Annotated in this window: 102 protein-coding genes, 1 tRNA gene, 1 other RNA gene, 2 pseudogenes and 2 riboswitches (1 of these 108 running past the window's edge); of the genes and pseudogenes, 83 read left to right on the top strand and 23 right to left on the bottom strand. The window is 28.0% G+C overall.

From position 1 onward, the window contains the following. The 10 genes from yqfD to ppdK form a co-directional block, all read left to right on the top strand. On the top strand, positions 1-627 hold the 3' portion of the coding sequence (gene yqfD, locus ARA19_RS12315; protein WP_055071264.1) for a sporulation protein YqfD. Its footprint begins 501 nt before the window's first position; only the last 627 of its 1,128 coding nucleotides appear in the window; its start codon lies beyond the left edge, outside the window; the stop codon is at positions 625-627. Between the two features lie 47 nt (positions 628-674). Then, the gene (locus ARA19_RS12310) at positions 675-2,732 is read left to right on the top strand and encodes an HD family phosphohydrolase (protein ID WP_055071263.1); all 2,058 of its coding nucleotides are present in this window, start codon (positions 675-677) and stop codon (positions 2,730-2,732) included. Then, the gene (gene ybeY / locus ARA19_RS12305) at positions 2,733-3,239 is read left to right on the top strand and encodes an rRNA maturation RNase YbeY (protein ID WP_055071262.1); all 507 of its coding nucleotides are present in this window, start codon (positions 2,733-2,735) and stop codon (positions 3,237-3,239) included. It abuts the gene before it with no gap. 14 nt (positions 3,240-3,253) lie between these two features. Further along, entirely contained in the window at positions 3,254-3,949 is a 696-nt protein-coding gene (locus ARA19_RS12300; RefSeq protein WP_055071261.1) for a diacylglycerol kinase, read from the top strand. Between the two features lie 127 nt (positions 3,950-4,076). Continuing rightward, positions 4,077-4,484 carry a cytidine deaminase gene (locus ARA19_RS12295; RefSeq protein WP_055071260.1) on the top strand — a complete coding sequence of 136 codons (408 nt, stop codon included), beginning with the start codon at positions 4,077-4,079 and terminating at the stop codon, positions 4,482-4,484. A 1-nt stretch (position 4,485) separates the two neighbouring features. Next, positions 4,486-5,370 carry a GTPase Era gene (era, locus tag ARA19_RS12290; RefSeq protein ID WP_055071259.1) on the top strand — a complete coding sequence of 295 codons (885 nt, stop codon included), beginning with the start codon at positions 4,486-4,488 and terminating at the stop codon, positions 5,368-5,370. 66 nt (positions 5,371-5,436) lie between these two features. After that, positions 5,437-6,168 carry a DNA repair protein RecO gene (gene recO / locus ARA19_RS12285; RefSeq protein ID WP_055072117.1) on the top strand — a complete coding sequence of 244 codons (732 nt, stop codon included), beginning with the start codon at positions 5,437-5,439 and terminating at the stop codon, positions 6,166-6,168. Between the two features lie 7 nt (positions 6,169-6,175). After that, positions 6,176-6,823, top strand: a complete 648-nt coding sequence (locus tag ARA19_RS12280; RefSeq protein WP_055071258.1) for a DUF4342 domain-containing protein — start codon at positions 6,176-6,178, stop codon at positions 6,821-6,823. Positions 6,824-7,055: 232 nt separating this feature from the next. After that, positions 7,056-7,691, top strand: a complete 636-nt coding sequence (ccpN, locus tag ARA19_RS12275) for a transcriptional regulator CcpN (RefSeq protein WP_055071257.1) — start codon at positions 7,056-7,058, stop codon at positions 7,689-7,691. Between the two features lie 88 nt (positions 7,692-7,779). Further along, positions 7,780-10,407: a pyruvate, phosphate dikinase gene (gene ppdK / locus ARA19_RS12270; RefSeq protein WP_055071256.1), complete on the top strand. Its 2,628-nt coding sequence runs from the start codon at positions 7,780-7,782 to the stop codon at positions 10,405-10,407. Positions 10,408-10,845: 438 nt separating this feature from the next. On the opposite strand, the gene ARA19_RS12265 is transcribed toward ppdK, so the two are convergent. Then, entirely contained in the window at positions 10,846-11,904 is a 1,059-nt protein-coding gene (locus tag ARA19_RS12265) for a CotS family spore coat protein (protein ID WP_055071255.1), read from the bottom strand. Between the two features lie 394 nt (positions 11,905-12,298). On the opposite strand from ARA19_RS12265, the gene dnaG reads away from it, so the two are divergent. The 15 genes from dnaG (at position 12,299) to ARA19_RS12195 (ending at position 27,048) form a co-directional block, all read left to right on the top strand. Further along, positions 12,299-14,080, top strand: a complete 1,782-nt coding sequence (gene dnaG, locus ARA19_RS12260; protein WP_055071254.1) for a DNA primase — start codon at positions 12,299-12,301, stop codon at positions 14,078-14,080. A gap of 31 nt (positions 14,081-14,111) precedes the next feature. Continuing rightward, positions 14,112-15,218, top strand: a complete 1,107-nt coding sequence (gene rpoD, locus ARA19_RS12255; RefSeq protein WP_055071253.1) for an RNA polymerase sigma factor RpoD — start codon at positions 14,112-14,114, stop codon at positions 15,216-15,218. Between the two features lie 337 nt (positions 15,219-15,555). Next, positions 15,556-16,248, top strand: coding sequence for a tRNA (adenine(22)-N(1))-methyltransferase (locus ARA19_RS12250; RefSeq protein WP_055071252.1), 693 nt, complete (start codon positions 15,556-15,558; stop codon positions 16,246-16,248). Beyond that, a complete protein-coding gene (locus tag ARA19_RS12245; RefSeq protein WP_055071251.1) occupies positions 16,248-17,039 on the top strand; it encodes a Nif3-like dinuclear metal center hexameric protein in 792 nt (263 codons plus the stop codon). Before ARA19_RS12250 ends, ARA19_RS12245 begins: the two co-directional genes overlap by 1 nt. A 316-nt stretch (positions 17,040-17,355) precedes the next feature. Next, positions 17,356-17,925 (top strand): ECF transporter S component, encoded by a 570-nt coding sequence (locus ARA19_RS12240; RefSeq protein WP_055071250.1) that lies wholly within the window; start codon positions 17,356-17,358, stop codon positions 17,923-17,925. Further along, positions 17,925-18,614, top strand: coding sequence for a radical SAM protein (locus ARA19_RS12235; protein WP_055071249.1), 690 nt, complete (start codon positions 17,925-17,927; stop codon positions 18,612-18,614). Before ARA19_RS12240 ends, ARA19_RS12235 begins: the two co-directional genes overlap by 1 nt. 59 nt (positions 18,615-18,673) lie before the next feature. Next, positions 18,674-18,988 carry a hypothetical protein gene (locus ARA19_RS12230; RefSeq protein WP_055071248.1) on the top strand — a complete coding sequence of 105 codons (315 nt, stop codon included), beginning with the start codon at positions 18,674-18,676 and terminating at the stop codon, positions 18,986-18,988. A 72-nt stretch (positions 18,989-19,060) separates the two neighbouring features. Then, positions 19,061-19,401: RNase P RNA component class A (rnpB, locus tag ARA19_RS16940), an RNA gene on the top strand. Between the two features lie 213 nt (positions 19,402-19,614). After that, on the top strand, positions 19,615-20,214 hold the full coding sequence (locus tag ARA19_RS12225; RefSeq protein ID WP_055071247.1) for a hypothetical protein: 600 nt from the start codon (positions 19,615-19,617) through the stop codon (positions 20,212-20,214). A gap of 193 nt (positions 20,215-20,407) precedes the next feature. After that, positions 20,408-21,034, top strand: coding sequence for an IS607 family transposase (locus ARA19_RS12220; RefSeq protein ID WP_055071246.1), 627 nt, complete (start codon positions 20,408-20,410; stop codon positions 21,032-21,034). Continuing rightward, a complete protein-coding gene (locus tag ARA19_RS12215; protein ID WP_055071245.1) occupies positions 21,012-22,145 on the top strand; it encodes an RNA-guided endonuclease InsQ/TnpB family protein in 1,134 nt (377 codons plus the stop codon). The genes ARA19_RS12220 and ARA19_RS12215 overlap by 23 nt, the downstream gene beginning before the upstream one ends. A 178-nt stretch (positions 22,146-22,323) precedes the next feature. Continuing rightward, entirely contained in the window at positions 22,324-22,572 is a 249-nt protein-coding gene (locus tag ARA19_RS12210; RefSeq protein WP_055071244.1) for a DUF1653 domain-containing protein, read from the top strand. A 75-nt stretch (positions 22,573-22,647) separates the two neighbouring features. Further along, on the top strand, positions 22,648-23,604 hold the full coding sequence (locus tag ARA19_RS12205) for a D-2-hydroxyacid dehydrogenase (RefSeq protein WP_055071243.1): 957 nt from the start codon (positions 22,648-22,650) through the stop codon (positions 23,602-23,604). 66 nt (positions 23,605-23,670) lie between these two features. Next, positions 23,671-23,748, top strand: a riboswitch (glycine riboswitch). After that, positions 23,749-23,840, top strand: a riboswitch (glycine riboswitch). It abuts the riboswitch before it with no gap. A 72-nt stretch (positions 23,841-23,912) separates the two neighbouring features. Further along, a complete protein-coding gene (locus tag ARA19_RS12200) occupies positions 23,913-25,319 on the top strand; it encodes an alanine/glycine:cation symporter family protein (RefSeq protein WP_055071242.1) in 1,407 nt (468 codons plus the stop codon). A 79-nt stretch (positions 25,320-25,398) separates the two neighbouring features. Then, a complete protein-coding gene (locus tag ARA19_RS12195; RefSeq protein ID WP_055071241.1) occupies positions 25,399-27,048 on the top strand; it encodes a methyl-accepting chemotaxis protein in 1,650 nt (549 codons plus the stop codon). A gap of 103 nt (positions 27,049-27,151) precedes the next feature. Here the strand turns inward: ARA19_RS12195 and ARA19_RS12190 are convergent, their stop codons facing one another. Then, positions 27,152-27,388 (bottom strand): hypothetical protein, encoded by a 237-nt coding sequence (locus ARA19_RS12190; protein WP_055071240.1) that lies wholly within the window; start codon positions 27,386-27,388, stop codon positions 27,152-27,154. A gap of 179 nt (positions 27,389-27,567) precedes the next feature. Here ARA19_RS12190 and ARA19_RS12185 point away from each other — a divergent pair, with 179 nt between their 5' ends. Then, a complete protein-coding gene (locus ARA19_RS12185) occupies positions 27,568-28,806 on the top strand; it encodes a hypothetical protein (protein WP_055071239.1) in 1,239 nt (412 codons plus the stop codon). A gap of 226 nt (positions 28,807-29,032) precedes the next feature. Here ARA19_RS12185 and ARA19_RS12180 read toward each other — a convergent pair whose 3' ends face one another. Together ARA19_RS12180 and ARA19_RS12175 are read right to left on the bottom strand one after the other, a co-directional pair. Then, positions 29,033-30,259 (bottom strand): aminopeptidase, encoded by a 1,227-nt coding sequence (locus ARA19_RS12180; protein ID WP_423230609.1) that lies wholly within the window; start codon positions 30,257-30,259, stop codon positions 29,033-29,035. A gap of 196 nt (positions 30,260-30,455) precedes the next feature. Continuing rightward, positions 30,456-30,983, bottom strand: coding sequence for a hypothetical protein (locus ARA19_RS12175; protein WP_055071237.1), 528 nt, complete (start codon positions 30,981-30,983; stop codon positions 30,456-30,458). A gap of 201 nt (positions 30,984-31,184) precedes the next feature. Here ARA19_RS12175 and glsA point away from each other — a divergent pair, with 201 nt between their 5' ends. The 14 genes from glsA to ARA19_RS12105 all read left to right on the top strand — a co-directional run bounded on the left by glsA (position 31,185) and on the right by ARA19_RS12105 (position 56,099). Next, positions 31,185-32,099, top strand: coding sequence for a glutaminase A (glsA, locus tag ARA19_RS12170; RefSeq protein WP_055071236.1), 915 nt, complete (start codon positions 31,185-31,187; stop codon positions 32,097-32,099). A 64-nt stretch (positions 32,100-32,163) separates the two neighbouring features. Continuing rightward, the gene (polA, locus tag ARA19_RS12165) at positions 32,164-34,785 is read left to right on the top strand and encodes a DNA polymerase I (protein WP_055071235.1); all 2,622 of its coding nucleotides are present in this window, start codon (positions 32,164-32,166) and stop codon (positions 34,783-34,785) included. Between the two features lie 14 nt (positions 34,786-34,799). Beyond that, positions 34,800-35,402 carry a dephospho-CoA kinase gene (gene coaE / locus ARA19_RS12160; RefSeq protein WP_055071234.1) on the top strand — a complete coding sequence of 201 codons (603 nt, stop codon included), beginning with the start codon at positions 34,800-34,802 and terminating at the stop codon, positions 35,400-35,402. Between the two features lie 9 nt (positions 35,403-35,411). Continuing rightward, entirely contained in the window at positions 35,412-35,957 is a 546-nt protein-coding gene (locus ARA19_RS12155) for a lytic transglycosylase domain-containing protein (protein WP_055071233.1), read from the top strand. 437 nt (positions 35,958-36,394) lie between these two features. Beyond that, positions 36,395-36,480: transfer RNA gene (locus ARA19_RS12150), tRNA-Leu, on the top strand. 91 nt (positions 36,481-36,571) lie between these two features. Next, the gene (locus tag ARA19_RS12145) at positions 36,572-37,165 is read left to right on the top strand and encodes a hypothetical protein (RefSeq protein ID WP_055071232.1); all 594 of its coding nucleotides are present in this window, start codon (positions 36,572-36,574) and stop codon (positions 37,163-37,165) included. A 236-nt stretch (positions 37,166-37,401) separates the two neighbouring features. Continuing rightward, positions 37,402-38,322, top strand: a complete 921-nt coding sequence (locus ARA19_RS12140) for a tetratricopeptide repeat protein (protein WP_055071231.1) — start codon at positions 37,402-37,404, stop codon at positions 38,320-38,322. Between the two features lie 434 nt (positions 38,323-38,756). After that, positions 38,757-40,703, top strand: coding sequence for a sensor histidine kinase (locus ARA19_RS12135; RefSeq protein ID WP_055071230.1), 1,947 nt, complete (start codon positions 38,757-38,759; stop codon positions 40,701-40,703). A 124-nt stretch (positions 40,704-40,827) separates the two neighbouring features. Next, positions 40,828-42,753 (top strand): sensor histidine kinase, encoded by a 1,926-nt coding sequence (locus ARA19_RS12130; protein WP_207643342.1) that lies wholly within the window; start codon positions 40,828-40,830, stop codon positions 42,751-42,753. Between the two features lie 62 nt (positions 42,754-42,815). Beyond that, complete coding sequence (locus ARA19_RS12125; protein ID WP_055071228.1) at positions 42,816-43,313, top strand: TspO/MBR family protein; 498 nt, start codon at positions 42,816-42,818, stop codon at positions 43,311-43,313. A gap of 185 nt (positions 43,314-43,498) precedes the next feature. Beyond that, positions 43,499-45,706, top strand: coding sequence for a type IA DNA topoisomerase (locus tag ARA19_RS12120; RefSeq protein WP_055071227.1), 2,208 nt, complete (start codon positions 43,499-43,501; stop codon positions 45,704-45,706). Between the two features lie 274 nt (positions 45,707-45,980). After that, a complete protein-coding gene (locus ARA19_RS12115) occupies positions 45,981-47,915 on the top strand; it encodes an FUSC family protein (RefSeq protein WP_055071226.1) in 1,935 nt (644 codons plus the stop codon). 642 nt (positions 47,916-48,557) lie between these two features. Next, the gene (locus ARA19_RS12110) at positions 48,558-55,622 is read left to right on the top strand and encodes a hypothetical protein (RefSeq protein ID WP_055071225.1); all 7,065 of its coding nucleotides are present in this window, start codon (positions 48,558-48,560) and stop codon (positions 55,620-55,622) included. Positions 55,623-55,781: 159 nt separating this feature from the next. Beyond that, positions 55,782-56,099: a DUF1904 family protein gene (locus ARA19_RS12105; RefSeq protein WP_242862428.1), complete on the top strand. Its 318-nt coding sequence runs from the start codon at positions 55,782-55,784 to the stop codon at positions 56,097-56,099. Between the two features lie 156 nt (positions 56,100-56,255). Here the strand turns inward: ARA19_RS12105 and ARA19_RS12100 are convergent, their stop codons facing one another. The 5 genes from ARA19_RS12100 to ARA19_RS12080 form a co-directional block, all read right to left on the bottom strand. Further along, the gene (locus ARA19_RS12100; protein WP_055071223.1) at positions 56,256-56,714 is read right to left on the bottom strand and encodes a hypothetical protein; all 459 of its coding nucleotides are present in this window, start codon (positions 56,712-56,714) and stop codon (positions 56,256-56,258) included. Between the two features lie 154 nt (positions 56,715-56,868). Then, on the bottom strand, positions 56,869-57,588 hold the full coding sequence (locus tag ARA19_RS12095) for an LrgB family protein (RefSeq protein WP_055071222.1): 720 nt from the start codon (positions 57,586-57,588) through the stop codon (positions 56,869-56,871). Next, entirely contained in the window at positions 57,581-57,967 is a 387-nt protein-coding gene (locus ARA19_RS12090) for a CidA/LrgA family protein (RefSeq protein WP_055071221.1), read from the bottom strand. Before ARA19_RS12090 ends, ARA19_RS12095 begins: the two co-directional genes overlap by 8 nt. Before the next feature lie 402 nt (positions 57,968-58,369). Continuing rightward, positions 58,370-59,383 carry an aspartate--ammonia ligase gene (asnA, locus tag ARA19_RS12085; protein WP_055071220.1) on the bottom strand — a complete coding sequence of 338 codons (1,014 nt, stop codon included), beginning with the start codon at positions 59,381-59,383 and terminating at the stop codon, positions 58,370-58,372. A 21-nt stretch (positions 59,384-59,404) separates the two neighbouring features. Further along, positions 59,405-60,730 carry a D-alanyl-D-alanine carboxypeptidase family protein gene (locus tag ARA19_RS12080; protein ID WP_055071219.1) on the bottom strand — a complete coding sequence of 442 codons (1,326 nt, stop codon included), beginning with the start codon at positions 60,728-60,730 and terminating at the stop codon, positions 59,405-59,407. A gap of 203 nt (positions 60,731-60,933) precedes the next feature. Here ARA19_RS12080 and ARA19_RS12075 point away from each other — a divergent pair, with 203 nt between their 5' ends. The 5 genes and pseudogenes from ARA19_RS12075 (at position 60,934) to ARA19_RS12065 (ending at position 64,567) form a co-directional block, all read left to right on the top strand. After that, positions 60,934-61,278 carry a hypothetical protein gene (locus tag ARA19_RS12075; RefSeq protein ID WP_055071218.1) on the top strand — a complete coding sequence of 115 codons (345 nt, stop codon included), beginning with the start codon at positions 60,934-60,936 and terminating at the stop codon, positions 61,276-61,278. Between the two features lie 290 nt (positions 61,279-61,568). After that, positions 61,569-61,721, top strand: coding sequence for a hypothetical protein (locus ARA19_RS17645; protein WP_157452254.1), 153 nt, complete (start codon positions 61,569-61,571; stop codon positions 61,719-61,721). Positions 61,722-61,789: 68 nt separating this feature from the next. Next, positions 61,790-62,377 carry a hypothetical protein gene (locus tag ARA19_RS12070; protein WP_207643341.1) on the top strand — a complete coding sequence of 196 codons (588 nt, stop codon included), beginning with the start codon at positions 61,790-61,792 and terminating at the stop codon, positions 62,375-62,377. Positions 62,378-62,395: 18 nt separating this feature from the next. Beyond that, positions 62,396-62,650 (top strand): annotated as a pseudogene (locus tag ARA19_RS17205) (nucleoside-diphosphate kinase). Positions 62,651-62,839: 189 nt separating this feature from the next. Then, positions 62,840-64,567 (top strand): 5'-nucleotidase C-terminal domain-containing protein, encoded by a 1,728-nt coding sequence (locus tag ARA19_RS12065; RefSeq protein ID WP_055071216.1) that lies wholly within the window; start codon positions 62,840-62,842, stop codon positions 64,565-64,567. Between the two features lie 55 nt (positions 64,568-64,622). Here the strand turns inward: ARA19_RS12065 and ARA19_RS12060 are convergent, their stop codons facing one another. From ARA19_RS12060 to ARA19_RS12030, 7 genes are all read right to left on the bottom strand, one after another. Further along, on the bottom strand, positions 64,623-65,708 hold the full coding sequence (locus ARA19_RS12060; RefSeq protein ID WP_055071215.1) for an ABC transporter substrate-binding protein: 1,086 nt from the start codon (positions 65,706-65,708) through the stop codon (positions 64,623-64,625). Positions 65,709-65,714: 6 nt separating this feature from the next. Beyond that, positions 65,715-66,512, bottom strand: a complete 798-nt coding sequence (locus tag ARA19_RS12055; RefSeq protein ID WP_055071214.1) for an ABC transporter permease — start codon at positions 66,510-66,512, stop codon at positions 65,715-65,717. A gap of 10 nt (positions 66,513-66,522) precedes the next feature. Further along, positions 66,523-67,353 carry an ABC transporter permease gene (locus ARA19_RS12050; protein WP_055071213.1) on the bottom strand — a complete coding sequence of 277 codons (831 nt, stop codon included), beginning with the start codon at positions 67,351-67,353 and terminating at the stop codon, positions 66,523-66,525. Then, positions 67,346-68,401 carry a spermidine/putrescine ABC transporter ATP-binding protein gene (gene potA, locus ARA19_RS12045; RefSeq protein WP_055071212.1) on the bottom strand — a complete coding sequence of 352 codons (1,056 nt, stop codon included), beginning with the start codon at positions 68,399-68,401 and terminating at the stop codon, positions 67,346-67,348. The genes ARA19_RS12050 and potA overlap by 8 nt, the downstream gene beginning before the upstream one ends. A 25-nt stretch (positions 68,402-68,426) precedes the next feature. Then, a complete protein-coding gene (locus tag ARA19_RS12040) occupies positions 68,427-68,966 on the bottom strand; it encodes a helix-turn-helix domain-containing protein (RefSeq protein ID WP_055071211.1) in 540 nt (179 codons plus the stop codon). Positions 68,967-69,434: 468 nt separating this feature from the next. Continuing rightward, complete coding sequence (locus tag ARA19_RS12035; protein WP_055071210.1) at positions 69,435-69,764, bottom strand: hypothetical protein; 330 nt, start codon at positions 69,762-69,764, stop codon at positions 69,435-69,437. A gap of 43 nt (positions 69,765-69,807) precedes the next feature. Then, the gene (locus tag ARA19_RS12030; RefSeq protein WP_055071209.1) at positions 69,808-70,287 is read right to left on the bottom strand and encodes a YtxH domain-containing protein; all 480 of its coding nucleotides are present in this window, start codon (positions 70,285-70,287) and stop codon (positions 69,808-69,810) included. 449 nt (positions 70,288-70,736) lie between these two features. Here ARA19_RS12030 and ARA19_RS12025 point away from each other — a divergent pair, with 449 nt between their 5' ends. Next, positions 70,737-71,138 carry a hypothetical protein gene (locus tag ARA19_RS12025; protein WP_055071208.1) on the top strand — a complete coding sequence of 134 codons (402 nt, stop codon included), beginning with the start codon at positions 70,737-70,739 and terminating at the stop codon, positions 71,136-71,138. Between the two features lie 282 nt (positions 71,139-71,420). Here the strand turns inward: ARA19_RS12025 and ARA19_RS12020 are convergent, their stop codons facing one another. Together ARA19_RS12020 and ARA19_RS12015 are read right to left on the bottom strand one after the other, a co-directional pair. Further along, the gene (locus ARA19_RS12020) at positions 71,421-72,866 is read right to left on the bottom strand and encodes an alanine/glycine:cation symporter family protein (protein WP_055071207.1); all 1,446 of its coding nucleotides are present in this window, start codon (positions 72,864-72,866) and stop codon (positions 71,421-71,423) included. Between the two features lie 296 nt (positions 72,867-73,162). After that, on the bottom strand, positions 73,163-75,727 hold the full coding sequence (locus tag ARA19_RS12015) for a transglycosylase domain-containing protein (RefSeq protein ID WP_055071206.1): 2,565 nt from the start codon (positions 75,725-75,727) through the stop codon (positions 73,163-73,165). A 199-nt stretch (positions 75,728-75,926) separates the two neighbouring features. Between ARA19_RS12015 and yunB the strand changes: the two genes are divergently transcribed. After that, positions 75,927-76,619 (top strand): sporulation protein YunB, encoded by a 693-nt coding sequence (gene yunB, locus ARA19_RS12010; RefSeq protein WP_242862427.1) that lies wholly within the window; start codon positions 75,927-75,929, stop codon positions 76,617-76,619. Positions 76,620-76,972: 353 nt separating this feature from the next. Here yunB and hpt read toward each other — a convergent pair whose 3' ends face one another. Further along, positions 76,973-77,497, bottom strand: a complete 525-nt coding sequence (gene hpt / locus ARA19_RS12005; RefSeq protein WP_055071205.1) for a hypoxanthine phosphoribosyltransferase — start codon at positions 77,495-77,497, stop codon at positions 76,973-76,975. Between the two features lie 252 nt (positions 77,498-77,749). Here hpt and hflX point away from each other — a divergent pair, with 252 nt between their 5' ends. From hflX to ARA19_RS11960, 10 genes are all read left to right on the top strand, one after another. Then, positions 77,750-79,537 (top strand): GTPase HflX, encoded by a 1,788-nt coding sequence (hflX, locus tag ARA19_RS12000; RefSeq protein WP_055071204.1) that lies wholly within the window; start codon positions 77,750-77,752, stop codon positions 79,535-79,537. A gap of 130 nt (positions 79,538-79,667) precedes the next feature. Next, positions 79,668-80,573 (top strand): nucleotidyltransferase domain-containing protein, encoded by a 906-nt coding sequence (locus ARA19_RS11995; protein WP_055071203.1) that lies wholly within the window; start codon positions 79,668-79,670, stop codon positions 80,571-80,573. Next, positions 80,554-81,981, top strand: coding sequence for a MocR-like pyridoxine biosynthesis transcription factor PdxR (gene pdxR / locus ARA19_RS11990; RefSeq protein WP_055071202.1), 1,428 nt, complete (start codon positions 80,554-80,556; stop codon positions 81,979-81,981). The genes ARA19_RS11995 and pdxR overlap by 20 nt, the downstream gene beginning before the upstream one ends. Positions 81,982-81,985: 4 nt before the next feature. Continuing rightward, complete coding sequence (locus ARA19_RS11985) at positions 81,986-82,639, top strand: YigZ family protein (protein ID WP_055071201.1); 654 nt, start codon at positions 81,986-81,988, stop codon at positions 82,637-82,639. A gap of 332 nt (positions 82,640-82,971) precedes the next feature. After that, complete coding sequence (locus ARA19_RS11980; RefSeq protein ID WP_055071200.1) at positions 82,972-83,709, top strand: YebC/PmpR family DNA-binding transcriptional regulator; 738 nt, start codon at positions 82,972-82,974, stop codon at positions 83,707-83,709. 86 nt (positions 83,710-83,795) lie between these two features. After that, positions 83,796-83,981, top strand: a complete 186-nt coding sequence (locus ARA19_RS11975) for a hypothetical protein (RefSeq protein ID WP_055071199.1) — start codon at positions 83,796-83,798, stop codon at positions 83,979-83,981. 87 nt (positions 83,982-84,068) lie between these two features. Further along, positions 84,069-84,206 (top strand): site-specific integrase, encoded by a 138-nt coding sequence (locus ARA19_RS17890; protein WP_157452253.1) that lies wholly within the window; start codon positions 84,069-84,071, stop codon positions 84,204-84,206. Beyond that, positions 84,206-84,403, top strand: a complete 198-nt coding sequence (locus ARA19_RS11970; protein WP_055071198.1) for a hypothetical protein — start codon at positions 84,206-84,208, stop codon at positions 84,401-84,403. The genes ARA19_RS17890 and ARA19_RS11970 overlap by 1 nt, the downstream gene beginning before the upstream one ends. A 715-nt stretch (positions 84,404-85,118) precedes the next feature. Continuing rightward, the gene (locus ARA19_RS11965) at positions 85,119-86,264 is read left to right on the top strand and encodes a DUF262 domain-containing protein (RefSeq protein ID WP_055071197.1); all 1,146 of its coding nucleotides are present in this window, start codon (positions 85,119-85,121) and stop codon (positions 86,262-86,264) included. A 505-nt stretch (positions 86,265-86,769) separates the two neighbouring features. Next, a complete protein-coding gene (locus tag ARA19_RS11960; RefSeq protein WP_055071196.1) occupies positions 86,770-87,123 on the top strand; it encodes a hypothetical protein in 354 nt (117 codons plus the stop codon). A 185-nt stretch (positions 87,124-87,308) separates the two neighbouring features. Here the strand turns inward: ARA19_RS11960 and ARA19_RS11955 are convergent. Continuing rightward, positions 87,309-87,602 (bottom strand): annotated as a pseudogene (locus ARA19_RS11955) (N-acetyltransferase family protein); the annotation flags it as partial. Positions 87,603-87,905: 303 nt separating this feature from the next. On the opposite strand from ARA19_RS11955, the gene ARA19_RS11950 reads away from it, so the two are divergent. From ARA19_RS11950 to ARA19_RS11855, 20 genes are all read left to right on the top strand, one after another. After that, complete coding sequence (locus tag ARA19_RS11950; RefSeq protein WP_084764487.1) at positions 87,906-88,103, top strand: (2Fe-2S)-binding protein; 198 nt, start codon at positions 87,906-87,908, stop codon at positions 88,101-88,103. Between the two features lie 79 nt (positions 88,104-88,182). Continuing rightward, entirely contained in the window at positions 88,183-88,788 is a 606-nt protein-coding gene (locus tag ARA19_RS11945; protein ID WP_055071195.1) for a hypothetical protein, read from the top strand. 146 nt (positions 88,789-88,934) lie between these two features. Beyond that, a complete protein-coding gene (gene ruvA, locus ARA19_RS11940; protein ID WP_055071194.1) occupies positions 88,935-89,543 on the top strand; it encodes a Holliday junction branch migration protein RuvA in 609 nt (202 codons plus the stop codon). Between the two features lie 11 nt (positions 89,544-89,554). After that, positions 89,555-90,598, top strand: a complete 1,044-nt coding sequence (ruvB, locus tag ARA19_RS11935) for a Holliday junction branch migration DNA helicase RuvB (protein WP_055071193.1) — start codon at positions 89,555-89,557, stop codon at positions 90,596-90,598. A 21-nt stretch (positions 90,599-90,619) separates the two neighbouring features. Next, a complete protein-coding gene (gene queA, locus ARA19_RS11930) occupies positions 90,620-91,645 on the top strand; it encodes a tRNA preQ1(34) S-adenosylmethionine ribosyltransferase-isomerase QueA (protein ID WP_055071192.1) in 1,026 nt (341 codons plus the stop codon). A gap of 48 nt (positions 91,646-91,693) precedes the next feature. Continuing rightward, positions 91,694-92,833 carry a tRNA guanosine(34) transglycosylase Tgt gene (gene tgt, locus ARA19_RS11925; protein ID WP_055071191.1) on the top strand — a complete coding sequence of 380 codons (1,140 nt, stop codon included), beginning with the start codon at positions 91,694-91,696 and terminating at the stop codon, positions 92,831-92,833. A gap of 41 nt (positions 92,834-92,874) precedes the next feature. Next, positions 92,875-93,168 (top strand): preprotein translocase subunit YajC, encoded by a 294-nt coding sequence (yajC, locus tag ARA19_RS11920; protein ID WP_055071190.1) that lies wholly within the window; start codon positions 92,875-92,877, stop codon positions 93,166-93,168. 238 nt (positions 93,169-93,406) lie between these two features. Further along, positions 93,407-93,556, top strand: a complete 150-nt coding sequence (gene scfA / locus ARA19_RS11915) for a six-cysteine ranthipeptide SCIFF (RefSeq protein ID WP_055071189.1) — start codon at positions 93,407-93,409, stop codon at positions 93,554-93,556. 118 nt (positions 93,557-93,674) lie between these two features. Next, complete coding sequence (scfB, locus tag ARA19_RS11910) at positions 93,675-95,060, top strand: thioether cross-link-forming SCIFF peptide maturase (protein WP_055071188.1); 1,386 nt, start codon at positions 93,675-93,677, stop codon at positions 95,058-95,060. 99 nt (positions 95,061-95,159) lie between these two features. Continuing rightward, positions 95,160-97,301 carry a protein translocase subunit SecDF gene (locus tag ARA19_RS11905; protein ID WP_055071187.1) on the top strand — a complete coding sequence of 714 codons (2,142 nt, stop codon included), beginning with the start codon at positions 95,160-95,162 and terminating at the stop codon, positions 97,299-97,301. A gap of 140 nt (positions 97,302-97,441) precedes the next feature. Next, positions 97,442-98,296 (top strand): DHH family phosphoesterase, encoded by an 855-nt coding sequence (locus ARA19_RS11900; RefSeq protein ID WP_055071186.1) that lies wholly within the window; start codon positions 97,442-97,444, stop codon positions 98,294-98,296. 38 nt (positions 98,297-98,334) lie between these two features. Further along, a complete protein-coding gene (locus ARA19_RS11895) occupies positions 98,335-98,853 on the top strand; it encodes an adenine phosphoribosyltransferase (RefSeq protein WP_055071185.1) in 519 nt (172 codons plus the stop codon). A 109-nt stretch (positions 98,854-98,962) separates the two neighbouring features. After that, positions 98,963-101,152, top strand: a complete 2,190-nt coding sequence (locus ARA19_RS11890; RefSeq protein ID WP_055071184.1) for a RelA/SpoT family protein — start codon at positions 98,963-98,965, stop codon at positions 101,150-101,152. Positions 101,153-101,188: 36 nt separating this feature from the next. Continuing rightward, complete coding sequence (dtd, locus tag ARA19_RS11885; RefSeq protein ID WP_055071183.1) at positions 101,189-101,638, top strand: D-aminoacyl-tRNA deacylase; 450 nt, start codon at positions 101,189-101,191, stop codon at positions 101,636-101,638. A 13-nt stretch (positions 101,639-101,651) separates the two neighbouring features. Beyond that, a complete protein-coding gene (locus ARA19_RS11880) occupies positions 101,652-102,269 on the top strand; it encodes an MBL fold metallo-hydrolase (protein ID WP_055071182.1) in 618 nt (205 codons plus the stop codon). Continuing rightward, positions 102,259-103,701 (top strand): coproporphyrinogen III oxidase, encoded by a 1,443-nt coding sequence (locus ARA19_RS11875; protein WP_055071181.1) that lies wholly within the window; start codon positions 102,259-102,261, stop codon positions 103,699-103,701. The genes ARA19_RS11880 and ARA19_RS11875 overlap by 11 nt, the downstream gene beginning before the upstream one ends. Positions 103,702-103,752: 51 nt before the next feature. After that, the gene (hisS, locus tag ARA19_RS11870) at positions 103,753-105,006 is read left to right on the top strand and encodes a histidine--tRNA ligase (RefSeq protein ID WP_055071180.1); all 1,254 of its coding nucleotides are present in this window, start codon (positions 103,753-103,755) and stop codon (positions 105,004-105,006) included. Positions 105,007-105,019: 13 nt separating this feature from the next. Beyond that, positions 105,020-106,816 (top strand): aspartate--tRNA ligase, encoded by a 1,797-nt coding sequence (gene aspS / locus ARA19_RS11865; protein WP_055071179.1) that lies wholly within the window; start codon positions 105,020-105,022, stop codon positions 106,814-106,816. Between the two features lie 138 nt (positions 106,817-106,954). Further along, positions 106,955-107,200, top strand: a complete 246-nt coding sequence (locus tag ARA19_RS11860) for a hypothetical protein (RefSeq protein ID WP_055071178.1) — start codon at positions 106,955-106,957, stop codon at positions 107,198-107,200. A gap of 17 nt (positions 107,201-107,217) precedes the next feature. Beyond that, complete coding sequence (locus tag ARA19_RS11855) at positions 107,218-107,520, top strand: metal-sensitive transcriptional regulator (RefSeq protein ID WP_055071177.1); 303 nt, start codon at positions 107,218-107,220, stop codon at positions 107,518-107,520. Positions 107,521-107,569: 49 nt separating this feature from the next. Here the strand turns inward: ARA19_RS11855 and ARA19_RS11850 are convergent, their stop codons facing one another. Together ARA19_RS11850 and ARA19_RS11845 are read right to left on the bottom strand one after the other, a co-directional pair. After that, positions 107,570-108,103, bottom strand: a complete 534-nt coding sequence (locus ARA19_RS11850; protein WP_084764485.1) for a threonine/serine exporter family protein — start codon at positions 108,101-108,103, stop codon at positions 107,570-107,572. Positions 108,104-108,106: 3 nt separating this feature from the next. After that, positions 108,107-108,868 carry a threonine/serine exporter family protein gene (locus tag ARA19_RS11845; protein WP_055071176.1) on the bottom strand — a complete coding sequence of 254 codons (762 nt, stop codon included), beginning with the start codon at positions 108,866-108,868 and terminating at the stop codon, positions 108,107-108,109. A gap of 243 nt (positions 108,869-109,111) precedes the next feature. Between ARA19_RS11845 and glyA the strand changes: the two genes are divergently transcribed. The 6 genes from glyA to ARA19_RS11815 all read left to right on the top strand — a co-directional run bounded on the left by glyA (position 109,112) and on the right by ARA19_RS11815 (position 114,361). Next, the gene (gene glyA, locus ARA19_RS11840; protein WP_055071175.1) at positions 109,112-110,344 is read left to right on the top strand and encodes a serine hydroxymethyltransferase; all 1,233 of its coding nucleotides are present in this window, start codon (positions 109,112-109,114) and stop codon (positions 110,342-110,344) included. A gap of 206 nt (positions 110,345-110,550) precedes the next feature. Then, a complete protein-coding gene (ybaK, locus tag ARA19_RS11835) occupies positions 110,551-111,024 on the top strand; it encodes a Cys-tRNA(Pro) deacylase (RefSeq protein ID WP_055071174.1) in 474 nt (157 codons plus the stop codon). A gap of 103 nt (positions 111,025-111,127) precedes the next feature. Continuing rightward, the gene (gene rbsK / locus ARA19_RS11830) at positions 111,128-112,057 is read left to right on the top strand and encodes a ribokinase (protein ID WP_055071173.1); all 930 of its coding nucleotides are present in this window, start codon (positions 111,128-111,130) and stop codon (positions 112,055-112,057) included. A 110-nt stretch (positions 112,058-112,167) separates the two neighbouring features. After that, entirely contained in the window at positions 112,168-113,121 is a 954-nt protein-coding gene (locus ARA19_RS11825) for a dipeptidase (RefSeq protein ID WP_055071172.1), read from the top strand. Between the two features lie 40 nt (positions 113,122-113,161). Continuing rightward, positions 113,162-113,902 carry an elongation factor P 5-aminopentanone reductase gene (gene ymfI / locus ARA19_RS11820; RefSeq protein WP_055071171.1) on the top strand — a complete coding sequence of 247 codons (741 nt, stop codon included), beginning with the start codon at positions 113,162-113,164 and terminating at the stop codon, positions 113,900-113,902. Between the two features lie 99 nt (positions 113,903-114,001). Beyond that, a complete protein-coding gene (locus ARA19_RS11815) occupies positions 114,002-114,361 on the top strand; it encodes a hypothetical protein (RefSeq protein WP_055071170.1) in 360 nt (119 codons plus the stop codon). Between the two features lie 64 nt (positions 114,362-114,425). Here ARA19_RS11815 and ARA19_RS11810 read toward each other — a convergent pair whose 3' ends face one another. Beyond that, on the bottom strand, positions 114,426-115,298 hold the full coding sequence (locus ARA19_RS11810) for a S66 family peptidase (protein ID WP_055071169.1): 873 nt from the start codon (positions 115,296-115,298) through the stop codon (positions 114,426-114,428). Positions 115,299-115,343 lie beyond the last annotated feature (45 nt).

The raw sequence follows: 115,343 nt of genomic DNA, 5'->3' as shown, positions 1-115,343 counted from the left end.
ATAAAATATGAGGAAAAAATATTAACATCAGTAAAATCTAAAAATGAGGAATTAATAGGAACAGAAAAAGTAGCTATAATGGATGGAAAAATAAAGAGAGTATATGCAACTTCTGGAGTGGCTAAAGTTAAAGAAGGTGACATAGTAAAAAAAGGTGATATATTAATAGTAGGAGAGCAAGGAGAAGATGAAACTGTAAAGGAAAAAGTAGTTCCAGAAGGGGTTGTTTTAGCGGATACTTTTTATGAAAAAAATATAGAACTTAAAGTTTCAGGAGAGGAAGAGGTTTATACAAAAAATAAAGATGAGGAAATATATATAAGTGTCTATGGAAAGAAAATTTATCTAAAAAAGCCTACTAAAGAATTTGAAAATTATGATAAAATAGAAGAGAAAGGAAAGATTCTAAACAAAAATATATACTATGAAAAGAAGAGGGAAAAAATAATTGAAAGTAAGGACAGTATTATAAAAGAGGCTATTAGTAAGTTGGAACACTCAGTTACTAAAGAAATAAGTAGAGATTCTATAATTATAGATAAGATAATAACAGAAGAGGAAATAGAAGATGGAAAAATAAATTTAAAAGTTTTGTTTGTAGTTGAGCAAAATATTGTATCTTCTTAAAAGGAACGTGTAACAAATACACAAAAAGAGTAGAAGGTGGAGTAAAATTGAATAAAAGTTTTAAAAAGGAAAGGTTATTAGGACGAGATTTTAAAAGGCCTATACTATTTGTGGTTGTATTTTTCATAATTTACTTAATATTAGCGACTGCATTAATAACAAAAAAATATGATTTAAAAGTAGGAGATATACCTAAATCCGATATAAAGGCTAATAAAGAAATTATAGACCAAAGTGCCACTAATGCTAGAAAGAAAATGGAGGCAGAAAAGGTTGATAAAAAATATAGTCTAATATCAGAAATTAAGCAAAATAGTGAAAATCAAATAAAAGATTTTTTTATAGCTTTTAATAAAGAAGCGCAGAGTAATAGTCCTGTAGAAGAAAAGATTAAAAATCTAGCTAATTTTAAGAATCTTTCTTTAACAAATGATGATTATAATGCATTATTTACCCTAAACAAGGAACAGATTAATAAATTACAAGGTGTACTTACTGAAAGTTTAGATGTAGCTTATGAATCTCCTATAACAGAAGGGAATAATCAACAATTAACAGATGCAAAGGATAATGCCTTAACTGTAATTATTGAAAGTTCATTACCTCAACAGATAAAAAATATTGCTAGTTCTATGGTTGAAAATTTAATTAAGCCTAACTTTGTTTTTGACCAACAAGCAACAGAGGAAGCTGTTAATGAAGCTATGAAAGATGTAGCTCCTGTAGTAATAAAGAAAAATCAAATTATTGTAAAAGAGGGAGAGCCAGTAACAGAGCAACAAATTGAAGAATTAAGAGAACTTGGTTTATTAAATGATTCTAATATAAAGCTATATGTTTATTTATCATTAGCATTATTAATAGTTCTTGTCCTTTATGTTCAATATAGATATACTTACAAATATTATAGAAAAATATATGACAATTTTTCAAAGTTATTACTAATTTCTATAATAAACATATTAGCTATTTTAATAGCTAGAGTGACTACTATGTATTCAGCGTTCTTAATACCATTTGCTTGTGCCCCTATATTACTAACATTGTTAATCGATTATAAACTATCTTTGGTTATTAGTGTTTTAAATGTAATATTAATAGGAGCAGCAACTAATTTTAATGGTATTCTTATAATAGTAGCTATTTTAGGAACAGTACTAGGATCTACTATATTAAGAAGGATGCAACAAAGAAATGATATACTTTATGCAGCTTTATTAATAGCTTTAATAAGTTCTGGTGTAACTTTAGCATTAGGAGGATTAACAACTAATAATATGTATGAAATATTCTTAAATACATTATTAGTAGCTATAGGGGCTATTTTATCAGGAGTTTTGGCAGTTGGTATTTTACCATTTTTTGAATCAACTTTTGATATAGTTACAACTGTTAAGTTGTTGGAACTTTCCAATCCAAATAGTCCTTTACTCAAAAAGCTTCTTATGGAAGCACCAGGAACATATCATCATAGTATATTGGTTTCTAATTTAGCCGAAGTTGCAGCAGAAGAAATTGGTGCTAATTCATTATTAGCAAGAATCGGTGCTTTTTATCATGATATAGGTAAAACAAAAAGACCTTATTATTTTAGAGAAAATCAAATAGGAATAGATAATCCTCATGATAAAATTTCTTCAAGATTAAGTGCAAAAATAATAACTTCTCATGTTACTGAAGGGGAAGAACTTGCGAAGCAACATAATTTACCTAGAGAAATAGAAAGATTTATAGTAACTCATCATGGAGATACCTTAGTAAAGTATTTTTATTTAACTGAAAAGAAAAATTCAGATGATCCAGATTCAGTTAAAGAAGAAGATTTTAAATATGCGGGACCAACTCCAAGTACAAAAGAAGAGGGAATAGTTATGCTATCAGACTCTGTAGAGGCTGCTGTAAGATCTATAAAAGATCCTAATATGGATAAAATAGAAACTATGGTAAACAATATAGTGAAGGATAAATTAGAATCTGGTCAGTTAAATAATTGTGATTTAACATTAAAGGATATAGAAAAAATAAAAAAATGTTTCTTAAAAGCATTAAATGGAATATATCATCAAAGAATAGAGTATCCAAAGGAAGAAAAGGAGAAAAAATAATTGATTTACGTAGATAATAGACAGGAAAAATTCGAAGTAACAAAGGATTTTGAAAATTTCCTTTGTAATGTTATAGAATTTGCCTTAAAGGAAGAGGAAGTAGAGAAACCTTGTGAAATATCATTAGTTTTTGTAGATAATGATGAAATAAGGGTTATAAATAATGATACTAGAGAAATTGATAGAGCAACAGATGTTTTATCATTCCCTATGTTAGACTATCCAGAAAAAAAGGTATTTAAAGAAGTTTATAAAGATTATAAATTTAATGAGATATTTTTTGATGGAGAAGAATTAGTTTTAGGTGATATAGTATTATCCTTAGAAAGAGCCGAAGAACAAAGAATAGAATATAATCATTCTTTTGAGAGAGAGGCAGCTTATCTAGTTGTGCATTCAGTATTGCATTTATTAGGTTATGATCACATGGAAGAAGAAGATAAAGTAAAAATGAGACAAAGAGAAGAAGAAATATTAAATGCATTAAAGATAACTAGAAATAATTAAAATGTGGTGGGAGAATGAAAATTAGAAAGCTTTTAGATAGTTTTAATTATGCTATAGACGGTATAATTTATGCCTTTAGAACCCAAAGAAATATGAGAATACATTTTATTGTGGCAATACTTGTATTAATAGCTTCTTTTGTATTTGACATAAGTAAAATAGAGTTTATAGCTTTATGTCTATCCATAACTATGGTAATGGCAGCAGAGCTTGTGAACACAGCTATAGAAAGTGTTATAGACTTAACGACCAATCATTATCATCCACTTGCTAAAATAGCTAAAAATACAGCGGCAGCAGCAGTTTTATTAACAGCTATAAATGCAGTTATAGTAGGGTATGTGATTTTTTGGGATGAGCTTAGCAATTTCAGTTATAGGGTTATAAATGTAATAAGAACTACAAATTTCTACGTTATATTCATAGTTTTAGTAATAGTTTGTTTAATAACTTTAATAGCTAAAGCTATGCTAGGTGAAGGAACTCCTTTAAAGGGTGGAATGCCGTCAGGACATAGTGCCTTAGCATTTTCTATTGCTACATGTATAACACTTATTTCAGGAGAACCTATAATATTTATGCTTAGTTACTTTGCTGCCTTTATAACAGCACAGAGTAGAGTTGATTCTAAAGTTCATAGTATATGGGAAGTAATAATAGGAGCTCTAATAGGTACTTTAGTTACAATTCTTATATTTAAAATTTTTTAGTTAAATAAAATTATAAATAGTGATATAATTAATATACTCTATTATAAGATTTATTACATTTTTTGTAATGTATAAGTCTTGAATAGAGTATATTTTAATATTTTTACAGAACTTAGGGGGTATTAACATGAAAGATCAATTAATTAATTTAGCAATAAAGGCAAAAGAGAAGGCATATTCACCATATTCAAATTTTAAAGTTGGAGCGGCTGTGTTATTTGAAAATGGAAAGATATATACTGGATGTAATATAGAAAATGCTTCTTATGGTGCAACTAACTGTGCAGAAAGAACTGCTATTTTTAATGCAGTTTCTGATGGAGGAAGAGTACTAAAAGCTATTGCTTTAATTGGAGGCCCAAATAATTATACCTATCCTTGCGGGATTTGCAGACAGGTTATATCAGAGTTTGCAGAGAATGGGGATGTAAAAATTTATATAGTGAAAAATTCTACAGATTATATAGAAACTACTTTAGAAGAAATTTTACCAGGGAGTTTCACTAAGAAAGATTTAGATAACAAAGGAGAGTAATATGTTTAAGTCAGGTTATGTAACCATAGTTGGTAGACCGAATGTTGGGAAATCAACTTTATTAAATCTATTGATGGGAGAAAAACTTTCAATAGTGTCTAATAAACCTCAAACAACAAGAAATAATATACAAACAATTTTAACTGGAGAAGATCATCAAATAATATTTGTTGATACACCAGGAATACACAAACCTAAGCATAAATTAGGGGAGTATATGGTTAATAGTGCAAAGGAATCTATAAAAGAAGTAGATTTAGTTCTATTTTTAACTACTCCAGAAGGAGAACTTGGAAGAGGAGATAAGTTTATAATAGAACAACTTAAAAATCAAAAAGCTCCTGTAATATTTGTCCTTAATAAGATAGATGAGGGAACTCAAGATAAAATAGCAGAAACTTTAGTACAATATTCAAAAGAATATGATTTTGCTGAAATGATACCTATTTCAGCTATGAAGGGAAAAAATACGGATAAGTTATTAGAGCTTATGATTAAGTATCTTCCAGAAGGACCAAAATATTATCCAGAAGATATGATAACAGATGTTCAAGAAAGATTTGTAGTTTCAGAAATTGTTAGAGAAAAGGCATTAAGAAACTTAAGTGAAGAAGTTCCACATGGAATAGCTATTGATATAATTCAAATGAAACAAGATAAAAACGGAAAATGGAATATTGAAGTTGACCTTATTTGTGAAAAGGAATCACATAAAGGAATAATCATAGGTAAGGGAGGCCAAAAACTTAAGAAAATAGGTGAGGCTTCAAGATATGAAATAGAAAATTTCCTAAGAGCAAAGGTTAATATAAAAATATGGGTTAAAGTTAGAAAAGAGTGGAGAGACAACAATATGTTGCTTAAAGAACTTGGATACAGAAGATAGCTTTAAGGTAAAAGAAAAACTTGCTTAGAACAATGACAATGAGTGGAGGGAGAAGTTTTGTCACTTATAGAGACTAAAGGAATTGTAATAAAAGCTCAAGACTATAAGGAAAATGATAAACTTCTTTGGATATATACAGAAAAGTTAGGAAAAGTAACAGCTATAGCAAAGGGAGCAAAGAAAAGCAAAAATAAAAGCTTCTCTATTACATTACCTCTTTGTTATAGTGATTACTTACTTTTTAAAGGAAAAAGCCTTTATAGACTATCAGAGGGGAAAATAATAAATTCTTTCCAAGGACTTTTAAATAATTTGGAAAAGTTAACTTATTCAAGTTATCTCTGTGAATTAATAGATATATCAACTGAGGATGGGGAGAAAAATCCTTATTTATTCAAAGAATTTCTAACGGCCTTATATCTTTTAGATACAGATGCTATTGATTATGAACTTTTAATTAGAGCCTTTGAACTTAAAGTTTTAAAAGCAACTGGCTATGAAATAGATTTTAATAATTGTGTTTTTTGTAAAAAGAAAATAAATAGTTCAAATTATATAAGTTTAAGTTATTATGGCGGAGTTTGTGAAGAGTGTCCAAAGGAACATGGGGTTTATTTAAGTAGAGCTTCTTTTAATGCATTAAGGTTTTTAAATAGTGCTACTTTAGATAAAGTCTATAGGGTGAATCTTAATGAGGAAATGAAAGAGGAACTCTTTAAAATAAATTCTTTTATTATCTCTTCAAACTATGTTAGAAAGCCAAAAAGCTTAGAGATGTTAAAATTTATAAAGGAGTGATATTAAAATGGAGAATATTACATTAGAAAAGGTTGATCAAGTTATAGAAAGAACATCAGTTACTTATGGAGTAGCAAAGGAAGCTTTAGAGAAAACAGATGGGAATGTTTTAGATGCAATTATACTAATTGAAGAAATGCAAAGTAGTCAAATAGAAGAAGTTAAAGAAGATGACTCAAATAACTATGAAACTATGGATGAATTAAAAAAATGGTTGATAGATACAGTGAAAAAGGGTAATGTATCAAGAATAAGAATAAAAAAAGATGATAAAGTATTAGCAGATATTCCAGTAAACGCAGGTATAGCAGCAGGAGCTATAGCCATAATGTTACCTCCTGTATTAGCAGTTGTAGTGGTAGCTACTGTTGCAACTAATTTAGTTATAGAAATAACTAGACCAGATGGAAGAGTTGAAGTTGTAAATAAGGTAGTAAAAAGTGCTGCAAGTAATTTAAAGGAAAAAACATTTAATGTAGCTTCAGGAATATCAAATAAAGTTAAAGATAGAAGCGAAAGTAAAACTGGGGTTATAATAAAAGAAGGTATATTTAAAAATATAAAAAAACCAACTATAAAAAAAGACCATAAAGTAAATGATGAGAAGGAAATAACTAATTTCACATATACAGTAAATTTTGAAGAAATAGAATAAAGTAGAATAGAGAATAGAGAAAAATAAAAGTAGGTGAAGAATAATTTACAAAATTGCCTAAATTTTTAAAAAAATTATTGTACTAAAAATAAATTATCGTGTTATAATATATTTGTAATTAATTTACAAGGTATAATTTGTAAATGTCTCACCTCACTTTATTTTTATAACAGTTTTATTTATATATAAACAGCAAATAAAGAAGAAATTAAAGGAAAGAGGGGAAGAGATAGTGAAATTAACACCAAGACAAGAGGAGATAGTTAGGCTTGTAAAAGAAGGTCAACCAGTTACATCAGAAGCATTAGCATCAAAATTAGGGGTAACAAGAGCTGCCTTGAGGCCAGATTTAGCTATATTAACAATGATTGGTATGTTAGATGCAAGACCAAAGGTTGGTTATGTTTACTCTAATAAGCCCTCAAATAGCTTGCTATATGAACATATAAGCAAGATAAAGGTAAAAGATATAATGTCAAAGCCTAGCACCGTTTCGGAAGACACCATGGTTCATGAAGCAATAGTGTACTTATTTTTAAAGGATGTTGGTACATTATTTGTTGAAAACGAAGGCCAATTAACTGGAGCAATTTCAAGAAAAGATTTTTTAAAAGTTGCTATAGGAGGAACAGATATATATAAAGTTCCTGTAGGAGTAATAATGACTAGAATGCCAAACATAGTTTGCGTTAAAGAAGATGATGCTGCTTATGAAGTAGCAGAGAAAATTATAAGTCATGAAATTGATTCAATTCCGGTTGTAAAAGAAGAGTTGGATAAAGATGGTGAAAGTTACTTAAGAATTATTGGTAAGGTATCTAAGACTAATATAACAAAACTTTTTGTTAAATTAGGAAAGATAAATTAATTTTATTAAATGGGTAGCTACCAAAATCATTGGATTTTGTTAGTATAAATTAAGCGATTAATTCTAAGTTGAACGGGGGAGTATTGAGATGAGAAAAGATCAATATGTATACCTTTTTAGTGAAGGTAATGCAAGCATGAGAAACTTATTAGGAGGAAAAGGAGCTAACTTAGCAGAAATGACTAACTTAGGTATTCCAGTACCTCAAGGCTTTACTGTAACAACAGAAGCTTGTAATAAGTATTATGAAGATGGTAAAAAAATTGATGATTCAATTATTGAAGAAATTTATACTAAATTAGGGAAGTTAGAAGAAATATCAGGGAAAAAATTTGGAAGCTTAGAAAATCCTTTATTAGTATCAGTAAGATCTGGTGCTAGAGCTTCAATGCCAGGAATGATGGATACAATTCTTAATTTAGGTTTAAATGATGATTCAGTTGAGGCAATGGCTAACTTAACAAATAATCCAAGATTTGCATATGATTCATATAGAAGATTCATTCAAATGTTTGCTGATGTAGTTATGGGGGTAGAAAAAAGATTATTTGAAAACCTTCTTGATGAAATGAAAGAAGAAAAAGGCTATAAATTTGATACAGATTTAACTGCTGAGGATTTAAAAGTCTTAGTAGGTGAATTCAAAGATTTATATAAAAAAGAAAAAGGTGAAGAATTCCCAAATAATCCAAAGGATCAATTAATAGAAGCTGTAAAGGCTGTATTTAGATCATGGAATAATCCAAGAGCTATAGTTTACAGAAGACTTAATGATATACCAGGAGAATGGGGAACAGCTGTTAACATTCAAGAAATGGTATTTGGAAACAAAGGGGAAACTTCAGGTACTGGAGTTGCTTTCTCAAGAAATCCAGCTACAGGAGAAACAGGAATTTATGGTGAATACTTAATGAATGCACAAGGTGAAGACGTTGTTGCAGGTATAAGAACACCAATGCCAATTTCTCAATTAGAAGAGCAAAATAAAGAAATCTATGATCAATTTATGGATATAGTTAATAGATTAGAAAAACACTATAGAGATATGCAAGATATGGAGTTCACTATAGAAGATGGTAAGTTATACTTCCTTCAAACTAGAAATGGTAAGAGAACAGCTCAAGCAGCTTTAAAAATTGCTGTTGATTTAGTTGAAGAAGGTATGCTTAGTAAAGAAGAAGCTATATTAAAGGTTGAAGCAAAACAATTAGATACATTGTTACATCCAAACTTTGATACAGCTTCAGTTAAAGAAGCAACACCAATAGCTACAGGTCTTCCAGCATCACCAGGAGCAGCTTGTGGAAAAATAGTATTTACTGCTGAAGATGCTAAAGTAAGACATGAAAATGGAGAAAAGGTTGTTTTAGTAAGACTTGAAACTTCACCAGAAGATATAGAAGGGATGATAGCTTCTGAAGGTATATTAACAGTTAGAGGAGGAATGACTTCTCACGCTGCTGTTGTTGCTAGAGGAATGGGAACTTGCTGTGTAGCTGGTTGTGGAGAATTAAAAGTTGATGAAGAAGGTAAAACAGTTACTGTAAATGGCAGAGTTTTAACAGAAAATGATTATATTTCAATAGATGGTTCAACAGGAAAAGTATATGGAGAAGCATTAAAAACAGTTACTCCAGAAATAAGTGGACATTTTGCTACTTTCATGGGTTGGGCTGATGAAATAAGAACATTAAAGGTAAGAGCAAATACTGATACTCCAAGAGATGCTAAACAAGCAGTTGACTTTGGAGCAGAAGGAATAGGCTTATGTAGAACAGAGCATATGTTCTTTGCAGAAGATAGAATAGCTGCAGTTAGAGAAATGATATTAGCTAAGGATGTTGAACAAAGAAAGAAAGCATTAGCTAAAATACTTCCAATGCAAAGAGAAGACTTTGTTGGAATATACGAAGCTTTAGAAGGAAGAGCAGCTACTATAAGATTTTTAGATCCACCACTACATGAATTCTTACCTACAGATCCTAAGGACATAGAAGCTTTAGCTAAGGAAATGAATTTAGAAGTGGAAGAAGTTAATAATACAATAGCAAACTTACACGAATTTAATCCAATGATGGGGCATAGAGGATGTAGATTATCAGTTTCTTATCCAGAAATAGCAGAAATGCAAACAAGAGCTGTAATTGAAGCTGCTATAGAAGTTAAGCAAAATAAAGGCTTTGATGTAGTTCCAGAAATTATGATTCCTTTAGTTGGAGAAATAAAAGAATTAAAATATGTTAAAGATATAGTATGTAATACAGCAAAAGAAGTTATGGAAGAAAAAGGTGTAGAACTTGAATTTAAAGTTGGTACAATGATAGAAATACCAAGAGCTGCTTTAACTGCTGATTTAATAGCAAAAGAAGCTGAATTCTTCTCATTTGGAACAAATGATTTAACTCAAATGACATTTGGTTTCTCAAGAGATGATGCAGGAAAATTCTTAAATGACTATTATGAAAAGGCTATTTATGAGCAAGATCCATTTGCAAAACTAGATCAAACTGGAGTAGGTTCATTAATGGAAATAGCAGTACAAAGAGGTAGAAAGACTAGAGAAGATATTAAGTTAGGTATCTGTGGAGAACATGGTGGAGACCCAAGTTCTATAGAATTCTGTCATAAATTAGGTTTAAATTATGTAAGCTGTTCACCATTTAGAGTTCCAGTTGCAAGACTTGCAGCAGCTCAAGCAAAGGTAAACAACAAGTAATTTCTATATTATATGAAAAACTCTCGGTAGTGAATTTATAATAGAAATAAAAAAATAAAAGGTGCTGTATGAAATCAGCACCTTTTTTATATTATTTTTACAAATGTATTTCTTCATCTGCCGAGATAGCTATATAGGTACAAAATGCTGTGACCATTGAACTAGTACTAGAAGCTTTTTATTTTTGAACAATAGTTTCGTGAAAAAATTTCTACTGTTTGAACAAAGTGAGTTTGGAAATTTTAGAAACTGTTGTAGAAAAAATATTAGAGCTTCTTTACGTAGGTGAGTGGCCACAAATGATGAACTTATATAGCTAGATAAAAGGCAGAGAAGCAGAAAGGATGTATCTGTAATTTGATACATCCTCTTTTTACTTTAAATTCATAATAGAGAGTCTAAAAGGGTAGTTCTTCATAAGTTTTTTATAGTCAATGATTAAATATCAAAGGTTTCTACGCAGAATTCATAAAAGTCAGAGACAAATTTTTTCTGTAAACATACTGTTTTACTATTATTGCTTAGCATATCTAGAAAGGCATGTTTATTACATTTTTTTACATTATTAAAGTAATCTTTTGAAATTCTCCAATATTTTTGAGGGAATGATATATAGGCTAATAAGTATTTTATATCATCCTTAGTACATTTAGAATACTTGTTATAAGCCAATAAAGCTTTTTTTGCTGTTTCAAGATCCCAAGTGCTTCCCCTACGTTTTAGTAATCGTCTAAAAAAATAAGATAAATCAAATATAGAGTAGTTTATGGAACACTTGTCAAAATCTATTATACATATATCATTATCTTTACATATTAAATTTTTATTTACATAATCGCCATGACAAAGAGATCTACTTAAATTTTTAAAGTTTATAGTAGAAGATATCTCTAAGGAGAATTTTGCAAGTTCAATGTTATCATCAAAATTTTTTAAAAATAATTTTGAAAATTTATCTTTTCTTTTTTGAGCTTCATTAAAGCATTCTAATAATTTAATGAAATGTTTATTGGTGGATATGTAGAGATTATCAAAATTCTCTCTTATATAGCTACCTTCAATTGGCTTAAAGTTTCTTGTATTTTCATGAAATATAGCCAAGGTTTTTAATGTATTTTCAAGACAGTGTTGAGCATCAAAGTTACATTTTGTTCCTTCTAACCAAGGAGTTAATATAAATAAGAGATTATCAACTGATACAAAGGGTTCTCCATTTATATTAAATATAAAGTTTGGAACTTTAAAACCTTTTTTGAATAACCATTGAACAGCAGAGTATACAAATAGTAAGTTTTCCTCTGAGTAATAAACCTTTTTTAAGCAATAAATTTTATCCTGTAAGGAAATTTTATATACTGCTCTGTGTTTTTCTGTATGCTTTATTTTAATTTGTTCTATTTTAGCATTTTCTAAATTATACAAAGGTAATATTGAAGTTTCTACTAATTTTAAAAGATATTCATCTTTGTGATTAGATTTTTTTCTATCTTTACACATAAAATCCTCCTAATATATAAAATTACCTAATATATACATATTAATAATGGAAATATATTATACTAAAATATAGATGATAATTTATAATAGTTTAATTTTAATTTGTTAATATTAATTAATAGGTATAAATTAAAGGATTTTTAGAAAAAGTATAGAATAAATAATATTAAGAGATATTAAGTAATAAAATTAAACTATAAGAATGAATTTAAGGAATTGACAATAGGAATAAATGTATATTTATAGATTTAAAATAAATTTTTAACCTATTATAAGGTAAATAAAATAATAATATAAATAAAGTTAAATTTTTTTGAAAAAAAAGAGGAATTTTAAATTATATGTCGAATTAATAAGAGTTGCGATAAAATCTTTAAATAAAGGTGGGAGTTTCTTGAAAATTCCAGAGCAAGTTATAGAAAAAATAAAAGAAGAAAATGATATTGTAGATGTAATATCAGAAAATGTAAGATTAAAAAGAACTGGGAGAAATTTCTCAGGACTATGCCCATTTCATCAAGAAAAATCACCATCATTTAGTGTATCACAGGATAAGCAAATTTATAAATGTTTTGGATGTGGAGAAGCAGGAAATGTTATTAGTTTTGTAATGAAATATAAAAACCTTTCTTTTGTAGAGGCAGTAAAAGTTTTGGCTGATAGAGTTAATATAAGCATTGATTTCGAAAATGGTAAGGCTGATCCAAGACGAAAGAAAAGAGAATTACTATACAAAATTAATAAGGAAGTAGGAAAATATTATTTTTCTAATTTGCAAAAAGAACCTGAAATAAAAGAATATTTTTATAGAAGAGGTTTAACAGAAAAAACTATAAGAAGCTTTGGCTTAGGATTTGCAAAGGATGGATGGAGAGAAACCTTAGGATTCTTAAAATCATTAAGATTAAATGATGATGTAATAAGAGAAACAGGTTTGGTTGTTTTTAACGAGGAGAAAAAAGTTTCCTATGATAGATTTAGGAATAGAGTTATTTTTCCTGTATTTGATGTTAGTGGCAACGTTATTGGATTTGGAGGAAGAGTCTTAGATGATTCTAAGCCCAAATATTTAAATTCTCCAGAAACAGCAGTATTTGATAAAGGTACAAATCTTTATGGATTGAATTTTGCTGTAAAAAATAAAATAGAAGATAGAACTATAATAATGGTAGAAGGATATATGGATTGTATATCACTTCATCAGCATGGAATAACGAATGCAGTTGCTTCTTTAGGAACAGCACTTACTCCAGGGCAAGGAAAGTTACTTAGAAGATATGCTGACACTATTATAATATCTTATGATGCTGATTTAGCAGGGCAAAAAGCTACTTTAAGAGGATTAGAAATCCTTATAGAAATTGGATTAGAGGTAAGAATTCTTACAATACCTAAAGGCAAAGATCCAGATGAATTTATAAGGGTTAATGGCAAAGATGCTTTTAAAAAGCTTATGGATGAAGCAAAACAGTTAATAGATTATAGAATAGACATGGCTAAAGTTGGAATTGATTTTTCAAAGGAAAAAGATTTAGCTTTATACAGCAACAGAATTACAGAAGTATTGGCTAATTTAAATCCTGTTGAAAAAGATATTTATATAAAAAAGATTTCAGAAGAAACAAAAATAAAAGAACAGGCGCTATATGACTTATTAAGCAACAAAATGACAACTGCTAACAATAATAGTAATTTTGTGAATAATAATGCAGAACTTGGAACAAAATTATATATAGAGCCTGCATATGTGAAGTCAACTAGAAATATATTAAAGCTTTTAATGAATAAATCTTCTTATGAGAAGGTTAATAGCTTATTTAATGAATCTAAGTGTATTGATGAAGTTCATTTAAAGCTATACAACCTAATAATGGAGACTATAAATGAAAAGGGCTTTGATGATCTTGAAAAGAATTTAGAAATAAAATGTCAAGATGTGGAATTGTTAAAAGAGTTTCTAAAAATAAAGGATATAAGCATAATTACTAGCAATGATTTAGAAACTATAATAAAAGATTATATCTATAATATAGAAATATATAGACTAAATAAAGAAAAGGAAATAGTTTCACAAAAGCTTAAGGAAAGTGAAAAAGCAGGTAACTTAGAGTTATCCTTTGAATACTTGAAAAAATCTAAAGAAATTCAAGAGAAACTAATGATATTAAAGAAGTAGATAGTTCTTAGATGCGGAAGGAGGCAAACCCATGAGTGATAAAGTAACTAATGTTAAGGGGAAAAATGCGAAAACTGAAATAAAAGATAAAAATGCCAGAATGGCAATTGTAAAGAGATTAATAGATAAAGGTAAAAAGAGTGGATCATTAACATATAAAGAAATAATGGATGAACTTGATGAAATAGACTTAACACCAGAACAAATAGAGCAAATCTATGAAGTTCTAGAATCAATGGGTGTAGAAGTTATAAGCGAAATAAATGATGAGGATGAAAAAGACATAGAAATATCAGTTCCAGAAGGAATTGCTATAGATGATCCAGTTAGAATGTATTTAAAAGAAATAGGTAAAGTTCCACTATTATCATCAGAGGAAGAAATAGAACTTGCACAAAAAATAGAAGAAGGAAGTATGTATGCTAAAAAGAAATTAGCAGAAGCTAACCTTAGACTTGTTGTAAGTATAGCAAAAAGATATGTTGGAAGAGGAATGCTTTTCCTAGATCTTATTCAAGAAGGTAACTTAGGTCTTATAAAGGCTGTTGAAAAGTTTGATTATAGAAAAGGATATAAATTCTCAACATATGCTACATGGTGGATAAGACAGGCGATTACAAGAGCTATTGCTGACCAAGCAAGAACTATAAGAATCCCAGTTCATATGGTAGAAACAATTAACAAATTAATAAGAGTTCAAAGACAATTATTACAAGAGCTTGGAAGAGATCCATCTCCAGAAGAGCTATCAAAGCATATGGATATGCCTGTAGATAAAGTAAGAGAAATTCTTAAAATAGCTCAAGAACCAGTATCTTTAGAAACACCAATAGGTGAAGAAGAAGATTCACATTTAGGAGACTTTATTCCAGATGATGATGCACCAGCTCCAGCTGAAGCAGCTGCATTTACATTATTAAAAGAACAATTAATCAACGTTTTAGATACACTTACTCCAAGAGAAGAAAAGGTATTAAGACTAAGATTTGGTTTAGACGATGGAAGAGCTAGAACTCTAGAAGAAGTAGGAAAAGAATTTAACGTAACTAGAGAAAGAATAAGACAAATAGAAGCTAAAGCACTTAGAAAATTAAGACATCCAAGCAGAAGTAAGAAACTTAAGGATTACTTAGATTAATTTAAAGAAAGGGGCTATATTATTAATTAGCCCCTTCTTAAATTGTAGAAAGTTTTAATATTATTTACTTGCCAAAGTTGGATATATAGAAAAGAAGTGATGTAAAAATTCACATCAGTAATTTAGAAGCTCTTCATTTCTGAGCAAGAGTTATATGAAAATTTCTATTACTTAAGAAAGTAAATCTAGGAATTTTAAAAACTCTTATAGAGGAAATGATAGAGTTTCTTTGCGTATGAAACTGAGTGAAAAGATTAAAACTATATAGTCAATGTAATGCTAGAGTGATTATTTTATAATTTTACTAGAGCTATATTTCTAGGTTAGGAGGATTTTTATGGAATTAAGTAAAAGATTAGAGGTTATTGCTAGTCATGTTGATAAATGTGAGAGCATTGCTGATATAGGAACAGATCATGGGTATATACCTATAGATTTAGTTAAAAGAGGAATTTGTGAAAGAGCTGTTGCTTCTGATATAAATAAAGGACCTATGGAGAAAGCAAGAATAAATGTTGGCTTTGAAGGACTAAGTGATAAAATTAAGGTTTATTTAGGAGCAGGTCTTAAACCTTTAAAGGTTTCTGAGGTTGATGGAATAATTATAGCTGGTATGGGAGGAAATCTTACTAGAGATATTATATTAGCTGATTTACCTAAGGTTAAAAAATATAATTTTATGGTTTTACAACCAGCACAAAATCCTGAAATTCTTAGAGAATTTTTATATAATAATAGTTATGAAATTATTGATGAAGACCTTATTAAAGAGGATGGAAAGTTTTATGAATTATTTAAAGTTAAATATAGTAGAGGTACTAAGTTTAATAATGGAAGCTTAAGAGAAATTGATTATGAAGTAAGTCCAATACTATTAAGTAAAAAACATCCTTTGATAAATGAATACATAAGTAGTAAAATAGGTAAGTATGAAAAAATAGAAGGTTTTATAAAAGAAGATACAGAGCTTGCAAAAAAAAGAAAAGAAGATTTAAAAGCTAAGATATCTATTCTTAAGGAGATGATTTAATGCTATTAAATGATTTTATAAAGATAATGGAAGAAATAGCACCACCTTCTCTTAAAGAAGACTTCGATAATGTAGGTCTTATGGTTGGAGATAGGAAGAAAGAAGTTTCTAAAGTATTAGTTGCCTTAGATTGTACTAAAGAAGTGATAAAAGAAGCTGAGGAGTTAAATGTTGATTTAATCTTAACTCATCATCCTTTAATATTTAAAAAACCTAGTTCCATAACTACAGACACTTTATTAGGGTCTAAAATTATTGAACTAATTAAAAATGATATAAACCTATATTCAGCTCATACTAATTGGGATTCTGTTAAAAATGGAATTAATGATACCATTGTAGAAGTTTTAGGAATGAAATCTAAAAAGATCATTGATAAAGTTTCAGATGATGCTGGTATAGGAAGAATAGTTGATTTAGGTGGAAAATCAACATTAAAAGATATTATAAATAAAACTAAAACTGCATTAAAGGCAAAAAATTTGAGATATGTTGGAGATTTAGATTCAGAAATATCTAAAGTGGCAGTAATAAATGGAAGTGGGCAAAGTTATCTAGAAGCTGCTAGAAGGTTAGGAGCTGATTTAGTTATAACTGGTGATACTACTTATCATTTTGCCTCTGATTATAAAGAAATGGGAATGTCTATAATTGATATTGGACACTTTAATTCAGAATGGCCGATTCTTATTGAAGTTAGTAAGACGGTTGAAAAAAGAGTTAAAGAAAAATATGAAGATGTAGAGTTCATAATATCTAGTAAATCAGAAGATCCATACAATTTCAATTAAATAAATCTAAGGGTTTTAATCCTTAGGAGAGGTTCACTTGTTAGCCATCCCTCTATAAAAAACTAGGGACTGTAGCTACCATAAGGTTTCTATTGTTCTTATGGTAGCTTTTTTTGCTTGGTTTTTCAAATTATCTTCTTTAAAATTAAGCAAAACCAGCTCCCTTCGTGGTTTAACTAAATAAGACTTTAAATTAGAAAATTTTTAGTCTCAACTTAGCTAATAGTGTACAAAGGATATATTTAATTAAGTAAAATTATTGATTAATACATTCTCTAGCTATTAGAAAAAATTATCGAAGGAGATTTAAGAAAAAATGAAAAAAAACAACAACTTTAAACTAGCTCTTATGGCCATAGGAATAGCCATAAATGTTATAGGACCCTTTTTAGCTATGACATTTAGAATACCTATATATTTAGATGCTATTGGAACAAATTTAATAGCTATGCTATTTGGACCTGTAGAAGGAGTTATTGTAGGAGTAGTAGGCTCATTATTATGTGGGGTTACATTTGATGTTTCTTCTATTTGGTATGCACCAGTACAGATATTTAATGGAATTGTAATAGCTTATTTATACAGAGCTGGTTGGATAACAATGAAAAAAATGTTTTGGTCTATGTTAATAGCAATATTATTTATAAGTACTAGTAGTGCACTTATTACTGTTTATGTATATGGTGGAATAACACCATCAGCATCAACTTATATTTACTTATTATTAAAATATATAGGTTTTTCCTCTGTAGTAGCTGCATTTATAATGCAAATGATGACAGACTATGTAAATCAAATAGTTTCTTGCTGGATAAGCTTAGTAGTTATAAAGAGATTGCCAAAGAATATGAGAGGAAGATTTAATAACATTAAGGAGAGTAATTAATGGATAGATATAATATTATTAATGGAAAAAACAAAAGAGAAATAGTTCTTCTTAAAAGTTTTCCTTGTGCTTGGGGAAAATGTAGTTTTTGTGATTATATAGAAGATAATTCAAAAAATAAAGAAGAAATATTAAAAATAAATGATGAAGTGTTAAGCAAAATAACAGGGGTACATGGTGTACTAGAAGTAATAAATTCTGGAAGTGTTTTTGAAATTCCTAAGGAATCTTTAGAACAAATAAGGGAAATAGTTAAAAGTAAAAATATAAAAAGACTTTACTTTGAAGCACATTGGTGTTATAGAAAGAGACTTCAAGAAATAAAAGACTTCTTTGGAGTTGAAGTTATATTTAAAACCGGAATGGAGACCTTTGATGAGGACTTTAGAAATAATGTTTTAAATAAAAACATAAAGTATAAGGATATTGAAGAGGTTAAATCTTATTATGATTCTATTTGTTTAATGGTTGGAATTGAAGGTCAAACTAAAGAAATGATTGAAAGAGATATGGATATTGTTATTAATGAATTTCCTAAGGCTACAATAAATATTTGGACAGAGAATTCAACAAGATTTAAAAGAGATGAAGAAATAATAAAATGGTTCCAAGAGAAGTATAGATTTTTAGAGAATAACGAAAATATAGAAGTTCTATTTGAAAATACCGACTTTGGTGTTGGAGATTAAAGCAAAGAGAGAGTTACAACATAGTATATTATTATAAGTAATATAAGAGAAGGGTAATAATGGGACATAGAGCTTATAAAAAATATAATATGAAAAATAAAATATTTCATAAGACTAATTGTTATAGGTGTGATACCAATGAATTTTTTAAAAATATAGAAAGTGTTAAACTTAACTTAGGAAAAAAATTTAAGGAATATGAAAAAAACTTAAATATAAATCTTAATGTACCAAAACCAGGTAGTAAATCAGGAAAATTATTAAAACAATGTGTAGTTGGAGTGTTTGTACTGATTATAGCTGGACTTACTATAGGATTTCCAGTAACTATATGTATATGTTTATTAGCTTTATTTCTATTAATATACAAATAATACATTAAGTTAATAAGTATATAAAATTAAAAAAGGTTGTAACTTATAAGATTATGTGATAATATAAATAAGCGAGTAAGCCAGACAATCGCTGCTTAGAAATAAGGAGAGGAAAGTCCGAGCTTCATAGGGCAGGGTGCTGGTTAACGGCCAGTGGAGGTGACTCTAAGGATAGTGCAACAGAAAGATACCGCCTAGTTTACTAGGTAAGGGTGGAAAGGTGCGGTAAGAGCGTACCAGCGTATTGGTGACAATACGGCTATGTAAACCCCACTTGAAGCAAGACCAAATAGGAGGACAATTAAGGGGTGGCCCGTCCCGTCCTCGGGTGTGTCGCTTGAGCCTATAGGCAACTGTAGGCCTAGATAGATGATTGTCTAATACAGAACTCGGCTTATAGACTTGCTCGTTCCAATAAGTTCTAAACTACTTGATTAGTCAAGGGTTTAGGGCTTTTTTTTATAAAAGAATTGATATGTAGATTAATTTATATTTAGTGGAAATAAGTGAATTTACATAACAAATATGATAATATATTACTATAGAAGATATTTTATATTTTTTTACACTTGTTTGAAAACGATTACTAAGTTTGTAGTTAAAATTATTAAAAGGAAGGGATTAAGATGTTAGGTAAATTGACAGAACAAATTAATGAAGACTTTTATGTGAAAAATGGGAAAACTGTAATTGGAGAAATGCTCAATGAATTTAAGTTTGAAGATATTTATTTAATAGTAAAAAAACGTTTAGAGCTTAGTAGTTACAAAAATGTAAAGTGTTATGAAGATATAATTCTTAAAATTATTAGTGAATCAGATTTATTATTTGATAGTAAAGAAAAATTTTATAAGTATATAGAAAGAGTTGATGAGGAAACACTAAAAAAAGAAGGGTGGAGAATTTATACTGGAATAGCTATACTTATAGATTTAAGAGCTTTAAGTAAGACAAAGAATAAAGTAAGAAAGGATTTAATATATAGAGAACTGAACTATTTAAATGATAAATGTATTATAAATAAATGTAACAGGAAAATTTATTTAGATGGCTTATGTAAATTTCATTATTTTGAAAAAAGAAGGAGAGTAAATAATAAAAGGATGAAAAATATATCAAGATGTAATGTCTGTATTAATAGCAATTGTGAAGAAAAAATATTCTCAGGAGGATTATGTAAAAAACATTATGAAGAGTTTTTAATGGATTTAGGGAGAGGAGAATAATTTTTATTTAAATATTATAGAGAAATTATAGCATTTAGTTTAAAATAAAGAGAGGTTTAAGTTAAAGAAGGTTTTTAGTAAAGAAATTTTATACAGAAGGGTGATAACAGTTAAAATAAATCTATAAATATCTATAAAAATATATTATTATCTTATAAATATAGTTGGATAATATTATTGAGGTGATAAATACATGAAATATTACTCAATAGGAGAATTTGCAACTAAAATAGGCAAAACTGTTCAAACCCTTAGAAATTGGGATAAAAATGGAACTTTAAAACCATCACATATAACAAATGGTGGTACAAGATATTATTCACAAGAGCAACTTAATCATTTCTTAGGTTTAAAATCAAAAGTGCAACTAAATAAAAAGACTATAGGATATTGTAGAGTTAGTTCCCATAAACAAAAAGATGACCTTGAAAGACAAATAGAAAATGTTAAAATCTATATGTATGCTAAGGGATATCAATTTGAAATTGTCACGGATATAGGAAGTGGGATTAATTATAATAAAAAGGGATTAAATCAACTAATAGATATGATTACCAATTCAGAGGTTGACAAAATAGTAGTTCTTTATAAAGATAGGTTAATTAGATTTGGATATGAATTAATAGAAAATCTATGCAATAAGTATGGGACTATTATTGAAATTATTGATAATACTGAAAAATCGGAAGAACAAGAATTAGTTGAGGATTTAATTCAAATAGTTACAGTATTTAGTTGTAGACTTCAAGGAAAAAGAGCAAATAAAGCTAAGAAGATGATTAAGGAGCTGTTAGAAGATGATACTTGCGAAAAAAGTTAGATTATACCCAACAGAAGTTCAAGAACAAAAGCTATGGCAATCCGTTGGTACTGCAAGATTTATTTATAACTGGACACTTGTAAGACAAGAAGAAAATTATAAAAATGGTGGTAAGTTTATTTCAGATAATGACTTAAGAAAAGAAATAACTCAAATAAAGAAAACAGAATTAACATGGTTGAACGAAGTATCTAACAATGTAGCAAAACAGGCAGTTAAAGACGCTTGTAATAGTTATAAAAGGTTCTTTAAAGGGTTGTCCGATAAACCAAGATTCAAGAGTAGAAAAAAGAGTAAGCCATCATTTTATAATGATAATTACAAGTTGAAAGTTAAGGATAATGCAGTAAATATTGAAAAAGTAGGTTGGGTAAATATTAAACCCTATTCAATTCCTTTAAACACTACATATAGCAATCCTCGCATCAGTTTTGATGGGAAGTATTGGTATATATCAGTAGGAATTGAAAGAGAATTGCCAAAGGTAGAACTTACTGGTGAAAACATAGGAATTGACGTTGGGGTGAAAGATTTAGCTATTTGTAGTAATGGTATGACTTTTAAAAACATCAATAAAACTAAAGAAATTAAAAGGCTTAAAAAAGTCTTAAAGAGAAAACAAAGAAAAGTTAGTCGAAAATATGAAATGAATAAAATTGAAAGTGAGGTGAAAAACCGTTGTCAATTTAAAAAGACTAATAATATTATAAAACTTGAAAAGCAAATAAGATTACTTCATAGAAAATTAACTAACATAAGAAGTAATCATATTCACCAAGCAACGAATAAGATAGTGAAAGCCAAGCCGTCAAGAGTTGTTATGGAAACACTTAATATCAAGAATATGATGAAAAATCGTCATTTATCAAAGGCTATTGCAGAACAATGTTTATACGATTTTAAAGTTAAAATGAAATATAAATGTGAATTTTATGGGATAGAGTTTGTAGAAGCTGATAAGTGGTATCCATCATCAAAAACTTGTAGTAAGTGTGGAACTATTAAGAAAGATTTAAAGTTAAAGGATAGGGTTTACCAATGTTCATGTGGACTAAAGATAGACAGAGACTTTAATGCTTCAATTAATCTTTCACGATATAAATTAGCATAATATCATCTAAAAGATAATGCTAATATGTACCAGTCGTTGTATGGGAATTTAAGCCCTCGGACTGTCACATCAATGAGAGTAGCTTGTAAATTTATTTATAGCAAAATCAGACAGGATGAACAGGGAATCAAACAAGAATTATAGATATTTATAGATTTTTGGCAACGGGTGAATAATAATGAATAGAATAATAGATGGAAAAGGAAAGATATTTAGACATTTTAAAGGGGATCACTATTTAGTAGAAGATATTGTTACTCATTCAGAAACAGGAGAAAAAATGGTTTTATATAAAGCTTTATATGGAGAGTATGGGAGATTTGTTAGACCTTTAGAAATGTTTGCCGAGGAAGTACCAGAGGGAAAAGTAAATCCTACAGGACAAAAATATAGATTTGAGCTTGTTAATATAAAATCAGTAAAATAAGATTCCTTAACTAAAAATACTTTAAACATAATTGAGATATTAAGTTTTAAAATAATAGAATTAGAGGTGATAAATTTGAGAAATATAGTATTATTAGACGGAAAAACTATGGGGACTTTTGATTTTTCTATTTTAAGTGAATTAGGGAATTTTAAGTATTATGATTTTACTACAGAAGAAGAGGTAGTAGATAGAATAAAAGAGGCTAATGTGATAATTACTAATAAGGTAGTTTTAAATGAGAATAATTTAAAAGAAGCAAAAAATTTAGAAATTATATGTGAAATGGCTACAGGATATAATAATATAGATATTGAATATGCTAGAAATAATTCTATAGCGGTAACTAATGTGGCTGGATATTCAACTAACACAGTAGTACAACATACTTTTGCAGTTCTTTTAAGTTTATATAATAAGATAGCTTACTATGATGATTATGTTAAATCAGGTAGATATATAGATTCAAATATATTTACACATTTAGATAAACCACTTAATGATATTTCAGGAAAGACTTTTGGAATAATAGGTCTTGGTGAAATTGGTAAGAAAGTAGCTAGAATAGCAGAAGCTTTTGGAGCTAAGGTCATTTACTATTCTACTTCAGGAAAAAACTCTACAGATGAATTTGAAAGAGTTAATTTTGAAGAATTATTAAATAGAAGTGATATTATATCAATTCATGCACCTTTAAATGAAAGAACACTAGGGCTTATAAATTATGAAGCTATGAAAAAGATGAAAAAATCAGTTGTTTTAATAAATATGGGAAGAGGTCCTATTGTAGTAGAAGAGGATTTAGCAAAAGCTATAGATGAAGATTTAATAAGTGGAGCTGCTTTAGATGTATTTGAAAAGGAGCCTATAAATAAGGGTAATATGCTATTAAAGGTTAAAAATAAGGAGAAGTTAATTCTTACTCCACATATAGCTTGGGCAAGTATAGAATCAAGAACTAGATTATTTAATGAAATGGTTGAGAATATAAAAGCTTTTTATAAGGGTGACATGAGAAATAGAATAGTGTAATAATTATTGAATTAAATGGTTAAACATGGTAAAATGTTTTTAAATTAAAAATTTAATAGAGTTCGGATGAAGATATTGGGAGAGAGACTAATTATAGTCCACCGAAGAGGGAAATCTTTCAGGTAAAGGGACCGATATTGGACGAGCCTCTGGAGAGACTCAGAATGAGCACCGAAGGAGCAAAATAGGGCTAACGCTCTATTGAAACTTTCAGGTAAAAGGACAGGGGATAGATAAACTTAACAATTATAATATTGTTAGGTTTAATTCTAAACCCTCCTAAATTTAAATTTAAGGAGGATTTTTTTATGATTAATTTTAATGTTTTAGCTACAACTTTTTCTATTGAGGGATTTTTAGAAAAGGTAAATTCTTTAGTGTGGGGAGCACCACTTTTAATATTATTAGTGGGAACAGGTATATATTTAACAATGAAATTAGGTTTGCTACAAATATTTAAATTACCCTTGGCGCTAAAGTTTGTTTTTTCTAAGGATGAGGAATTTGAAGATGAGAACAATCAAGGAGATGTATCAAGCTTCGCAGCATTATGTACTGCATTATCTGCTACTATAGGAACTGGTAATATTGTAGGAGTGGCAACTGCCATAAGTGCAGGGGGACCAGGAGCTTTATTTTGGATGTGGATTGCTGCCTTTTTTGGAATGGCAACAAAGTATGCAGAAGGAGTTCTTGCTATAAAATATAGGGTTTTAGATGAGAATGGTAATATATCTGGTGGACCTATGTATTATATAGAAAGAGGATTGGGATTAAAATGGCTTGGTAAATTATTTGCTATATTAGGCATAGGTGTTGCTTTTTTTGGTATAGGAACATTTGGACAAGTTAAGTCCATTGCAGATTCAGCAAAGATAGCATTTAATATGCCTTTATGGTTAACAGCTATAATTGTAACTATACTAGTAGCTATGGTAACTTTAGGTGGAATTAAAAGAATATCAAAGGTTTCAGAAAAGGTTGTACCACTTATGGCAATTTTATATGTATTAGCTGTTTTAATAGTTTTATTTTGTAATTTTACAAAGATTCCAAGTGCTATAGCTTTAATAATAGAAAGTGCATTTAATCCTAAATCAGCATTGGGAGGAGCCGCTGGAATAACAGTTGTTATGGCAATACAAAAGGGAATAGGTAGAGGTGTATTTTCTAATGAAGCTGGTTTAGGAAGTGCACCCATAGCAGCGGCGGCAGCAAAAACTAATTCACCAGTAAAACAAGGGTTAATATCAATGACAGGAACCTTTTTTGATACTATATTAATATGTACAATGACAGGTCTAGTCATAGTTATAACTGGTTTTTATAATAATATTAATTTTGAAGGAGCAGCTTTAACAACAGCAGCCTTTGAAGCAGGATTCCCTATTGCAAATGTTGGAGTATATATAGTAAATATAGGTCTTATGTTTTTTGCTTTTACTACTATTCTAGGATGGAATTATTATGGAGAGAGATGTGTTGAGTATTTAGTAGGTGTTAAAGGAATTAAGGTATATAGAATGATTTATATAGCTTTAGTTGGAATAGGTGCATTTTTACCATTAACTTTAATATTTATAATTGCAGATATAGTAAATGGTCTTATGGCATTTCCTAATCTAGTTGCTCTTATAGGGCTAAGAAAAGAAATTATAAGTGAAACAAAGGAATTTTTTAGAGTGAAGGAAGAGCATCAACAGAAAATTTTATAATTTTATTCTATAAAGTTGTGTAATCACCCTGACGAAAATATAGTAGAGAATAATTATGAGACGTGATAGGGGTGTAATCATGGTAGAAAAGAAATTGATAAAGGGGAGTAAAAAGCTTAAAAGTATAGGCAGTAAGGTTACTGTATTTATTTTAATTTGTATTTTAATCGAAGTTGTAGCTGCAATTTCTATGTATTCTCAAAGTCAAAAGGTTTTAGTGAATAGTATTATAAATACAAATAGTACAATTCTAGCAGAAATCAAAAGGGAGCTTTTAAGTGAAGATAAGAAAGAGACAAATTTAAAGGAACTAACGAATAATGGAGAAATAGATAATAGTGTATACTTAGTTGAAAATGGAAAATCAAAAGAATTAACATCTAATAATATTGTAAATGAGAGTTCAACTGGAGAAATTTTAAAAAATATTAATGCAGCTAGTGATGGAGTAGGAGCCCTTAGTGTAAAAGTTGATGGAAAATCAAGAACAGTAGTTTATGATAAAACTGTTGGAGGGAATAGAGTATTATTTAGTGTATTAAATCAAGATTCAATTAAAAAACAACTGAAGCCAATAAGGATGAATGTTATATATACAGCAATAGGAGTAATGGCTTTAGCTATAGTTGGTACTCAATGGTTAAGTAAGAATATAAATAAGAGTGTTAAAATTCTTAAAGATAGTTTAAAGAGAATTGCAGAGGGAGATTTAAGAGAAGCTGTTGTTTTAAATACGGGAGATGAGTTTGAAGGCTTGGCAGATTCAGTAAATAAAACTCAAGATAGTATGAAGGAACTTTTAGGTAAAATAAGTGAAAATTCAGAAGTACTTTTAAAGTCTTCAGAAAATATAGCTGCTATGGCAGAGGAAACTACAGCATCTTCTACAGAGGTTTCAAGAGCTATAGAAGAAATATCTACTGGTACTATAAGTCAATCTAATAATGCACAACAAAGCTTAGAGTCTATGGAAGTATTATCTATGCAACTTGTTGATATAACTGGAATAACAGAAAATATGTCAAGTATAGCAGAAAAATCTAATGCAATCATAGAACAAAAAGGTAATGCTATAATAGAAAGCCTTATTGAGAAGTATAGTAAAAGTAAAGCTGCAACACAAGAATTTAATACTTTAGTTATTGATGTTGCAAAGAGTACAGATAAAATCAATGTTATATCAAATAGTATTTCTCAAATAACAGAGCAAACAAATCTTCTAGCTTTAAATGCAAGTATAGAGGCAGCTAGAGCTGGTGAAGCCGGAAGAGGATTTGCAGTTGTTGCTGATGAAATTAGAAAGCTTGCAGAGCAATCAAAAAAATCTACTGAAGAAATAAAGAGTATAATTGAAGAAATAAGGCAAAAATCAATTAAAGTTACAGAAAGTATTGAAGATAGTAAAGTTGTCGTTAGTGAACAAGAAGAAGCTATGTTTAAAACAAAAGAAATATTTGGTGAAATATTAAAACATATAAATGAAGTTAATGGAAATGCCTTTGAAATAAAAAGCTTTGTTGAATTCATAAATATGAATAAGGAAACTGTTGTTGAGGAAATGGAGAATGTTGCTTCAGTATCTCAACAAATAGCATCTTCAACAGAAGAGGTAACTGCTTCAACAGAAGAAGTTACAGCAACAATGGAAGGTCTTACAAAGTATACAGAAGATTTAGAAGTAGTTGCACAGGAATTAAAAGAAGCAATAAATATTTTTGAACTAAAATAATATAAAGGTTTAATTTAACAGGGGTTATCTCTATTTTTAGAATAAAAATCTAATTGGAGATAGCCCATTTTTTATAATGGAGGATTATGACTATTAAATGTCCTTAAATTGGATTATAACTAAAACCTAGATGTTTATAATTTTTACTTATAAATTCATTAAGATCAGTTTCTAAAATTAAATAGTGGCCATCCTCATAAATAGCATTTAAAGTATTAGATTTTATATTTTTATATATATAAGCTCTAATAGTGCTTTCTAATAATTTAGAATGAAGTTTATATTTACAAAGAAAAGAACTTTCTTTTATGGTTAATCTTTTTTTTTTGTCAGAGTCCATTTATAATCACCTACAACAAAATATTCAGTAAAATAAAAAATATTATATGTTGAAATTAAAAGAAATAGTATAATATATATTATATGAATAATAGTTATTTTATCTATTGATTTTTATAAAAAATTACTATTAAATTTTACAGCAGAAAAATAAGTAGGTAACTTTGGAGGAGTTTAAAATTGTATAAGAAGACTATAAAAGAAGATGGACTTACAAGTTGGATGAAATTCTATAATTTAACAAATAATAAAAATACATTGGATTATGCTGATACAGTAAAAGCTATAGTTTTAATAAACTTTACTATGGAAGAGTTTATTATAAAAAGAGAAGAACTAGAAGAACTAGTTGAAAGAGGAACTATAGATAGAGATGTAATTGATAAAAGTGAAAGTTACATCGATAAAAACATAATATATATGCCTGCAGGGCTTAATATTCATTTCCATGAGAAAAAGGGAAGTGAATATAATCAATATATCTTTAATGTTTGTTATGGAATAATGATGGAAAATATAAATATATACTTTAATGGTATATACGATACTTTAGATAAAGTTAAAAGAGAAAATATTTCAAAAGCAAAATCATTAAATAGTAGATACGGCGATATAATAGACAGAATAATGAAAATATTATATTTGTTTAATGAAAGTGATGCTGATAATACAGGATTGAATACTATCTATAGATTTATAAGTTATTCCATAAAAACTGAAGGGATAATGCTAAAATCTTTAATAAAAGAAATGTTAGAGTTATTAGTTGAAAAATCATATATTGATGTGGATTATGATGGTAATTATTTTATAATGAGCGAAGAAAGAAAAGATATAAGAAGAAAAACTGTTTCTACTATAAAAGAATTAGAAAATTCAGAAGTTGATAAAATAATAAAAGAGTTAATAAAGGAGGAATTTACATCTATGATCTCTCAAATGGGAGAGCTAGCAGTTAACATTGAGATTTTAGATGATAAAATTAACAGAGGTCTAAGTAATTTAAGTATAAAATTAGATCTGCACATAGGTGAGGGAAAAGATTCTAAAAAGGGATACTATATGTTAAATACAAGACAATTTGATAATGTTGTATATTGGTATAGTACTCAAGATTTAAATTTTTATAATAAAATGAAGTGGCTTATTGCATATAGTAATGCCATTGATTTTTATATAGAAAAATGGAAAAATAATAAAGAAAAAGCAAGGCTTTTAAAACATGAGCATAATAATAGAATATTAATTTTTAAAGAAATGAAATCTGAAATATTAGGAGGCTTTGAAAATGGCTTTTTAATAGTATCAGGAGAAAATAAAAAAATTAATAATCTTGGAGATTGCAAGGAAATCTTAAACTTATTAATAGACAACCTTGAAAATAAAAACAGATTCAAAAAAATACTTAATTTAAAGTAATTAAAAAAGGAGAAGGGGCTGTATTATCAGCCCCTTAATTTATAAGTTATATAAACGTATTTTTTTCATCTGCCGAGATAGCTATATAGGTACAAAATGCTGTGACCATTGAACTAGTATTAGAGCTTCTTTACGTAGGTGAGTGGTCACAAATGGTGAACCTATATAGCTAGATAAAAGGCAAAGAGGATGTATCTGTAATTTGATACATCCTCTTCTTATTTTTTTAGAATGCCCAGTTTCCGTTTTCGAATACTTTAAATGTTTCACCAGTTGTAGTTGTTGCTGTTATATTTAGGTCTTTAGTACCTATCATAAAGTCAACATGAGTTAGTGAATCATTTGCACCTTCTTTAGCTAATTCTTCTTCTGAAAGTTTTTCTCCATTTTCAACACATAATGAATATGCTTTTCCTAAAGCTAAGTGACAAGAAGCATTTTCATCGTAAAGTGTATTGAAGAAGATTATTCCTGAATTTGATATTGGAGAATCATAAGGAACTAAAGCAACTTCACCAAGATATTTAGCACCTTCATCTGTATCAAGAAGATGTTTTAATGTATCAGCACCTTTTTCTGCTGTGAAATCAACAACTCTACCATCTTTAAAAGTTAAAGAGAAGTTATCTATTAAGTTTCCACCGTAGTTTAAAGGTTTTGCACTATAAACTATACCATTAACACCAGTTTTTAAAGGCATTGAAAATACTTCTTCTGTTGGCATATTAGCAATAAATTCAGTACCATCTTGAGTATGTTCAGCACCACCAACCCAAAGGTGTTTAGGAGCAAGTTCAAGAACTAAATCTGTTCCTAATGAATTTGTATAGTGTAATGATTTAACTTTTTTGCTATTTAAATAATCCATCTTATCTTTAAGATTATTTTTATGTTTCTCCCAAGCTTCAACTGGATCTTCTTCATTAACTCTTACGATTTTGAAGATAGCATCCCATAATTTATCTACTGCTTCTTCTATTGGCATGTCAGGGAATACTTTTTTAGCCCAACCTTTTGTAGGAATTGAAACGATTGACCAAGCATTTACATTGCTCATAAGTCTTTCGCTGAATTCTTTAGAAGCGATGCTAGAAGCTTTTCTTGAAGCGGCAACTTTAGCAGGATCAACATCTTTTAATAACTCAGGGTCTGATGCTGATATACTTAAAAATGCAGCTCCTTCTTTTGCATAGCTTAATCTAGATTGTTTAACCCATTCAGGTACGTTTTCGAATACTTCCATAGGTGAATATTCAAATTTTAATTTACCAGTTAATTCATCATTCCAATGAACAACTACTTCTTTAGCTCCCACTAAGTAAGCTTCTTTTACAAGCATTCTTGTGAAAGAAGCACATTCTATTGGAGAGTTTATAACTAAAGTTTGGTTCTTTTGAATATTAACACCTGTTTGTATAGCAAGTTTAGCATATTTTTGTAATAAGTTTTCCATATTTTCGATCATGGAGTAATCACACCTTTCTTTAAGATTATAAATTTTTGTATATAGTAAGATTTAACTTAAGGTATAGCTTTAAAATACCCTAGTTAAATCTATCTAAATTAACTAAATTTAAGTTATATTCTATTATAATTCAATTTTACTAGTAGTACAAACAAAAAAATAATAAAAAGTTAACAAAAATTTATTAATTGAAAGGAGATTTGTCATAATAAATTCCTCTTATTGTGTCATAATAGGAATCACCAAAGTTTGATGTGCAACCAAAATCAATTAAATAAAAGTTATTATCAACTATTCCCCAAGATCTAGAACTAAAAATATCATTTCTAAAGAGATAGAAATTAGAGATTAAATCTTCAATATCCTTTTTTACAGAAGGTTCATCACGAATTTCATTTAAATCTATATAAACATTCTTATTTAAATATTTATTATAAGGTAATGCCTTTCTCATTATTATTAATCTATCTGTAGAATAATAAATGGGACAAAGATATCTTTTTATACGGGCAGGAGCGTTATAATAAACATATTCCTCTACGAAATTTTGATGATATCCATCAGGATTATTTTTAGCAACTTTTACTACAAGCTCATTATTTAATGAATAAACTTTTCTTGCTATTCCTTCACCAAGAAATTTAAAATGCTTTTTAAAATCACTATTGGAAAAATTATTTAATATTCGAAGGTTTTCAGTTGTTAGCTTCATTAATAAATTTCTCCTATAATTACTACTATTTAGATTATGAATAATAATTATTAAATGGAACAATAATTTTTAGTAAAGGGTAGATAATATTTTTTATGGGCTGTATAATTACACTGTAAGGATATTGAGTAAATCCTTTTAAATAGGCTATGAGGTTAACATATTAACCTTATAGCCTATTTAAAAGAAAGGGTGATTAGCATGATGTTACTAGAAAATTTAATTGAAAAAAATAAGGAATATGCATCTAAAGGGAATGTTGCTTCATATATTCCAGAGTTAGCTAAGGCTGAAGCAGATGATTTAGGTGCATGTATAATTACATTGTCTGGGGAAATATATAAGGCTGGAGCTTGTGATAAAAAATTTACTATTCAAAGTATTTCAAAGGTTATAACTTTAATGTTAGCGCTTTCAGATAATGGGAAAGAATATGTTTTTAGTAGAGTATCTGTTGAACCAACAGGATATAGTTTTAATAGCATAGTTAATTTAGAGATAAAGAAAAAAAATAAACCTTATAATCCGTTAGTTAATTCAGGGGCTATAGTGACAACTTCCCTTATAAAGGGAAAAGATAAGGATGAAAAATTTAATAGAATACTAGAGTTTTCTAGAAAAATTATGGATAATAAGGATTTAAATATTAACGAGTCTGTATATCATTCAGAAAGCGAGACAGGAGATAGAAATAGGTCTCTTGCGTATTTCATGAAAAGTACTAATTATCTAGAAGGTAATGTAAGTGAAATATTAGATATTTATTTTAAACAATGTTCTATAGAGGTAACTACTGTTGATTTAGCTAAATTAGGTTGCGTATTAGCTAATGATGGAATATTACCTTGGAATGGAGAAAGAATAGTATCTAAGGAGATTTGTAAAATTGTTAAGGCGGTAATGACAACTTGTGGATTATATGATGAATCAGGAAAATATGCTGTTAGAGTAGGAATTCCATCTAAGAGTGGTGTTGGTGGAGGCATAATGTGTGCTGTACCTAATAAGCTTGGAATTGGAATATTCGGTCCAGCATTAAATGCTAAGGGAAATAGTGTAGCAGGTATAAATTTGCTTGAAGACCTGGTTAAAGAATTAGATTTAAGCATTTTTTAAATTATAAACATTCAAGCTATGGAAATACTATATTTAATAGGTATTTCAACTTATGGAGGAAAATATGGAGAAATTAATAATATTAGATGGAAATAGCTTAATAAATAGAGCTTTTTATGCTTTACCTTTATTAAGCAATAAAAAAGGAACTTATACAAATGCAGTTTATGGATTTTCTAATATGCTTCTTAAACTTAAAGAAGATATAAATCCAGATTATATAGTTGCTACTTTTGATAAAAAGGCACCAACTTTTAGACATTTAGAGTATAAAGATTATAAGGCAGGAAGAAAAAAAATGCCACCAGAACTTGCACAGCAATTGCCAATAGTTAAAGAGTTTTTAAAGCTATTATCAGTTACAATATACGAATTAGAAGGATTTGAAGCTGATGATATAATAGGTACTCTTGCTAATTTTGCAGCAAGTAAAGGAATTGAAGTTTATATTATAACTGGAGATAAGGATGCATTACAGTTAGCCAGAGAAAATATAAAGGTTTGTATTACTAAAAAAGGTGTTTCAGAAAAAGAAGTTTATGATGAACAAAGAATGATTGATGAATTTGGAGTTACTCCTACTCAATTTATAGATGTAAAAGGACTTATGGGTGATAAATCAGATAATATACCAGGGGTTCCAGGAATAGGAGAAAAAACTGCTTTCAAATTAATTAATACTTATGGTTCAATTGAAGAAGTGTTAAATAACATAGAGAACATCAGTGGAAAGAAGTTAAAAGAAAATTTAACTGAATATAGTGAACAGGCTATATTTTCTAAGAAATTAGCAACAATAATGACTGAAGTTCCAATTGATTTTGATTTAGAGGAAATAAAGTCACAGGATAATTGTGATTTAAATGCATTAAGAAATTTCTATAGAGATCTTGAAATAAAAATAACAGATGAAAGACTTAATGTTTTTGCTAATTCAGATAATATGGTTCTTGAAGAAGAAGTTATGGAAGAAGCTAATTACAAGGAAGTTAAGAATATAGAAGAGTTAAAAGAACTTAAAGAAAATATAGAAAAGGAAATTTTCTTAATATTTAAGTTTTCAGAGGAAGATAGATTTTCTACTCTTAATATAGAAAAAATATTCTTAAATACAAAGAGTTTAAATTATAGTTTAGACTTTAAAGCTTTAATAGGTAATAAAGAATCCTTTGTATTATTAAAAGAAATATTTGAAAATAAAAAAATAGAAAAAAATACTTATAAGGTAAAAGATGCTTTAAAAGTTTTAATTAAGCATAATATCACATTAAAAGGAATAGTATTTGATTGTGAAATAGCAGCATATTTAATTGATTCTTCAAAGGGGAACTATCCATTAGAAGAAATAATTAATATATACCTAAGTGAATATCCTAAATATGAAGAGGAATATAAAAATGAAATTCTTTTAACTTATATGCATAAGTTAACTGAGGTTTTAAAGGATAGAATTAAAGAAGAAGCTATGGAGGAATTATTATATAAAATAGAGTTACCTCTAACAATAGCTTTAAGTGATATGGAAGCCATTGGATTTAAAGTTGATGGTGCTATGCTTGATGATTTATCAATTAAATTTAAGAGTGAAATAGAAAAGTCACAGGGAGAAATATTTGAATTAGCTGAAGAGGAATTTAACATAAATTCACCTAAGCAACTTGGAAAAATACTTTTTGAAAAATTAGATTTACCAGTTATAAAGAAAACAAAAACAGGTTATTCAACTAATGCTGATGTTTTAGATAAGCTTAGAGATAAACATCCTATAATAGATAAGATAACTTATTTCAGACAATTATCAAAAATATATTCAACTTATGTAGAAGGTCTTAAGAATGTTATTGATGTTGATGGAGCTATCCATTCTACCTTTAATCAAACGGTAACTACAACAGGAAGATTATCTTCAACAGAACCTAATCTTCAAAATATACCAATAAAATATGAAATGGGTAGAGAAATAAGAAAAGTCTTTATACCTAGAGAAAAGGATGATTTCATTCTTTCAGCGGATTATTCACAAATAGAACTTAGAGTACTTGCACATATGTCACAGGATGCTAATATGATAAAGGCATTCAACGAACATTCAGATATTCATACTAGAACTGCAGCTGAAGTATTCAATGTAGAACCTTCAGAGGTAACAAGTATTATGAGAAGTAGAGCGAAGGCAGTTAACTTTGGTATAATATATGGAATAAGTGATTTTAGTCTTTCTCAAGATTTAAAAATAACTAGAAAAGAAGCTAAGGAATATATGGATATATATTTTGAAAGATATCCAAATATTAAAAAGTTTATTGATGGTGTTTTAGAGGAAGCTAAAGACTTAGGATATGTAAAGACAATGTTAAATAGAAGAAGATTTATACCAGAAATAAAAGCAAGTAATAAAATTGTTAAAGCTTTAGGTGAAAGACTTGCAATGAATGCACCTATTCAAGGAACAGCAGCTGATATAATTAAACTTGCTATGGTTAATGTGTCTGAAGAATTAAAGAATAGAAAGCTAAAGAGTAAATTAATACTTCAAGTACATGATGAACTTATTCTGAATGTAGATAAAGATGAGCTAGAGGAAGTAAAGGATCTTGTAAAAGACAAGATGGAAAATGTTTTAAAATTAGATGTACCTTTAGATGTAGACATAAATATAGGAAAGACATGGTATGAAGCGAAATAGAAAGGATGAGAAGGTTGATTAAGGTAGGGCTTACTGGTGGAATATGTTCAGGAAAGAGCACCATATCTTCAATGTTAAAGGAAAGTGGTTTTAAAGTTATTGATGCTGATGAGATAGCTAAAGAGGTCCTTTCTAAGTACCCTGAAATATTAGAGGAAGTAAGATTAACTTTTGGGGGGACTTTTTTCGATTGGCGTGGAGAATTTAGAAGAAGAGAATTTGGAAATCATATATTTAGGTTTCAGAAAGAAAGATTAAAATATGAAGCTATAATAATGCCTTATATTAAAAAGGAAATAGATGAAGCTTTTAAAGTTCATGAAAAAAATGGAGAACAATTAGTTGTATTAGATGGGGCAACTCTTATAGAAAATGGTTATCATAAAGAACTAGATATGATGGTACTTGTTTGGGTAACATTACAAGTGCAAATAGAAAGATTAAAATTTAGAGATAAATTAACACAAAATGAAGCTGTCAATAGAATTAATGCACAGTGGAGCTTGGAAAAAAAGAAGGAATTTGTTAATCTAGTAATAGACAATAGTAATAACATAATAAAGACGAAGGAACAAGTTGACGATTTTATAGAGTTATTAAATTTATATAAAAAATAGGGGTAAAGAATGAAAAAAAAATTTAGATTAGTATTTTTAGCAGTATTTACGTTTTTTATCTTAGGGGCTAGTTATTTATTATTAAAAGGTGTACTTTTTCCAATGAAGTATAGTGATTATGTTATAGAATATAGTAATGAGTATGATTTAGATCCTATGCTTGTTATGGCAGTTATGAAGGCAGAAAGTAACTTTAATCCTAATATTGTATCTCATAAAGCAGCTAATGGACTTATGCAAATAACAGGAGATACAGGGCAATGGATAGCAGAAAAGTTAGATGTCACTAATTTTCAGAAGGAAATGCTTAAGGATCCAGAAACAAACATAAGATTTGGTTGTTGGTATTTAAGGTATTTATTAGACGAATCAGAAAGTGAAGAAATAGCCATAGCTGCCTATAATGCAGGAATAGGTAATGTTCAAAAATGGTTAGAGGACCCAAGATACTCGAAAAATGGAGATAAATTAGATTATATACCTTTTAAAGAAACAGATAAATACGTAAAAAAAGTAGAGGCATATAAAAACATATATAAGACAATATATGATTAAATAAACTAAGAAGAGGGGATGTATCAAATTACAGATACATCTCCTCTGCCTTTTATCTAGCCATATAGGTTCATCATTTGTGACCACTCACTTACGTAAAGAAGCTCCAATATTTTTTCTACAACAGTTTCTAAAATTTCCAAACTCACTTCGTTTAAATAATGGAAATTTTTTCACGAAACTATTGTTCAAAAATAAAGAGCTTCTAGCACTAGTTCAATGGTCACAGCATTTTGTACCTATATAACTATCTCGGCAGATGAAAAAATACATTTATAAAAGTAATATAAATTAAGGTGCTAAATTTGATACAGCCCCTTTTTGAATTTTAGTTAGTTATCAGATAAATTTATGAGATAAGAAAATAATTAGAAATTTAGTTTACATTAGTGTTTGAATATGTTACCATAATTATAATAAGGTTTAATTTAATATGTGCAGATGTGGTGGAATGGCAGACACGCTATCTTGAGGGGGTAGTGAGCTTATGCTCGTATGGGTTCAAGTCCCATTATCTGCACCAATGGAGATTCTTTTGCAATTTGTTGTCGAAAGTGTCTCTTTTTTTTATTTTTATCATATAATTAATAAAGTAATATTATCTAGAGGATGAAATGAGTAAAAATTTTGATTATAGTTCTTTAGAAGTTTCGAGGGAACTTGAGGATGAAATGAAAAATGCCGTGAAGATAGGTGAAGGACATAATGGAATAGTTTTTCTACTTAGTCATAATAGAAGTGTTAAGTTTTTTAGAAGACATCAATCATGGATAGATGAAGCTTATATTTTAAAAAGAGTTAGAGGCTCTAGATTTTTTCCTAGAATACATGAGATAGGTGACAATTATATAGTTAGAGATTATGTTGAGGGCCAGAGACTAGATAAATATTTAAAGAATCATAAAATGGATAAAATATTAGCAAGAGAAATTTATGATATGATATGTGAGTTTAATAGATTAAGATTTAAAAGACTTGATATAAGATGCAAAGATTTGTTTTATAACACAGAGACATGTAAGTTAATGGTCATCGATCCAAAGAAAAATTATATAAAGAGAGTAACCTATCCAAGGCACTTAATGAAAGGCTTATGGAAGAGAGGAGTTCTTGAAGAGTTTTTAGAATTAATAAAAGATATAGATAGAGAAAAAGCTATATATTGGAAGTATAAGATAAAGAGATATTTAGTATATAATAAGAAATAATAAAGTACTTAGTAATTAGTGTTATAAATATTTAATTACATTTTTAGATTAGCTTATGATAAAGTAATAAGAGATTAATTTTATGATAAGGATAGATTATTATAAATAAAGGAAGTCAGTTTATTTGAATTATATATAAGTAAGGGCGTAAAACCACGTTCATTATGGACGTGGCTGTAGCCTGCTTATTTAATATAGTATTATTTTAGTTATTACATAGGAAAAGTAGGTATATTATGAAAAAGGAAAGTATTATAAATAATTATATTAAAAAAGGTGAAGAATATCATGATAAGGGAGAACTTATAAAGGCTTTAAATTATTATTTAAGGGCCACAGAGCTTTTAGAAGAAGAGAAGGACATAGACCTTATGATAAATATAGCCTTAGTATATGATGAATTATCTATGATAGAAAAGGCAAAGGAATATTATAAAGCTGCAATAAAAATAGATAATTTAGAGCCAAGAGCTTATTACGGTATGGCTGTTATTTATGATGAGGAAGAAGAATATGAAAAAGCAATAGAATATTATAAAAAGGCAGTTGAGATAAATCCAATTTATGATAGAGGAATATTCTTTTTAGCCAATGCATTAGATATATCTGGAGAGAAGAAAGAAGCAATAAAATACTATGAGAGATTATTAGAATTATGTCCTAATGATTTTTGGGGAATTATGAATCTAGGTTCGATATATGAAGAGCTTAATGAGAATAATAAGGCATATAGACTTTTTCAAAGAGCATTAGAAATTGATAAAAATAATCATAGAGCTTTATTTAATATGGCAGTTATATATAAAAAGCTAAATTTAATAGATAAAAGTAAAATCTTTTATAAAAAGGCTATTGAAAAAGAAAGAGAATACCCTTATAGTTTTTTAAATTTATCTGTAATTTATAAGGAAGAAGGTAACTTAAAAAAAGCTATAGAAGTTATTTCAGAAGGGATAAAAGCAAATAAGGAAAGTGAATTTTTATACTATAACAGGGCTTGTTTTTATGCTTTAAATGGTAATGAAGAAGAGGCCATAGATGATTTAATAGAAGCAATAAAATTATATCCTAATTTTCTTAAACATATATATAAAGATGAGGATTTAAGAGTTATTGTAAACTCACCTGATTTTAAATCAAGATTAGATTCCATATAAATTTTAATATAAATTATTTAAGAGAATGTATCAAATTGCAGATACATCCTCTCTGCCTTTTATCTAGCTATATAGGTTCATCATTTGTGACCACTCACATACGTAAAGAAACTCTAATATTTTTTCTACAACAGTTTCTAAAATTTCCAAACTCACTTTGTTCAAACAGTGGAAATTTTTTCACGAAACTATTGTTCAAAAATAAAGAGCTTCTAGTACTAGTTCAATGGTCACCGCATTTTGTACCTATATAGCTGTCTCGGCAGATGAAAAAAAGTAATATAAATAAAGTGGTTGATTTGATACAACCTCTTTATTTTTTGCTTTAATATTGTATTTTATAAACTAATATGTAAAAAATAAGTCAATAATCCAAAATTTTATTTATAAGGGTTAAATAATATTATAGAATAATCAAGGGGGTGGTGATTTAGTTGCAAGAGGAAAAGGATATTATTTATATAGAAAAAGAGTTTTTTAAAGGAGTTTTATATAAAATATTTATAATGATTTTAATAATACTACCTTTGGCTATATTTAATTTGTTTTTAGGAAAAAAGTTTATAGTAATAGGAAATATAGTATTAATTTTTTCAATAATGCTATTAAGTATGGCAACATTTACTTTTTCGGAAAATAAATTTTTTACTTTAATTAGTGCTTGTTATATAGCAACAGGTATTTTAAAAATTTTGGAGTTTGTAGAAGGAAATAAATTAAAAGATATAATAGGACAAAATATGTTAGAAATATCTAAAGTGACAGAAGCATTTTATGTTTTTATTATAATAAAATATTTAAGAAATTTGTATTTATTTCATAAAGAACAACAGTGTAATAAGAAAATAGATTTATTTATTGTGGCATCATTAATTTTGGTAATTGTATTTAATTTAGTGTTTTACAACAATTATAGTAAATTTCTTTATAGAGTATTAGGTGTAATTATATTTCTTAATATAATATATGATATTTTGATTTTTCCATTGAAAAAAGAAGATAAGATAAATTATTTTATGATAGCATCAATAGGACTATTTGTATCTAACCTTTTTAATTTTATAGAGCTATTTTTAAAAGAACCATTAGTAGTTGCTTTTTTATCAGAGATATTTTGTTTTTTTACATATGTTGTTATATATCTATGTTTAAGTTATAAGCTCTTAAAAAGACCTTCAGAAAATTTATTTACAGAAGTGCATAATAGAAATAAACATCTTATGAAAATAAACGAAGATATAAATATAAAAAATAAAAATTTAGAAAAAATACAAATGAATTTAAGAAATAGAGATGATATATTTAAAAGTATATATAAGAATATACAATTACCTTTGATAATAGTTAAAGAAAATAGAAGAATACTTTATGCAAATGAAAAATTTAAAGAAGTTGTAGGGATAGATAATATAAAAGAAATAATAAATAAGAATATATTTGAATTTATTGATGTTATGAAGATTGGTAACATAATAGGAAAAGATATTAAGGAAAAAAATATAATAGAAAATATTAGATTAAAAAATATAAAAAAAAGTGATTATGTTTATAATATAAGTATTTTAAAAATAGATGAAAATAATATAATATTTCTTTTTTATGATGTAACTGAAGAGAAAAAAGTTGAAGAATTTAAAAATGAATATGAGAAAAAAATATTAGAGGAAAAAATAAAGAATGATTTTTTATCAAATATTTCTCATGATATAAAAACACCTATAAATGTAATTTATAGTGCTATTCAGTTACAAAATGTATTAATAAAAGAAAGTAAAATAGAGGAGTTAAAAAAATATAATAATATAAGTAAAGAAAATATATTGACAATTACAAGATTAGCTAATAACTTAATAGATTCATCTAAATTATCAAATAATTTTTTAAATGCAAATATGAAATTAGTTAATATTGTTGAACTTGTTGAGGATACCTGTCATAAATTTGTTGAGTATATAAAAAATAAAAACTTAAATTTTTATTTTGATACAGAGGAAGAGGAAATTTACATAAAGTGTGATGTAGATTTTATGGAAAGGATAATAATTAATATAATATCCAATTCAATAAAGTATACTACTAAGGGAAAAATAACTGTAGATATATATTTAAAGGGAAATAAAGTATTCATTGAATTTAATGATACTGGAGAAGGTATTAAGACAGAACTATTAAATACAATATTTGAAAAGTATTCTATAGGGAGAGAAGCAACAAGAGAAATTAATAAAAATACAGGGATTGGTTTATATGTTGTTGATAATCTTATGAAACTTCAAAAAGGTAAGGTGAAGTTAACTTCAAATGAGGGAGTAGGAACAACTATCATTCTAGAATTTTTTGTAGAGAGTATTAATGGAGATTTAAATGATGTTATTATATAAAAAAAATAATCAATTGAGTAAGAATAAGTATATTTTAAGATGTGTTATAATTTTTATTTATTTATTAAGTTTAATTTTTTATATTAATAGTGACGAAATTACATATTTTAAAATTATAGATATAATGAATATTGTATTTATAGGAGCTATTATATTAGTAACTAACAATAAATATTCTAAAAATGATAGGCTAGCCTCATATTTAGGAAAGGGCCTAATGATTATAGCTTTAGTATATATAATGAAATACATATTTTTAAATTATATAATGATGATAGAATATAGCTATAATAATGCTACTTTTTTTCAATTATTAGGAATAATATTAGAATTATGTGAAGTAGGTCTTATTACACTAGTTATAAAAAATAAAAATAATAGTGAAGATAGTTTTATAAAAAAAGTATTTTTTATTATTATAGTAATAATAGGAATAATAGGAATAATGATAATAACTATTAATATACCAATAAATATAATCAATGAATATTATGGAAATGAAATTAACTATATACTTAACTTAACATTATATACTTATACTTATTTGGTGATATTTAATAATAGATTATCTATGACTAAATCAAAATGTAGGGCAATATTTTTATTTGTGAATATGATGTTTATTAATGGTTTATTTAGTAGATTTTCTTGTAATATGATTATAAATGGAGCAGCGACTATATATACGGCTATATCTTATGCTTTTACTTATTTTGCTTATTATTTTTTATATGAAGGATTTATAACGAGTTTTTTAGAAAAGTATTATAATGATGTGCATAATTATATTTTAAGGAAAGAAGATGATATAAAACAAAAAAATATAATTTTAAAAAAAAGAACTAATCTTTTAAAGGAACTTAATGATTTGGCTGAGAAGAGTAAAAATTATCATAATCAATTTATAAACTCTATAAATGATTTTATTTGCATTGTTAAGAATGAAAAAGTTGAGTATATAAATGAAAGTGCTTGTAAATTAATAAGTGAAACTTTTGATAAAGTTTATCTTATAAATGAATCAAAAAAGTTTTATAATGATGTAATTTTAAAAGAAGTAAAAAATAACAGTATAAAAAAATCAAAATTCCAATTAAATTTAGTTGATAAATTTGGTGAAGTGCTTGATTTGGAAGTATTTTATCTAAGCTTAACAGGGGATTATAAATTTTTATTAATTAAGAATATAACAGCTGAAAAAAGATTAAAGGAAAAAAGGGAATGTATAAAAAAATATTATGAAGAAGAATATTTAAAAAGAGAATTCTTTTCTAATATATCTCATGAATTAAGAACACCTATAAATGTAATTTTTTCAGCAATTCAATTAAATAATATAAATTTAATTGAGGAGAACTTGGATAAAGTAAGAGAAAATAATATAAAAATAAGACAAAATGCCTTAAGACTTATACGAACTATAAATAATTTTATAGATGTAAATAGAATATCTGATAATTGTTTAAATAGCGAATATGAAATATATAATATAGTAGAATTAGTTGAAACTATATTACATTATAGTAAGGAGTACTTTTACAAAAAACAAATGAACTTTCTATTTGACACAGAGGAGGAAGAAATATTAATTAAAATAGATAGAAATTTTACAGAAAGAGTAATCTTAAATATTTTTTCTAATTGTGTTAAATATGGAAATGTTGGAGGGAATATTTATATTCATATAAAAATAATAGGAGATAATATAGAAATAGATATAGCTAATGATGGCAAATTAATAGAAGAAGAGGAAAAGAATTACATATTTGATAAATTTACAAAAAATAATAAATCTTTCAATAGAAGTAGTGAAGGGAGTGGCTTAGGTCTTTATATAAGTAAATCACTTATGGAACTTCAAGGAGGAAGTTTAGAAATTAAAACTGATGAAAATAATCATAATATATTTATTATTACATTTAAAGGGGAAAGTTGTATTTATGATGATTTGAATTCAAGTTATAAGATCTACAATGATATTTGTATTAATGATTTAATGGAAAAAGTAGATATTGAGTTTTCGGATATATATTATTATAGTTGTAGTTAGACTTTTAGTTGTCATAATATAGTATCGATAGTACATATAAATGCTATTGAGGTGATATTTATATGTTTGGGTTATTTAAAATTAAGGGTGATTTTAATTTTGGGGATTTAATCATAAGTATTGTAATTCATTTAGGGGGAGGTTGGCTTGTTGGAATTATAGTTGGAAACTCTAAGGAATTATACGAGGCTTTAGAAAAGCCAATTTTTAGTCCACCTAGTATTGTGTTTCCTATTGTTTGGAGTATATTATATGTTATGATGGCTATAGCAGCCTATAGAATTTATGAACTAAAGAAAAAGGAAAATGTTAAAGGGGCTTTAGGATTTTATGTTATACAACTAGTTTTAAATTTTCTTTGGTCCATAATATTTTTTAAATTTAGATTATATGGATTAGCATTTATAGAACTTGTAATACTCTTAATTTTTATATTAATTTCTATTTGGAAATTTATTAGAGTTGATAAAATAGCTGGTTATCTGCTTATACCTTATGCACTTTGGTGTACTTTTGCTGGAGTTCTTAACTTTTTTATTTGGATGTTAAATGAAATGTAATTTTGAAATTTTAATTATTTATATTATAATATATAGATGAAGTCTACAATTAATAAGATCTTCTTATGTTGTGGACTTTCTTTTATTTTTGTATAACATTATATTTAATGGATATTATTTATTTAATGGTGATTTTAGTTTTTAGATAATACTAACCAACATGTTTAGAATTAGGAGCTGGTATTTTGAAAAAAGTTATAATAGCAGAAAAACCATCTGTAGCAAAGAATATAGCAGATGCTTTTAAAATAAAAGTTAGGAAAGATGGATATTTTGAAGGGGAAGAGTACATAGTTACATGGGCTTTTGGACATCTTTTACAGCTTTTCGATGCTAAGGATTATGATGAGACAATGAAGGGATGGAGAATGGAAAAGTTTCCTTTTATACCTTCAGAATTTAAATATAAAATAAAGTCTGATAGTCAAAATAGAGCTATAGTAGACAAAGGCTCACAAAAACAATTAAACATAATAAAGGGATTAATTGATAGAGAAGATGTAGAGGCTGTAATATCAGCAACAGACTATGACCGTGAAGGGCAAGTTATTTCTGATGAATTATTTATATATTATGATGTTAAAAAGCCTATTTATAGAATTCTATTAAATGAGTGGACAGAAAATGAAGTTAAGAAAGGTATGGAAAAACTTAAGCTTAACTCAGAAATGAAATCACTTCAAGATGCAGGAATAGGAAGGCAAATAGCTGATTGGATTATAGGAATAAATTTAACTTCAGTAGCTACTTTAAGATATGGTTTTGAAGATAAAAAAATAATAAATATAGGAAGAGTTCTTCTGCCAACTCTTAAAATTATTTATGATAGAGATAAAGAAATAGAAAATTTTAAAGAAAGTAGCTATTATAAGTTAGCTCAGAAATTTAAAAACTTAGAAAATATTGAATTTGAAACATTATATTATGAAGAAAATGAAAAGTTCGAGAAAAAAGAATATTTAGATGAAATAAAAAAATCTATAAAAGGGAAACAAGGAAAAGTTATATTAAAAGAAGTTGAGAAGAAAAGAGAATATCCAGCACCTCTTTTTAATCTTTCAAACTTACAGGGATATATAACAAGTAAATATAAAGGATGGACTTCTGATAAAGTTTTAAAAGTTGCCCAAAGCTTATACGAGAAAAAGTTTATAACATATCCTAGAACGGGAAGTATGGCTCTTGAAGAAAGTTTAGTTGATAGGGCTAGAAATGTTCTAGAAAAAATAAAAGTAGGTCTACCTTATGAAAGTGAAATAAAATTCACTAAAACTAAAAGAGTTTTTGATAATTCAAAGGTTGAGAGCCATAGTGCTATTACTCCTACCTATGTAAAACCAAGTAACTTAAGCCCTGATGAGAGAGCAGTTTATGAGGCTATTAAAAATAGATTTATAATGCAATTTATGCCTGTTGCTGAGTTTGAAGAAACAAAAATAACTATAAAGGTTGATGATGAAAAGGCAAAGGGTGAATTTAGAGCTAAAGGAAGAGTTAGTCTTGTTGAAGGATGGAGAAAGGTAGAAAAAATAGAAACTAAGGATACTATACTTCCACTTGTAAATGAAGGTGAAAGTTTAGATGTAACAGATGGAAAAGTTACTAAAGTTACTAAAAAACCACCAAAGCATCATACAGAAAAAACTCTTTTAAAGGTTATGGAAACCTGTGGAAAGAATTTTAAAAAGAATAAAGTGGAAGATAAACCTGAAGAGGAAGATACAGAAAATGATGATTTAGCAGAGGATAATTCAGAAGAAATGATGAAGGCTATTCTTAGTGGTTTTAGTATAGGAACTCCTGCAACGAGAGCTGAAACAATTAAAAGACTACATGATATAGGATATGTAAAAGCTAAGGGAAAGAGTCTTATATGTACTGACCTTGGTAAAACTATAGTTGAGGTTTTTCCAGCTAAGGAACTTTTAGACCTTGAGTATACAGGAAGGCTTGAAAAGACTTTATCTGATATAGAAAAAGGAATTGTCAGCAAAGAAGAGTTCTTAAACCTTATTTGCAATTTTACAAGAGAATCAGTAGATAAAATAAAAAATGATAGATCGCTTCTTCACAAATTTAAAGTTGAACTTCCAGAAGGAGCAGAGGAAATAGGAAAGTGTCCTATTTGTGGGAATTCAGTTATAGAAGGGATAAAAGGATTTGGATGTATAAACTGGAAAAATGGTTGTAAATATACTATTTGGAAGGATGATAAATATATCGCTTCCTTTGGAAAAACTGTTTCGAAACAAATGGTTGAGCTTCTTTTAAAAAATGGAAAAGTTGGATTTAGAAATTTAAAAAGTAAAAAAGGTAATACCTTTAGTGCTTATTTTAAATATGAACTTAATGAGAAAACAGGTTATTTTAACTGGAAAATAGAATTTATATAAAAAAATGACTATATGAATAAGAAATAAATTTCTGTTCATATAGTTATTTTTATTTTTTATAAATAATTTTATATTAGAAGTGAAAGAAACAAAAGGAAAAAATTTAAATAATATATATAAAGGCTTATTAAATTTATAAAAGAACAGTATAATTGTAAAATATTTATATAATGTTTAATATTTAAAGTTATGGTATTAAAATAAAAACTTGAAAATCTTTTAAAAATAGTGGTATACTCCTCTATGATATTTTTCAAGAAAAGGTGGGGGAGTAATGAAGAAACTTATAATTTGTAAAACATTAATGTTTATAGTGATAATGACATATATTTTTGGCTTTAAGTTTATCTTTGGAAATGAAAATATATTAATTGCTGTTATGTCCATTACTGGATTGCTCATGTTTATGGGACAAGATTTAACTGGTGAACCCTTGAAAAATACCTTAGTACTTATATTATTTTATGTAATGATAGGAATGGGAACATTTATAGCTTCAAGGAATATTTGGGTTGCTATACCTGTAAACTTTATAATTATATTTGTAATTAGTTATACCTTTGGTCATGTTTTGAAAGGACCTATGTATATTCCTTTTTCTTTTTTATATTTATTTTTAGTAGCCTATCCAGTTTCAATTGATCAAATGCCTCTTAGAATTGTAGCACTAATAGTTGGTGCCTCTAGTATAATGTTACCACAATTTATAATTAATAAAAATAAAGTGGGGATTTCTAGTAAAAAAATATTTGAAAGTTTATTTGATACTCTTTTACAAAAGATAGATTTGATAAAAGAGAGTAATTCTGTAGATGAAGTTAATATTAAAATAAATAGTATGTTAAAAAAGCTAAAAAATATTATTTATGATAAAAAAGAAAAAAGATTTTACATTTCAGAAGAAGGAAGAGTAAGTTTAGATGTTTTAGTTTCCATAGAAAAACTCAGCATATTAATAGAAGGATATAAAGATGATAAAAAAAATGAAATTTTAGATGAAATAAAAAAATTTATAGAGATATTAAAAAGTAAAGATAATAAAGAAACTATTATTTCTTATATGAATGAGTTAGAAGTAAAGTATTGTGATGTTACTGATAAAAATGCAATAGAAATTTTAACATCAATGACAATAATATCTCTTATAATAAAAAATTCAAATAAAAATATTAAAGAAGAATTTAAAAATATAAAAAGGAATTTAAAAAATGATGTATATGGACTTAAAAATATTAAATTTGATTCCATAAGATTAACTTATTCTTTATGTATTACTGTTGAAGTTGTAATTGCTTGTTTTATAATGGAGTATTTTCACTTAGACCAAGGACGATGGATAATGTATACTGTTTTATCTCTTACAAGTCCTTTACTTGAAATAACAAAATCAAAAGCAAAGGATAGAATAATAGCAACGATAATAGGAGCAATTTTTATATCAGTAACATTTGTTATTTTTAGAAGTACTTTAATAAGAAGTCTTATAATTATGGGAGCTGGATATGCAAATATGTATTGCGAAACTTATAGACAAAAGATAATAACAGTAACAATTTCTGCAATAGGGGCTGCATCTTTAGTTGGAGGATATGTTGTAGGAGATAATTTGATAAAAGCTACTCCTATTATTTTAAGTGTTGAAAGAGTTATTTTTATTCTTATAGGTGCAATCATTGCTATTTTTATAAATACATTTTTATTTGAGTATGATGTTAAAAAAGCCAATAAATATCTTGCTAAAATATCAGAGGCATTAGTTGAAGATTTAGTTCAAAATTTAGATATAATTTTAGAAAAACACAACACTACAGATTATATGAATAATATTTATCTTTTAAATTCTCAAATTGAGCAGACTATAAAAATGAATGAAGGTTTAAATTTCAATAAGAATGAAGATGAATATAAATATGAAGATGAAGAGTATAACAAACTTTGTGAAATAAAACAAAAAATAATAACTAATGTTTATGAATTTCAAAATCTTATGGATAGTGCAAATTTTTCAGAAAATGAGATAAATAAAATAAAAAAATTAATAGTAAAAATAAAAAATAAAGAGATATCTTTACAAGAACTATTATATGATGTAGAAAATGAATACTTAAGTAATGAAAGCATTGAAAATAAAATGATAAATAATTTTATATTTAATATAAAAAAGAATTTAGTAGATATGCAGCAATATTATGATAGGACAACAATTTAATAAAAATTTTCATATATATTTGATAAAAAAATTTACTTTATTTAGAATTTTTGGGGAAGGGTATTGTTATACAATTAAAATCTTAATAATATGTTATAAATAAATTAAAATATTTTACAAACTATATATATAATTGTATAATTATATATAGAAAAAGATAATTTGGATATAGAAAATTCCTATAAAGAAAAGTGGAATGGATATTTTCGCTTATTTAATTTTTATTATAAAAAAGAATAAAGTACCATAGTGATGATTGCTTACTGAAACAAATTTAAATATTTATATAAATTTAATATACTTGATTTAATTATTAAAATACTAAAGAAAATTAATTAAAATAAATATTAATTTAATAAAAATATTTTTGGTTAAATATAGTAATATGTACCGATGACATACTATATTTAATCAAAGCTATTTTATAAATTAGAAAATTGTTAAGTAGTTATTAATTGAAAATAGCAGTATGTGTAATTTGTAAAGTATACTAAAATGGTAGAGTTAAAATAATTGTTAAGTAATAAAAGATGAAGTTATATTTAAATGTATATTTATGTAATTACATATAGTAAAAAATAATATAAGTGAATTAGAATTCATTTATAAAGCAAAAGAATAAATATAAGGAGAATGAACAAAATGGTGAAAAAGAAAATTCAGACCATATTAGCAATGTCGGCTATGGTAGGTACAGTGACATTAATGACACAACATACAGTAAAAACACAAAATAATGTAATGTTAGAAAATAAGTCAAATCCTGATTTTATAAACAAAATTACAGGGGGAAAGACTTTACCAAATATAACTCATACTGCTAATTTTACAGCTATTAATACAGGTACAAATTCTATTTCAAATGGTTCATCAATAGATTATTCAAAGGATTTACAGATAGATGTAACAAATGTAAAAATGTCTAAAATATCAACAGGATCAAATACTGATAATACAAGTTATCAACCAGAAAATAATGTACCATCAACAGGGGATATAGCAACAAGTGGAACTATAGTTAACTACCAAATATCAGTATCTTTAAGAAGTAGAACTGGACAATTATATCCTGTAAGCAGTGCATCATTATCAGCTAATCCTATAGTATCATATATGGGAATTAAAAATGAAACTCCACAGGAAAAGGCTGCTTTAGCCCAATTGCAACAATCAATACAAGTACAATTAGGGAAATTAAAGAACTTAAATAGTACATCAACCTTTGTTATAACTGCATCATTCCAATTAAATGAAGCTGATTGGAATGCAAAGGTACTTCCAAATATAACTTTAAATTTAACTACGCCAAGTGGCAAAACTATTCAAGTTCCAATTAAGGTAAATCCTATAAAGGAAACCATGCAGTATACAGATAATGTAATTGCGACTCCTAGTTTAGTACCAGATAGTAGTGATAAAAATACTCATTATATGAGTATTAATATAAATAATCAAGTAACACCTTATTCTCCAGGAGTTTATAGCCCAAAAAATCAAAATGTTAAAACAGTAACATTTAATATAAATAATCCAGATCCTAAGGAAATAACAATAACACCATTAAATATACCTGGATTAATTAAGAATTCTAATGGAACATATACTGTATCAGCTAATTTATTAAATACAAGTAAAAATTTATTTAAAATTACAACAAATACAGATAACCAATTAAGAGTTCCTATAACAGTAACACCAGTAAAAGAAGAACTAGAAAGTTCATCAAGCAATATTAATTCTTCTGAAGCTACAAAAATGAATTACTATGGTGGACAAGTTATATTAAAGCAACGTAATTTTGGTGAACATTTTTCAATGACACAAACATCACAAACATCATATTCAACTCAATCAAATGATATGGGATATAATGATAATTTAGTAAGCTTTGGATCAACAATGACTACAGGTGTTCCGGGTAAATATAATGTATATACAGGATCATTAATTACAAATGGACAAATAGTAGTAAAAGATGCTAATGCACCACAAGGAGTAAATTTAATTAATAATGGACAAGTTTATTGTCATTTAGATGATAATGCAGTTAATATATTAAAAAGTGGTACACCAGCTCAGAAAGCACAGATAATGGAAGATATAGTAGCAGGTAATATGAATGGTATAGGTGTTAAATATACAGCTTCAGAATTACAAACTTTAATGAATGAAGGTAAGACAGTACCATCATTAAACTTTACTTATGTTGAAAAAGGATATGATGGTTCTAATTTTAGTGATGGTTCAAGTTATATAACAGCACCATTAAAAGGTAGTGGAACGCCAGTTATATCAAGAACAATAACATTTGGTGATTTAACAGGAAGTTATTCAGAGTCAGACCAAAAAAAGATGAGCGATGCATTAAAGAATGGACAATTGCTAAGTGATGGAGTGATAGATAATAATGGTAAATTAAAAGGATTTATTTTAACTCCTCCAAATTCATATACAGATGAAGATGTAGCAAATAATCATATCAGCCAGATAACAGATGAAAGATATGGAGATTATTCACATGGATTGTCAGCAGCTACTAATAGTGGCGAAGCTGAAATAGGTGTAACTGTAGACAATATAGGTGCTTCTACAGCAAGTACAGTAACTACAACACAATATTCATGGTTCTTAAAACCTCATGAATTTTCAGTTAATATACAAGGATATGGTACGGGACCTTCATTAATGCTTAATAACACAACTATAACAGTTGATATGGGGCACTCATTTAAATTAATCGATAAAACTCCAATATTTTTTGGTTCAGTAAAATTAGGTCCAAATAATTATAAAGTTGAAGGAAATAAGATTATATTCCATATAACAAAAGCTGAAGCACAGTCATTAAGTTCAGCACCAGATATAACATATGAGGCACAATATACAAACCCATCAGATATAAATAATATAAACTTAGGAGCTTCATTAAGTGGGGCAAATAAGAGTGATGGTATGGAATATCAGTATAATAATACTACAGTACCAGTACAAGAAGGTGGTATGCCTACTATAAATAGTTATAATACAAAGATAGTTGTATCAAAAACAATATCAAATGATTGTATTCATAATGCTACAACTTTACCAGGTGGAAGTGTTAAGTTACAAGATATTGTTGTAAATAATAATGAGATGACTAAGACTTATTATATAGCAGGAGAAATTCCAACAACAGGTTCTAATAATTTACCTGGAAATGATGGAGAGCCGAGTACTGGAGGATTAAGTACTGAACTTCAAACATTAAATACAGGAGGAGCACCAACTTGGATATTGCCTAAATCAGCAATGAATGCTGAAAATGAAAAGATACTTACAAGTCCTAATGGCAATGATTTAAAAGATGCATTAAAATATGTAGAAAGTCCAGGTAGTGGCTGGGTTAAATATACACCTGGAATGAATTTAAGTAATGTAATAGGATATTTTACAACACCTACTGTTCAATCTAGAGGAGAATTTAACATGACCTATAATGTTAAATTAAAGCAAGGTCCAAATACAGATGGTCTACCAGAAGTTGTTAACTCAGCATATAAATATTATGATGCAACAGATAATATTGGTTCAACTAGTAATATAGTTAATATAACACCACCAGGAACAAATCTTTCAAATAGTTGGATTTCAACTGTTAAGGAAGTTGATGGAGGAACATTAACTCAAGATGACTTAAATAAAACTATAACTGTAGATGGTAAAACAGTTACATTAAAAGATCTTATAGGAAATGGTCCAGATATAGATGAAAACTATGATAATACACCAACTAAATTGATGAATGAGGTAACATTATCACAGGATAAAGAAGCATTGGCTAAGTTAGGCTATCAATTAGTGAATATAACAGTTAATGGGAAAGTTAGAGATTTAAGTTGGTTTGAAAATACAGGAATAATGGATAATACAGGATTAACAGAAGTTGTATTTAACATAAAGAAAATAAAATCTGTTACATCAGTAGTTTCAAAGGCAACTACAACAGTTACAGAAAATTATAGTAATGGAAAACCAGTTGTACCATCAGTGATAACAACAAATGATATTGGTTCAAAGGTAAATACAGGATTACCTAAATTACCAGAAGGATATCAAGTAACAAAAGTTACAGTTAATGGAAAAGCGGTTCCACAAAGTGAAGTACCAACAACACAATCAAAAGATAATCAAACAATTGTTTATACAATAGGAAAGATTCCTACATATACAGATACAGTTAAGGTGGTGGATTCAACTGGAAAACAAATAGGTGAGACAGAGACAGCTACAGGTATTACAGGAAAGAATACAGGATTAAAAGTTCCAATAATACCAAATGGTTATAAGATTATTAGTATAACAAATAGTAAAGGTGAAAGTGTTAATGGAGTTCCAAGTATTTTTGGAGATAGTGATCAGAATATAATTTATACTATAGGAAAAATAATCAACGATAAAGTTGAGGTAGTAGAGCATACATCAAGTGGTGATAAGGTAATAAGCACACAAACAGTTTCAGGTGTTACAGGAGAAAAAACTAATCTTAAAACACCTACTATACCAGAGGGATATCACGTAGAAAATATAACAGTTAATAATGTAAATAAAGGTAATACTGTTAAGTTACCTAATACATTTGGAGATAGTGATCAAACAATAATATATAATATTTACCCTAATATAAAGGATAAAACATATGTTACAGTACAAACAACTAAAGGAGATATATTAATACCTTCAAAGGAAATAGGTAGTGGAGTACCTGGAGAAAAAGAAGATGTAGTTATACCTAATATTCCTCAAGGATATAAAGTAGTTAAAGTTACAGTTAATAATACAGAAGTAACTCCAAGTAAAGATAATAAATACGAAGTTACTAATAATATTGATAAGAACAACGAAGTAGATAATCATATTGTTATAACAGTTGAACATGAGCCTGTACAGGATACAATAAAAGTAGTTGAAGGAGATAAAGCAATTTCAACAACTACAACTAAATCAGGAATGCCTGGAGATAAGGTTGAGATAACAAATCTAAATATCCCTAAGGGTTATCATGTAGAAAGTATAACAGTTGATGGTAAGACTGTAAGTAAAGTTCCAGCTACTTATGGAAATAGTAATCAAACAATAGTTTACAATATAACTCAAAATAAAAATAATGATATACAAGCAGATGTTGTTACAGAGTCTGGTAAAGTGCTAGTAAATAATACTATTGTTGCTAAAGGACCAGAAGGAAGCGATGTTACTTGTGATAAAACAGAAATTCCAGAGGGATACCATTTAGATAAAGTTTTATACAATGGAAAGGTTATATCATCAGTAACTGGAGGTAAAGTAATATGTATATTACCAGATACAATACCAACAGGAAAGGAAGGGCAAATTACCTACGTAGTATCACCTAATACATCAACAGTTAATGTTCAAGTTACAGATGGAACTCAAACATTCTCAAACCATACAACAACAGGGGATGTAGGAAGTAATATAACAGGTAATACACCAACAATACCAGAAGGTTATCATGTTACAAATATAACAGTAAATGGACATGTTACTTCAGAAAAAGATTTACCAAAAGTTTATGGTAATAAAAATACAACAATAATATATCATGTAACTAAAATACCAACAGGAGATATACAACAAACAGTTGTTACAACAGATGGTACAGTTATAGAGAAACCTACTACAATTGCAAGTGGTGATATAGGAAGTAAAGTTACTATTAAACCATATACACCACCAAAAGGTTATCACATAGTAAAAGTGGAAATTGACGGAAAAGAATTGACATCACAGGAGGAAAAAGATTTGATACACAATTTACCAAGTAGTATTAATTCACCAAAGACAGAAATAGTTAAATATGTTATAGCAAAAGATACAAGACCTAGTACTACAGAAAAAGGAACTATAACAGTTTATATTGAAAATCAACAAGGTAATGTAATACCAGGTACAGAGAAGACATATACAGGAGTTGTAGGAAGCAATACACCAGATATGGTTCCTACTATACCAGCAGGAGATACTTTCAATGGTATAACAAAAGGTCAAGTTACACCAGTAAGTGGATTACCAAAAACATTCTCACAAGGAAGTCAAGTGTATATCTATCACGTTATAAGTCATAAAGGAAAATTAACTTATACTGTAGAAATAAATGGTAAATCAATAAAGAGTGAGACTTTAACAGGTACAGATGGAGATACAGCTAGTTATAATTTACCACATAATAAAAATCTTAAATTAACTAATATTATTGTTAATGGTAAAGAAATTCCAGTAGAAGGAAATTCAGATTATCATGGAAAGTTTACAACTGATGGTACTCAGGTTATATATAAATATGAAAGAATTACACCATCAACAAGTGGAAATGTAAATCATAATGGAGGAAATACAACACCATCACAAAGTGGGGATAAAGGAAATACTTCAAATAAAGGAGACAATACTCCAAGCAAGGGTGGAAACACAACACCAAGTCATGATAGTGGAGATAATACACCTTCAAAACCAAACAAAGGTGATAATACTCAAAATAAAGGAGACAATACTCCAAGTGGAAATGTAAATCATAATGGAGGAAATACAACACCATCACAAAGTGGGGATAAAGGAAATACTCCAAATAAAGGAGATAACACTCCAAGTAAGGGTGGAAACACAACACCAACTCATGATAGTGGAGATAATACACCTTCAAAACCAAATAAAGGTGACAATACTCCAAGTGGAAATGTAAATCATAATGGAGGAAATACAACACCATCACAAAGTGGGGATAAAGGAAATACTTCAAATAAAGGAGATAACACTCCAAGTAAGGGTGGAAACACAACACCAACTCATGATAGTGGAGATAATACACCTTTAAAACCAAACAAAGGTGATAATACTCAAAATAAAGGAGACAATACTCCAAGCAAGGGTGGAAACACAACACCAAGTCATGATAATGGAGATAATACACCTTCAAAACCAAACAAAGGTGATAATACTCAAAATAAAGGTGACAATACTCAAAATAAAGGTGACAATACTCCAAGTGGAAATGTAAATCATAATGGAGGAAATACAACACCATCACAAAGTGGGGATAAAGGAAATACTTCAAATAAAGGAGATAACACTCCAAGCAAGGGTGGAAACACAATACCAAGTCATGATAATGGAGATAATACACCTTCAAAACCAAACAAAGGTAATAATACTCCAAGTGGTAACAAAGATACAAATAATGGTGGATCAACTAAGACATCAACTTCAACTCATACTGAAGTAACAGGTGGAAGAGAAGCTCATTCAACAGGAACTGCATCAAATACAGTACCTAATGTTGTAAGTGGTGGAAATAATGGAAATACTGTAACTCCACATGTTGTAGTAAATACTACAGGTTCAAATGGAATCACACCAACAGTATCAAATAGTACAAGCTCAAATGGAGTAGTATCTAATAATACAACAACTTCAAATGGAAATGACACAACACCATTTAATAGTTCAAGTGTAAGTAGTTCAGCAGGTTCAACTTATACTGATAATAATTTAGTGAACGGACCTAATGAAGATAATAGTACAGCACAAACTGTATTACCTCATACAGGATTAAGTACACAAGGTGTTGAAAATACAGCAGAACAAGCTGGAGTACTTGCAGGTATAATGGCAATGTTAGGCGGAGCATTCTTCTTTAGAAGAAAAAAATAATAAATAATTAAATGAAAATTGGGAAGAGATAAAATTAAATCTCTTCCCAATTTTTTTATTAAATTAAATCTCAAATTATGTAGATTTTTAGAAGAATTTTATGGTAAAGTAAAGTTATGTAAAGTAGATTTTAAGAGAAAAGAGATGATTAGTATGCCGATGTTAAAATTTAGAGGTATTTCAAAGGAAGAAGTAATTAATAAAAGTAAGTTATTAGTAGACAAGCTTGCGGAATGCATTGAATGTCCAAGAGATTATTTCACTCTTGAAGTTATTGATAGTAAATATGTATTTGATGGAGAATATGTAGAGCAACCAAGTATTATTGAAATAGCTTGGTTTTATAGAGGACAAAAAGTTCAAGATGAAGTTGCTAAAATAATAACAGAACTTTTTAAAGGTAATAGAGAATATTTAGAGGTATTTTTTATAAAGCTTAAAGAAGAATGTTATTATGAAAATGGAGAACATTTTTAATAAATACATGAAATTTAGATAAGGTTTATTCTTATCTGAATTTTATCTAATAGCTAGAGCTTTTTTACGTAAGTGAGTGGTCACAAATGATGAACATATATAGCCAGATAAAAGGCATAGAGAATATATCTATAATTTGATACATCCTCTATGTTTTTAATTTAGGGTATAGTTATATGTAAATTCATAATAGATATTACTTAAGTTTTTTATCTTAGAAATAGGAACGTTTTTATCCTTTGGTAAGGAAAGTAAGACCTTTTTTCCTTGAAGTAATGCTAAGCCTTCTTCTAAAGGAATCTCTGGAAAGAGAGCATCTAAGATAATATTATTGTTTTCATCCTTTATTATAAGGTTAAAGTTAGTGATGGTTTTTATTTTATTTTTTGAATTATTAAGAAAATAACTGTCTATTAAAATATTTTTTCTGTTACTAGTAATATTGTTTATTATTAGATTCATATTGTTTTCCTGAGTCTGAAAGGAGCTATTTTCATAATAAGTTTTAGTAAACAATTTTTCAGGAAGGTTAAAACCTTTAGAAAAGGCAAGTTTACTAGGTATGAGTATTAAAAACAGTGTTAAAAGAAAAGCAGTTTTTTTCAGTTTAAACATAGCAGGACCTCCTCAAGCTAAGAATTAAGTATTTATTTTAATTTTAAAATAACATAATTATTTCAATACTTAGTATATGTAATTTTCTTTAAAGTAAAATAAAAAAACATATTTACCAGTAAAAACCTAGTAAATATGTTTTATTTATTATTAATTAGTGAAGGTGAATCATTGAAGCTAATATATGATACATAGATGGTGCTATAAATACTACCAGTAATCCGTTTAATCCCATTGAAAGGGAACTTATACCACCTTGAATTTCATTAGTTTCTAAGGCCTTACTTGTACCCATTGCGTGACAAGAGGTTCCGTAGGCAACACCTTTAGCTATATCATTTTTAATTTTAAATATTTTAAATGTAAATGTCGAAATAATTGCTCCAGTTATACCTGTTATAATAATTGCAACAACTGTTATAGGAACAATTCCTCCAAGAGTTTGAGTAACTTGAACTCCTATAGGTGTTGTTATTGACTTAGCCATAAGTGATTTTATTAAATCAGTGTTTAATCCTAGGGCATAGCTAGAGAAGAATATAAATATTATCCCAACTACACTTGCTACTACCATACCACTAAATATAGGTATAGCATATTTTTTTAGTAACTTTATTTGTTTGTAAAGAGGAACAGCTAAAGCTACTGTTGCAGGTTGAAGCATGTCATTTATAAATTGTGCACCCTTATTAAATTGTTCGTATTTTATATTAAATGCAAGTAAGAATCCAATGACTAATACTATTGCGATTAATAAGGGATTGAATAATGCTATTCTTGTTTTTTTATTGATGAATATGCCTATTTCAAAAGCTAGTATGCAAGCTAACATACTAAAAAGTGGTTGTCTAATTATCTCACTAAAACTACTCATTTTTATTAAGCTCCTTTTTCTTTAGTTCTTTTTTTTCATTTAAATTAATTACCAATTGAACTACAACACCACTTATTGCCATTATGATGAATGTAGAAACTATAGCTACTATAAGTAATTTTATAGTATTTCCTTTTAATACATTATAAGCTGTTATTATTCCAACACCAGCAGGTATAAAGAAAAAGGCTAAGTGATCAAGTAAAAAAGTTGATACTTTATCAATCATTTCTACTTTGACAACTTTAGTACATAATAAGAATAATAGTATAAGCATACCTAATATATTGCCTGGTATAGGTAGATGTAAGGATTTTGAAATAAATTCACTTACAAAGTAAATTGCCAAGATAATTAACATTTCTCGTAAAAGTTTCATATGTATCACTCCATTAGATTATAAAGTTTTAGTCACTGCTACTATATTTTATTATGATTAATGTAAATTGTATAGCTTGGTTTAACCCTTAGTAACTCTATAAGGAAGCAATATAGAGTGTATTCAAGTATATGGTCAATATATATCTTTAATGCTTTAAATTAATTATTGATACTCTTGTTTTTGTTCGTAACATAATGTTACGAAGTAATAAAAAAAATAATAACCTAATGTAAACAAATTCATTAGATTATTATTTTAATTTAAATTCCAGTTTATCTGATGAATAGTGTCTTTAACATTCTATTTTTCTAAAACATGAGAATAAACAGATACACATCCCTAGATAATTTCGGCTAAAATTCAACTAGAGTTAAAATTCTAGTTGAATTAAATCTTAGTTTATAGAAGTTTTATGTGATTTTCTTTACAAATTTCAACTGTTTCATCATCCCAAATTGAGCTTTGAACTTCACCTATATGAGCTTTATTAAGGAAGAACATACAAATTCTTGATTGTCCTATACCACCACCTATGGTATATGGAAGCTTTCCTTCTAATAAGTCTTTGTGGAATGGTAGATTTTTTCTATCTAAACAATTAGCTTCTTTTAATTGATATAATAAGCTTGTACTATCTACCCTTATCCCCATAGAAGATAATTCTAAACCTTGATCTAAAAGTGGGTAATAAAATAATAAGTCACCATTTAAATTCCAATCATCATAGTCTGGGCTTCTGCCATCATGTTTATCACCAGAACTTAATAAGTTACCTATGGATTTTATAAATACAGCTTTTTTTTCTTTACATATAGCATGTTCTCTTTCTTTAGCTGAAAGATTAGGATATTTTTGATATAATTCCTCAGCTGTAATAAAGAAAATTTCTTCAGGTAATTTTTTTTCTATGATAGGGTAGATGGAAGTAATATAATTTTCAGTTTCTTTAAATACAGAGAAAATAATTTTAACAATAGATTCAAGGGTGTCACTAGTTCTTTCAGATTCTAAAATTATTTTTTCCCAATCCCATTGGTCAACGTAAATAGAATGGATATTATCAAGATCTTCATCTCGTCTTATAGCATTCATATCTGTATATAAACCTTCACCAACATTGAATTTATATTCTTTTAAAGCATTACGTTTCCATTTTGCAAGAGAATGAATAATTTCTATTTTACTATCTTTTAATGCTTTCATGTCAAAAGAAACAGGTCTTTCAACTCCATTTAAATTATCATTTAAACCAGTTGAGCTTTTTACAAAAAGGGGAGCAGAAACTCTAGTTAGATTTAGCTCTGTAGCCAATTTATTTTCAAAAAAGTCCTTGATTTTTTTTATTGCTATAGCAGTTTCTTTTAGTGATAAATTAGATGAATAGTTTTTAGGAACTAATACCTTTGAATTCATTGAAATTCCTCCTAATATAAATTATTTAAAGATAGTTTTTCTTCTGTTAAATAAAGCACTACGTCTTTTGGCTTTGTTTATACGATTTATAGTAAATATTATTAAAAGAACTAGTAATATAGTTCCACCTATAGTTATTAAATAGTATAAGAAATTTTGACCTATTAAGGTAAATAACGATATATCAGCTTGAATTAAATATTCAGTGTTATTATAACTGTCTTTAAATTTAGCTTTTAGATCTTTAGAAGTTGCAAGCTTCCAAGGAGTTTTATCTGTTAAATCTACTTTAATTTCACTTAATTTATTATTATATGAATTGTTATAATAATTTATGTCCTCTTCTAAAACTATAGGAATAGTAACTGATTTTTCTTTGCCAAAGAAACCAAAGGCTTTATATTTCAAGTTTACCTTTTCTAAAACTTCACTAGACTTTTTGAATATTTCTTTTTTTGCAGAAAAACTATAGTCTATTATTGTTTTCATATCATTGAACACTATAGTATCATCAACACCATGTTCAGAATCTAGAACAACACCAAGAATTTTTCTGCCTTCTCTTTCATAAATAGATAGTAAGCATCTACCAGCCTCAGAAGTAAAACCTGTCTTAGCAGCGACGTTTCCATCTTTGCCTAAGTCTTTATTAGTTGTATATATTATAATTCTTTTTTTACTTTTGTCAAATTCAACTGTAGAATTCTTTTTAGCTAAAGTACGTTTAATCCATGGATTAGCATAGGCTGCTTTACCAAGCAAGGCTAAATCAAATGGAGTTGTATAATGGTTCTCATCATGAAGTCCATTGGCAGTTACAAATTTAGTATTGTTCATACCAAGAGCTTTTGCTTTTTCATTCATTAATGCAATAAATTCTTCGCTATTTTTAGAAACAAAATCAGCTATCATATAGGCACTATCATTTGCGGAATAGAGAAGAAGAGCATCCATTACTTCTTCGCCACTTAAACTGTCTCCAATTTCAACTGGACCGAAGTTTTTATCTAATGATGATGGTGGTTGAGCTTTTGAACTTTCAGTAACTGGAATAATATCGGTAGGTTTTGCATTTTCGGCAAATAAAAGGGCTGTCATTAGTTTAGTTATGCTAGCGGGATAAACTTTTTTATCAGCATTTTTAGAATAAATAATATCGCCGCTTGATAAATCTAGAGTTAGAGCTGTTTTCCCTATTATATTAGGGAGCAGAGGATCTTCATTGGTTGTCTTTAAATTAGAAGAGTTACTCTCAGTACTATAAGCGCTTATAGTAATAAAGCATAAATTGCAGGTAATTATAAAAAATAAAATAGTGCATAATTTTATTTTATTTTTGTTTTTCATTTTTTCAACTCCTAGTCAATTGATTTCACTTTAGTATAACATTTGTAGTAAATACATACAATAAATGAAATAAAAGTTAAAAAAATATTTAAGAAGGAGAAAGGGAGAAAGAAAATACTTAAAAAATAATATATTTACTATTAAAAATAAATATAAAATATGGTATAATTAGAAATAAATAGAAGAAAGCTAGGAGGGGTATTGTGAAAAATATTAATGAAAAAGTTTACTTTTATACTAAATTAGATGAAATTAATGGTAAAGGTAATAATGACATTTGTTATGGTTTTAATTATAATGAAGATGAAAACATTATCAAATTACATTTAGATGGTGATGAAATCGAATTTAATATTATAGGAGATATAAGAGAATATAACCAAAATATATCATTCAACACAGACCACAACAGTAAAATAACTTTAACATATTTAGATGTAGAATTGTATAACAATTTAAAAGGCTATATGTTAAATTATAATCTAGCAGATCTTAAAACTGATGAAGAGGTTCAACAGTATTTAAAACAAAAGAGATTTATGAGTTAAATTAATAAGTTAAAAGATAATATTTTAGATTATAATTCCTAAAATAAATACTTTTTAGTATTTATTTTGGGATTTGTTTATTTTAGTGTTTTTATAAATTAATAAAAAGGAATTTAAATTTTAATAAATAAATAATAAAATTATGAATATATTAATAAAATATTAAATAATAATCCTTCATATGGTAAAATGCAATTAAATTAAAATTGGTGCTATTGGTCCATTGAGTGGGAAATCTCCTACATATGGACAATTAATTAAAAATGGACCTTATCATATAAATCATTTTTTTGGTTGATGTAGTAGAAGCTCTTAAGAATATAGAAGTAAAAGGTGTAACAGGAAATATAAAATTTGGTGAAGATAATTCAGCTGTTAAAGAAGCAGTAATATTAAAAATTGATAATGGAAAGAAAGAATTAATAGAAAAAATACAACCATAAAAAATAACTATTTTATTACAAAAAGTTTTAATTTGTGTTGCGAAAGGTTATAATTTATTTGATAGCAAATGATAGTAGGAAGTGATAATTTGAATAACTATACAGTAAATGATCTTTTAGAGAAAAGGGAAGTTGGAACTGTGTTACCTTTAATAGTAGAAGTTAATGATGAAATTTTACCAATATTTTTTATAAAAGATTATAAAGATACGATAAAAGACATAAGAGAAGATAAATTGGTGGCAATGAAAAGTTCTATAGTTGGAGATGGAAAATGTTTTTTATTACTAATTTTATTTCAGTTTAATAATGATTTTGAAACAACATATGATTTATGGTTTAACTATAGTTATGAGTGGCATAATGATTTTCTAAATGTACTAAATAAAGAGGAAAGAATGATTATTGATTTTAGAGATGAAAATAATGAGCGTGTCAAAACTATAGAAGTAAAAAATAAAATAAAAGATACTTTAGATGAATATATGAAGAAAGCAGAAGAGGAGACTATTGAAAAAGAATTTTCTGAAGAGAAAATAGTATATCTATCAAGAAAGAAAAGATATGAGACTTGGAAGGAAGACGATGCAGATAAAATTATGGAGACAATATTCGATAGTCATGAGAGTATAGAAGAGCTTTGGGAAAATATATAATTAAAGTAGGTAGATTTTATAAATATTGAGAAAATATTAGTATTAATTAAACCAGATGTAGTTGAAAGGAATTTAATAGGATATATAACTAAAATTTATAAAGAAAATAATTTAAAAGTAACAAATTTAAAACTTTAGAAAATTAGTGAAAAGCTTGCAAAAGAGCATTATAAAGAACATGAAGGAAAAGAATTTTATAATAATTTAATAAAATATATAACAAGAAGTCCGCTAGTAGCTATGGTTCTAGAAGGTGAAAATTGTAGATGTTAATGTATGAAGATAAGGGTTTATTTAATACATTTCCATCTACAATTTTTATTTTCTGAATAAAAAGTATAAATATGGTGGATATTAAAAGGGAAAGTGGTAGGTTATTTGTTTATCTCCAGCTTATAGAAGATTGGAGTATTACAGTATCTAGCTATCAGATAAATTTTAAAGTTATGAGAAGGAAAACTTATGAAGAATAGAAATACTAAAAGAAAAATAATAGTATATTTATTAATATTTTTTATAATTTTTATTTTAATTACACCTACATTATACTTAATAATTTTTGAATCTTTAGAAAAAGAAGCTAAAGTTATAGGTTCAAGAAAGTCTTCAAGGGTAACTATAGAAACTTTAAAAAATATTAATGAAGAAAGTGAACAGTATAAAAAAATAAGCATATTAACTATAAATGATTTACATGGAAGTATAATTGAATCTGGAATAAATATTGGTGCTCCTAAGTTAGGGGCAGAAGTTAAAAGAATAAAAGAAGAAGAAAAAAACACTATATTAGTGGGTGGTGGAGATCTTTATCAAGGTAGTGCAATTTCTAATTTATTATATGGAAAACCTGTTTCAGAGGTTTTGAAGGAAATGGGAATGAAATATACAGCTATAGGAAATCATGAATTTGATTGGGGATTAGATAAAATAAAAAAGTGGTCAGAATCTATAGATTTTCTTGGTTCTAACATAATAGATAAGAATACAAAGGAAGTAGTACAATGGGCTAAACCCTATGTTATTGAAGAATTTGAAGGGATTAAGGTTGGGTTCATTGGAATTACTACTCCTGAAAGTATATATAAAACAAAAACTGAAAATATAAAAGACTTAGAGTTTAAAGACCCAGCAGTGGCAGCAAGTGAGTGGGCTAAGTACTTAAAAACAGAAAAAGCTGTGGATATAGTTATTGTTTTAAGTCACTTAGGTGGAAGGCAAGGAGCAGATGGAACCATAACAGGAGAATTAGAGAACTTAGCTAAAAAAGCTACAGGTATTGATGGAATAGTGGGAGGTCATAGTCACACTTATATTGCAGGGGTTGTAAATGATATTCCTATAGTACAGGCAGGAAGTAATGGTAGAGCTTTAGGTAAGCTTGAAATAATTATAAGACCTGATGGAAATTTAGATATAAAGCCTTCCTATGATAAACTTTATAAAAGGATTAATAATCTTAAAGAAGATAAAAAAATAAAGAATATAGTTAATAAGTATGAAAAAGAATTAAACCCTAAATTAAAAGAAAAAGTTGCTTTTATAGATAAGGACTTGACACATAAAAGAACTATTAATGGTGTTACCATGTTAGGGCAATTTATTACAAAATCTATGGTTGAATTATCAGGTTCACAAATAGGTTTAATTAATAGTGGTGGAATGAGAAGAACTTTAAATAAAGGAATTATAACAGTAGGAGATATGTGGGATATTATGCCTTTTGATAATAATTTAGTAACTATGAAATTAAAAGGAACAGATTTAAAAAGAATAATGGAGCATGGCATAATGAATGAAAATATAGGAGGGATTCAATTTTACGGATTAAATGTATATTACGATAGTACTAAGGACTATGGTAATAGGATTTCTTCTATGAAATTATTAGATGGGACAGAAATAGAAATGGATAAGTACTATACTGTGGTAACTAATGATTTTATGTATTATAAAGGGGATAATTATGATTTTACTGGAGCTATAGATTTTAAGGATACAGGAAGAGCAGTGCGAGATGTTTTAATTGAAAAATTTAAGGAATTTGGTGAAATTACTTTTGAATATAAAGAGAATAGTATTATAAATAAAAAAGATGAGAGAGTATGGAATCAATTTTTAAATTTAAATTATCTCTATAAATTAAATTTTAGTTTACATGAAGTTTTATCATCTGCCGAGATAGCTATATAGCTAGATAAAAGGAAGAGAGGATGTATCTGTAATTTGATACATCCCCATCTTTCTATTATTTTTCTCTAGTTGCTTTAACTTCAATCCAAGCTTGGTTAATTTCTCTATTTACATCATTACCTAAATCAATGAATACTTCAAAATTATTAAGCTTTGATAAGTCAGGATAAGCTACAGGATTTTCTTGAACTTCCTTTGGAAGTAATTTAAGTGCTTCAGTATTTGGAGTTGAATAACCTATATATTCAGCATTTAAAGCAGCATTTTCAGGGTCACATAGGAAATTAATAAATTTCTCTGCATTTTCTTTATGTTTAGCATTTTTAGGAATACATAATGCATCAAACCATTTGTTAGAACCTTCCTTAGGGAATGCATAACCTAAGTCTGGATTTTCATCCATTAATGTTATAGCATCACCAGACCAAACTACAGCAAGAGCAGCCTCACCAGACAGCATTGCATCTTTAACTTCATCAACCATATAAGCTCTAATTAAGCCAGAGCTTTTTTGCTTTATTAGTTCATTTTTAGCTGCTTCTAATTCTTGTGGATTAGTAGTGTTTAGGCTATAACCAAGTTTCTTTAAAGTTAAACCAAAAGCATCTCTAGGACTATCAACCATTATTATTTGATCTTTATATTTTTCATCCCAAAGAATATTAAGACTATCAACAGGTTCCTTAACCATTTTTTTATTATACATTATTCCAACAGTACCCCACATATAAGGTACGGAATATTTACTATCTTTATCATAAGCTAAATTTTTAAAATTATCATTTATATATTTGTAGTTAGGAATATTATCAAAGTTAAGTTCTGCCAATAAATTTTCGCTAATCATTTTTTCAACCATATAATCAGAAGGAATTATAAGGTCGTAATTTAAACTACCATTACTAATTTTTTGATACATTATTTCATTAGTATCAAAAACATCATACTTAACTTTTATACCAGTTTCATCTTCAAATTTCTTTAAAAGACTTGGGTCAATGTAATCGCCCCAGTTGTATATATAAAGAACATTATCTTTTTTATCTTTCTTATCATCTTCAGATTTTTTATTAAGAGTACAACCTGTAAATATTAATAAAGGAATTAGTAATAGAGATAAGAATTTTAATTTTTTTCCCATAATTATTTAGTCCTCCTTTATTAAAGAATCTTTGCTGTTAACTACTAATAGTAGAATAAGAACAACAACAAACATAATAGTAGATAAAGCATTTATTTCAGGTTTTATACCTCTCCTTGCCATAGCATATATTTCTATAGATAAATTTGATACCCCAGGTCCTGTAGTAAAGAAGCTTATTACAAAATCATCAATGGACATGGTGAAAGCCATTAAAAATCCAGCTGCAATACCAGGCTTAATTTGAGGTAATAGTACTTTTCTTATAGCATAAAAAGGAGTTGCACCTAAATCTAAAGCAGCTTCTACTAAGTTAGGTGGAAGTTGTTTTAATTTAGGTAAAATTGATAAAATAACATATGGAATACTAAAAGTTATATGTGCTAAAAGTAAAGTCATAAATCCCGGTTGAAGAGGGATGATTAAGGCTATAGCACCAAAAAGACTCATAAGAGCTATACCAGTTACTATATCTGGATTAAGTACAGGTAAATAATTTATGTTTAAAATAAGTCTTTTCATAGGACCTCTCATTTTACTTATTCCAATGGCACTTATTGTTCCTATAATAGTAGCTACTACAGAAGAAATAATAGCAATTAATAGGGTATAATAAAGTGCTTGCAAAATTCTTTGGTCATTAAGTAATTCTCCATACCATTTTAGGGTAAAGCCTTTCCAAACAGACATTGATTTAGAGTCATTAAAGGAAAAGACCATTAATACCAATATAGGGGCATAAAGAAATAAGAAAATAATAAATATATAAAACCTAGATAGAAAATTACTTAGTTTCTTTAGCATAATTTTATAATCAATCCTTTCCTGCATATTTCTTTTCATATTTAGTCATAAAGGCCATGGAAATCAGTATTAGAATCATCATAAATATAGCAAGTGAAGATCCTAAATTCCAATCACCAACAGCTGTTATTTCCTGTTCAATTAGGTTTCCAACAAGTAGATATTTACTACCACCAAGTAATCGAGAAATAACAAAAGTTGAAACAGCAGGCATAAATACCATTGTTATACCAGATATAACTCCAGGTAAACTTAAAGGAAGAATTACCTTCTTAAAAGTTTGAAGCTTTGTAGCTCCTAAATCATAGGAAGCATCTATAAGAGTTTGGTCAAGTTTTATTAAAACAGTATAAATAGGTATAACCATGAATGGAAGGAAGTTATAAACCATACCTAAAAGTACAGCACCTTCTGTATATAGAAATTTTACTGGTGATATACCGAAAATTCCTAAGATATTATTTAATATACCATTAGTATTTAAAATGGCCATCCAAGCATAGGTTCTGATTAAAAAGTTCATCCACATTGGAAGAATAAAAAGTAATATTAAGATATTTCTTTTTTTAAAATTATATTTAGATATAATATAAGCTACAGGATAACCTAAAATTAAGCATAAAACTGTAGAAATAAATGCTAATATAATTGAATGAAGAAATATGTTTAAATAAATTGGATTTAATATTTTTTTATAGTTGTCTAAAGAAAAAACAGTTTGTCCATTTGTAGTTTTAAGAAAACTAAGGACTAAAATTATCACAATAGGAGCAACTATAAATATTAAACTCCAAACCACATAGGGGTAGGCTAAAAGTGATTTAGACTTTTTATTATTCATTGCCATCATCCTCACTTTTCATAATATGAATACTTTCTGGAGTGAAAGTAAGTCCTATTTCATCGCCTACTGTAGCATTTTTAGTACTATGAATTTTCCAAGTTGAATTGTGGCTCTTCACTAATATTTCATAGTGAACTCCTTTAAATACTACAGATGTAACTATACCAGTAATATTTGCTTTTTCTTTAGGAATCATTTCTATATCTTCAGGTCTTATTACAACATCAACCTTTTCATTTGCCTTGAATCCTTTATCAACACAGGTAAAAATAAAGTCATAAAATTTAACTTTAAAGTCTTCAAGCATTACACCAGAAATTATATTACTTTCACCAATAAACTTAGCAACAAATTTATTAGCAGGTTCATTATAAATATCTTCTGGAGTGCCCATTTGTTGAATTTTACCTTTATTCATAACGACTATAGTGTCAGACATTGAAAGAGCTTCCTCTTGATCATGGGTTACAAAAATAAATGTTATACCTAATTTTTGTTGAATTCTTTTTAACTCTATTTGCATATCCTTTCTTAATTGAAAGTCTAAAGCACCTAAGGGTTCGTCAAGTAATAGGACATTAGGTTCATTAACTAAAGCACGAGCAATGGCTATTCTTTGTTGTTGTCCACCACTTAAGGAGTTAATAGACCTATTTTCATAACCTGATAAAGAAACTAATTTAAGCATTTCTTTTACTTTTTGTTCTATAACATCTTTTTTTAATTTTTTTATTTTTAAACCAAAGGCTACATTTTCAAATACGTTCATATGAGGAAATAAAGCATATTTTTGAAATACTGTATTTAAAGGTCTTTCATAGGGTGGCATATTATTTATATTTTTATTTTCAAATAGAACCTCACCTTTATCAGCATGTTCAAAGCCAGCAAGAATTTTTAGGGTTGTAGTTTTCCCACAGCCACTTGGACCTAAAAGGGTAAGAAATTCATTTTTTTTTATAGAAAGAGAAAAATCATTAAGGACAGTTGTATCCTCGTAAGTTTTTGATATATTGTTTAACTGAATAATAACGTTGCTTTTCAAAAAAACACACCCCTTTTTTTAATTATTAGAATGAAGGTGGAGTTGAAATCCAAATAAGTTTAGCTATAGATTTATTAGGATTTGAAACATAGTGTTTATGTACTGATTTAAAATAGAAACTTTCACCTTCTTTAATTTTAAATTTCCTTTTTCCTAAATGGAGAATAATAGTTCCTTCTAATACAAAACCAAATTCTTCACCTTCATGTGGTTCTTCAAGATTGTACTTACCAAGTGGATTTAAGGTAAGGAAAATTGGCTCCATATGGTTTTTTTGAGCATTAGGAACAAGCCATTTAATATTATATTTTAAATCCTTATTTTCTTTTTCAAACATATCTTCATCTTTAAAATGAATTTTTTCTATTTTATCTTCATTAAAAAATTCTTGAAGATTTGTACCAAGAATATCTAAAATATCTATTAAAGTAGCTATGGATGGTGAAGTTAAGTCATTTTCAACTTGAGAAATAAATCCCTTAGATAATTCGCATCTTATAGCAAGCTCTTCTTGAGTTAATTGTTTTGCAATTCTTAATCTTTTAATTTTTTTTCCAATATCCAATTAACTAATCCCTCCATATATTTTTATAAACGTAGACTTAATTCAGGTGGAGTTTTGACTCCATCTGAATACATAGTCGAAGTTATCATAATACATTTAAATAAATTTTTAGTGGAACCTATTAATAAAAAGTAAGTTACACTAAACATAAAGTTTAAAATTACTAAACAAAAAAATTATATACACATAATGGTATAAATTCAATGGAATTAAAAAATAGTTAATATATTTAATAGAATATTAAATTAATATAAAAATAGAATAATTTTTAAAGAACTAAATGGAATTATATGAATTTAATAACATATTTTAAATTACATAAAAAGAGGAGAGAGATTAGGGGAGTGTTTTAGATAGCCATATAGTTTATCATTGATTACAACCTAAAGAAACTCTTCATTTCTTCTACAAAAGCCGTAGTAGAAATGAAGAGCTTCTAAAATGGTTTATTTAAATTTTAATAAAAGTTTATTTTCTTTTAAAAAGGCTAAAGGCATTACGAAATGCACCAATAGAACCTTTAAAAGAGTTTATTTGATTGCTTATATTATCCTTAACTATTAAGGCTTCAGCTGTTGTTTCTGTAAGTACATTACTTATGTCTTTCACATTATCACTTACTTCATGTAAGTTTTCTATACTTTTTGTCAAATCCTTTTTGTTCTCTAATAAAATGTTATTTATATTCTTAACTAGTTTAGTAATATTAAATAGAAGAACTATAAGGTATACTAGGCAAATAGCACCTAGTATACCTATTACTAACCAGAAGAAATCAAAAACATTAATCTCTATCATTTGCTTTCCTCCAATGGTTATATATATTTAATTTATAATTAAATTACTTTTCATTTTCAACATCTTCAGATATTTCTTCTGAAGTTTCAGAAACTTCTTCTGCAATAATTTCTGCAGGAGCTTCAGTAGCTTGTACATCATCAATTAATGCTATTTCTTCATCTATAGCATCAACTTCAGCAGTTTTAGCAAGTCTTTCAGCTTTCTTTTCTTCTAAGTAAGCTTGAATTCTTGATTTTGCATCCATTAAAGATTCTTGTTTGTTTTTTAACTCAACATTTATAGTCTCTTTTAATTCACAAGCTTTAACCTTTATAGTTTCATTTGTTTCAATAGCTTTATTTTTAATATCTTCTCTTGTTTCTTGTCCTGATTTAGGAGCGAATAAAATTCCGCCTATAGTTCCACCTATTACCCCAACTGATGTACCTACAGTAGCTGCTATACTAACATTTTTTATAGTGTTTCTTCTAGCCTCTCTTCTTTTTGCTTCCTTCTTTTCCTCTATAAATCTTTTTATCATAAATTATGTCCTCCCCTAATGCACTAATTTTTTTTTGTATGTTTCTTGTCTATGTCTTTATTATAACAGGTTATTTTGTAAAATGATTAAATAATGAGTAAACGATTTGTTAGAGTTTTTAGAATAAAATTAATTTCACTTAAAATTATCCCTATATAAATAGAAATAATGAAAAAATGTAAGGTGAAATCAATAATTTTACATAATTTAATTAAAGATATATAGAATTATAAAAAATAATACTTGATTTAAGAGAACTCATTAGATCAAATAAATGAGTTTCATTTATTTATATTAATTTATTTAATGGAATTTAATATAGGGAATTAAAATATAATTGGATAAAGTTTTAATTTACTTATAAGAAATTAAGTATTTCTTATATAAAATATGATGCAAGTATTACAACTTCTAGTTATAATAGATTTATAAGATGGTAAGGAGTTAATATGATAAATATAAAATTGGAATTAAATAAAAGAGGAGAAATTAGTTTTAAAGCAAAGGTTAGTGATGAATTAAAAGAAAATATTATAATTAAAAGAGCCTTATTTGAAAGTAAGCTTATAAAAAGCAATAAAAGATATCCATATGTAATACCTATGAGATTTTTTATACCTATAGTTAATAATATTCATAAGGATAATATAAAACTTGATAAAAATAGCGTAAATGAATTTTTAGAGTTCTCAGATTATTATGAAGAGAAAAGTTATTATATAGGTAAAGCTAATGCAAATTACATGAAAAAGTGGAGAGAAGAGGATTGTCCTAAAATATTTAAGGTTATTATAAATAGGGAAAGTTTAGAAATAGATAAATTTGTAGCTTTTGAAAGATTAATACAATGAAGAAAGTTTAAAGGGATAGTATTTTTAGATATTATGCCTTTTTTTATTATAAATATTGAAAGTATACCTATTAAATTATTTTTTATTTTTATAGGAGTAAGCTTATTTTGTAGGGAGTTTTTTGAGAGGCAAAGAGAGATTTAATATAGTATTAGGGCTTCTTTACGTAGGTGAGTGGTCACAAATGATGAACCTATATAGCTAGATAAAAGGCAGAGAGGATGTATCTGTAATTTGATACATCATCTATATGTTAGATTTTATATTTTATAATAATTTCTATTATAAGGCTTCCTCATCGAAAGGAGATTCTTCCCAACACTCTATATTTTGAAGTCCTGGAATTGAATCCTTATAGAAAACAGGTTCTTTTATTCCTTTTTTCTTTTGATTTCTATAATCTTCAAGGGCTGCAAAACTTATTTTTCCTAAAAGGGCAATTGCTATTAAGTTTAGTATAGCCATAAATGCCATGAATATATCAGCAAGTGTCCAAACTAAAGATACTTTAGCTAGAGCACCGAAGAATACCATACCAACAACAAGAGCTCTATAAATAATCATTACTATTTTGTTTTTTGGAATAATAAATTCTATATTAGATTCACCATAATAGTAATTACCTATTATTGAACTAAAGGCAAATAGGAAAATGCATAGTGCTATGAAGTAAGAACCAAAAGGACCAAATTGAGATACTAAAGCAGCTTGTGTAAGTTGTATACCATTTACTGTAGCATCTGTATAATTACCAGCTATTAATATAATAAAAGCTGTACAAGTACATATTAACATTGTATCTGTAAAAACACCTAAAGTTTGAATCAAACCTTGTTTAACAGGATGACTAACATCTGCTGTAGCTGCAGCATTAGGTGCACTTCCCATACCAGCTTCATTAGAGAAAAGTCCTCTTTTAACCCCTTGTAAAATAATAGCCCCTAAAGTACCACCAGCTATTTGATTTATACCAAAGGCATTTTGAAATATAGTTTTAAATAATGTTGGTACAGAAGTTATATTAAGACAAATCATAAGAATTGCAACTAAAATATAAGCCATTGCAAAGATAGGAACGATGATTTCTGAAACCTTTGCAATTCTTTGAACTCCGCCAAAGATAACAAGACCTGTTAAAATTGCTAATAGTATCCCCATATGAGATGCTTTAAAATTAAAAGCTCCTTGAAATGCTTGAGATACAGTGTTTGATTGAACAGAGTTAAAGACAAAACCAAAGCAAATTGTAATAAGAATAGAAAATAAGATTCCCATCCATTTCTTTCCTAAAGCTTTTTCCATGTAATAGGCAGGTCCACCTCTAAAGTTTTCACCATCTTTAACTTTATATATTTGTGCTAAAGTACTTTCTACAAAGCTAGAAGCTGAACCGATAAATGCAATAAGCCACATCCAAAAAACAGCTCCAGGTCCCCCGGTAGCGATAGCCATAGTAACACCCGTTATATTTCCAGTACCAACTCTAGAAGCTGTACTTATACAAAAGGCTTGAAAGGATGAAACACCCTTTTTTCCTTTTTTATCTTCAGTATCAGAAGACTTACCAAAACCATCACCAAGAAGTCTTATCATTTCTTTAAAATATCCAAATTGAACAAATTTTGTTTTATATGAAAAATAAAGACCTAATGCTAGAAGTGGTCCAATAAGTACATAGACCCAAAGAAAATCATTAAAAGAAGAAAGCATAGTATTTATTGAATTCATAATTTACCCCCCTTATTTATATGCAAATTACTTAGTTAACAACTAACTAATAAAATTTTAATATTTTTTTTATAAAATAACAATTGAATATAAGAAGCTTTAATAAAAAATTTACAACTTGCATAATAGATGTAAGTTGTAACTTTGAAAAAATAAGCAAAGTATTATTAATTATAAGTAATATATTATTGATAATAAAAAATAAGACTAATCCTAAAGAGAGCTTAAAAGCTTTTTAAGTTAGTCTTATAATAATCAAAATTTAAAATGAAGTTTATTCATTATATATTTTAGAGTTAAGCGGCATTTCCATTAACAGGAGGAGTAATGCCTCCTGTGTTTGGAATAGAACCACTATTGAGTGGTGGAGTAGTACCTCCTGTATTTGGAGGAGAAACACCACTAGCAGGAGGAGTATTACCTCCAGGATTTGGAGTAGTATCATCACCACCAGTAGGAGGAGTTACTCCTGCATTAGGATCAGATGGAGTTTCCTCTGGATTTGTAGGTGTTTCCTCTGGCGTAATTGGTTGTTCTGGAATTAAGGTCATATCATCCTGTGCACTTGGAAGTACATATTTATAATCCGCAGTTGCTGAATTAGGATTTTTCTTTTTAATAAATACTCTATTGACTCTTAAAGTAGCAGGAGTATTACCATTAGCAAGTTTTCCATTATTTGAATTTACTTGAGCACTAACATGAGTACTACAGTATTCTTTTGGTTCTGTACCACTTATAACTAAATAACTTTGGACTCTAGAACCACGAGGATCAGCACTACAAAGTTTTGTTGGAATATGACCAGAATCCATACAAAGAGAAACTTTTGTTACACCCTTTGGCATAGGGATATCTGTTCCATCTAATCCTTTATGAGCTGCATTCATTATTTTTCCGAAAAGTCCTCCGGCAACAGTGGTACTATTACTACTCATTGACTTTGGTTGGTCATAACCAATCCATACAGAAGCAGAGTAGTGAGGAGTAATTCCTGAAAACCAATAATTTTTATTTTGTGATGAAGTTCCTGTTTTACCAGCAGTAGGTATGTTAGCAACTTTTGCAGAACCTCGACTAGCAGAATTAGATTTCATCATATCATAAATAATATATGCAGTTTCAGGTGAAACAACTTGTGTTTTTTTAGGATCAGCTTTAAGAAGAGTTTTACCAGAAGCATCTTTAACTTCTCTATAAAGCATAGATTCTACTAAAACACCGTTGTTTGCAAAAGCACCATAAGCACTAGCAAGAATATAGGGATTACCACCATCAGGGTTATTTGGACTATTGTCAAACTCTCCAAGAGCCAAAGCAGATTGAGAATTTGCAGAAACTTCATTATATTTTAACCCAAATCTTTCACCATAAGCTAAGGCATTTTTATTACCTATTTTATCAACGATTTTAGAAGCAACAACGTTGCTAGAAACTGATAAAGCATTTGTTAATGGTAAATACCCCTTGAAACCACCACTCATATTGTTTACTTGATGACCTCCAAATCTACGAAGCTCATCAGAAGTAAATGGAGCATCATCAACTACACTTCCTGATGTCATAAGTTTTAAATCTATAGCAGGAGCATAAACTGATAAAGGTTTGCTAGTTGAGCCAGTTGGTTTTAATACATCATAAGCTCTATTTAATGATAGAGCAGGTTGATCACCTCTACCTCCAACCATAGCTTTTATTTCACCAGTTTTAGGATCTTTTATTACAGCAGCAGCTTGAAGTTTAGGAATTCCATATTCATTAACTTCATCTGTTCCAGGTAAACTTAAGTTTTTTCTATTATCAACAATAGATTGAACTTCTTTTTGAAGTTCCTCATCCATAGTTGTGTGTATTTGTAATCCACCTTGATTTATAAGTCTTATAGCTTCCTCTTCAGAATATTTTAATTTTTCTTGTAAATCCTTTTGAACTTGGTCTAAAACAGCTCTACTAAAAGATTCATAATTTAATTTGCTGCTAGGAGCTCTATAATGGAATACAAGTTTATTGTTATCTAAATCTGTAAAAGCTTGATCTTTTTCTTCTTGTGTTATTTTTCCTAGTTCAAACATTTTATTTAATACAGTTTTTGTTCTGTTTATATATTTAGTTGGATCTTTTTGATTAGCGGGAATGAAAGCATCATAATATCCAGGTGCCTGAGTAACACCAGCTAGATAGGCACTTTCAATTAGGTTAAGTTCAGAAGCACTTTTATCAAAATATCTTAGTGATGCAGCTTCCACACCATAAACAGTACCGCCAAGAGGAATTGTATTTAAATATGCTGTTACTATATCATCTTTTGAGAGTTTCTTTTCAAGTTGAAGGGCTAAATAAATCTCTTTTATTTTTCTTTCAACCTTTGTTTTTTCATTAGTTAGAATTGTATTTTTCAATAATTGTTGAGTTAAAGTAGATGCACCGTGAAGTCCACCTTTTTTTGTAAAGATTCTTTTTACATCGTGGATTAAGGCTCCACCTATTCTTTTTATGTCAATTCCTTGATGGTCATAAAAACGTTCATCTTCTATAGAAACAAAAGCATCCTTTAATTGCTTTGGAATCTTATCAGATGATAATTTAATACGCTGTTCAGTACTTTCTATAGAATCTATTTTTTCATCCTTATTATTATAGAGTGTTGCTGATTGAGATAGATTTTGAACCTTTTCGATATTTATAGGTGGAGTGCTTCTAATTATAGCTACTGCATAGCCAGCAGCAGTGACACCTACAGTTAATATTAAGAAAAGAATTATAAAAGAAAATACTTTAAGAAATTTTTTCAGTGTACTTTGATTTTTCTTAGAGCTTTGTCTTTTTCCCTTCTTACTTTTTACACCATTCTTTTCAGCCATAATTTCCGTTAATAAAAACGGGTTCCCCCTTTCTAAAATTAATATAACTTAATAACACTTTGAAATGTTAAAAGCTATAAAATAATTAATTTTATAATTTCCCCCTTATTTTTTTGAATAAATTTAAATATTCATTATTATTATAGCATAATAATGTAAAGATTAAACATAAACACAAAAAGAAAAGTAGGTGAACAATTTGTATCAAAGAACTTATACAAGGAAATATAAAATTTTTAATAGAGTTAAATTTTATATAGTTTTAGTAACTATATCATTAAGTTTATTATTTTTTACCTTTATATATTACTTTGATAGTATTATTGCACCAACAGTTTTAACAGTTGCAGATGGTGAAATGAGAGCTAAGATAACGGACATAATAAATAAAAATATAAGTGAAATATACGGTGAAAACTTTGACTACGATGAAATGATTAAAGTTGAAAAGGATAGTGATGGAAAGATTATAATGCTAAAGGCTGATACAACGAAATTAAATGATTTAGCTATGGAAGTTGCTATGGAATCACAAGAGGAAATCAAAGATGTAGGTGAAGTGGGAGTCAAAATTCCCATAGGTTATATTACTAAGAATAGTATAATGGCTTATTGGGGACCAAAAATAAGAATTAGAATGGTGCCTATAGGAAGAGTAGAAACTAGCTATTCGTCTACTTTTGAAAGTGCAGGTATAAATCAAAGTAGACATAAGATTTATATTAATCTGAAAACAAAGTTAAAGGTAATAGTACCATTTCAAAGTACAGAAACAGAGGTTGTTCATCAGATTCCAATAAGTGAGACCATAATAGTTGGGGAAGTACCAAGAGTAAATTTTGGAAAGGACTTATTTCAAGAAAGCATGAATAATGAGGGGAATACAAATTAGCTTTAAAGACAATAAAAGAAATGGTGTTAAGTGAAACTTCAAATTTCTAAGAACTTTATAAAAAGCTATGGTTAGATAAGAAAAGAGGGGCTGTATCAAATCAGCACCTTAATTTATATTACTTTTATAAATGTATTTTTTATCTGCCGAGATAGCTATATAGGTACAAAATGCTGTGGCCATTGAACTAGTACTAGAAGCTCTTTATTTTAGCAACTGTTGTAGAAAAAAATATTAGAGCTTCTTTACGTAAGTGAGTGGTCACAGATGATGAATCTATATAGCTAGATAAAAGGCAGAAAGGATGTATCTGTAATTTGATACATCCTCTTGTTTTATCTTTATAAATATTATTAGTTTTCCCAGTTAAATATGTATGGGACATTTCTGTAATAATCTCCGTAATTTAATCCGTATCCAACAACGAATAAATCTTCTATTTCAAAACAGCAGTAATCAGGTTTTAGCTTAGCCTTTCTTCTAGAAGGTTTGTCAAGAAGTGTACAAGTTTTAACTGACTTTGCTCCTAATTTTTTTACATGTTCAATAACAAAATCCATTGTTATACCAGTATCCATAATATCATCAACAATTAAAACATCTAATCCTTCTATATTATCAGGAATATCATTTTCAACTTTTACTATTCCAGTGCTTTCTTCAGCATCTCCGTAGCTAGATGTAGTCATAAAACCTATTTGAGTTTTTCCATCAATAGCTCTAACTAAATCAGCTGTAAATATAAAGCTACCTCTTAAAAGTGAAAGAACATAAATAGGTCTATCTTTATAATCATTAGTGATTTTTTCACCTACAATTTTAATTTGTTCTTTAATTTGTTCTTCAGTAATAATAATATTTCTTTTTTTATTCTCCATGATTAAGCCTCCTAGATTTTAACTGCATTTTTGTTTACAATATTGTATTTATATTATAAAATTAATAGAATATTGTCAAGAAACGATAAAGAGGAAAAGGGCTATTTATACAAGTTAATGAGTAGTAATTCGATAATTAAATAAAAACATAGAACTTCTATTATAAAAAGAATAGTTAGGAATTTCAGTTTTAGTATATAATAAGGATAGAATTTTTTTGAAAATAATAGTTAAAATAAACGAGGTGATTTTTTGATATACGGAAAAATAGAGGGTATAAGAAACTCAGTATTAAATGAACTTGAGGAACTTTATGGATATACAATTCCTAAGTACAGTATTTGTACAGAAGAAATTATAAATACTATATGTAGAATTTCAAATGATATAGAAAAGGAAATAAGTGTTGGTATAACAAGAAAAGGAAAGGTAATTAGCGTAGCTATAGGTGATTCTACAAGTGTAGAAATACCAGTTATAGACATACACGAAAAGAAACTTTCAGGAGTAAGAATAATACATACTCATCCTAATGGTATTTGTAGATTATCAGCCTTAGATGTTTCTGCATTACTTAAATTAAAATTAGATGCAATAATGGCAGTAGCTATTGAAGATGGTGAAATCAAGGATACATCAATAGGTTTTTGTAAAGTTGAAAATAATTTATTAGTAGCTGAAGAATATGCTCATGGTTCTATAGAACAGGCTTTAAATTTTAAAATATTAGATAAAATAAGTTACATTGAAGATATGATAAAAGCTAATAATGTAGAAGAAGATGACAGTGAAAAAGCCATTATTGTAGGTTGTGATAGTGAAGATAGTTTAAGAGAGCTTGGAGAATTAGCTGAAGCTTGTGAAATACCTGTACTTGAAAGTGTATTCCAAAATAGAAATAAAATAGATTCAGCTTTTTATATAGGTAGCGGTAAGGTATTAGAAATAGCAGAACTTAGACAAAAATTAAGAGCTAATGTAATTATATTTGATGATGAACTTTCTGGTTCTCAAGTTAGAAATTTAGAAAGTGTTTTAGGAGTTAAAGTAATAGATAGAACTACTTTAATACTTGAAATATTCTCAAGAAGAGCTAAAACAAAAGAGGCTAGAATTCAAGTAGAACTTGCACAGCTTAAATATAGATCTACTAGACTTATGGGACTTGGAACTGTTTTATCAAGAACAGGTGGTGGAATAGGTACTAGAGGACCAGGGGAAAAGAAATTAGAAACTGATAGAAGACATATAAGAGAAAGAATCTATGATTTACAAAAAGAATTAAAGAAAATAAAGAAAAATAGGGAAATCCAAAGGGAAAGAAGAGCTAAGCAAAATATACCACAAGTATCATTGGTTGGATATACTAATGCAGGAAAATCAACTTTAAGAAATACACTTTGTGATGTAGCTGCATCTAAAGACAATCAAGGTAAGGAAAAAGTATTTGAAGCTAATATGCTTTTTGCAACTTTAGATACTACAACAAGAGCTATTACCCTTCCTAGTAATAGAGCAATAACATTAACTGATACAGTAGGTTTTGTTCAAAAATTACCACATGAATTAGTGGAGGCATTTAAATCAACTTTAGAAGAGGTAATATATTCTGATTTACTTTGCCATGTAGTTGATGCTTCTTCACCAAAATATGCAGAGCAAATAGAAGCTGTTGAAGGAGTTTTAGGCGAATTAAATGCTTTAGAAAAACCTATGTTATTAGTGCTTAATAAAATAGATTTAATAACAGCAGAAGAATTAGAAGAAATAAAAGAAAGATATTCAAAGAATTATGAAATAATAGCGATATCAGCTTATGAGAAAATAAATTTAGATGAATTATTAAATGAAATAGAAGAGAAATTACCATTTACATTAGAGGAGAAGGAATATTTAATACCTTATAGTGATCAAAAGATGGTAGCATATCTTCATAGAGTAGCAAATGTTTTAGAAGAAGATTATAGAGATAATGGAACTTATATAAAAGCCCAAGTAGATGAAGAAATAAAAAATAAATGTTCAGAATTTGAGATATAATTATGAACTAGGAGCTATGTTAAAGAACAAAAATATAATTAAAAATTTGACTATGCTGAACTAAGTCTAGTTTTATTATATTAAGCTTTAATATAGCTTTTTCTTAAGATTTTATTAGGAGTTGTTTTACATGAAGAAAGAAGTTTTGGAATATCAAAAAGCTTATAAAGGAATTATAAAGGATCTTCAAAATAACGAAAATGTTTTAGGGGTTACTGTTTTTGGTAGTTTAATAACAGGAGATATTTGGGAAGGTTCAGATATAGACATGTTTGTCATAGTTGATGAAATAAAAGATAATAAAAAAGATTTTTTTGGAATGAAACATGGTATAGAAGTTCACATGATAATGTTATCAAAAGAGAGTTTCATAAACTTTAAGGATAATTATACTGGTGGGAGTTCAATACACAGAAAATTAATATCATCTAAGCTAGTTATAGGAAAAGACAAGGAAATAGTAAATAAATATAATGAATTAAAAATATTAAATAATGTAGAAAGAGAAAAGTGGAATTTAGCTTATTTAGGAAAGGTTATAAGTGAACTTGCTCACTGTAAAAAAGCTTTAGAGAATGGAAAAATATATGCAGCTTTTAACAGCGCAATGAAACTTGGAGATAGCTATTCAAGATTATATTTAAATTTAAATAATTATCTGTTAAATAGTGACCCTCTTGTTGTTGCTATAAGCTTAAATAATGAATTTAAAGATAAAATAGATAAAATAGTGAAAAACCACAAAAGGGAAAGTATAGAGGAATTCATAGAATTCATTGAAAAGTTTTTAAGAGAAAATATAGTTGAAGCTACAACAATGCTTATAGATTCTTTAAAAGAAGCAGAAGAACCTTTAGATTCTAGTTATCTTTTAAATTGTGAGAAATTTTCAAGAATAGAAATTCCTATAGAGAAAATTTTAAAGGAATTATCAAAGAGAGGAATAATAAAGAGTTCTTTAAGAGAGTATGAAAGTAGTGAGGGTAATAAATTAATAGAAGAGTTGGTGTACTATTATGAGGAAGGAAAAAATTAATTTAGAAAGGTTTAAAATAGATTTTAGGGAAGGTAGTCATAAATATTTAGATATTTATAATTATATAAAAGAAGCCATAGACAATGATATTTTTGAAGATGGACAGAAGATGCCAACTATAAGGGCACTTTCAGAACATTTAGATGTAAATAAGGACACCATAATAACTGCATATAAAAAATTAAATAATGAGGGCTATCTATATCAAAATCAAGGCAGTGGTAGCTATGTTAAAAAGAAGGATTTATTAAAGAATTTTAAAAAGGAATATGGAGAAATATTTCAAAGGTTAATTAACAATAATGAAATGGAATTAATTGACCTAACTGGTGAAACAACAAGTGCCAATTTATTTGAAATAAAAACATTAAAGAATGTTTTAGATAAGGTTTTAGATAGAGATGGTGTAAATGCTTTAGAATATAATGATTCAATGGGCTATAGAAAACTTAGAGAAATAATTAATGATAAGTTTTGGAATGGTGAGAATTCTTTAGATAACTTAATTATAACTTCAGGAACACAACAAGGTATAGATATAGTATCTAAAAGTTTAATAAACGTTAATGATAATGTAGTAGTAGAAAAACCAACATATTCAGGTGCTTTAGCCGTATTTAAAATTAGAAAAGCAAATGTTTTTGAAATACCTATGGAGGAAGATGGGGTTTCCATAGAAGCTTTTGAAAAAATGCTTAAAAAGTATAGAATAAAATGTTTTTATACAATGAGTTATTTTCAAAATCCAACAGGAATAAGCTGTTCTTTAGAAAAGAAACTAAAGATAATAGAGTTGTCTAAGAAATATGATTTTTATATAATCGAAGATGATTATTTATCAGAGCTAATTTATGATGAAGAAATAGAGCATATTCCTTATAGAGCTTTAGATAAAAGTAGGGTTATTTATTTAAAAAGTTTTTCAAAGGTTTTTCTTCCTGGTATAAGAATAGGTTATTTATTAGCACCAGATGAATTTAGTGAAGTTCTTCAAATATCAAAGGCAACTAGTGATATTGCAACTTCTAGTTTAATGCAAAGGGCATTAGAACTATATATAAGAGAAGGGTATTGGAAAGAACATATTGAAAAAATAAATAAAGAATACTCTAAAAGATACAATTATATGATAGAGGCTTTAGATAATAAACTTAAAAAATATGTAACCTTTGATAAGCCTAAAGGGGGATTAAATCTTTTTATAAGATTAAATAAGAACATAGATCTAAGTTCTAAAGAATTATTTTATGAACTTTCAAAGGTTGGAGTTATGATAAGTCCGGGAATACTATATTACCATAATCAGAGGGATGGATATAGGAGCTTTAGAATTGGATTTTCTGAAATAGACTATAGAAAAATAGATAAAGGAATAGATAGTATACTTAGAGTTTTAGAAAGAAGGTAAAAGAATGAAGAAATATATGACCTTAAAAAATTATGGTGAAGATAGTTTTGAGGAAAAAAAATCCGAATTTATAGGTTATGCAAAAAGAGTTACTACAGAAGAGGAAGCAAAGGAATTTGTGGCAGAGATTAAAAATCAACACAAAACAGCAAGACATAATTGTTATGCCTATATAATTGGAGAAAATATGGGGATACAAAGATATTCTGATGATGGAGAACCACAAGGAACAGCTGGTATACCTATACTTGAAGTAATAAAGAAAAATGAACTAACAGATTGTGCAGTAGTCGTAACTAGATACTTTGGTGGAGTTTTATTAGGTACAGGGGGATTAACTAGGGCATATACAAAGGGTGCTGTTATTGCCATAGAAGCTGGTGGAATTGTAGAAAAAGTTAGAGGTAAAAGAGTTGCTGTAGATGTAGAATATGATTTATACGGAAAATTACAATATATTTGTGGACAAAATAACTGGCATATTGAGGATAGTGAATTTTCAGATAGAGTGAAGATATATATATTAGCAGAAGAAGGTACTATAGAACAAATAGAGAAGGAATTCACTGAAGCAACTAATGGAAAAGCCATTATAACTAAAGATGAAGAAGGGATATACTTTAAGGAAGGATTTAGACTTTTTAAAGAAATAGACTAGCTATAAATGACTATATAACTAGGTTTACAATTCTTGAAAAGGAATTTTGCCTATGATATAATTATTCTGTAATTGAGAATTGAGAGTTAAGAACTGAGAATTGATAAGAACTATAAAGTTTATATACATTACAACTCAATTTAACTTTTGATACATAGTTAAGTTATCAGATAACTTCGTCTAAAATTCAGATAGAGTAATAATCTTACCTGAATTAAGTCTCAGTTTATATATTCATAGAATAATGAAATATTTTAAAAGAACTCTATTACGGGGATTAATTTATATTTTAAAATTGAAATTTTGCTATAAAACGTAGGAGGTAATTGAAGATGGCAGGACATTCAAAATGGAAAAATATTGCGGCAAGAAAAAGTAAAGTTGACGCTAAGAGAGGTAAAATCTTTACTAAATTAGGTAAAGAGCTTGCTATAGCTATTAAAGAGGGAGGTCCAAATCCTGAAATAAACTCAAGATTAAGAGATGCTATAGCTAAAGCTAAAGCTGCAAATATGCCAAATGATAATATCAATAGAGCTATAAAAAAAGCAGAAGGTGAAGCTAATAGCGTAAACTACGAAAAAATAGTTTATGAAGGATATGGTCCATCAGGAGTTGCTGTAATAGTTGAAACATTAACAGATAACAAAAATAGATCAGCAGGAAACGTTAGAAGTGCTTTCACTAAAGGTGGCGGAAACATGGGAACTTCAGGATGTGTAGGTTTCATGTTCCAAGAGAAAGGTGAAATAATCATAGAAAAAGCAGATAGAGATGAAGAAGAAATCATGATGATGGCTATAGAAGCTGGTGCAGAAGATTTCGTTGCAGAAGAAGAAGTATTCGTAGTAAAAACTGCTCCAGAAGATTTCTCAGCAGTAAGAGAAGCTTTAGAAGCTGAAGGAATAGAATTCTTAGAAGCAGACGTTAAAATGATTCCTGATACAGAAACAGAAATCAACGAAGATGATGCTAAGAAATTCCAAAAAATGCTTGACTTACTTGAAGATGACGATGATGTTCAAGAAGTTTACCACAATGCAATATTCCCTGAAGGATGGGATGAATAATATTATTGAATACAGTGTAATTCAATATTAACAGTATTTTTATAGAAGATAAAAGCAATATGAAGTAGATTAGGTTCTTCTTCATTATGATAAATGTATATAAAAACTATAGTTATGATTATGGTATACATTTAGAAGCTACTTTTCAAAGCAGATTAACAGATAATTTGTTTTTGAAAGGTGGCTTTTTATTTATGTTAGTAGATGATATTGTAAAAGAATTTATTTTTGAGTTACAGGTGCAGAATTTAAAAGGAAAAAATAGTAATTAAAACCTTTAATGATGAAGAGGTTGAAGGGGGTTAAGGGTATATACCTATAAGAATTTTCTTGAAACAAGAAATAAATGCATAGTAGCAGTGTTAATTGATACTGGTATTAGAAATCTTGAACTTTGTACATCAGGTATATTAGATATAAAAGATACTTTTATATATATTAAGGGTGAAGGAAGAAAAGAAAGGGTTGATCCAATTAGTCCAATATTGAAAAAATAATGATAAAGTATGAAAGAGCAAGGGAAATATATATTAAAGATAGTGTTATAAAAGATGAGGCAGAAGAAAATGCTGTTAAGTTATGTGGTAAACAGGCAAAAGTAGGAATAGAAATAAGGTGTTCACTACATACTTGTAGACATTATTTTGTACAAGCACAATTAAGGAATAGTTTAGATGTTTATTCATTAAGTTGAGTATTAGGATATGGAGATATAAGTATAACAAAAAGATATTTATAAGGAATACAAGATAGTGATATAGTTGTAATAAGTGTTAAAATAAGTCTATTGATGAATTTAAAAGTTAGATAATATCTATTAGGCAGTGAATTAAATTTCATTGTCTTTTTTTATACCATAAATAGAGAAGAGCAGTTGAAATATACATAGTAGTGTTTAATGTATCTTATAAAATTAATATGTTGCATTACATATTAGAATAAATTACAATATATATGGTATTAAATAGATAAAAAGTATTATATATGAAATTAGATCGTATGGAAAAAAGAGATTATCAAAGGAAGAACAAGTAATTGGATAGATAACTTTAATCAATTATGTTTATTAATGAATGTCAATAAAAATGATTATGATATCTGGGAAATTGAAGCAAAAAATATTTTTGAAGCTGATAGATTCTTAATAAATACAATTTAAAGAATTATAATAAATAATGAGTTTTACTTATTGCATCAATATTAATTGAGTATTATTGGAAAGGGAAAATATTAAAAGAATTTATAAAAACATTGAAGTTTTTTAGGAAGATATATTAGAACCACCTGTTAAGATTAAAAATAAAGTTATTAGTGAAGAAAATTTTAATGAAAAGTTAATGAGAGAATAAATAAAAGTTTAAATTAATGAATAATATTGAAGAGGATAGAATTAAAAAGGGGTTGGATTTATGAATTTAATTAAATCAGTTGAGGAAGATAGAAAAATTAGACTTCAAGAAAGACTTATAGAAAAAATAACAGATAAAAGGCAAGAAGTTAAACCAGATAGGGCAGATATAACATTTGGTGAAATAATAAATATGTATAAAAATAATGAAATAGTTATTTCACCAGAATTTCAAAGGGCATTTAGATGGGAGGAAGAAAGACAAACTAGATTTATTGAATCATTATTATTAAGTATTCCAATACCACCTATTTTTGTTGCTGAAACTAAAGAGGGGGTGTGGGAATTAGTTGATGGATTACAAAGGTTATCAACAGTATTGTCGTTTTTTGGTGAATTGAAAGTTAAGGATAAAAATAATTTGAAATTAACACAAGGTTCTTTGATTAAGGAATTAGAAGGTTTTACAATTGATACATTACCAGAAAGATATGTATTGGCTTTAAAAAGGGCTATTTGTAGGGTTGAAATAATAAGATTTGATAGTGATGTTGAAATGAGATATGAGTTATTTAATAGGTTAAATACTGGTGGGGTTAAATTAAGCGAACAAGAAATAAGAAATTGTATTTTTAGAGGATACAGTAATAGATTTAATGCATTCATTGTTGATTTATCAAAAAAGAAAGAATTTGAAGATAATGTAAGTAAAAAGGATGATTCAAAAGAAAGAATGTATTTAGAAGAATTAGTATTAAGATATTTTACTTTGAAGAATCTAGGTACAAAGTATAAACATATACAAAAACATATGGATGCATATATGTTAGGTGTAAGCAAAGGGGATATTAAATTTGACTATAGTGAGGAAGAAAAAATATTTATGAGAGTTATGAAAAAGATAAATGACTTAGGTCCAGATGTATTTAGATTGGAAACTTTACCTTTTTCAACTAGTATGTATGACCCAATAATGATAGCTTTTTCAAATAATATAGAATATATAGATAAGTTGAGTAAGGAAGAAATTTGGACAAAAATTAATGAAATGAGGAGTGATGATGAGTTTAGAAAACAAACTAAAACTTCAAGTAGTAGTAGAAGTAGAGTTGTAAAAAAAATTGAAATAGCAAATCATTACTTTTCAGAAGTTAAAGAGAAAAGTGAGGAATCAATAGAAGCAGTTAAACAGTTAGAAATGTTTTAGAAATTAATTAATTTATAATATTAATTTATAAGCTTAGTAGAATATAGATTAGAATTTTAAAGAACTGTGATATTCAAGAAGTTTACTATAATGCAATATTCCATGAAGGATTGGACGAATAATACTTAGAATAATAAAGAAAGTTATTTAAAAAGCCTTCTTTGTTGAAGTATTGTCAGTTAGAAAATAGGCAATACATTAGCAAAGGAGTTTTTTTCGTGTTTATAGATGATGCAATAAGGAAAAAAGAAGTAATACAAGAAGTTGGGGAGATATGGCTTGGTATTATAGGAAAAATTGTAAAGTTAATTTATTTATTAATTTATTTATGGAAAGTGTTAAATGGGTACTTGATGAAAAATACAAGGATGACATTAGCGAACAAGAAATAGAAAAGTTTTTAAGTGAGCATGAAATTAAATAAATTCTTTATTCTTTTATAAATTTCATAGAATTAAGAAGATTTGTATATAATAAAATAAAAATTATAATTGGAGGATTTATTATGGGAAGTAAATTAAAAGGAAATATGTTGTTAAATAGTTTAGATTCATTACAACAGTTTCATAGGATTCATAATTGTAACTACAAAGAATTTGATGTAAATATAAGTGTTATTTCAAATTCAAATGGTAAAAGTATACTTAGCAAACAAGTTCCAGTACAAGTTGCATTTGATAATGAGACACAATTTATAGATATAATGTGGGAAGATGTTGGAATGAAAAATTATAAAAGTAAGAGGCTTTTTGGAAGATATAATCCTAACTTTAATGAAATGATTCTTGATGAAAATAATAATTCTTTAGAAATAAAGTCTATAGATTCAGATAAAAGAGTAGTTATTCACTGGGAGTAGAAAGTTTTGTTTTATTGCTTAAATATAAGAAAATAATATATAAGAGATTGGAATATCTTGTGATCATATTTGCAGTATAAATCTTTAATGTATTGATATAGCTTGATTTTTAAAGGGGAAGGAATATGTTATAAAATATAGAGATAGGACATAAAACAATAGGGGGATATTATTTTTCTGTGGCCTATTTGTGGTTGTACATATAAATCTTCAAGATATAAGTTAGCTTTGCCTAAAAAAGTAGAGAAGTTATGGAAGAATAGAGCAAATCCAACAGGTTCTCCATTATACTCACCTATTATTACTTCTGCTTGTTTTTTTACAAATAAAGAATTATGTAAAATTTCCTCTGTAGCAACTACTTCTTTTAATAAGTTTTCATATTCTGCTAATTCCTTTATAAAGGTAAGAATTAATTTTGTATCTTTTTCAGTTGCAAATCTTATTTGAAAATTTGGTATTTTTGTTTTTAAATACATATCCGTATAATACACCTACTTTATTTTGAATTTAGATATTTATGTTTATCGTTAGATTATAAAATTTTATATATATAAAAGCAATGTGCACCTTAGTAGCTAATATGATTTTTATAATTAAAATATTTAAGCTGAAGAAGTATATAATATTTTTAAAATCTGCATTGACTATGTCCTAAGGTAATAGTTTATATTTTAAAGGTGACAAAGTAATCAAAGGATAAATTAAGGCTTAATTCAGGTAGAATTTTGAATCTAGCTGAATTTTAGTACCCATTAGATAAAAATTAGGAGGAACTATAAGTGGGATTTTTTTTAAAAGATAAGGATATAATATGCAAATGTAAAGGAACTAAGGAAAGTGAAATAATAAATGCTATTAAAAATAATATAGATACCTATGAAAAACTTAAATCTTCAACAGGTGCTGGAGATGGAAGATGTAAGGGTTTAAGATGTAAGAAAAAGATTGAAAAGTTAATAGAAGAAAATAAGCAATAATTATAGATAGATAAAAATTTATTTAAGATGTATAAAAAATAAATAATTGACAATAATCACCAATAGAGAGGTGATGAATTTGAAATTATTTAAATATTTTAAAGATGAAAAAGCTAGGCTTGTTATAGCGGTTGCTTTAGCTATAGTTTTCTTTAGTGGAAGTTATTTAGCTAGCTATTATTATAAGTTAGGAAAGTTAACTGATAAATCTAAGACAACTTCAGGAGTAGCATTAGATGAAAAAAATAAGCCTCTAAGTGATGATTTTATAGTTATGTTTATGAGAATGAATGATGAAAAGGTAGAAGAAATATACTATAAAACAAGTATTAGAGAGTTAAAAAATAGTTTAAAGGTAGATAAGTTAACAGAAGCTGAATTAGAAAAAATTTTAGCTGAAGATGGATTTAAGAAAAAAACAAAAGATGTTTCTAATGCAGTGTTTTTTAAAGAAGATGGAACAGGTCTTCAACCTAATAAATATTATATAGGTTCTATGGATGGGAAGCTATCTATTTATAAATCAGATGAAAAGGGTAATGTTTATATAGAAAAGGCAGAAGATATAACAGAAGTGCCTATAAATATTTTCCCAGAAGTTGACCAAGAAAAAATAAAGAATTTTTCTAATGTTTATGATACTAGAGAAGAATGTGAAGAAGCATTAACTGCTTATACTAGCTAATTATTAGGGGTTGTAGTAATACAGCCCCTATTTCTATAATTATTGATAATATAGCTTGTTCGTGTTAAAGTATTATGTAGATTATTTTTTAGTAAATGAAAAGATTTTACTATATATTTTAAAGTAGGCTATGGGAGTGAGCATATATGTATGAATACATAAAAGGTGAATTTATAGGGATTAATAAGGATTATGTAGTCTTAGAAAATAATAACATAGGATATAAAATCTTCACATCAGGAAATACTATGGCAACTATGCCTAAGGTGGGGGAAGAGAGTATACTTTATATTGAACAAATTGTTAGAGAAGATTTTATAGGTCTTTATGGATTTACAACAAAAGAAGAATTAGAGATGTTTAAAAAATTATTATCAATTAATGGAGTTGGTGCAAAGGCTTCACTTTCATTATTATCAATAAGTACTGTTAATAATTTAAAATATGCAATTTTATCTGGAGATGAAAAGCACATAACTAGAGCTCCTGGAATAGGTAAAAAAACAGCTCAAAGAATTATACTAGAACTTAAGGATAAAATTACTCCTGATGAATTACTTGAAGGTAATTTAGCTTCAGATAATGATGGAAATACTTTAGAATTAAATTACTTAGGAAACATAGAAGAAGCTTTAGATGCATTAATGGCTTTAGGATATAGTGATAAAGAAGCAAATAAGGCTTTAAAATCAGTTGATAAGACAGAAAGCATTGAAAATATTATAAAGGAAGCTTTAAAAATATTAATGAGATAGGAGGCTAATTTATGGATAACAGAATAGTTACTTCTACAGAAACTGAGCTTGACTTAAATAATGAATATAGTTTGAGACCAGAAAAAATAAATGAATATATAGGTCAAGAAAAGGTTAAGGAAAGACTTAATATTTTCATAAAAGCAGCTCAAAATAGAGGGGAAGCTTTAGATCATGTTATTTTATATGGACCTCCTGGACTTGGAAAAACTACTCTTGCTAATATTATAGCTAATGAGATGGGGGGAAACTTAAAAATAACTTCAGGACCAGCTATTGAAAGAGCTGGGGATTTAGCAGCAATATTAACAACATTAAATGATAATGATGTTTTATTTATAGATGAAATTCATAGATTAAATAGATCAGTGGAAGAAATATTATACCCAGCTATGGAAGACTATGTTTTAGATATAATCATAGGAAAAGGTGCTTCAAGTAAGTCTATAAGATTAGATTTACCTAAGTTTACTTTAATAGGAGCTACTACTAGAATAGGAATGTTAAGTGCGCCTTTAAGAGATAGATTTGGTGTTCTTTGTTCTATGGAGTATTATACTCACGAGGAGTTAACAGAAATTATAATTAGAAGTGCTCATATATTAGGTTGTGGAATTAGTTACAATGGAGCTTTAGAAATAGCTAGAAGGTCAAGAGGAACTCCTAGAATAGCCAATAGATTATTAAAGAGAGTAAGAGATTATGCAGAGGTACTCTGCAATAATGAAATTAATGAAGAAGCTGCAAAAAAAGCTCTAGAACTTTTAGATGTAGATAAAGAAGGCTTTGATAGAGTAGATAATAATATACTTGGAGCAATTATAGATAACTTTAATGGAGGACCTGTGGGAATTGAAACTCTTTCTTATTTTATAGGAGAAGAATTAGATACCATTGAGGATGTTTATGAGCCTTATTTACTACAAAAAGGCTTTATAATAAGAACTCCAAGAGGAAGAATGGCAACTGAAAAGGCCTATAAACATTTAAATAGAAGTTTTGGAAAAGACAAAAAAGTAGGGAATGCAGCCCAATGTACTTTATTTGAAGATTAAATTTAGAGAAGGTGTGTACTTATGAAAGTTAAAGATTTTTATTTTGATTTACCAGAAGAACTTATAGCTCAGCATCCATTAGAAAAAAGAGATAGTTCAAAGCTTATGGTTGTGAATAGAGAAACAGGAAATATTGAGCATAAGCATTTTCATGATATATTAGGTTATTTAAAAAAAGGAGATACTTTAGTATTAAACAACACTAGAGTATTACCAGCAAGATTAATTGGAGAAAAGTCAGAAACAGGTGGTAAAATAGAGTTTTTATTACTTAAAAGACTTTCAGGAGATAAATGGGAATGTTTAGCGAAACCAGGTAAAAGAGCTAGAATAGGAACAGAATTTACTTTTGGGGATGGTAAACTTAAAGCTGTAGTAACAGCTATAGGTGAAGAAGGAAATAGAGAAATTGAATTTAAATATGATGGTATATTTGAACAAGTTTTAGATGAACTAGGACAAATGCCACTTCCACCTTATATCCATGAGAAGTTAGAAGATAAAGAAAGATACCAAACTGTATACTCTAAAGAAAAAGGTTCTGCAGCAGCTCCAACAGCAGGGTTACATTTTACTAAAGAGTTATTAGAAGAAATAAAGGCAATGGGTGTAAATATAGCTTATTTAACTTTACATGTAGGTCTTGGAACTTTCAGACCTGTTAAGGTTGATGATATAAATGAACATGTAATGCATTCTGAGTACTATCAATTGGATGCAGAGAATGCTGAAATTATAAATAACACAAAAAAGAATGGTGGAAGAATAATTTCAGTAGGAACAACATCAACTAGAACTCTTGAAACTATAGGTGATGAAAATGGAATGGTAAGAGAGTGTAGTGGATGGACAAATATTTTCATATACCCAGGTTATAAGTGGAAAGTTGTTGATAACTTAATAACAAATTTCCATCTACCAGAATCTACTTTAATAATGTTAGTATCTTCTTTAGCAGGAAAAGAGCTTACTATGAAGGCTTATGAAACTGCTGTTGAAAATAGATATAGATTCTTCTCCTTTGGAGATTCAATGTTTATAGAATAATATTATAACTAGAATATAGTTACTAGAAGAAAAGGAAGTGAATTTAAGTTGTCAAAAAATTATACTTTATTAAAAAAAGATGGTAAAGCGAGAAGAGGAGAGTTTAGAACAGTTCATGGAACTATTCAAACTCCTGTATTCATGAATGTTGGAACTTTAGCAGCTATAAAAGGTGCTGTTTCATCAATGGATTTAAAAGAAATAGGATGTCAAGTAGAGTTATCAAACACTTATCACTTACACTTAAGACCAAGTGATGAAGTGGTTAGAAAAATGGGTGGTTTACATAAATTTATGAATTGGGATAGACCTATTCTTACAGATTCAGGTGGATTCCAAGTGTTCTCATTATCAGGTATGAGAAAAATAAAAGAAGAAGGTGTATACTTTAACTCTCATATAGATGGAAAGAAAATATTCATGGGACCAGAAGAAAGTATGCAAATTCAAAGTAATTTAGGTTCTACAATAGCTATGGCATTTGATGAATGTATAGAAAATCCAGCTCCAAGAGACTATGTTGAGAAATCAGTAGAAAGAACTACTAGATGGCTTAAGAGATGTAAAACTGAAATGGATAGATTAAATTCATTAGATGATACTGTTAATAAAAATCAAATGTTATTTGGAATAAACCAAGGTGGAGTTTACGAGGATATAAGAATAGCCCATGCTAAAGAAATAAGAGAATTAGATTTAGATGGTTATGCAATTGGAGGTCTTGCAGTAGGTGAAAGTCATGAAGATATGTATAGAGTTATAGATGCTGTTGTACCTCATCTTCCAGAAGATAAACCAATTTATTTAATGGGTGTTGGAACACCTGAAAATATACTAGAAGCAGTTGAAAGAGGAGTAGACTTCTTTGATTGTGTTCTTCCTGCTAGAAATGGTAGACATGGACACTTATTCACATCAGAAGGAAAAATGAATCTATTCAATGCTAAGTATGAATTAGATGAAAGACCAATAGATGAAAATTGTCAATGTCCAGCTTGTAAGAACTATACAAGAGCATATATAAGACATTTATTTAAAGCAAAAGAAATGCTGGCTATGAGATTATCAGTTCTTCATAATTTATACTTCTATAATAAACTTATGGAAGAAATAAGAGAAGCTATAGATAATGATTGTTATGCAGAATTTAAAGCTAAAAAACTTGAAGCTTGGTCAAAGAAAAAATAATCTTGCTTAGTTAACAAATAATATTTTAGGAGGTTGCATAAATGAATATTTTAGAATTAATTTATGCTTTTGTTCCATTCATTTTTATAATCGCTATCTTTTGGTTTATGCTTGTTAGACCAGAAAAGAAGAGACAAAAGGTTTACTCTGCAATGATACAAGAACTTAAAGTTAATGATAAAATCATAACTAAGGGTGGAATCATTGGAATAATTATTAAAATAAATGGTGAAGAATTAGTAATAGAATCAGAAAGAACTAAATTAAAAATCATGAGAAAAGCAGTTAGTTCAAAATTAGAAAAAGGCGAAAAGTTAGAAGATAAGTTATTATAATTTAAAACTTGCTTTCAGCTTATTATTGCCTAAATAAGCATTTATCCATAGGGGTTGTATCATAGGGTTTAGATACAATCCCTATAGTTTTAAGGCGATTATAGAATGGAAAAATAAAGAATGGTAATTTAAGTAATAATTTTATTAAAAATATCTTTATTGCGAAATACTTCTTTAAAATTTGATAATAGTGTGATAAAATTATTTCTGAATTGTTTATGGATGGAGGAAGAGATTAATGAAGCATATAAAGACAGTAAACAAATCAAATTTAAAAAAGAACATAGGTACAGCTACATGTAAAGAATGTCACAACTCATGTCAATCAGCATGTAAAACTTCAGCTACAGTAGCAAACTTACCTTGTGAAATCGAACAAGACAAGTAATAGTAAACCAAAAAGTGGCAGCAATCTTTAGGTTGCTGCCATAATTACAGCTTAAAAATAATTTAGGTCTGAATATATTGATTTTAATTATATGCAAAGAAGAGAGAGGAGCTTAAGAATGTCATTAATACACAAATTTGAACAAGACGGACAGTATTATGTAATAGATGTTAACTCAGGAAGTTTTCATTTAGTAGATGAACTTATATATGATATGTTATTAGATGATAACAAATTACCTAAAGTAGAAGAAATAATAGCTTCATTAGAGGGAAAATATAGTAATGAAGATATAAAAGAAGCTTATGAAGATTTAGTTTATTTAACTAATGAGGGAGATTTATATTCAGAGGATATCTTTGAAGAGCATGCAGCAATTGCTGATAATACAGAATCACATATAAAAGCATTATGCTTAAATATAGTACATGACTGTAACTTAAGATGTTCATATTGTTTTGCTGATAAAGGAGAATATCATGGCTGTAGAAAACCGATGGACTTTGAAACAGCTAAAAAAGCAATAGATTTTGTTATAGCAAATTCAGGAAATTCAAGAAATGTAGAAGTAGACTTATTTGGTGGTGAACCAATGATGGTTTATGACTTAGTTAAACAAATAGTTGACTATGGTCATGAAGTTGGACCAAAACATGGTAAAAACATTAGATTTACTATGACTACTAATGCAACTTTATTAAATGATGAAAAAATAGAATATTTAAATAAAAATATGGAAAATGTAATATTATCTATTGATGGAAGAAAAGAAGTTAATGATAAAATAAGAATTAGAATTGATGGAACAGGAAGCTACGATAGAATATTACCAAACATCAAAAACTTAGTTGATAGAAGAGATAAGAAGAATAAAAGATATTATGCAAGAGGTACATTTACTAGAGAAAACACAGACTTCTTCAAAGATATAATGCACTTAGTAAATGAAGGATTCGATGAAGTATCAATAGAACCAGTTGTACTTCCAGATGATCATCCACTTTCATTAAGAGAAGAAGATTTACCACAAATATTTGCTCAATATGATGAGTTATACAAAGAAATGTTAAGAAGAGCAAAAGAAAATGATAGACAATTTAAGTTCTACCACTTCAATATAGACTTAAATGGTGGACCTTGTGTTTATAAGAGAATAGCTGGATGTGGAGCAGGACATGAATATGTAGCTATAACACCAGATGGAGATATTTATCCTTGTCACCAATTTGTTGGAGATGAAAGTTTCATAATAGGAAATGTTGAAGATGGAATAACTAAAAAACAAATGTCAAATGACTTCAAAAAAGCTCATATTTACAACAAACCAAAATGTAGAGAATGTTGGGCAAGATTCTACTGTAGTGGTGGATGTCAAGCAAATAACTTCCACTTCAATAAAGACATACATGTACCATATGAAGTAGGATGTAAAATGCAAATGAAGAGAATTGAATGTGCTATAGCATTAAAAACTCAAAAGGATTTATTAAAAGAGGGCAACTAAAATGAAAATATACTTTTAAAATATTATGGTATATATTGCTATAAGAAATTAAAAGGTTTATAATTCAAAGTATGAATAGATTTACAGAGAGGGAAGAAAATGAGAAAAAAAGGAAAAAAAACCCAAAGTAAAGGATCGAGTATTGTTCTTTTTTTAATTGCTATTATAGTAATTGGATTTTTTGCATTAGCTGGATTTAAAGGTATTACAATTGGTAATTATCAATTTAAACCTTTCACTCAGGTAATAACAAAAGGACTTGATCTTCAAGGTGGAGTTTCCGTTGTTATGGAGATTCAAAAGCCAGATGTTAGTACGCAAGAGTTAAACAGAGTTAAAAACTTATTAGCTTTAAGGGTTAATAAGGTTGGAGTTGCAGAAACTGTTGTTACTACTGAAGGTAATAATAAAATTAGAATCGACATACCAGGTAAGTATGATTCTAGTAATATAGTAAATACATTATCACAAACTGGAAACCTAGATTTCAAAGCACCAGATGGTAGTGTAATACTAACAGGAAAAGATGTTGAAAAGGCAACTGCTTATATTCAACAAGAGAATGGTCAGGCAGTAGTTGGATTAAAATTCAATGATGCTGGAAAAGAAGCTTTTGCGGAAGCAACTAAAAAGTATGTTGGTCAAAATATTACAATTCAAATGGATGGAGAAACTTTAACAAATCCTACAGTACAAACACCTATTTTAAATGGTGAAGCTACTATAACAGGAATGTCATCTCTTAAAGAGGCTGAAAGAATTGCAGGAATAATTAATGCAGGAGCTCTTCCAGTACCAGTTAAAGAAGTATCTGTTGAAACTATAGGAGCACAACTTGGAGCAAATGCACTTCCAGATGCAATGAAGGCAGGAGCTATTGGATTAGCTATAATATTCTTATTCTTAATACTTTATTATAGAGTTCCAGGAGTTGCAGCAAGTATAGCATTAGTTGGATATGTATTATTAGTACTTTATACATTTATTGCAGCGAAGGTAACATTGACCCTTCCAGGTATAGCAGCATTCCTATTGACCGTTGGTATGGCAGTAGACTCTAATGTTCTGATATTTGAAAGGACAAAGGAAGAACTAAGACAAGGTAGAACAGTTAAAGCGGCTATAAAATCAGGATTTAGTAATGCAATGTCTTCAATTATAGATTCAAACATTACAACTATAATAGCTGGTTTAGTTTTATACTTCTTAGGTTCAGGAGAAGTAAAAGGTTTTGCTGTAACATTGTTAATTGGTATAATAATGAGTTTATTTACATCAATAGTTATGACAAGATTCTTTATGAATATGTTCTTCGGTATGGGATTATTAAATAAACCATCTTTATTTGGTGTAAATGTAAATAAGGTAAAAGAAAGAAAAACTTTCAAAATTGTTGATAAAGCAAAAATAACATTTACTATTTCATTAATAATCATAATAATCGGTCTTGGATTCATGTTTACTAAAGGCTTAAACTTTGGTATAGATTTTAGAGGTGGTACACAAATCACTGTAAATATGGAGAATCCAAACTATGATAAAGCAAAAGCTGATAGCATAGTTCATAAAATAGCACCAAATGCTATTACAACAACAGTAAATAATGATGATTATCAAATAAAGGCTAGTAACTTAGATACAACTAAAATAAAAGAAATTGTATCATCACTAGAAAAAGAATTTAACCTTAAGGAAAATTCTTTAGTATCTGAAAATCAAATAGGAGCATCTATAGGTAAGGAACTTACCCAAAATTCTATAATAGCTTTACTAGTTGCCTTAGCTTGTGTTCTAATCTATGTAATAATAAGATTTGAAACAAACTTTGGAATAGCAGCTATAATAGCATTAATACACGATGTTTTAATTACTGTTACAGTATTTGCAGTATTTAGATTACCAGTAAACTCACCATTTATAGCAGCTATCTTAACTATAGTTGGATACTCTATAATGGATACTATAGTTATATTCGATAGAATAAGACATAATAGAAAGAATATGGGTGCATCAACTCCTAAGGAAATTGCAAACAAGAGTATATCTCAAACTTTAACAAGATCTATAAATACAACATTTACTACTTTAGTAACAATAACTTGTGTTTATATCTTTGTTCCAAATGTAAGAGATTTTGCATTCCCACTAATGGTTGGTATAGCATGTGGAGCTTATTCTTCAATATTTATTGCAAGCCCTGTTTGGTGTTTGTTAAATAAAATAGGGAAAAAGAAAAAATAGTTATTTTTAGGCATAGTAGGAGATAAGAAATTATCTTTTACTATGCCATTTTTTTTATTAAGGAAAAATATTTGTCAAATGGGGTATTTTAAATTATAATAGTATGTGTTTTCTTTTTGAAATTATGGAGGAGTTTAATTATGCATAAGGTTTGGGAAAGTATATATTCCCCCAATTATATATCGGGCTATAACCCTTTTAACATAAGAAATATGAATAAAGCCATTAGTAGATTAGTAAAAGCTATAAATAATAGAGAAAAAATAGTTATTTATGGTGGTTATGATGTTGATTGCATTTGTGGCATATCATCACTTTTACTAATTTTAAAGTATTTAAATGCAGATGTAGAGTATTGTATCGCTAAAAAAGAAAATCACAGTTATGATTTAGATGAGGATATTATTAAAAATCAAATTGCATTTTTAGGAGCGGGGCTTTTAATAACTGTTGGTTCTGGGTTAAAGGATAAAGAAGTCGAGAAATTTTGTAGGGAATGTAACATAGATTTAATAGTAACTGAAAATAAGAGGAAAAAATCAGTATATGATGTCATATATATAAACCCAAGTGAAGAGAAATCTCTTTACAGATATAAGGATATAAGCCAAAGTGGCGTAACCTTCAAACTTATGCAAGCTATAGCAATTTATTATAATATGAAAAGTATAAATAGGTATTTAGACTTAATTTTAGTAGGTGGATTAGCCGCAGGAATTAGAGATGTAGGCGAAAATAAAATAATTCTAAAAGAAGGAATGAACTATTTAGATACTACTAACAACGTAGGATTAAGAGCTATAAAGGACCTTCATAACATAGATTCAATAAGCAATGAAAATATAAAAAAAATAATAGATACCATTACCCCGAGGGATAGCGCTGTTTGTAGAAAAGACAATGCAAAGATAATTGTTGAGCTGTTAACTACAGATGATGAGGATAGGGCTGAGCAGATAACTAAGTATTTGCATAATGAAAATTTAAGGTTATAAATTAAATTTAAATAGATTTTTATTTTGGAGGAATCAAAATGGATTTTAAAGAAAAAATAAGAGTGATAGAAGATTTTCCTAAAGAGGGAATAAGCTTTAAGGATATTACTACTTTAATTGCAGATGGAGAAGCTTTAAAGGAATCAATTGATGAAATGGCAAAATTCTTTAAAGATAAAAATGTAGATGTAGTAGTTGGACCAGAAGCTAGAGGTTTTATTTTTGGAGTTCCAGTTGCCTATGCATTAGGTGCAGGATTTGTACCTGTAAGAAAGCCAGGAAAATTACCAGCTGATACTGTCAAAGTTGAATATGATTTAGAATATGGAAAAGACTGTCTAGAAATTCATAAAGATGCTATAAAAAAAGGTGCAAGAGTTGCTATAGTAGATGATCTATTAGCTACAGGTGGAACAATAGGAGCTGTTGCAAAGCTTATTGAAGCTGTAGGTGGAGAAGTTGTAGGTATGGCTTTTGCTATAGAGCTTAAGGGCTTAGAGGGAAGAAATAAAATAGGAAACTATGATATTAAATCTTTAGTTGATTATGAGTTTTAATATTATTGAAATAGAAATTGAAATATAATATAATATTAACTATACTAAGGCTGGTTTTAACTAACCAGCTTTTATTTTAATTGAATTTATTAATAAGGAGGAGACATTAATGCTAGATAGTTTAATTGAAAAAATAGAGGCTAATGTAAAAGGTGCTGATATAGAGTTAATAAAAAAAGCATATAATTTTGCCTTTGAAGCACATAAGGAGCAGAAAAGAGAGTCTGGAGAACCTTATATAATGCATCCGGTTAATGTTGCTATGATATTAAGTGAACTAGGCATGGATAGCAATACTATAATAGCAGGTCTTCTTCACGATGTTATAGAGGATACACATTATAGTTATGATGATGTGTCAAAGGAGTTTAATAAGGAAGTTGCTAATCTTGTTGATGGAGTAACAAAACTTGGAAAAATAAAATATAAAAGTAAAGAAGAACAACAAGCAGATAATGTAAGAAAAATGCTTTTAGCCATGGCTAAGGATATTAGAGTAATAATAATAAAATTAGCTGATAGACTACATAACATGAGAACTCTAAAGTTTATGCCAGCTAATAAACAAAAATCAAAAGCTCAAGAAACTTTAGATATATTTGCCCCTTTAGCTAATAGATTGGGGATGTCAAAAATAAAGTGGGAGCTTGAAGATTTATGCTTAAGATATCTACATCCAGATGATTATTATGACTTAGTTCATCAAATAGCAGAGAAGAGAGTAGAGAGAGAAGAGTATATAGCAAAAATAATAGATCAATTAAATGAAAATTTAGCTAAAGCTAATATAGAGTGTGATATAGAAGGTAGACCTAAACATTTTTATAGTATATATAGAAAGATGGTAAATAAAAATAAGAGTTTAGAACAAATTTTTGATTTAACAGCAGTTAGAATACTTGTTAATACAGTAAAAGACTGTTATGCAGTTCTAGGTATTGTTCATACAATCTATAAGCCTATTCCAGGTAGATTTAAAGATTATATTGCTATGCCAAAACCAAATATGTATCAATCACTTCATACCACTGTAATTGGAAAAGAGGGAAAAACTTTTGAAATTCAAATAAGAACTTTTGAAATGCATAAAACTGCTGAGTACGGTATTGCGGCTCACTGGAAGTATAAAGAAGGTAATAATTCTACAGATAACAAAGATGTTTCTTTGGAAAATAAATTAGGGTGGTTAAATGAAATCTTAGAGTGGCAAAATGAAGCTTCTGATGCAGAAGAATTTATGGAAGGCTTCAAAATGGATTTATTTTCTGATGAAATATTTATATTTACTCCAAAAGGGGTTGTTATAAATTTACCAGCAGGAGCCACACCAATAGATTTTGCTTATAGAATTCATACAGATGTAGGAAATAGATGTGTAGGAGCAAAGGTTAATGGAAAAATTATATCTTTAGATCAACCATTGAAAACAGGGCAAATAGTAGAAATATTAACATCAGCTAATTCTAAAGGCCCTAATATAGCTTGGTTAAATTTTGCAAAGAGTAATCAAGCAAGAAGTAAAATAAAACAATGGTTTAAAAAGATTAAAAAAGAAGAAAATATTGAAAAGGGCAAGGACCTTATAGAAAAAGAATGTAAGAAGCAGTCCATTACTTTTGCAGATATAGCAAAAGGCGAAAAGTATGATAAGTTTGTTAAAAGATATAATTTGAACACAATAGAGGATATTTATGCAGCTGTAGGAACAGGTATGATATCAGCTTCTATGACTATAAATAAGCTTAGAGATGAAGTAGTATCAGTACAGACAAATGAAAAAATTCAAAGTGAAATAAATGATAAAATTAAAAATCAAAAGAATAACAACAATAAAAAGAAGCAATATGGTAGTTCAAGTGTTCAGGTAGAAGGTGTGGGAAATCTAATGGTTAGATTTGCTAAGTGCTGTAACCCTGTTCCTGGAGATGAAATTGTTGGCTATGTTACAAAAGGAAGAGGCGTATCAGTACATAGAAAAGATTGTAATAACTTTAATAATATCATAGCTACTAAAAATGAAAAAGTTGTTAATGTTTCATGGTTAGATGGCTTTGATGGAGATTTTATTGTTGAACTTGAGGTTAAAGCTGAAGATAGACTAGGATATTTATCAGACTTAATGATGGCTTTAACTGATGCAAAGGTTAATTTAACAAGTTTAAATGCTAAAGCCGGTAAAGAAAATACAGCTAATGTTAATATAAAAGTTAAAATAGATAGTATAGATAAGTTAAAATTATTAATAAAGAAAATTAAACAAATTAAAGGCACATTTGATGTATATAGAGTAAAGAATTAAGATATATGAGAGAGTAATATGAAGGGAGGGATAACTTTGAGAGCTGTTGTTCAAAGAGTTTCATCTTCAAGTGTTAAAGTTAATGGAGAGGTAGTTGGAGCAATTAATAAGGGATTTAATGTTCTAATTGGAATTAGTAAGGATGATACCATAGAAGACCTTAAATATATAAAAGATAAAATTATGAATTTAAGAGTTTTTGAAGATGAGGATGAAAAGCTTAATTTATCAATAAAGGATGTCTCAGGAGAACTTTTAATAATTTCTCAATTCACCCTTTATGGAGATTGTAGAAAAGGTAGAAGACCAAATTTCATGGAGGCTTTAGGTGGAGATGAGGCTAAAAAGCTTTATGAGGAATTTTTAAAGCTTTTTGAAGATGAAGATATAAAAGTAGAAACTGGGATTTTCGGAGCAGATATGAAGGTATCTATAGAAAATGATGGACCAGTAACATTACTATTAGAAAGTAAAAAGAATTTTTAAAGGATGTGATTAAATGATTATAAAAGCTATAGCTATAGGAGCATATGAATCAAATACTTATTTAGTTATGGATGAGGAAACAAAAGACGGATTTATAGTAGATAATGGTGGAGAAGTTCATAAAGTAATTGCTGCTATTAAAGACATGTCAATGAATCCAAGAGCTATATTATTAACCCATGGACATTTTGACCATGTTTCAGGTGTTGATGAATTAAGAAGCATCTTAAAAGTTCCTGTTTATATGCATAAAAATGATTGGGATATGATAGAAAGTAAGGTTGAAATATTTGGGAAGATGAGTAAACCAGAATTTTTCGTAGATGAAAATTCAAAGATAGCAATAGGAAATAAGGTTGTAGAAGTTATAGAAACTCCAGGTCATACTCCAGGTGGAATATGTTTCTTAGTTGATGGACATTTAATTACAGGTGATACTTTATTTAAAGGAACTATAGGGAGAAGTGACTTTGAAGGTGGAGATGGACCACTTTTAATTGCGTCAGTGAAAAATAAGCTTGGTGTTTTAGATGAGAGTACAATGGTTTATCCAGGACACGGACCAAGTACTACTATAGGTCTTGAAAAAATGACAAACCCATATATGGTAGGAGCAAATCATGTATATTAACATAGGATTAAATAATTTAGATTATAGATATGACGTTTATCAGATGTTTAATATTTTTTATACATTTGAAGAAATTAAATTTAATGAAAATGATAAGTTAACCTTTGATGTAAATATAAGTGAAGATTACTTAAAAATATCAGAGGATGGAAAAGAATATACTTATGAAATAAATAAAGAGAAAAATTTTAAGGAAGAACTTAAAAAAGGAATATTTATATATTTAACAGATAAATTGAAAGACTTTTACCCTTGGGGAACCTTAGTAGGAATAAGACCAAGTAAAATAGCTCTTAAGCTTTTAAACGAAGGTAAGAGTGAGGAAGAAGTAATAAAATATTTTGATGATAAATATAAAGCTAGCAAAGAAAAAGCTGAATTATGTATGGAAGTTGCAAGAAGAGAAAATCAATATGTAAATAGAGATGAAAAAAACATTGCTATTTATGTAGGAATGCCTTTCTGTCCAACTAGATGTACTTATTGTTCTTTTGCAGCAAATCCAATAGGAGCATTTAAAAATGCTGTAGAGGATTATTTAGATGCCTTAGATAAGGAAATAGAAGCAATTAAAAAATATGTAAAGGAAAAATCCTTAACCATAGAAACAGTTTACTTTGGAGGTGGTACACCTACAGCAGTAAATAATGAACAGTTTGAAAGAGTTATGAATCACATCCATAGTAGTTTTGTTAAGGATAATAATATTAAGGAATTTACAGTTGAATGTGGAAGACCAGATTCAATAACTGAAGAAAAACTTTTATCTATGAAAAGATATGGAGTTTCTAGGATTTCAATAAATCCACAAACTATGAATGATGAAGTTCTTTTATCTATTGGTAGAGGGCATTTAAGTCAAGATGTAATTGATAAATTTAATTTGGCAAGAAAGCTAGAATTTGATAACATAAATATGGATATTATAATAGGTTTACCAAATGAAGGTGTAGACTCTGTAAAGAAAACTGTAGAAGAAATAAAAAAATTAAATCCAGACAGTTTAACTGTACATGGAATGTCTATAAAAAGATCATCAAAGCTACATGAAAATTTAGTTTTAAAGAAAACTGTTAAAATAGCAAAGCAAGATGAATTAAATCAAATGTACGAAATGAGTAAGACTTTAGCAAAGGATTTAAATATGAATCCATATTACATGTATAGACAAAAAAATATGGTTGGTAATATGGAGAATGTGGGATTCTCAAGAGAAGGTAAAGAGTGCCTTTATAATATGCAAATGATAGAAGATAGTCAAACTATAATAGCATTAGGAGCTGATGCAGTCTCAAAGGTTGTATACTTAAATGAAAACAAAAATAGAATCGAGAGATTTGCAAACGTAAAAGATGTAAAAGGCTATATTGATAGAATTGACGAAATGATAGAAAGAAAAATGGCACTTTTAGATACTCTCTATAGTTTATAATTTAAATTATAGAGTGGTATTTAATTAAAATTTAATATAGGAGGAATAAGAATGGCAATTCAAGCGCAAAAAGGAACAAAGGATATGTTGCCTAGTAATGCTTATAAGTGGCAATATATTGAGGATAAATTAAGAAAAATTTCAGCAGAATATGGTATTAGAGAAATAAGAACACCTATGTTTGAAGCTACAGAGCTTTTTAAAAGAGGAGTTGGTGAAACAACTGATGTTGTTCAGAAGGAAATGTATACTTTTGAAGATAAAGGTGGAAGAAGTATTACATTAAAACCAGAAGGAACAGCACCAGCTGTTAGAGCTTTTATTGAAAATAGTTTATATGCAGATGCTCAACCAACAAAAATGTTTTATTTCACACCATGCTTTAGATATGAAAGAGCTCAGAAAGGAAGACTAAGACAATTCCACCAATATGGAATTGAAGTTTTTGGATCACAAGAAGCAACTGTTGATGCAGAGGTTATTTCTTTAGTTATGAGAACTCTTGATGAATTTGGAGTTAAAGGTTTATCTTTAAATATAAATAGTTTAGGATGTCCAACTTGTAGAAAGAAATATAATGAAGCATTAAAAGAGTATCTTAAATCAAGATATGATGAATTATGTGAAACTTGTAAAACAAGATTTGAAAAAAATCCGATGAGAATCATAGATTGTAAAGAAAAAAGCTGTAAAGAAATAGTTAAGGATGTTCCCCTTATATTAGATTTTATTTGTGATGAGTGTTCAGATCACTTTGAAAAATTAAAAACTTATTTAAATGCTATGGGCATAGAATATGTTGTTGATCCTCAAATAGTTAGAGGGCTTGACTACTATAGTAAAACAGTTTTTGAAGTTATAAAAAATGGATTAACTATATGTGGTGGTGGAAGATACGACTATTTAGTAGAAGAAATTGATGGACCAAAAACTCCAGCTATGGGATTTGCTATGGGCCTTGAAAGACTTTTATTAACTCTTGAAGAAGATGGAATAGAAATAGAAGAACCAAATAGATTTGATGTTTATGTTGGTGCTATGGGTGATATGGCTAGAGTGAATGCCATGAAAGTGGTTAATGAGCTAAGAAAAATCAACGTTAAAGCTGAAATAGATCACTTAAGCAGAAGTGTTAAGGCACAAATGAAATATGCTAATAAAGTTGGAGCAGCATATACCTTTGTTATAGGGGATTCTGAAATAGAAAATAATAAAGTTGCTATAAAGAGAATGAGCGATGGAGAAATTTTTGAAGTTGAATTATCAAATATAGGTGAAATAGCAAAGGTAGTTAAAGCTAGATAGGAGGAAGTTTAAAATGAGTGAAACTTTAAATGGTTTAAAACGTTCAATGATGTGTGGACAGATTAGAGAAGAACACATAGGTAATACTGTTACTTTAATGGGATGGGTACAAAGAAATAGAAATTTAGGAGGTCTTCAATTTATAGACCTTAGAGATAGAGAAGGAATAGCTCAAATAGTATTTAGAGATACTTTAAGTGAAGAAGTTTTAGAAAAAGCTAAATCAATTAGACCAGAGTATTGTATTGCTGTAACTGGTGAAATTGTTAAGAGAGAATCTGTAAATAACAATATACCAACAGGTATGGTTGAAGTTATAGCTGATAGTGTAAAAATTTTATCAGAATCAGAAACTCCACCAATTTATATAAAAGAAGATTTAGATGCATCAGAGCAAATTAGATTAAAATATAGATATTTAGATTTAAGAAGACCTGATATGCAAAAAATATTTAAAATAAGACATAGATTAACTAAATCTATAAGAGATTATCTAGATAATAATAATTTCTTAGAAGTTGAAACTCCAATATTAACAAAATCAACTCCAGAAGGAGCTAGAGATTACTTAGTACCTTCAAGAAATTATCCAGGAATGTTTTACGCATTACCTCAATCACCACAATTATTTAAGCAATTATTAATGGTATCAGGATTTGATAGATACTTCCAAATAGTTAAATGTTTTAGAGATGAAGACTTAAGAGCAAATAGACAACCAGAATTTACTCAAGTAGATTTAGAAATGTCATTTGTTGAAATAGATGATGTTATAGCTATGAATGAAGGTTTAATAAAACATGTATTTAAAGATGTTTTAGGAGTAGATGTAAAAACTCCAATAAAGAGAATGGCATTTAAAGAAGCTATGGAGAAGTACGGTTCAGATAAGCCAGACTTAAGATTCGGAATGGAAATAACAGATTTAACTGAAGTTGTTAAGTCAGTTGATTTTAAAGTATTTAGTGATGCTATATCAAATGGTGGTTCAGTAAGAGCTCTTTGCTTAAAGGGTGGAGCTACTATGGGTAGAAAAGATATAGACAGATTAGGAGAATTTGTTAAAACATTTAAAGCTAAAGGTTTAGCATGGATTCAATTAAAAGAAGAAGGTGTTAAATCACCAATAGCTAAATTCTTAAAAGAAGAAGAAGTAGAAGCTATTAAAACTACAATGAATGCTGAAACTGGAGATTTAATATTAATAGTTGCTGATAAGAATTCAGTAGTATTCAAGAGTCTTGGAGAATTAAGATTAGAACTTTCAAGAAAGTTTGATTTAGTTAAGGATAAAAATGAATTTAACTTTACTTGGATAACAGAATTCCCATTACTTGAGTATGATGAGGAAGAAGAAAGATATACAGCAGCTCACCATCCATTCACAATGCCAATGGAAGAGGATTTAGAATTCTTAGAGAGTGATCCAGGAAGAGTAAGAGCAAAAGCTTATGACTTAGTTCTAAATGGTGAAGAGTTAGGTGGAGGTTCTATAAGAATCCATGACACTAAGCTACAAGAAAGAATGTTCTCAGCTTTAGGATTTACTAAGGAAAGTGCTTGGGAAAGATTTGGATTCTTAATGGAAGCATTCAAATTTGGACCACCTCCACACGGCGGATTAGCTTTTGGTCTTGATAGAATGGTTATGTTCATGGCTGGAACAGAAAATATTAAAGATGTAATAGCATTCCCTAAAAATCAAAATGCTTTCTGTTATTTAACAGAAGCACCTAATATAGTTGATGAAAATCAATTAGAAGAGCTTGGAATATCAATTATAAAAGAAGAAAATACTACAGAAAATTAATAATAGTGGGCTGTATCTAAGTTTTGGATTTTCGATACAGCCCTATTTTTTATATTTTTGTAAAAAATTAATATAAGCATAATTTATTTATATAACTTTGGTATAATAGGTAGTAACAGAGAATTAAGGGGGAGTTATATGTCAAGTGAATTTACAATAACCATGGCATTTTTAATAATTGGGATTTTTTGTTGGTATCTTGCACACTTAGATAAAAAGGGAAAAGATATGGTAAAGACTGAAAAAGGAAGAAAAGAGTATGCTAACAGGTATTTACCAGAAAGATTAAAATATAAATCTAAAACAATAGGGAAAGCTAATTCTAGACAAAGAATGTCTAAGAAGGAAAGAAGAAAAATTAATAAAGAACAAAAAGAAAAATAGATTAAAGAGGTGGAATTGTGAGTCAAAAAGAAGATCTTGTTAAAGAGGAAGCTCTTAAAGATGACGAACTAAAAAAAGAAATACTTGTAAGACTAAGAAGAGTAGAAGGACAAGTAAAGGGAATTCAGGGAATGATTGATAAGGATATTTGTTGTAGAGATGTCCTTACTCAAATAGCAGCTATAAAAGCAGCTATTAATAAAGTCGGTATTCTTATGATAGAAGATTATGCTAGAAACTGCATGGGAATAGAAGAGGGAGATGAAAATTATCCAGGTCTTGAAAGACTTATAAAAACTTTAAATAGTTTTGTGAAATAAAAAGTAAGGGATGTATCTAAGTTTATTGATACATCCCTTACTTCATATATTATTTTTCTTCGCTATTTTCTTTATCATTATTTTTCTCAATATCTCTTAAGAAATTAGACCTAGTTTTTGTTATTCTTTTCTTTACTACCTCAACTTTATCGTCTTTGAAACTTTTAAGTAATCTAGTTAAAGTAGAAACTAATATTACTCCAAGAGCTAAAACTCCAGCAGATGATAAAGTAGATGCAGCTAAAGTCCAAGTTTTTGTCATATCACCACTAACTGCACTATACATAGTATAATACATTCCACTTCCAGGAACTAAGGGCATTAATGAACAAATAACTAATGTAGTTACTGGTGTCTTTAATTTTCTAGCAAGAATTTCCGAATAAATACTAAGGCAAAGAGAAGCAATGAACATAGCCATAGTTGTATTTTTAAATTCTGCTAAAGAAACTAAATAACAAAACCAGCTGAAGAATCCTCCAATACCAGCCCAAATTAAAAATTTCCCTCTAATATTAAACATTATTGCAAAGGCTAGAGTAGCAACTCCTGAAAAGAATGATTCTATAAAAATTTTTTCCATAGTTTAGCCTCCTAAATGATTAATCCAAATATTCATAACCATACCAGTCCCAACTGCAATAGAAACAGCTATTAATATAGCTTCAGCAGCCTTTGTAAGCCCAGAAACTAAATCACCTGATATAGTATCTCTAATTGCATTTGTAATAATCATACCAGGGACAAGAAGCATTATAGAACCAATTATAACATTGTTTACATTGCTACTAATGCCTAGCTGAGAAGATATTATTGCTAAAACTGCTGCAATTGCACCACCAATTGAATTAATAAAAAAGGAATTTAAAGAGAGCTTTTCAGCATAAATAACAAATACTTTTATTATCATTCCTATAAAAAATGCTGCAATGAAATCTTTAAAAGTTCCTCCAAAAGGAATAGCGAAAGATGCAGCAGCAATACCAGCACAAAGTACATTTATTTTAAAGGGATAGGCTGGAATACTGTTTATTTCATTTAATTTTTCTTCAAATTCAGTAACAGTATATTCTTTGACATATAGTTCTCTAGAAAGATTGTTAACTAAATGTATTTTTTGAAGATTATTTCCTCTAGATTTAACCCTTTTTATTAAGGTTTTTGTATTTTTATCGTGACAAACAGATACCATAATACCAGTAGGTGTAACATAACTATCTGCTTGACTTATGCCAAAGGAATGACAAATTCTAACTATTGTTTCTTCAACCCTATAGGTTTCCCCACCACTTTCTAGAATTATTTTTCCAGCAAGGGTAGCAACGTGTACAATGCTATCAATATCCATAACCCACCTCACAGAAGTCCAAAATATATTTTTGTTAGATTAAGATTATATGTATTTACTGATTTAAACTTAAATTCAGTCAAGACTTTCCTTAAGTTAAGTTCCACTTTATAGAATAAAGCTAACTCTTAGTATATAATAGCACAAATAAATAGATACTGAAATAAATAGTATAAATGTTATTGATAAATATATTTTTAATTAATATAATTAAAATAAATATGAAGAATTTGGGGTGATATTGTGAACTTTGAAAATTTATCAAAAGTAGACCTAGAAATAGAAGAATTGATAAAAAAAGAATTAAAAAGAGAGCAAGAAAGCATAGAGCTTATAGCATCTGAAAACTTTACTAGTGAAGCTGTTATGGAAGCAATGGGGTCATTTTTAACAAATAAATATGCAGAAGGATATCCAAAGAAAAGATACTATGGTGGATGTTATGTGGTTGATGAAGTAGAAGATATAGCTAGAGAAAGAGCAAAAAAATTATTTGGAGCGGAGCATGCTAATGTTCAACCTCATGCAGGTTCACAAGCAAATATGGCTGTTTACTTAACTGTACTTAATGTAGGGGATGTTGTTTTAGGTATGGATTTAAGTAATGGTGGACATTTAACTCATGGATCACCAGTAAATTTCTCTGGAAAGCTTTATAACTTTGTATCTTATGGTGTTGATAAAGAAACAGAGGAAATAAACTATGATGATGTTAGGGAACTTGCTATAAAGCATAAACCTAAATTAATAGTTGCAGGGGCTAGTGCATATTCTAGAGTAATAGATTTTAAAAGGTTTAGAGAGATTGCAGATGAAGTTGGGGCATATTTAATGGTAGATATGGCACATATAGCAGGACTTGTAGCAGCGGGAATACATCCATCACCAGTTCCATATGCTGACTTTGTTACAACAACAACACATAAAACTTTAAGAGGACCAAGAGGGGGATTAATTTTATGCAAAGAAAAATTTGCTAAAGAACTAGATAAAAATATATTCCCAGGAATGCAAGGTGGTCCACTTATGCATATAATTGCAGCGAAGGCTGTTTGTTTTAAGGAAGCTCTAGAGCCTGAATTTAAAGAATATATGCAACAGGTTGTAAAGAATGCTAAAGCCCTTAGTGAGGCTTTAAAAAGCTATGGATTTAAGATTGTATCAAATGGAACAGACAATCATTTATTATTAGTAGATTTGAACAATAAAAATGTAACAGGAAAAGAAGTGGAAATTTTATTAGATTCAGTGGGTGTAACATTAAATAAAAACACAGTTCCAAATGAAACAAGAAGCCCATTTGTAACAAGTGGTGTAAGAATAGGGACTCCAGCTGTAACAACAAGAGGATTTAAGGAAGAGGATATGAAAGAAATAGCAACAATAATAAATGATGCTATAGAAAATAGAGAAGGTAACTTAGAGGAAGTAAAAAATAGAGTTAAAAAGCTTTGTGAAAAATATCCTCTATATTAAAATTTATAATAGTAATATACAAAAAATAATAACATATGCATTATAGTTATTATAATGTATAAACAATTATTTTTTATAATTATGTTTAATAGGTCTTCATAATGGGGAGTTGTTCTTATAATGATGGATTAAGAAAAATTATGTCTAAATTAAATTTTATATTTTCAACTCTTCATTTTTAATTACTAAAGAGAGGAAGTCTTTTTATGAAGGGAAAAACTAATGCTATGAGAATTTTAGATTCTCATAAAATTGATTATGAGGTTCTTACGTATGACAATAAAGATAATAAAATAGATGCTCTTTCTGTTTCAGGTAAGATAGGAAAACCTATAGAAATGGTTTATAAAACTCTTGTTACTATGGGACATAGTAAAGAACTTTATGTTTTTGTTATAGGAGCCTCTGATGAATTAGATCTTAAAAAAGCAGCTAAATCTGTTTCAGAAAAAAATGTTGAAATGATTGCTGTTAAGGATATAAATAAATTTACTGGATACATAAGAGGAGGATGTTCTCCTATTGGTATGAAGAAACAATATAAAACTGTTATTAGTGAAAAAGCTAAAGACTTAGAAAAAATAATTGTTTCTGCTGGTAAAATTGGTATGCAGGTTGAATTAAATCTTTCAGATTTATTAGATGTTACCAAAGGTCATTTAGATAATATAACTAAATAAAGATATAAGTACAGTGTTAGTTATATAAAAAGCGGGGATGTATCAGATTTTTCATACATCTCCACTTTTTTAATTATTTAAGTTTTTAAGGAGGTTTAAGGTTATGAATAAAGTTTGTGTGCTTGGAAGTATAAATATGGATTTAGTTATAAAAGTTAAAGATATGCCTAAGGAGGGAGAAACAATTCTTTCAAAATCCTTTGAGAAGGCTAATGGTGGAAAGGGAGCAAATCAAGCTATAGCGGCTAAGAGATGTGGGAATGAAGTAACTATCATATCTAAAATAGGTAAAGATGATAATGGGAAAGTATTAAAAAATACTTTAAGTAGTGAAAATATAAATGTTGATTTTGTTTATGAAGATGAGATTAATCCAACAGGAATGGCAATAATAACTGTTAATGAAAGAGGAAATAATTCAATAGTTGTTATAGCAGGTTCGAATATGACGATAAATGAAGAGGAAATAAATAAGGCTAAGGAAGCTATAAAAGGAAATGATATTTTAATAGCTCAATTTGAAACTCCTGAAGAAATTACAGCAAAAGCATTTAAATTTGCTAAGGAGTTAAAGAAGGTAACAATATTAAATCCTGCTCCTGCTAAGGAAATAAGAACAGATATTTTAGATTATACAGATATAATAATTCCTAATGAAACAGAGGTTGAACTTTTAACTGGAATTAAGGTTTATGATTTAGAAAGTGCTAAAGTAGCAGGAAAAAAATTTTTAGATAAAGGGATAAAGTTTGTTATTATAACTTTAGGTTCAAAGGGAGCAGCTTTAATAAGTAAAGATATGGCTAAAATAATTCCAGCCTATAAGGTTAAAGCTATAGATACAACAGCAGCAGGTGATAGTTTTATAGGAGGATTAAGTTCTAAATTAGATATAAATAATTTAAACTTTGAAACTTTAGAAAAGGCAGTTGTTTTTGGTAATAAAGTTTCATCAATAACTGTTCAAAAAGAAGGAGCACAACCATCTATAGGAATATTAAAAGAAGTAATAGAAATCTATGGGGAGGAATAATAAGATTATAAAATAGGAGAAGAGATAATAAAGATTCTTAAAAAAAGATAAAGTTAGTTTTTAAGCATAAATTAATAGAAAAAGAAACTATAAAGTAAGGAGGAATATATATGAATTTTATAGACTTTCATTGTGATACTGCTTATAGAATGATTGAAGAGGGAAAAAATATTACTGATTCAAATCTTAAGGCAAATTTAAATAATATTAAGGCTGGAAATGCCATGGCACAATTTTTTGCCATGTTTATAGAAAAGGATCAAGTAGAGGATTCTTTTAAATATTGCAATAAAATGCTATTAAATTTCAAAAAGGAAATTTCAAAACATGAAGACACTATAGAATTATGTAGAAATTTTGATGACTTAAAAAGAGTAAAGGCATCAGGGAAAATAGGAGCTTTTTTAACTATTGAAGAGGGAGATGCTTTAAAAGGTAATTTAGATAATCTTAGATATTTTAAAGAAGAAGGAATTTCATTAGTGACATTAACATGGAATTTTGAAAATGATTTAGGGTATCCAAATGTTGCTTTTGTAAATAAGGATAAAGGATTAAAAGAAAAAGGCATAGAAGCAGTTGAAGAGATGAATAGACTTGGAATGCTTATAGATGTTTCTCATTTATCAGATGGTGGATTCTTTGATGTGGCAAAGTATTCAAAAATGCCATTCATAGCATCACATTCAAATGCTAGAGTAATGACTAATCATAGTAGAAATTTAACTGATGAAATGATAAAAATATTAGCTAATAAGGGTGGAGTAACTGGAATAAACTTTTGTAATGCATTTTTAAGTAAAGATTCAAATCCTCTAGATGATGAAGTAGCAACTATAAAAAATATGGTTAGACACATAAAACATATAAGAAATGTTGGTGGCATTGAAGTAATAGGAATTGGTTCAGATTTCGATGGTATAGAAAATGAAGTTGAAATAAAAAATTCAAGTGAAATGAATAAATTAGCTTTTGCCTTACAAAAAGAAGGATTTGTAGAGAGTGAAATTGAAAAGATATTTTATGGCAATGCACTTAGAATAATAAAAGATGTTTTAAGATAATTTAAGTAGGAAAAGTAAGGAAAGAGAGAGGACAATAATAATGAAGAACTTAGCTGGAAAAGTAGCAATTATTACAGGAGGAACTAAGGGGATTGGTAAAGCAATTGTTTTAGAGCTTGCATGTAGAGGAGCAAGTGTTGTTATTAATTATAGTAGTGATGATGATGCAGCTAGAGAAACTTTAAATGAAATAAAGGAATTAGGAGCTTATGGAATATTAGTGAAAGCTTCAGTAGGTGATTATGAAGGCTGTAAGCTTTTAATAGAAGAGGCTGTAAAAGTTTTTGGGAGAATAGATATTTTAATAAACAATGCAGCTATTTCAACAGTTGGATTATTTATGGATAATGATTTTGAAGAATTTGATAGAATTCTTAATATTAATTTAAAATCTGTTTTAGCTTGTAGTAAATTAGCAATGTCAGAGCTTATATCAACTGAAGGTGTTATTGTTAATATATCATCCATATGGGGAAATGTTGGTGCATCTTGTGAAGTATTATACTCAGCAACTAAAGGTGCTATAAACTCATTTACAAAAGCCTTAGGCAAGGAGATGGCAATGTCCAATGTAAGAGTAAATGCTGTAGCACCGGGGGTAATTGATACACCAATGAATTCTTGGATGAATAAAGAAGAGAGAGAAGAACTAGAAGAGGAGATTCCAATGAATAGATTTGGAAAAACTTTAGAAGTAGCAAAAGTGGTTGCTTTTTTATGTTCAGAAGATTCTTCATATATGACAGGACAGATTATTACTGTAGATGGTGGAATGCTTTAGAATTTAAGTATTTAAATGACTATTTAAAATAAATATGCATTATAAATAATAAACTTTTAAAGTATATTATAAAAAAGTTAAATTAAAGGGGGAGAATTTATGAATATTGTAATTGTATCAAAGGTGATTGGGGGAGTTAGACCTGTGCCTATAGGTATAGATAGAGGCGGTAATATTTTTAAAGGAACATTATCAGGAGCTTTAAAAAATAATCTAAAAGAAAAATTAAGTGAGGAAAAGATAGATTGCAATATAGAGGTAGATAGAACCTATGATAACTGTGAAACTATGGTCAAGAGAGGAGTAAATCTTATTTTAGTGTCTCCTTATGTGAAGGATAAAGCAGATATGGATAGAGTTCATAAAAATCACTTATATGTGTTAAGTGAAAAAGAATTTAATAAAGGGTATGTAGAAAACATTGTAGAATATATAAAAAATAATTTAAGAAGTTTATAAAATACAAATAAAGGATTCTATGTAGATTAGTGAAATACCTTTCTATATAGAATCCCTTTATTTTTTATTTCAAGCTGAGTGCACCACCTATTGTTATACATTTACTATCTACACCATGTCCAAGTTCTAAAGTTTTGGCTATGGTTATTGATTTGTTTTGCAGTATATCTAATAACATTTTTTCCACTGTTGGGGAATAATCATTTTCTTCCATTTCAGTGAAAGTTCCAAGGAGTATTCCTTTTAGATTATCAAAGGCTCCAAGTTGCTTGTACTGATGAAGAAAAGTATAAATTTTAGCAGGATTTCCACTATAGCCTTCTAAGAATAATATTTTATTATTAAAATCAGGCATTAATGGTGTACCAGCAAGTTTTAATAGGCAACGAATGTTACCTCCAACAACTATTCCTTTCATTGAATTTCCTTGAATAAATTTATACTTAAATTTAAATAAATCATTTTTTTCTCCAAGAATACTATCCTTAAATAATTTCACTTGTTTTTCCGAATTAGGATTGTTTATTAAGTGTTTTATTTGATAGTGGAAAGTTGGAAATCCACATTTTTTATATAATGCATTAAGAACAGTTGATAAATCACTATATCCAAAGAATGGTTTAGGATTTTTCTTTATAATATCAAAATTTATGTAACTTAAAAGACCATTTGATAAATCACCACCTGATATATCAAAGATAGCCTTTATAGATTTATCAGTAAATAAATTTTCTAAAGATTTTGCCTTAATTATAGCGGCTTCATTAAATGGTGAATTTTTTTCTTCGTAAAAAAGTTCATTACCATAAATAACTTCCAGACCTAAACTATTAAAAAGTTTTTTCAAGGAAAAAATATTACTTTTTAATAATGGAGATAGCCCATTAGAAGATGCAAAAAAAGCTACTTTATCATTTTCTTTAAGTAAAGAACTCATAGTATATTCTCAGCTCCGTTTCGTTTCTTTTGAATTTTATAAATT

The organism is Clostridium massiliamazoniense (genome assembly GCF_001403635.1).
Lineage (GTDB): Bacteria > Bacillota > Clostridia > Clostridiales > Clostridiaceae > Sarcina > Sarcina massiliamazoniense.
Note: the sequence above shows the minus strand (reverse complement) of the source record. Positions and strands in the feature narration are given on the sequence as shown.

Excerpts from the sequence above, each read along its gene's own strand:
- ARA19_RS12035 (WP_055071210.1), bottom strand. The coding sequence starts at position 69,764 with ATGATAGAGATTAATGTTTTTGATTTCTTCTGGTTAGTAATAGGTATA.
- ARA19_RS12025 (WP_055071208.1), top strand. The coding sequence starts at position 70,737 with ATGATAAATATAAAATTGGAATTAAATAAAAGAGGAGAAATTAGTTTT.
- ymfI (WP_055071171.1), top strand. The coding sequence starts at position 113,162 with ATGAAGAACTTAGCTGGAAAAGTAGCAATTATTACAGGAGGAACTAAG.
- rbsK (WP_055071173.1), top strand. The coding sequence starts at position 111,128 with ATGAATAAAGTTTGTGTGCTTGGAAGTATAAATATGGATTTAGTTATA.
- ARA19_RS12110 (WP_055071225.1), top strand. The coding sequence starts at position 48,558 with ATGGTGAAAAAGAAAATTCAGACCATATTAGCAATGTCGGCTATGGTA.
- ARA19_RS12065 (WP_055071216.1), top strand. The coding sequence starts at position 62,840 with ATGAAGAATAGAAATACTAAAAGAAAAATAATAGTATATTTATTAATA.
- ARA19_RS12250 (WP_055071252.1), top strand. The coding sequence starts at position 15,556 with ATGGAATTAAGTAAAAGATTAGAGGTTATTGCTAGTCATGTTGATAAA.
- ARA19_RS12210 (WP_055071244.1), top strand. The coding sequence starts at position 22,324 with ATGAATAGAATAATAGATGGAAAAGGAAAGATATTTAGACATTTTAAA.
- ARA19_RS11810 (WP_055071169.1), bottom strand. The coding sequence starts at position 115,298 with ATGAGTTCTTTACTTAAAGAAAATGATAAAGTAGCTTTTTTTGCATCT.
- ARA19_RS12130 (WP_207643342.1), top strand. The coding sequence starts at position 40,828 with ATGAATATTGTATTTATAGGAGCTATTATATTAGTAACTAACAATAAA.
- ARA19_RS12155 (WP_055071233.1), top strand. The coding sequence starts at position 35,412 with ATGAAAAAAAAATTTAGATTAGTATTTTTAGCAGTATTTACGTTTTTT.
- hpt (WP_055071205.1), bottom strand. The coding sequence starts at position 77,497 with ATGGAGAATAAAAAAAGAAATATTATTATTACTGAAGAACAAATTAAA.
- hisS (WP_055071180.1), top strand. The coding sequence starts at position 103,753 with ATGGCAATTCAAGCGCAAAAAGGAACAAAGGATATGTTGCCTAGTAAT.
- ARA19_RS12280 (WP_055071258.1), top strand. The coding sequence starts at position 6,176 with ATGGAGAATATTACATTAGAAAAGGTTGATCAAGTTATAGAAAGAACA.
- ARA19_RS12195 (WP_055071241.1), top strand. The coding sequence starts at position 25,399 with ATGGTAGAAAAGAAATTGATAAAGGGGAGTAAAAAGCTTAAAAGTATA.
- ARA19_RS11960 (WP_055071196.1), top strand. The coding sequence starts at position 86,770 with ATGGGAAGTAAATTAAAAGGAAATATGTTGTTAAATAGTTTAGATTCA.
- ARA19_RS11895 (WP_055071185.1), top strand. The coding sequence starts at position 98,335 with ATGGATTTTAAAGAAAAAATAAGAGTGATAGAAGATTTTCCTAAAGAG.
- ARA19_RS11845 (WP_055071176.1), bottom strand. The coding sequence starts at position 108,868 with ATGGATATTGATAGCATTGTACACGTTGCTACCCTTGCTGGAAAAATA.
- ARA19_RS11970 (WP_055071198.1), top strand. The coding sequence starts at position 84,206 with ATGATAAAGTATGAAAGAGCAAGGGAAATATATATTAAAGATAGTGTT.
- asnA (WP_055071220.1), bottom strand. The coding sequence starts at position 59,383 with ATGAATTCAAAGGTATTAGTTCCTAAAAACTATTCATCTAATTTATCA.
- ARA19_RS12100 (WP_055071223.1), bottom strand. The coding sequence starts at position 56,714 with ATGTTTAAACTGAAAAAAACTGCTTTTCTTTTAACACTGTTTTTAATA.
- ARA19_RS12060 (WP_055071215.1), bottom strand. The coding sequence starts at position 65,708 with ATGGGAAAAAAATTAAAATTCTTATCTCTATTACTAATTCCTTTATTA.
- ARA19_RS12020 (WP_055071207.1), bottom strand. The coding sequence starts at position 72,866 with ATGAATTCAATAAATACTATGCTTTCTTCTTTTAATGATTTTCTTTGG.
- ARA19_RS11875 (WP_055071181.1), top strand. The coding sequence starts at position 102,259 with ATGTATATTAACATAGGATTAAATAATTTAGATTATAGATATGACGTT.
- ARA19_RS11850 (WP_084764485.1), bottom strand. The coding sequence starts at position 108,103 with ATGGAAAAAATTTTTATAGAATCATTCTTTTCAGGAGTTGCTACTCTA.
- ARA19_RS11985 (WP_055071201.1), top strand. The coding sequence starts at position 81,986 with ATGAAGAAATATATGACCTTAAAAAATTATGGTGAAGATAGTTTTGAG.
- ybaK (WP_055071174.1), top strand. The coding sequence starts at position 110,551 with ATGAAGGGAAAAACTAATGCTATGAGAATTTTAGATTCTCATAAAATT.
- ARA19_RS12220 (WP_055071246.1), top strand. The coding sequence starts at position 20,408 with ATGAAATATTACTCAATAGGAGAATTTGCAACTAAAATAGGCAAAACT.
- ARA19_RS11905 (WP_055071187.1), top strand. The coding sequence starts at position 95,160 with ATGAGAAAAAAAGGAAAAAAAACCCAAAGTAAAGGATCGAGTATTGTT.
- ARA19_RS12095 (WP_055071222.1), bottom strand. The coding sequence starts at position 57,588 with ATGAGTAGTTTTAGTGAGATAATTAGACAACCACTTTTTAGTATGTTA.
- ARA19_RS12080 (WP_055071219.1), bottom strand. The coding sequence starts at position 60,730 with ATGAAAAACAAAAATAAAATAAAATTATGCACTATTTTATTTTTTATA.
- ARA19_RS12300 (WP_055071261.1), top strand. The coding sequence starts at position 3,254 with ATGAAAATTAGAAAGCTTTTAGATAGTTTTAATTATGCTATAGACGGT.
- ARA19_RS12015 (WP_055071206.1), bottom strand. The coding sequence starts at position 75,727 with ATGGCTGAAAAGAATGGTGTAAAAAGTAAGAAGGGAAAAAGACAAAGC.
- ARA19_RS12225 (WP_055071247.1), top strand. The coding sequence starts at position 19,615 with ATGTTAGGTAAATTGACAGAACAAATTAATGAAGACTTTTATGTGAAA.
- ARA19_RS12180 (WP_423230609.1), bottom strand. The coding sequence starts at position 30,259 with ATGGAAAACTTATTACAAAAATATGCTAAACTTGCTATACAAACAGGT.
- ARA19_RS11975 (WP_055071199.1), top strand. The coding sequence starts at position 83,796 with ATGATAAATGTATATAAAAACTATAGTTATGATTATGGTATACATTTA.
- ARA19_RS11890 (WP_055071184.1), top strand. The coding sequence starts at position 98,963 with ATGCTAGATAGTTTAATTGAAAAAATAGAGGCTAATGTAAAAGGTGCT.
- ARA19_RS12115 (WP_055071226.1), top strand. The coding sequence starts at position 45,981 with ATGAAGAAACTTATAATTTGTAAAACATTAATGTTTATAGTGATAATG.
- ARA19_RS11965 (WP_055071197.1), top strand. The coding sequence starts at position 85,119 with ATGAATTTAATTAAATCAGTTGAGGAAGATAGAAAAATTAGACTTCAA.
- ppdK (WP_055071256.1), top strand. The coding sequence starts at position 7,780 with ATGAGAAAAGATCAATATGTATACCTTTTTAGTGAAGGTAATGCAAGC.
- rpoD (WP_055071253.1), top strand. The coding sequence starts at position 14,112 with ATGAGTGATAAAGTAACTAATGTTAAGGGGAAAAATGCGAAAACTGAA.
- ARA19_RS12240 (WP_055071250.1), top strand. The coding sequence starts at position 17,356 with ATGAAAAAAAACAACAACTTTAAACTAGCTCTTATGGCCATAGGAATA.
- ARA19_RS12200 (WP_055071242.1), top strand. The coding sequence starts at position 23,913 with ATGATTAATTTTAATGTTTTAGCTACAACTTTTTCTATTGAGGGATTT.
- yajC (WP_055071190.1), top strand. The coding sequence starts at position 92,875 with ATGAATATTTTAGAATTAATTTATGCTTTTGTTCCATTCATTTTTATA.
- ARA19_RS12055 (WP_055071214.1), bottom strand. The coding sequence starts at position 66,512 with ATGCTAAAGAAACTAAGTAATTTTCTATCTAGGTTTTATATATTTATT.
- ARA19_RS12295 (WP_055071260.1), top strand. The coding sequence starts at position 4,077 with ATGAAAGATCAATTAATTAATTTAGCAATAAAGGCAAAAGAGAAGGCA.
- ARA19_RS11880 (WP_055071182.1), top strand. The coding sequence starts at position 101,652 with ATGATTATAAAAGCTATAGCTATAGGAGCATATGAATCAAATACTTAT.
- ARA19_RS11860 (WP_055071178.1), top strand. The coding sequence starts at position 106,955 with ATGTCAAGTGAATTTACAATAACCATGGCATTTTTAATAATTGGGATT.
- ARA19_RS11825 (WP_055071172.1), top strand. The coding sequence starts at position 112,168 with ATGAATTTTATAGACTTTCATTGTGATACTGCTTATAGAATGATTGAA.
- ARA19_RS12050 (WP_055071213.1), bottom strand. The coding sequence starts at position 67,353 with ATGAATAATAAAAAGTCTAAATCACTTTTAGCCTACCCCTATGTGGTT.
- ARA19_RS12030 (WP_055071209.1), bottom strand. The coding sequence starts at position 70,287 with ATGATAAAAAGATTTATAGAGGAAAAGAAGGAAGCAAAAAGAAGAGAG.
- ARA19_RS12235 (WP_055071249.1), top strand. The coding sequence starts at position 17,925 with ATGGATAGATATAATATTATTAATGGAAAAAACAAAAGAGAAATAGTT.
- ARA19_RS12070 (WP_207643341.1), top strand. The coding sequence starts at position 61,790 with ATGATAGTAGGAAGTGATAATTTGAATAACTATACAGTAAATGATCTT.
- scfA (WP_055071189.1), top strand. The coding sequence starts at position 93,407 with ATGAAGCATATAAAGACAGTAAACAAATCAAATTTAAAAAAGAACATA.
- ARA19_RS12175 (WP_055071237.1), bottom strand. The coding sequence starts at position 30,983 with ATGAAGCTAACAACTGAAAACCTTCGAATATTAAATAATTTTTCCAAT.
- ARA19_RS12190 (WP_055071240.1), bottom strand. The coding sequence starts at position 27,388 with ATGGACTCTGACAAAAAAAAAAGATTAACCATAAAAGAAAGTTCTTTT.
- ARA19_RS12125 (WP_055071228.1), top strand. The coding sequence starts at position 42,816 with ATGTTTGGGTTATTTAAAATTAAGGGTGATTTTAATTTTGGGGATTTA.
- polA (WP_055071235.1), top strand. The coding sequence starts at position 32,164 with ATGGAGAAATTAATAATATTAGATGGAAATAGCTTAATAAATAGAGCT.
- ARA19_RS11815 (WP_055071170.1), top strand. The coding sequence starts at position 114,002 with ATGAATATTGTAATTGTATCAAAGGTGATTGGGGGAGTTAGACCTGTG.
- era (WP_055071259.1), top strand. The coding sequence starts at position 4,486 with ATGTTTAAGTCAGGTTATGTAACCATAGTTGGTAGACCGAATGTTGGG.
- ruvA (WP_055071194.1), top strand. The coding sequence starts at position 88,935 with ATGTATGAATACATAAAAGGTGAATTTATAGGGATTAATAAGGATTAT.
- ruvB (WP_055071193.1), top strand. The coding sequence starts at position 89,555 with ATGGATAACAGAATAGTTACTTCTACAGAAACTGAGCTTGACTTAAAT.
- glsA (WP_055071236.1), top strand. The coding sequence starts at position 31,185 with ATGATGTTACTAGAAAATTTAATTGAAAAAAATAAGGAATATGCATCT.
- ARA19_RS11980 (WP_055071200.1), top strand. The coding sequence starts at position 82,972 with ATGGCAGGACATTCAAAATGGAAAAATATTGCGGCAAGAAAAAGTAAA.
- aspS (WP_055071179.1), top strand. The coding sequence starts at position 105,020 with ATGAGTGAAACTTTAAATGGTTTAAAACGTTCAATGATGTGTGGACAG.
- queA (WP_055071192.1), top strand. The coding sequence starts at position 90,620 with ATGAAAGTTAAAGATTTTTATTTTGATTTACCAGAAGAACTTATAGCT.
- pdxR (WP_055071202.1), top strand. The coding sequence starts at position 80,554 with ATGAGGAAGGAAAAAATTAATTTAGAAAGGTTTAAAATAGATTTTAGG.
- ARA19_RS12230 (WP_055071248.1), top strand. The coding sequence starts at position 18,674 with ATGGGACATAGAGCTTATAAAAAATATAATATGAAAAATAAAATATTT.
- ARA19_RS11995 (WP_055071203.1), top strand. The coding sequence starts at position 79,668 with ATGAAGAAAGAAGTTTTGGAATATCAAAAAGCTTATAAAGGAATTATA.
- ARA19_RS12105 (WP_242862428.1), top strand. The coding sequence starts at position 55,782 with ATGTTAAAATTTAGAGGTATTTCAAAGGAAGAAGTAATTAATAAAAGT.
- ARA19_RS12145 (WP_055071232.1), top strand. The coding sequence starts at position 36,572 with ATGAGTAAAAATTTTGATTATAGTTCTTTAGAAGTTTCGAGGGAACTT.
- ARA19_RS12140 (WP_055071231.1), top strand. The coding sequence starts at position 37,402 with ATGAAAAAGGAAAGTATTATAAATAATTATATTAAAAAAGGTGAAGAA.
- ARA19_RS11900 (WP_055071186.1), top strand. The coding sequence starts at position 97,442 with ATGCATAAGGTTTGGGAAAGTATATATTCCCCCAATTATATATCGGGC.
- ARA19_RS12245 (WP_055071251.1), top strand. The coding sequence starts at position 16,248 with ATGCTATTAAATGATTTTATAAAGATAATGGAAGAAATAGCACCACCT.
- ARA19_RS12215 (WP_055071245.1), top strand. The coding sequence starts at position 21,012 with ATGATACTTGCGAAAAAAGTTAGATTATACCCAACAGAAGTTCAAGAA.
- ARA19_RS12265 (WP_055071255.1), bottom strand. The coding sequence starts at position 11,904 with ATGTGTAAAGATAGAAAAAAATCTAATCACAAAGATGAATATCTTTTA.
- scfB (WP_055071188.1), top strand. The coding sequence starts at position 93,675 with ATGTCATTAATACACAAATTTGAACAAGACGGACAGTATTATGTAATA.
- ARA19_RS12090 (WP_055071221.1), bottom strand. The coding sequence starts at position 57,967 with ATGAAACTTTTACGAGAAATGTTAATTATCTTGGCAATTTACTTTGTA.